Below are 113545 nucleotides of genomic sequence, written 5' to 3'. Positions count from 1 at the left end.
CGGCGGCCCTCGATCGCGCCCCGGTGGAACCCGCCGAGCCTGCGGCGCAGTGCGTCGGCGTCCACGCCGCCCACGCGGGGCCGCGGGGCGGCGGCGGGGGCGGAGATCTTCGGCGTGCGCTTGGGCAGGCCCTTGTCCGTGAGCCTGGGGTGCTCGTCGGGGGCCCGCTCGTGGTCGTCGGGGCCGATGGCGTACGGGTCCCTGGCTGCGGCTTCGCCTCCGACTACGGCTCCGGCTCCGGCTCCGGCTCCGGAGGAGTCCTGGGCCGCGGGCCGGTCGGCGCCGGCTTCCACGGGCGCCTGCGCCGCCGTCCCCGAGGGGGCCTCGAAGGGGGTCCCGGCGGGGACCTCGGCGGGGGCGTCCGGCTCCGGTGCGCGCCGCTCCGACGGCTCGGCGGGGCGGGAGGCGGTCCCGGTGACGCCGGGGGCCGTGCCGTCCGTGTGCGAGGTCGTCGCGGCCGCGGCGGGGACCGGTGCCCCGTCGGTGGCGCCGGACGGCTCGCCGGTGGTGTCCGGCGCGGGGACCTCGGGGGCCAGCTCCGGGAGCAGGAGCTCCATCGTCGTCTCGGACGGCGACTCGGGCTCGGGCTCGCGGGGCGCCGGGATGACCGGGCTCGGGGAGGCGGGAGCGGACACGGCGGCCGGCGCCGCGTCGGGCTCCGCCTCCGGTTCGCCCGCGGTCTCCCGTACGGTCGCCTCGGCCGCCGCGATCAGCGGGTCCTCGTCGGCGGCCGGGGCCGGGAGCGAGGCACGCAGGACCGAACGGCCGCGCAGCACATTGGAGTTGGCCTCCGCGTCCGCGCCGGGCAGGGTCACCGCGGGGGCTCCGCCGGCGAGCCGGACGGAGGAGGGCACGGTGGACGAGGGGGCGGCGGCGAGCAGTGCCTTCGGCAGGACGACCACGGCGGCCACCCCGCCCTGCTTCTGCTCGCGCAGCTTCACCCGTACGCCGTGCCGGTGGGCGAGCCTGGCCACGACGTACAGGCCGAGCCCGAGTCCCTCGCCGCTCTCCTGGTCGTACGTGTCCTCCGGGTCGAACTCGGAGAGGCGCGCGTTGAGGTGCCGCATCCGGTCGTCGGTCATGCCGATGCCCTCGTCCTGCACGGAGAGCATCACGTCGCCGCTCTCCAGCAGCCAGCCGGAGACCTCGACGGGCACGTCGGGCGGCGAGAACGAGGTGGCGTTCTCCAGGAGTTCGGCCACCAGGTGGCTGATGTCGTCGGCGGCGAACCCGGCGATGTGCGCGTGCGGGGGCAGCGCGGCGATCCGTACCCGTTCGTAGCGCTCGATCTCGCTGACCGAGGCGCGGGCGACGTCGACGAGCGGGACCGCTCCCGCGTGGTGCTGGACGTGCTCGGCGCCCGCGAGGACGAGGAGGTTCTCGCTGTGCCGCCGCATGACGGTGGCGAAGTGGTCGAGCTTGAAGAGGGTGGAGAGGCGGTCCGGGTCCTGCTCGCGCTCCTCCAGGCCCTCGATGACGCCGAGCTGGCGCTCGACCAGGCCGAGGGTGCGCAGCGCGAGGTTCACGAAGGTGCTGTGGATGGTGCCGCGCACCTGCTCCAGGTGGGCCACCGACGCGGCGAGTTCGGCGCGCAGCCGGTCGCGCTCGTCGGCCGTCTGCTGGCGCTGGCCGATGAGGTGCTTGCGGTCGCCTTCGAGGGGGGCGATCCGCTCGTGCAGGGCGACGGTGTGCGCGTGCAGGGCGTTGACGGAGCGGACGACCTGGGCGAACTCGTCGTTGCGGCCGGTGAACTTGACCGGCTCCGCGGTGGCCGGGTCGGCGGCGAGCCGGGCCGAGCCGAGGCGCAGGACGGCGAGCGGCCGGGTGAGGGAGCGGGCCATGGCCATCGTCATGCCGGCCGCGACGAGCATCAGGACGCCGAGGAGGGTGACGCGGAGCTCCAGGGCGGTGACGTCGTCGTCCCGCAGCTTCTCGAGGTCCTTGGTGCGGTGGTCGTTGAGGGAGGCCTCGGCGCCGCGCATGAGGTCGATCCGGGCGGACAGGGCGGCGTCGAGCTTCTTGACGCCGGTGCCGAGCGCGGAGTCGGAGAGCTTCGGCTGCGCGGTGAGGTTCTCCAGGTACTTGTCGGCGGAGCCGACGTCGGGGCCGGTGACCGTGGAGTCGTAGACGTTCACGGCCTGCTTCGGCGCGGTCTCGCGGAAGTCCGCGACGGCCGCGTCGGAGCGGACGCGCGCCTGCTGGGCGGCGGCGCTGAGCGCGTCGCGCTGCTTGGTGTCGGCGGCCGAGGAGATGTTCGTGGTGGTCGACAGGCCCGTGAGCGGGTTGTAGACGCTCTGGGTGGTGTGCGGGACGCCGAGGGCCGCAAGGAGCAGGCCCCGGGCCGCGGCGGACTGCTGGACGGCGGTGTCCAGCTCGGCGAGCGCGTGCGCGCCGGAGCCCGCGCGCGGCGGCATCCGGTCGGCCAGGTCCTCGGCGAGGGCGTGGAGTTCGGCGATGGCACCGGAGTACGCCTGGTGCGCCTGAAGGGCGGAGCTCTTGCCCGTCAGTGCCTCGTGCCTGAGTGTCGCGATGGCGTCGAGGTCATGGATCAGGGCGGCGGGGGCGTCGGCGTCCGCGCGCAGCTCGTCGACCTGCCGGTCGACCAGGGTGCTGCGCTGCTCGGAGGGCGCCTTGGCCCGGGGCCTGCCGGCGGCGACGTAGGAGGTGACCTCGTCACGCTCGTCGGCCAGCGCGTGCGCGAGGGTCAGCGCCTGCTGGGTGCGCTGGGCGAGCGTCACCAGATTCTGGGAATCGTTCAGTTGCTGTGAGGCGGACAGCACCATGGGCGTGCCGGCTCCGGCGATGGCGGCCGCGACGACCGCCACGGCCACGATCAGCCGGTTGCGTACGTGTGCGGTCCTGCCCCGGCCCGTGGAGTCGGTGGCGTCGCCCACGGCGCCACCCGCTGTGGAGTTGGAGGCCGTCTTCTTGCCTGTGCGCCTCGGCCGCGTCTTCTGCACCGGTGCTCGCATTCCTGACTCGTGAACCCATTTGGGGCCCGGGTGACGTCCCGTCAATCGCGGCGTACGCCCGGTACGGCTCCCGACCCTCCCAGTGCCGGTGGGCAGTGGTCCCGCATCATCTGACCCGCCACCCGAAGGAGTGAACATCGGAGGGGAGTTGGCGGGCAAGTCTCCACGGCGCCCGTGACGGGCCCGCACGGCGGGCCGGTTGGACGTCCGCGACGGGCTTTGGCAGTATTCGCCGCCACGTTTTGCCGGAGTCGATCATTCCATGCCAAACCGGCCGCCCGAGGCGCTGGACCGCACGTCGGGCATCCTCCGGCGGTGTCCGGGTGCCCCTGTGAAGGGCTCGTGCAGACTGGCGGAATGCGCACTGAACTCGTGTCGGAGCCCGGCGACCCGGACCGCCCCAATGAGGACTTCGCATCGGTCGGGCTTCCCGCTTCAGGACAGGGCGGTTCACTGGTCGTGCTGGACGGGGTGACCCCGCCCCGGGGCGACTACGGCTGCCGGCACACCGTCCCCTGGTTCTCCGCGCGGCTCGGCGGGGCACTGACCGAACTGTCCGTTTCGCAGCGGGATTTGCCGTTGGCGGAGGTTCTCTCGCGGGCGATCCGGCGCGTCGCCGACGCCCACGCCGGCACCTGTGACCTTTCTCACCCGCGCACACCCCAGGCAACCGTGGTCCTCGCGCGGTGGTCCGCCTCCCGGGTCGAGTACCTGGTCCTCTCGGACTCGGCGCTGCTGGTGGAGTCGCCCTCCGGCGAGGTCACCGCCCTGCTGGACGACCGTCTCTCCCTGGTCCCGCGCGCCTCTCTCGCCTCGGACGCGATCGCCGACGCGACCGTCCGCAACAAGGAGGGCGGTTTCTTCACGGCGGCCGCGGACCCGTCGGTGGCCGCGCGCGCGGTGACGGGCACGCTCCCCCGGGCCTCGGTCCGCGCCCTGACGGCCCTCACGGACGGCGCGGCCCGCTGGGTGGAGAGGTTCCACGTGGGCGACTGGAGCCGGCTGTTCGCCCTCGTGCGCGACGAGGGTGCCGCCTCGCTCGTCGAGCGCGTACGGCACCTGGAGCGCCTCGACGCGCGGGACCGGCCGGGGTCCCGCCGGGGCAAGGCGCACGACGACGCGACGGTGGTGTTCGCGGAGCTGTGAAGGGCGGCGGGGCCGCGGGAGCCGAGAGAGGGGGGCGGACCGCGGCCGCGTGGAGCCCGTCTCGCTCCCTCGGCCGGGCGGAGGCACCGCGCTCCCTCGGCCGGGCGCGAGGCTTCCGCACGCGACGGCCGGGCGGGGCGTTCCCCCCTCACGGCCCGGCGGGGCGTCCCCGCATCACGGCCGGATCGGGCGTTCCCGAATCGCGGCCGGGCGGGGCATTCGCGCTGCGTGGCCGGACGCGAGGCTTCCGCACGCGACGGCCGGGCGGGGCGTTCCCCCATCACGGCCCGACGGCGCGTTCCCCCCTCACGGCCCGACGGCGCGTCCCCGCATCACGGCCGGATCGGGCGTTCCCGAACCCCGTCGGACGGGGCATTCGCGCTTCGTGGCCGGGCGGGGCATTCGCGCTACGTGGCCGGACGGGGCATTCGCGCTGCGTGGCCGGACGGGACGTTCCCCCGTCGCGGCCGGGTGGTGCCTTCACGCATCCCGGCCCGGCGGGACCTTCCCGCATCACGGCCCGGCAGGGCTACTTCTCCATGCCTCGGTTCAGCTGGTTCAGCAGGCGGGCCAGTTCAGCGACCTCGTTCTGGTCCCAGTGGGCGAGTTGGCGCACGTACCGGGCCCGGCGGGCCTCACGGACGCTGGAGACACGGCCCCGGCCCTCGTCGGTGAGATGGACGAGCCAGGCGCGGCCGTCGGCGGGATCGGGTTCGCGCGCGACCAGCCCCAGCTCCTCCAGGGCACGCAGCTGCCGGGACATCGTGGCCTTGCCGACGCCGATGTAGGCGGCGAGTTCGGTGGCGCGCTGGCGGCCGCACTCCTCCAGGCGCACGAGGAGTCCGTACGCGGCGGACTCCAGGTCGGGATGGACCTCGCGGGCCATCTCCCCCTGGCTGGCCCGGGCTCGCCGCAGGAAGACCGTCAACTCGCGTTCCAGGGAGAGGAACTCGCGCTCCCCGCCGGCGGGCACGGCGGGCCGGTCCACACCATTTCCCGACACTCCGGATTCGACCGGACGTCCGCCGTCTCTTCCGCCCTCGTGCACGTCAGCACCCCTGACCCGGTTTCCCGATCCTGAAAGTTTCTGCCGGAACTCGCCGTTGCCGCAGCTCCGCCAGTATTTCGCAGGCGTAGACCAACGGCAGACTCCGGCCCCTCTTCCCACGTCGTGGTCTACGTGCGTAGCTTCTTTATCGGACACTTATCCGCCGGCATGCGCACGCCACCCCAGGTCGAGGACGGCCTGATCCCCCAACACGGCACGCGTGCCCGCGCTCTCCCCCCACCGAGCTCCACGGGCTCCCCGGGCTCACGGAGCTCCATCGCCCTTCGGAGGCACGCACATGCCCGTGCACAGATCCGGAACGGCCCGCCGCCTGCGCCTGCTCGCGGCCGGAACCCTGCTCGCCGCCTTCTCCCTCCTGACCACCCTCCCCTCCTCCGCCGCCGACATCCCCGCACGCGGGTCCGCCCGGATGGGCATGGGGGTCGTCGCCCACGACGGCCAGGGCGGTACGCCGTCCACCGGTGACGCCACCCAGACGGAGGGCGTGGACGTCGCCGGCTACCAGGGCAACGTCGCCTGGTCCACGCTGTGGAGCAGCGGCGTCAGGTGGGCCTACACCAAGGCGACCGAGGGGACGTACTACACGAACCCGTACTTCGCCCAGCAGTACAACGGCGCCTACGGCGTCGGCATGATCCGCGGGGCGTACCACTTCGCGACCCCGGACACCACGACCGGTGCCACCCAGGCCAACTACTTCGTGGACCACGGCGGCGGCTGGTCGGGCGACGGCAGGACGCTGCCCGGCACCCTCGACATCGAGTGGAACCCGTACGGTGCCGCCTGCTACGGCAAGACGCAGAGCGCGATGGTCAGCTGGATCAGCAGCTTCCTGACCCAGTACAAGGCCCGTACCGGCCGCGACGCGGTGATCTACACGGCCGCGAGCTGGTGGACCCAGTGCACCGGCGACTACTCCGGCTTCGCCGCCTCCAACCCCTTGTGGATCGCGCGCTACGCCTCCGATCCGGGGACGCTCCCGGCGGGCTGGGGCTACTACACGATGTGGCAGTACACGTCGTCCGGCCCGACGGTCGGTGACCACGACAAGTTCAACGGCGCCCTGGACCGCGTCCAGGCACTCGCCAACGGCTGAGGCGCACCGCCGCCGTACGACCGGAACGCGGCCTCGCGCAGACGGCCACCCCCGGGCACGGCGCAGGCACCCGGCGTACGGCACCACGCCTGCGGGCAGGCACGGCGAAGGCGGCAGGCGGCAGGCACGGCGAGGGCCCGGGTCTCCCTCACGGGACCCGGGCCCTCCCTTCCGGCAGCGTCCGTCACGCCGCTACCGGAACCTCCGGCACGGCGCCGTTCGTCGCCGGCGCCAGAGCCAGCTCCAGGACCTGGCGGACGTCCGTGACGGCGTGGACGTCGAGCTTCTCCAGGACCTCGGCCGGTACGTCGTCCAGATCGGCCTCGTTGCGCTTGGGGATGATCACCGTCGTGACACCCGCCCGGTGCGCGGCGAGCAGCTTCTGCTTCACCCCGCCGATCGGCAGGACCCGGCCGGTCAGCGACACCTCACCGGTCATGGCCACATCGGTGCGGACCAGCCGCCCGGACAGCAGCGACGCCAGGGCGGTCGTCATCGTGACGCCCGCGCTCGGGCCGTCCTTGGGGACCGCGCCCGCCGGGAAGTGGATGTGCGCGCCCCGGTCCTTCAGATCGCCGACGGGGAGTTCGAGCTCCGCGCCGTGCGAGCGCAGGAAGGAGAGCGCGATCTGTGCCGACTCCTTCATCACGTCCCCGAGTTGACCGGTGAGGGTCAGACCGGCCGCGCCCGTCTCCGGGTCGGCCAGCGACGCCTCCACGTACAGGACGTCCCCGCCCGCGCCGGTGACCGCGAGGCCCGTGGCGACTCCGGGCACCGCCGTGCGCCGCTCGGCGGGGTCCTGGGCGGACTCGGGCACGTGGTGCGGGCGCCCGATGAGTCCGCGCAGGTCGGCGTCCGTCACCGTGAACGGCAGCTTCCGCTCGCCCAGTTCGTGCTGGGCCGCGACCTTGCGGAGCAGCCGGGCGATGCCCCGCTCCAGGTTCCGTACGCCCGCTTCCCGGGTGTACTCCCCGGCGAGTCTGCGCAGCGCGCTCTCGTCGAGGACGACCTCGTCCTTCTCCAGACCGGCTCGCTCCAGCTGGCGCGGCAGCAGGTGGTCCCGGGCGATGACGACCTTCTCGTCCTCGGTGTAGCCGTCGAGGCGGACCAGCTCCATACGGTCGAGCAGGGCCTCCGGGATGGCTTCGAGGACGTTGGCCGTGGCGAGGAACACCACGTCGGACAGGTCGAGTTCGACCTCCAGGTAGTGATCGCGGAAGGTGTGGTTCTGCGCCGGGTCGAGGACTTCGAGCAGCGCCGCCGCCGGGTCGCCCCGGAAGTCGGAGCCGACCTTGTCGATCTCGTCGAGCAGGACCACCGGGTTCATCGACCCGGCCTCCTTGATGGCGCGCACGATCCGGCCGGGCAGCGCGCCGACGTACGTACGGCGGTGTCCGCGGATCTCGGCCTCGTCCCGGACGCCGCCGAGGGCGACGCGGACGAACTTGCGGCCCATGGCGTGCGCGACGGACTCGCCGAGCGAGGTCTTGCCGACGCCGGGCGGGCCGACGAGCGCGAGCACGGCACCGCCGCGCCGCCCGCCGACGACTCCCAGTCCCCGGTCCGAGCGCCGCTTGCGCACGGCCAGGTACTCGGTGATGCGCTCCTTCACGTCCTCCAGACCGGCGTGCTCGGCGTCGAGCACGGCCTGGGCGCCCCGGATGTCGTACGCGTCCTCGGTCCGTTCGTTCCACGGCAGTTCCAGGACGGTGTCGAGCCAGGTCCGGATCCAGCTGCCCTCGGGCGACTGGTCACTGGACCGCTCCAGCTTCTCGACCTCCTTGAGAGCCGCCTCGCGGACGTTCTCCGGGAGGTCGGCGGCCTCCACGCGGGCGCGGTAGTCGTCGGACTCGTCCTCGCCGTCCTCTCCCTTGAGGTCGCGCAGCTCCTTGCGTACGGCTTCGAGCTGGCGGCGCAGGAGGAACTCGCGCTGCTGCTTGTCGACGCCCTCCTGGACGTCCTTGGCGATGGACTCGGCGACGTCCTGCTCGGCGAGGTGTTCGCGGAGCTGCTCGGTGGCGAGCTTGAGCCGGGCCACCGGGTCGGCCGTCTCCAGCAGTTCGACCTTCTGCTCCACGCTGAGGAAAGGTGAGTAACCGGAATTGTCGGCAAGGGCGGAGACGTCGTCGATCTGCTGCACCCTGTCCACCACCTGCCAGGCGGCGCGCTTGCGCAGCCAGCTGGTGGCCAGGGCCTTGTACTCCTTCACCAGGTCGGTGACCCGGCCGGGCAGCGGGTCGGGCACGGTCTCCTCGACCCGGGTGCCCTCGACCCACAGGGCGGCGCCGGGACCGGTCGTCCCCGCGCCCACCTTCACGCGCCCGCGTCCCCGGATCAGCGCGCCCGGGTCGCCGTCGGCCAGCCGGCCGACCTGCTCGACGGTGCCGAGCACGCCGGTGCTCGCGTAGGTCCCGTCGATGCGTGGCACCAGGAGTACCTGAGGCTTTCCGGGCGTTGAACGGGCGGCGGCCTGAGCGGCCTCCACCGCGGCGCGCACATCGGTGTCGTTCAGGTCCAGCGGAACCACCATGCCGGGCAGCACGACCTCGTCGTCGAGCGGCAGCACGGGCAGAGTGAGTGATGCGGACGTCGAAGCCATGATCTCCCCTTCGGCATTCAAGTTGAGCTATGTCGACTCAATGCACGGGGGCTCCGCAATGTTCCCCGGGACCTGTTCGCTCTGAGCGATCGCTTTCCCGCTCCCGGGATTGCGGCTCAGGGACGCGTCCGCAGGCCGAGCCACTGCTCGGCGTCCCAGGCCCGGAACCGCTCCGCCTCGGTGAACCCCAGCTTGGCCGCGAGGCGCATGGAGCCGGCGTTGGCGGTCTGGGTGTGGAGCACCACGGGCTCGCCGGGGAGGACGGTGTCGAGCCAGTCGAGTGCCGCCGCGCACGCCTCGGCCGCGTATCCGTGTCCCCACGCCCGCGGCAGGAACAGGTAGCCGAGATCGACCTTGCCCGCGGCGGCCGGGCGACCGTGTGCGGGTGCTCTCCTGAGCAGGATCTGACCGATCACGACGCCGTCGCGCTCGACGGCGAAACTCCCGGGCCACCCCTCGGGCACCTCGGGCGTCTCGCGTTCGAGTTCCTCACGCGGGCGGGGGCCGCCGAGGTAGGTGTGCACCTCCGGTGAGGCGAGCAGGTCGACGAACGCCGGCCGGTCCCGGGCCTCGGGCGCGCGGAGCACGAGCCTCTCGGTCCTGATCGGGGCGGGCGGCCAGGTGACGGGTCCGAGTTCTGTCATGCGGGCCACCCAAGCAGCGGGCCTCGGCGGCGATCAAGAGCCGCCGCGCATCCGCTGCCGGGACGCGCGAGAGGAGTGCCCGGGATGCGGGGTGGGCTTCGGGCTCGGATGGTGGGGACATGAACCATCACCTCGCCCAGCGCAAGATCGACATCGACACCCGGCTCGTGACGGCCGGTGCCGTGCTCACCGTGGCCGGCACCGTGGTGGCGTGCACCGGCATGGTCATCGCGGCCGGCGCCCTGCTCGCCGCGGGCCGACGCATGGTCCGGGCCATGGACATGCCCCCGTCCCAGCAGGCGGCCCTGCACTGGCGGCGGGCCAAGGAGGCCTCCATGGCCGGCCTCCAGGCCTGGCAGTCCGCGGCCGACGCCCAGAACGGTTCGCCGACCCGCTAGAGCCTCACCGGGGACGGCCTCCGCCGCGGACGCTGTACCCCGGGGCCGGTCGGGCGCTGTCCCCCGGGCGCTGTCCCCCGGGCGCTGTCCCCCGGGCGCTGTCCCCCGGGCGCTGTCCCCCGGGCGCTGTCCCCCGGGGCCGGTCGGGCGACCGGTCCCCGGGGAGATCACGCGCGCGTGGCGCCTGGTGCGGTCGTGCCACGTGCAGTCGCACGGCGTGCGGCAACTCCCCTGGGGGCCGGTCGGGCGACCGGCCCCACCCGGGTGGATCAGGCGGGCCACGCCGGGTGCGGTCGCACGGCGTGCGGCCCCGCCGCCGCACGGCGTGCGGCCCCGCCGTCTGCGGGCCCTGCCGTGCGCGATGGCCCTGCCGTGCGCGGCGCCCCCGGTGTGTGCGGCCATGCCCCGGCGGGGTGCTGCTGCCGCCACTCGGACGGGTCAACCGGGGCGGTTCTTGTCCGTCGGTCCTGGCTCGGCCCGGAGGCCCCGGCCGGGAAGGCGGCCGTCCGGTCGGCGTGGCCGCGCCTCACGGGCGGGCGGCCGGTGCCGCCGGGTGCCGCCGGTGCCGTCGCCGTACGAACGGCCAGGTCGCGACGCCGATCGCCAGCGCGACGAGGTGGCCCGTGTCCGTCACGGGGTCGGTGAGGAGGATCAGGTCCTGGGTGAGGACCGACCCGAAGCCGATCAGCAGCGGCCAGCGCACCCAGGGAGAGAGGAGTCCCGCGAGCGAGCCGACGCTCGCGGCGACGCCGAAGCTGATGCCGTAGTCGAGCCGGTGCGTGTCGCCGACCGGCAGGACGCCCGTGAGCACCGCGGCCCCGACCGGCAGTTCGGTGACGAGCGTGGCCACCACGTGCCCGAGCAGGAAGACGCCGGCCGCGCACGCGGCGCCGGTACGGCGCTCCAGCGCGGTCAGCACGAGCAGGAAGCCGGCCGCGTACGGCGAGGCGATCCCGCCGACGATCCACAGCGCGCTGGCGAGCAGGACGAGGACGGGGTGCCGCACGAGGTGGGCGACGTCCGTGCTGGACGCCTGGTGCAGGGCGCGGACGAACGCGGGGTGCGCGTGGTCGGCCAGGTAGGAGGTGACGGCGAGGACGGCCGCGTACCCGAAGGCGAAGGGCGTACCCCGCGGGCTGGGCACGAGCCGCAGGACCCGCCGCCCCGCGGACAGGCCGTCGCTGGTGCCCGCCGGTTCCGGGGAACGCGGCACGGCGCTCGTGCCCGCCGGTTCCGGCGAACGCGGCACGGCGCCCGTGACCGCCGGCCCGGGAGGGTCCACCGGTCCGGTGACGGGCACCGCCGGCGTCGTGGACCCGTAGCGCTGCTGGGGCATCGCGGAAAGCTGGTTCGGCGGTGACGGGTGGGCCATGTCAGGAGATGCGGCTTCCCCGTCGGCACCCGCCGAAACGTCGGCACCCGCCGAAGCCCCTCCTATAGATGGGGAGGCATCGACAAGGGATGGGGAGATTTCACCGAGGGATGGGGAGACGTCGCCGGGGAGTGTGCCGGTCCGGTCGGTTGTGCTCGGATCCACGGCGCTCCTTCCGTCACCCTCCACCCTTCGCGTCCCCTCCCGTCGCTGTCTATGACCGGCGCCACGCACGCGAGGATTCTCAGGAAGTCCTCAACAAACGGGCCGGGACGCCGGAGCCGCCTCCGCGTCAACCCGGGAGGCTCCGCTCTCACCCCGGAGGCCGCCGAACCGGCCGGCGCCGCCGCACCCCGCAATTCCCGCGACCCGTACAGGTGAAAATGCCAGGATGGCGGCCATGACTGCCGCGTACGACACTCCCGAGGTCATCGACCGCCGCCAGGGCCCGTACGGCGAGGTCGTGCTGCGGCGCCACGGCGCCCTGCTCCAGATCATCGCCAACGGGTGCTTCCTGATGGACACCTCCGACGGGCGTTCCGAGCGGCTGCTCGTGGACGCGGCGTACGACGCCCTGGACGGGCGCCCGGAGCCGAGCGTGCTGATCGGCGGGCTCGGCGTCGGGTTCTCGCTGGCGCACGCGGCGGCCGATCACCGCTGGGGACGCATCACGGTTGTCGAGCGCGAACGAGCGATCATCGACTGGCACCGGGGCGGCCCCCTGGCGCCGCTCTCGGCCGGGGCGCTCGCCGACCCGCGTACGGAGATCGTCGAGAGGGATCTCGTCGACTACGTCAATGAGATCTCCGACACGTTCGACGCCCTGTGCCTCGACATCGACAACGGACCCGGCTGGACGGTCACCGACGGCAACGCGGGCCTGTACGGGACGTCCGGACTGGCAAGCTGCGCAAGGGCGTTGAGGCCCGGCGGCGTTCTCGCCGTGTGGTCGGCCGAGCCCTCTCCGGAATTTGAAGGAACCTTGCGGAATGCCGGATTCCAACGGGTCCGTACCGAAGTGGTCCCCGTTGCCCGGGGCGTTCCCGACGTGGTGCATCTCGCGGTGAGGCCTGGATAGCCGAGCCGCACCCACTGCCCGTACCCTGCTTGCCTGACGCGGATCATTCAAGCGTCAAGCGCAGTCATGGGATCACCCCACGGATTCCGGAAAGCACACTTCAGGGGCGGGCGATGGAGCAGACACACACCTCCCAGAACGGCACGGCGGCGACCCCCGGCGCTCAGCGCCGTGTCCTGGTCGTCGAGGACGACCCCACGATCGTCGACGCCATCGCGGCCCGTCTGCGAGCCGAGGGGTTCCTCGTGCAAACCGCGGGTGACGGCCCTGCCGCCGTCGACACCGCCGAGGCATGGCAGCCCGATCTGCTGATCCTCGACATCATGCTGCCCGGCTTCGACGGTCTGGAGGTCTGCCGCCGTGTGCAGGCCGCCCGTCCGGTGCCGGTGCTGATGCTCACCGCGCGCGACGACGAGACCGACATGCTGGTCGGGCTCGGGGTCGGCGCCGACGACTACATGACCAAGCCGTTCTCGATGCGCGAGCTGGCCGCCCGGGTGCACGTCCTGCTCCGCAGGGTCGAGCGCGCCGTCGTCGCTGCCTCCACCCCGCGCAGCGGCATCCTGCGGCTCGGCGAGCTGGAGGTCGACCACGCGCAGCGCCGCGTGCGGGTCCGCAGCGAGGACGTCCACCTCACGCCGACCGAGTTCGACCTGCTCGTCTGCCTCGCGAACACCCCGCGTGCCGTACTCTCGCGCGAGCAGCTGCTCGCCGAGGTGTGGGACTGGGCCGACGCCTCCGGTACCCGGACCGTCGACAGCCACATCAAGGCGCTGCGCCGCAAGATCGGTGCCGAGCGGATCCGCACGGTGCACGGCGTCGGCTACGCGCTGGAGACCCCGACTCCCTGAGCCGGGCCTGGGCAGGAGACGTCGGGACCCGGGCGACCGGGACCCGTGAGGGGCTGATGTGATGAGCGGACTCGGAGAGCGGGGACGCGGGCTCGGCGAGCGCGTGCCCGTGGAGCGCAGGAGCTCGGGTTCCTGGGGCGAGGTGCGCCCCTTCTCGATCAAGACCAAGCTGGGCGCGCTGGTCGTCATCTCCGTGCTCATCACGACCGGTCTTTCGATGATCGCGGTGCACACCAAGACGGAGCTCCGTTTCATCACGGTCTTCTCGATGATCGCCACGCTGCTGATCACGCAGTTCGTGGCGCACTCGCTGACCGCGCCGCTGGACGAGATGAACGCGGTGGCCCGCTCGATCTGGCACGGCGACTACACCCGGCGGGTGCGGGACGACCGGCGGGACGAGCTGGGCGACCTGGCCCAGACGATCAACCTCATGGCCGACGAGCTGGAGGCCCAGGACCGGCAGCGCAAGGAGCTCGTGGCGAATGTCTCGCACGAGCTGCGCACCCCGATCGCGGGGCTGCGCGCCGTTCTGGAGAACGTCGTGGACGGTGTCTCGGAGGCCGACCCCGAGACGATGCGCACCGCGCTGAAGCAGACGGAGCGCCTCGGGCGGCTGGTGGAGACGCTGCTGGACCTGTCCCGGCTGGACAACGGCGTCGTACCGCTGCGCAGGCGGCGCTTCGAGGTGTGGCCGTATCTGTCCGGAGTGCTGAAGGAGGCCAACATGGTCGCCTCGGCACGCGCGGACCTCGCGTCGGGCTCCGGCGGCGGCCACACCCGTACGGACGTCCATCTGCACCTCGACGTGTCCCCGCCGGAGCTGACCGCGCACGCGGACCCGGAGCGGATCCACCAGGTCGTGGCGAATCTCATCGACAACGCGGTCAAGCACAGCCCGCCGCACGGCCGGGTGACGGTACGGGCGCGACGGGGCGACCTTCCCGAGTCGCTGGCCCTGGAGGTCCTGGACGAGGGCCCCGGGATCCCGAAGTCGGAGTGGCACCGCGTGTTCGAGCGGTTCAACCGCGGCGGGGTCCCCGCGCCGCACGGTCCGGGCAGCGACGGCGGTACCGGTCTCGGCCTCGCGATCGCCCGCTGGGCGGTGGATCTGCACGGCGGACGGATCGGTGTGGCCGAATCTCAGCGGGGCTGCCGGATCCAGGTCATCCTTCCGGGCCTCCCTTCCCTGCCAAGTTGACGTAAAGTTCGAACCGGAGCCGCAAGATCCACCACTGTCGCCGCCGGCGTACACGTGTGATCAGGCACAGGGCCGCGTGAGGGTTGCCGCGACCCCGGGTCGACGTACCCGTTCCGAAGTGGAACCTCGCTTGTTTCCCGCCATTTCCATGGGCGAAACACGGATTCCGATGTGACTTACGCGACGTTGGACGGGCCCGGCCTGACCTTCTCGGCCAGGGAGGCGTAGCCTTTATTCCCGCTGTCCATCACCTTGCGAAGCGGAAGAGGGCGGTTAGCGCCGTGTCGCCACAGTCCCCCAGTAACTCGAGTATCTCGACCGATGACCAAGCCGCCGGGAAGAACCCCGCGGCCGCCTTCGGTGCCAACGAGTGGCTCGTCGACGAGATCTATCAGCAGTACCTCCAGGACCCGAATTCCGTAGACCGAGCCTGGTGGGACTTCTTCGCCGATTACAAGCCCGGGGCGCCCGCCGCCCAGGCTCCGGCGGGTACTGCGGCCGCGGGGGCCGCAGGGACCACCACCCCGGCCACGCAGGCCGCTCCCGTGCCGCCCGCGGCGCGCCAGGCTCCTCCCCAGGCCCCGGCCGCGCCCGCGCCCGCTCCGGCCGCCGCTCCCGCGGCTCCGAAGCCCGCTGCCGCCGCCCCGGCTCCCGCCGCTGCCGCTCCGGCCGCCGCGAAGCCGAAGGCCGCTCCGGCCGCCGAGGCGCCCGAGGGCCCCGAGTACGTGACCCTGCGCGGTCCCGCCGGTGCCGTCGCGAAGAACATGAACGCCTCCCTGGAACTGCCCACGGCCACGTCCGTGCGCGCGGTCCCGGTGAAGCTGCTCTTCGACAACCGCATCGTCATCAACAACCACCTGAAGCGCGCCCGGGGCGGGAAGATCTCCTTCACCCACCTCATCGGGTACGCGATGGTGCAGGCCATCAAGGCCATGCCGTCGATGAACTGGCACTACGCGGAGAAGGACGGGAAGCCCACCCTCGTCAAGCCCGCGCACGTCAACTTCGGCCTCGCCATCGACCTGGTGAAGCCCAACGGCGACCGCCAGCTGGTCGTCGCGGGCATCAAGAGGGCCGAGACGCTGAACTTCTTCGAGTTCTGGCAGGCCTACGAGGACATCGTCCGCCGCGCCCGTGACGGCAAGCTGACGATGGACGACTTCACCGGTGTCACGGTCTCCCTGACCAACCCCGGCGGCCTCGGCACCGTCCACTCGGTCCCGCGTCTGATGCCCGGACAGTCGGTCATCATGGGCGTCGGCTCGATGGACTACCCGGCGGAGTTCCAGGGCACCTCCCAGGACACCCTGAACAAGCTCGGCATCGCGAAGGTCATGACGCTCACGTCGACCTACGACCACCGGGTCATCCAGGGCGCCGCCTCCGGCGAGTTCCTGCGCATCGTCGCGAACTACCTGCTCGGCGAGACCGGCTTCTACGACGAGATCTTCGAGTCGCTGCGGATCCCCTACGAGCCGGTCCGCTGGCTCAAGGACATCGACGCCAGCCACGACGACGACGTCACCAAGGCCGCCCGCGTCTTCGAGCTGATCCACTCCTACCGGGTCCGCGGCCACGTCATGGCCGACACCGACCCGCTGGAGTACAAGCAGCGCAAGCACCCCGACCTGGACATCACCGAGCACGGCCTCACCCTGTGGGACCTGGAGCGCGAGTTCGCGGTCGGCGGCTTCTCCGGCAAGTCCCTGATGAAGCTGCGCGACATCCTCGGTGTGCTGCGCGACTCGTACTGCCGCACCACCGGCATCGAGTTCATGCACATCCAGGACCCGAAGCAGCGCAAGTGGATCCAGGACCGCATCGAGCGCCCGCACTCCAAGCCGGAGCGCGAGGAGCAGCTGCGCATCCTGCGCCGCCTGAACTCCGCCGAGGCCTTCGAGACCTTCCTCCAGACGAAGTACGTCGGCCAGAAGCGCTTCTCCCTTGAGGGCGGCGAGTCGGTCATCCCGCTCCTGGACGCCGTCATCGACAGCGCCGCGGAGTCCCGCCTGGACGAGGTCGTCATCGGCATGGCCCACCGCGGCCGCCTGAACGTCCTCGCCAACATCGTCGGCAAGTCGTACGCGCAGATCTTCCGCGAGTTCGAGGGCAACCTCGACCCGAAGTCGATGCACGGCTCCGGCGACGTGAAGTACCACCTGGGCGCCCAGGGCACCTTCACCGGCCTGGACGGCGAGCAGATCAGGGTCTCGCTGGCCGCCAACCCGTCCCACCTGGAGACGGTCGACCCGGTCATCGAGGGCATCGTCCGCGCCAAGCAGGACATCATCAACAAGGGCGGCACGGACTTCACCGTCCTGCCCGTCGCCCTGCACGGTGACGCGGCCTTCGCCGGCCAGGGTGTGGTCGCCGAGACGCTCAACATGTCGCAGCTGCGCGGCTACCGCACGGGCGGCACGGTCCACATCGTCATCAACAACCAGGTCGGCTTCACCGCCGCCCCGGAGTCGTCGCGCTCCTCCATGTACGCCACCGACGTGGCCCGCATGATCGAGGCGCCGATCTTCCACGTGAACGGCGACGACCCCGAGGCCGTCGTCCGCGTCGCGCGGCTGGCCTTCGAGTTCCGTCAGGCGTTCAACAAGGACGTCGTGATCGACCTCATCTGCTACCGCCGCCGCGGGCACAACGAGTCCGACAACCCGGCGTTCACGCAGCCGCTGATGTACGACCTGATCGACAAGAAGCGCTCGGTGCGCAAGCTCTACACCGAGTCCCTCATCGGTCGCGGCGACATCACCCTCGAAGAGGCCGAGCAGGCGCTCCAGGACTTCCAGGGGCAGCTGGAGAAGGTCTTCACCGAGGTCCGCGAGGCCGTCGCGCAGGCGCCCGAGGCCCATGTCCCGGACGTGCAGGCCGAGTTCCCGGTCGCCGTGTCCACCGCGGTCTCCCAGGAGATCGTGAAGCGGATCGCCGAGTCCCAGGTCAACATCCCCGACAACGTCACCGTGCACCCGCGGCTGCTCCCGCAGCTCCAGCGCCGCGCGGCGATGATCGAGGACGGCACGATCGACTGGGGCATGGGCGAGACCCTCGCCATCGGTTCGCTGCTCCTGGAGGGCACGCCGGTCCGGCTGTCCGGCCAGGACTCGCGCCGCGGCACCTTCGGCCAGCGCCACGCGGTGCTGATCGACCGGGTCAACGGCGAGGACTACACCCCGCTCCAGTACCTCTCGGACGAGCAGGCCCGTCTGAACGTCTACGACTCGCTGCTCTCCGAGTACGCGGTCATGGGCTTCGAGTACGGCTACTCGCTGGCCCGCCCGGACGCGCTGGTGCTGTGGGAGGCGCAGTTCGGCGACTTCGTCAACGGCGCGCAGACGATCGTCGACGAGTACATCTCGGCGGCGGAGCAGAAGTGGGGCCAGACGTCCGGCGTCACCCTGCTGCTGCCGCACGGTTACGAGGGCCAGGGCCCGGACCACTCCTCGGCCCGGATCGAGCGCTTCCTCCAGCTGTGCGCCCAGAACAACATGACGGTCGCCCAGCCGACGCTCCCGTCGAACTACTTCCACCTCCTGCGGTGGCAGGTGCACAACCCGCACCACAAGCCGCTGGTCGTCTTCACCCCGAAGTCGATGCTGCGCCTGAAGGCCGCGGCCTCGAAGGCGGAGGAGTTCACCTCGGGCCAGTTCCGCCCGGTCATCGGTGACGACTCGGTCGAGGCGTCCGCCGTGCGCAAGGTCGTCTTCTGCGCCGGCAAGCTGTACTACGACCTGGAGGCCGAGCGGAAGAAGCGCGGCTCCACGGACACGGCGATCATCCGTATCGAGCGTCTGTACCCGCTCCCGGGTGCCGAGCTCCAGGCGGAGATCGCCAAGTATCCGAATGCCGAGAAGTACCTGTGGGCCCAGGAGGAGCCGGCGAACCAGGGTGCGTGGCCGTTCATCGCGCTCAACCTGATCGACCACCTGGACCTGGCGGTCGGCGCGGACGTCCCGGGTGCCGAGCGCCTGCGCCGTATCTCGCGTCCGCACTCCTCCTCCCCCGCCGTCGGTTCCGCGAAGCGGCACCAGGCGGAGCAGGAGCAGCTGGTGCGTGAGGTGTTCGAGGCCTAGGCCTCCGGCAGGACAGCAGCAAGAGGCCCGGCCCCGAGTCCACTGGACTCGGGGCCGGGCCTCTTCGTCGTGCGCGGTCCGGGGCCCGGACCTCAGGTCTCCTGCGGTTCGAAGTCCCAGAAGGGCCGGTTGCGGGAGCGGGCGGAGATGGTGTGGACGTGCTGGGGGCCCAGGGTGGCGGCCAGGTCGTCGAGGGCGGCCTGTTCGACCTTCTCCGCCTGCTGGCGGTCCCGCAGTCCGCGCAGATCGGCAGCGAGGGCGATCCGGGCCGAGAGGGTCAGCGGGTGGGTGCGGCCGAGGGCCTCGGTGGCACGGACCACCGTGTCCTGGGTGAGCGCCGCGGCCGACTCGGGGTCGCCGATGAGGTTGCGCAGGGCGGCGGCGTTGATGGCGCAGCCGAGTGTCCAGGGGTGGTTCTCGCCGACCGCGGCGGTCATGTCGGCGAGTGCCTCGTCGATGGCGGCGTGGGCGTGATCGCGTTCGCCGACGCTCCGCAGGACCAGGGCGTGGTTGGCGCGGACACCGGCGATGTAGGGGTGGCCCTCGGCGAGCATGACCTCGTAGCGGGCGACGACGGACTCGCCGATCTCCCGCGCCTGGTCGATGTCGCCGTGCTCGCGCACGAAGCAGCTCGTGTTGGCGGCGAACCGCAGGGTCTGCGGATGGGTCTCGCCCAGCACGCGTTCGCAGCGCTCCAGGACGCGGGCGAACAGCGCGCCCGCGGCCCGGCGGTCGCCGCCGCGGTACTGGCACAGGGCCAGGTTGTGTTCGGCGTCCAGGGTCTGCGGGTTGTCGGCCCCCATGACGATGCGGTGTTCGCGCACGCTCTCCGTCTGGATGGACTCGGCCTCGGTGTAGCGCCCGAGGTAGCGCAGGTCGGTCGCGTAGTGGATCTGGGAGGAGAGGGTCCACAGGTGGCGGCCGCGCAGCAGTTGTCGGCGCGACTCCATGGTGCGCCGGTCGATGTCCAGGGCCTCTTCGAAACGGCCGAGCAGGCGCAGCGACACGGCCAGGTTGTTCTGCGCGCCGAGGGTACGGGAGTCGGCGTCGCCCAGGAGGTCCCGGTAGGCCAGGAAGATCCACTGGGAGATCTCCAGCGCCTCGTCGTAGCGGGCGAGGCCGCGCAGGTCGGCGGCGAGGCCGGTGGCGGCGCGCAGGTGCTCCAGGTCCTGGGAGCCGCGTTCCTCGCGCAGGTGCTCGACGGCGGCACGTTCGATGGCCTCGGTGCGCCGGTAGTCGCCGACCACGCGCAGCAGGTTGGCGTAGTGGTGGGTCAGTTCCCAGATCCGTGGGTGGTTCTCGCCGAGCAGGACCCGCCAGGCCGCCATGGCGCGTTCGCCCAGCTTGATGCCGGCCACGTACTCGCCCGAGAGGTACATGTAGCGAAGGCAGTTGAAGACGAGGCCCTGCACCGCCGGGTCCTTGCTCTGAAGGACGTCCGCGTACTTGAGGTGGGGCACGATCTCCGCGTAGCCGCTCCACAGCCGGGTGTCGGTGGGCCTGCGCGGGTCCGCGGCGGCCAGGGCGCGCCGGACCACGTCGATGAACTCGCGGCGGTCCTCGTCGGGCATGTCCTTGTGGACGATCTGGTGGACCATGCGGTGCAGGTACAGGGACTCGCCGGAGGACGCGGCCTCGTCGCCGGCCGCCTCGTGGGACTCCAGGCGGACGACGGAGTACTGGCGGAGCTGGTTGATGGCCCTGTTCCACAGCAGCGGGTCGTTGAGCAGGCCCGCGATCTGTTCCGGCAGCTGGTCGTGCGGCATGTCCTTCAGCAGGCGTACGGGGATGAAGCCGGGCGCGAAGAAGGTGCACAGGCGGAGCAGGTCGACGGACTCCGGGACGGTGTCGCGGAGTTTGTTCAGCAGTATCGACCAGGCGGTCTGGAAGGCGACCGGGAAGTCGGCGGAGATCTTGACGACGTCCTGGTCGATGCCGCCGTCCAGCAGGGCGATGTACTCCTGGACGGAGAGGTCCGAGTCGTTGAGCCAGCCGGCCGTCTGGTCCAGCAGGAGGGGCAAGTCCTCCAGTGCCTCGGCGAGTTGGTCCGCCTCGGGTTCGGTCAGGCGGGGCGCGCGGCGGCGGATGAACGCGACGGACTCGTCGCGCGCGTAGACCGGCACCTCCAGCAGCTTGCTGTTGTGCTCGCTCCACTCGGGGTTGCGCGAGGTGATCAGGACGTGGCCGGGCCCGGTGGGGACGAGGTCGTAGATCTGGTCGGGCTCGTCCGCGCCGTCCAGGATCAGCAGCCAGCGGGAGTACGGGTCGCCCCGGCGCAGCGAGTCGCGTACGGCGCGCAGCCGTTCGCCGTACTCGGCGCCGGTGCTGAGGCCCAACTGCGGTGCCAGTTCGGCCAGTCGGCGCCGGTAGGTGACGCGTTTCTCGGCGTTGACCCACCACACCACGTCGTACTCGGAGCCGAAGCGGTACACGTACTCGGCGGCGAGCTGCGTCTTGCCGACGCCGGACATGCCGTGCAGGGTGACCACGCCCGCGCCGGCCTCGGCGCCCTGGAGCAGGTGGTAGGCGTCGTTCAGGAGCGGCTCACGGCCGGTGAAGCGGGTGTTGCGGCGTGGCACTCCGCCCCAGACCTCGGGCATGGCGGCCGGGAAGCGGGGACCGCGCCTGGCGCCCTCGACGGATTCGGGGAGGGGTTCGGCGGGCAGATCGAGGCGCTCGAGGACGCGGCGCTCGGCCTCGTCGGCGCCCATGTTGTTCAGGTCGACCGCGCCGAGCACGGTGGTGGCCGTCGGCACCGTGCTGTTGGTGACGGAGACGGCGGCGAAGCGGGAGGGGTCGGGGGCGACGACCTCGCGCAGCGCGGCGTTCCACTCCTCGTGGGTGCGCGGGCCGAGCTGGAAGTACCACTCGCTGACGACGATCAGGATGCGGCCCTTGGCGAGGGTCAGGTCGCGCAGCAGGTCCACGAGGGGCACCTCGGCCGGGGAGTCCCAGCGCTGGTACACGACCCGGTGTCCGCGCCGTTCCAGACGGTCCCCGATCCAGGCCGCCCAGGCCCGGTTGAAACCGGCGAAGCTGATGGTGACGGTCTGCTTCGCGGGCCCCCTCTCGGCTGGCCCGACCGGCGTACGAGCTCCAGACATGCAGCGGCCTCCCCGCGCGTGATTTTAGAACCGCCGCGAGGGTCGGCGATAGGGCGCCGACGCACACCAGTCGCTTGCTCCACGGTTCCCTCCACCAACGTGTTCAGCGACGATCTTGGCGCACCGACGGTCCCGCGTCCGGGAACCCACGGCTTTCGGCGAGGATGGCTCAATCGCGACGAGGTGTGGCGCGTTCGACGGGCGCGCGGGGCGCGTTCGGCGGGCACGGTTCGACTCGATCGGCCCGTGGCGCGCCCCCCTCGGCGTGCGTGGTTCATTCGGCCGGTGCGTGGCGGCGGGACCACAGCGTTCGGGCGGCCTGGACGTACGCCGTCGCGCGTGCCGCGTGTCCCCGGGGCGGCGGCTGCTCGGCGAGCCGTTCGTACACCTCGACCATGCGGTCGACGAACCGGCGTCCCCGCACGGTGAGATCACCCGATCCGACGAGGGCCGGCAGCGCGGCCCCGACCTGCGCCTGGTAGCGGGCGTGCTGCGCCCAGGCGGCGTCCCGCTGGGCGGGCAGGGTGGTGGCGAGGGCGGCGCGCTGGAAGTAGTCCGCCAGCGCGAGGTGGGAGTAGGCGCCCTGCAACAGGCCGTCGTAGGGGCGTGGATCGGGACGCCAGGGCGCGAAGTGGCGTGCTTCGGGGCTTGCGTGATGGAGCGTCACCATGGCGCCGAGCGCGGCGAGTTTGGTGTGCTGGATCTCGTGGACGAGGGTGGCCGCGAAGGTGGTCGCTGTCGCGGGCGCGCTGCTGAGGACCGCGCCGAAGGCCTCGCGCCGGGTGCCGCTGCAACTGCCGCCGGCTCCGTCGGGGCCCGAGCCGGGCGGGGCGGCCAGCGGGACCAGGCAGTGCAGCAGGGTCACCGCTTCCGCGAGTCGCCGTTCGCCGCCGAGACCGAGCGCCGCCGCGGTGCCCGACCAGGTGTGCAGCCAGTGCTTGCGGTCGGCGTCGTCGAGGACGGCCGGGCCGCTCAGGGTGTCAGGGCGGGCTCCGCCGCGGGCGGTCCGGTACGGGTCGAGGTCGTCCAGCGGTACGGCGGCGGAGCCCGGCACGAGACCGGGCAGCGCGTAGGCGGGCGTCCAGGCCGCCGCCTCCGACCAGGCTCCGGCCCCGTTCTGGAGCCGGACGACCACGTCGGTCTCGCCGGACCGGCGCAGTGTCAGCCGACCGTGCCGGTGCACGACGGCCACCTCCGTGTCCCCCCGGCCGTCGCCGGTGTGCAGCGCGCCGAGCGAGGGCAGTGCCAGCACGCCGTCGTGGGCGGTCAGCCGCACCGCGTAGGACACCCCGGCGCGGGCGGCGGCGACGGCGGCGAGCCTTCCGACGTACGCGAGCGCGCGGGCCGGTTCACGGGGGTCCCGGCCGGAGGCGGGGCCCGCTCCCGGGCCGAGCGCGCGCAGGGCTTCCCCGGCCCAGGGGCCGATGAACGGGTGGAGGAGCAGCGTTCGCACGGCGGACGGCGGAGGCGGGTTCCCGCGGGGCGCGTCCGCCCCGGACCCCGACGGGGGGCCGGCGGGTCCGTACCGCTCCAGCCGTTCGGCCTCCTCCAGCAGGGCCCAGTCCTCGCGGAGCCGGGCCAGGACGGCGACGGGGCAGAGGCCGGGTCCGGCCGACTCGGCCGCGTCGAGGACCGCACGGAGCAGGAGCAGCCGTCGGGTGTGCTGGTCGCGGACGAGGAGCCGGAGCGTCTCGGGGCCGCCTTCGGTGCGGCCGAGTTCGGTCAGGGCCCGCTCCGGGACCGCCGGCGGGATCACGGGACGCCTCCTTGGGCGGCGGCGGGGGCGGCGGCCCCGGCCAGCGCGCGGGCGACGTGGTGGATGAGGCGCTGGAGGTCGGCGCAGTACACGGAGGGGTTGGTGAAGCCGTGTCCGGCCCGGTATCGATGCGCGTAGTGTCCGCCGCCGCAGACGTGGAGCAGCGGGCAGGCCCGGCAGCGCGCGGCCAGCGAGGCGGCGCCCGCCTGCCGTGCCGCGACGCCGGGGTGGCGCAGCGCCTCGTCGAAACGGTGCCGGAAGACGTCGAGGCCGGTCCTGGCCGCTCCCTCGTAGCAGGACTTGAGGGAGTCGACCTGCTCGATGGAGCCGTCCGTCTCCACGACGAGGGCGTCGAAGGGCGTGAGGCCGAGGGACTCGGTGGCGGCGGGGAGCCCGAGGAGCAGCGCGAGGCACTCCTCGAAGAGCCGCACGCGCGTCTCGCGTCGCCCGGCCCGCCACCAGCGGTCGAAGACGGCGCACAGCCAGTCTCCGTAGGGCGTTCCCGGTCCCTGCCGGTGCGGTGGGGGCGCGGACCAGTTGCCGTGCGGGAGCAGCAGGTCCAGCGCGGGCGGCCGGAGCGCGAGCAGGGACTCGTACAGCTCGACCGGGTCGGTGGTGGGGTCGACGACGGTGAGGATCCCGGCGTACGCCTCCGGGTGGCGTTCGGCGATCAGCCGGGCGCCGCGCGCGGCGGCGGGCCAGGACGGACGGCCGGCGTGGTCGGTGCGCAGCGTGTTGTGCTCGGCGAGGCCGCCGTCCAGGCTGATGCCGACGCGGACGGAGTGCCGGGCGAGGACGTCGAGCCGCCGTTCGGTGAGCAGGGTGGCGTTGGTCTGGACGGTGGCGTGCACGGTGCAGCCGTGCGGGACCCGGTCGCGGACGAGGCCGGTGAACCGGGCGAGGGTGTCCACGCCGGCCAGCAGGGGTTCGCCGCCGTGCAGGACCAGGGACAGCTCCGTCAGGCCGTGGGCGGCGGCGTGTTCGCCGATCCTGCGCGCGGTCCGTGCCAGGACGCCGGGCGGGGCGGCGGCGGGGCGGGTGCGCCAGGTGCGGTCGGGACCCTCGTAGAGGTAGCAGTAGCGGCAGGCGAGGTTACAGCGGCCGTGCATCTTGACGATGAACTGCCGGAAGGGGAACGGCGGTTCGGGGATCGGGGAGGTCACCTGTGCAGACACTCCGGCACCCCCATGATGTACGGCCGCGCGATCCCACGCCGCGAACCGCGCCACGGCCCCCTGCCCGTACGGGGCGGCATTCCCGGACGCGGACCGGGCACAAACGTCACCGTTTCGAAGTTGTCCGGTTCAGCCACGGGGCGAGACCGGAACTGACCGCCCGTACGTGATGTCGGGCCGGTCCCTCCCTCGCCCGGCCGCTCAGAAGGCGCTGTTGAACCCCCACAGGATCTCGCCGGGCTGTCCCGACCGCGTCCGCAGTTCGGCCAGCACCTCCGCCAGCACCGGATGCTGGACGGTCCTCAGCTCCGCGAGGTCCAGGTCCAGCAGGTCCGGGAGCTCCGCGGGATCCGGCGGGCCCGGTGACCACGGCCGCCGCTCCCCCGCGGCATCGCGCTCCTGTGTGCCGTCCGGTATGTCGTCCCGTACGCCCATGTCGTCTCCCTCGCCTTCCCCGACTCCGCCCCGGCGGCCGCCTGCGGGCGTTCTCACTCCAGTTCGGCCAGCCGCTGCGCCGTCTGCCTGGCCGTCGGCTCACCCGTGCTCGCGACGCCGTCCGGCAGCCGGGACCACTCGGTCCGCGCGGCGCGGTAGGCCTCGCGCGCGGCACGCGGGCGCGCCGCCGCTTCATAGGACATACCCCGCCAGTGCTGTGCCCGAGCGGCCAGTTCCACGGCCTCCTGGCGCGTGCGCCCGGTCTCGGCCTCCTCCTCGGCCTCGCGCGCCGACTCCGCCGCGGCCCGGAAGGCGTCGATGGCCTCGTCGAGCCGTGCCTTGCGGCCGAGGCTCTGGTACGCCTCGAACTGCGCCTGCCCGAGCTCCAGCCAGCAGCGGGCGGTGGTGAGCGGCGGGCCGTCCTCCAGGGCGGCGAGGCCGAAGAGGTGCTCGGCCTCGCGCAGGTCGACCCGGTCGCCGCGGGCGCGGTAGCGCAGCATCAGCGCGCGGCCCAGCAGCAGCAGCCGGTGCGCGATTTCGGCGCTGCCCGCGGGCGTCTCCGTACGGCAGTCGCGCAGTACCCGGATGGCCCGGGCCAGCGATTCGCCCGGGGCGCGTCCGGTGTCGAGCACGGCGTGCCGCAGCAGGGCCTCGCCCCATTCGGCGAGGACGTCCGCGTGCGCGGGGGCGTCCCGTGGCACTCCGCGGGACGCCTGCTCGAACCGCACTGCGGCGTCCTGGAGTTCGCGCGGGTCGCCCGAATCGGCGTACCTGGCCAGGTGGATGCGCCCGGAGCGGACCGACAGGGCGGAGCGCAGCCCCTGTTCGCGGGTCAGGCCGAGCGCCTCGTCGACATGCGCCTGGGCGTCGTCCAGCGCGCCGCCGGACCTGAGGAGCGCGTCGACGAGGTCGAGGAGGATGCGGACGCGTGAGGACGCGGCGGAGGCGGCGGGCACGTCCCCGGGGCCGGTCTCCAGTGCGGCGCGCAGGGAGCGCGCGCCCTGTTCCGCGTACAGCCTGGCCTGTTCGTGGTCGGCCGTGGCGCCGGAAAGCCGCAGCAGGACCCGGCCGTGGGCGAGCGGGAGTCCCGAGGGGCGGCTCCGCCGGTCGGGCCAGGCGTCGGCGAACGCCTCCAGCATGCCGACCGCCGCCTGGAGGAGCGCGCTGTCGCCGCCGAGGCGCCACTGCGCCTCCAGGGCCCGGACCCGTTCCAGGGTGAGCCGCAGGGCCTCCGCGGCGTCCAGGTCGGGCGCTGCGCAGGCCACCGCGTACTCGCGGTCGGCGCGTTGCAGCAGGTCGAGCGCGCCGCGCCGGTCGCCGCGCCGTCTGCGGTCGGTGGCGGCGGCGTGCAGGACCCGGGCCAGGACGGCCCTCTCGCGCAGGGCCCGTGGGTGCGCGACGGCGCGTTCGGCGGCGGCCTCCGCCTCGCGCAGCAGGTCGGCGCCGCCCTGCACCTCCCACAGCAGCAGGACGCAGTTGGCGTACTCGGCCCACAGTTCCGGGTCGGCGCCGGGAAGCTCCTCGTGTTCGGTGGCGCCGCGCAGCAGCTGTACGGCGTCGATGAGGTCCTGCACCATGCCGTCGCCGGCGAACCGGCCGGCCAGCGTGCGGGCCCGGAGCACCGCGGGGTGGGTGGGCCGCTGGTCGGGCGGACCGTCGGGGCCGCGGGCCGGCGCGTAGCCGGCGAAGTGTTCCGGCAGGGGCATGAACCGCTCCAGCACCCGTGCGGCGACCTCGGCGAAGGGCTGGGGTACGAGGGTGGCTCCGCCGTTGTCCCCGTTCTCGCCCGGGTATCCGGCGCCGGGCGAGAACGGCGGTCCCGAGCCGCCCTCGCCGAGCTGTGCGAGGGCCAGGGCGGGGAAGTTGGGGCCGCCCTTGCCGAAGCGCTGCTCGATGTACTCGGAGCAGTGCTTGAGCACGAGCATGGCCTCGTCGAGTCCCAGCGGGGACAGCAGGGCCTCCTGCGCGCCGGGCGCGAACTCGTACCACTGGGTGCCGTCGGCGCCGTACTCCTCGGTCCTGGCGCGTGAGACCAGGCCGCTGAGCAGGACCTCGGCCAGTTCGGAGGGTCCGGAGTCGGGAAGCATGGTGCGCTGGACGAGCTGCATCACGGGGAGGCTGAGCGGGGCCGCGGCGAGATAGCCGGCGAGCCGTCCCGCGGTCTTGGAGGCGTTGGAGCGGAACCGGCTGACCAGTTCGAGCCCGGACATCCGGCGTCCCGGCCGGGTGCTCCGGGCGGGCTCGTGGTGTCCCCGCACCCAGCCGACGGCACCGGCCACGCCCCCCGCGCCCGCCCCGGACAGCAGGCGTGCCCAGGCGCCGAGCGCGGTGGGCTCGGGCGGCAGGACGGGCACCGGGAGCGCGCCGCCGCGAGCCTCGGGCGGGGTGCCCGCGGGAAGCCGGACCTTCAGCGTGGCGGCGCCCGCGAGGGCCTCGCCGCGGGTCAGTTCGCCGTAGGACACGGGGAGCCGGGTGCGGTTCCACATGCGCTGGGGCAGCGGCTGGAGGACGGCGGCGGGGCCGAGCCCGGACAGGTGGTGCAGGAGCCGGTGGGCGTGGCCGCTGTGCCACAGCGGGCCGGCGCAGTCGCTGACGAGAAGGGTGACGCGGCGGCCCGTCGGGTCGCTCAGCCGGTCGGCGGAGTGCAGCGGCGCGGCGCCGGGCTCGGGGCTGCGGCTGACGGCGGGTTCCTGGTCGGGGCCCTGGTGGAGATGGCTGACCTGGATGTCCCGGAAGGCGCCGAGACGGCCGAAGACCTGTTCCAGTTCGGCGAACATGCGGTCCCACACGCGCATGGACGAGGAGGCGTCGAGGACGAGCTGGAGCGTGGCGTCGGCGCGGGTCAGCCCGCGGAACACCGGGAGGACCAGTCCGCCCGCGCGGGCGGTCCGTTCGGCGGTGCGGGTCTCGTCGAGGACGCTGCGCAGGGGTGGCGCCGCGGTGCGGTAGCCCTGCAACGGGCGCAGTGCGCGCTGGAGTTCGAGGGGGGAGGGGAACGCGGGCGCGGCCGGTACGCCGACCGGCAGCACCGCCGAGCGGCCCTGCCCGTATCCGCGCGGCGAGCCGTCGCGCGGCACCGGGTACAGCGCGACACGCCGCTCCGTCCCGTGATCCCGCAAGGCCGGTCCCGGTCCGTCGCCGGGCGGCGGCCGTTCGTCCGCGCGCGGGTCCGGGCGTACGACGGCGGGGTCCTCCGCGGCCGTCCCGCGGGCCGGCGGGGGGCCGCTCCCCTGCTCGCTCCCGGCGGAGTCCGTCGGGCGCGACCAGCGCGCGAGCCACAGCGCGTCGGCCAGTTGCCGGGCGTCGGGGTCGAGCCCGGTCCGCCGTATCCGGGCGATGAGTTCGGCGATCGGGTCGCCGCCGGGCATCAGCGCGTCACCTCGGACGGTCGAGTCGCTGGATGAGCAGGTCGGCGAGCCGGTCGCGGCTGGGCGGGGCCGCGGCGTCGGTGAGGTAGATGGCGTTCAACAGCTGGTCGGCGGCGACGAGTTCGCTGCGCGAGCGCTCCAGGAAGTGGGTGATCAGATCGTCCCCGGCGCGCGCCGCCTCGTCGCCCAGGTGGGCGCGTACGAAGGTGGCGAGCCGCTTGTGGTCCGGGCGGCCCAGTTCCAGGTGGATGCAGCGGCGCATCAGCGGGGCGGGGAAGTCGCGTTCGCCGTTGCTGGTGAGCACCACGAAGGGGAAGGCGTGGCAGCGCACCCGGCCGTCGCGCACCCGCGCCTTGGTGCCGTCGGCGGTGAGCACCTCGGCCTCGCCGCCGGGCAGCCTGTCGGCGACGCGTTCCAGCTCGGGGATCGCGAACTCGCCCTCCTCCAGGACGTTCAGCAGGTCGTTGGGCAGGTCGATGTCGCTCTTGTCCAGCTCGTCGATGAGCAGGACCCGCGGGGTCTCGGAGGGCAGCAGCGCGGTGCCGAGCGGGCCGAGCCGGATGTAGCTGCCGATGCCCTCGACGGAACCGGGGGCTCCGGGGGCGGCCGGGTCGGCTCCGTGCGGCGCGGCGAGCTGCACGTCCTGGAGCCGGGCGATCGCGTCGTAGTGGTAGAGCCCGTCCTGGAGGGTGGACCGGCTGACGATCGGCCAGCGCAGGACGTTGCCGAGGCCGAGTTCGTACGCCACCGAGTGCGCGAGGGTGCTCTTGCCCGCGCCGGGGCTGCCGGTGACCAGCAGGGGCCGGCGCAGATAGAGCGCCGCGTTGATCATTTCGAGTTCCTCGGCGCCGGGCCTGTGCAGCTCGGCCAGATGCCGGTGCGCGCCCAGCCTGCGGTCCTCGGAGCCGTCGCCGTCGGCGGAGGAGGCGTGCCGGCTCGCGAAGTCGCGCCACGGCGGCGGGGCCGGAAGCCGGTCGAGGCCGTCGTGGGGTTCGCCCGCGCCCCGGTAGATGAGCCACTCGCTGGAATCGGTCATTGCCCAGTCCTCGTCGTCACTCGTCCACACCGGCGGCCGTCGATCGTCGCCTCACCGTATCGATCCGCGAAGGACCCCGTAAGGTCCCAAGAGGGGCTCACGGCAGCCCACTTCGGCCTGCTTCGGACATCACGCGACAGCGGGTCGGCCGTTGCGGTCATGGCGCCTCCAGCAGGTCTCCGGTCCCGGGCAGGGGACGGCGCGGATCGTCGTAGAACAGGGCGATCCCGTGGGCCCAGTACGTCTCGGGCCGGCCCTCGCTCAGCCCGGCCCGCAGGGCGTGCACCAGTTCCGGCAGACGGTCGGCGCCGCCCGCGCCCGCCACGGTGTCACCGGCTCTTCGGTGGAACTCCCCGCAGACCGCGTCGGACTGCCCGCGCCAGCGCCGCCACAGCGCGACGCCGTATCCGCCGTGCACGATCCGGACGATGGCCACCGGGTCGTCCTCGAAGCGGTGGTCGCCGTAGCGGCAGAGCACCGGGATCGTCTTGTGCGGCAGTCCGCGCAGCGACTCCGCGGCCGGTACCGGTACCCGCAACCCGTCCTCGCAGTCGAGGACCTCGGCCTGGGCGCCGTGCGCGTGGATCCACCGCCAGCGGGCCTCGCGCTCGCGCTGCTCCTCGTCGGCGGGGAGCGGCCCGGCGTCCGGGGCGGCGGTGCCGGCCGGGTCGGGCAGCTGTTCCCGGTCGGCGCAGCGCACGACCACGGGCCTGCGGGCGCCGAGCGGTGCCTCGTCGGGCCCGAACCGCCAGGCGTCGACGTCGAGTCCGAGCAGCAGATGGGGCAGCGCCACCTGGAGGTCGGCGGGCCGCCCGGGTTCGTCGCACTGGCGGAACGCCTCCGTCAGATGCGGCGCGAGCACGGCCGGCAGTTCCTCCAGCGGGGTGCGCTCGCCGTCGCGCAGCCGCGTCACCTCGCCGGTCGGCCGGCCCACCGAGACGTGCCAGTCGCAGCGCCCCGGCTCCCAGCCCAGCTGCTCCAGTTCGAGCAGGACGAAGAGGCGGGGCGCACGGTCGGCGCCGCGTGCGGCGGTGTGCGCCGCCTCTGCTTCCGCCGCCGAGGGGCCGCGGGGCGCCAACTGGAGCCGCTCGATCCACTGTTGGCCGAGGCGGCGCCGGTACGCGGGGCCCGGACGGCCCTCGGCGGTCTGCCGCACCCACTCCCACAGCGCCCGTTCGGCGGCCCGGGTGCCGGGGGTGACGAAGGGACGTTCCGCGGACATCGCGCGCATGGCGTAGTCGAGGACGAGATCGAGGGAGGCGTCCTGGCGCGGGCTCTCGTACAGCGCCCCGAGCCCGTCGCGCCAGCCGCGCGGGGCCGGATGCGGGATCGCGGCCTGGTCGCCCAGCAGGGATTCGAGCAGGCCGAGCAGGGCGCGGGTGCTGACCGGCGGCGGCAGGTCGGCGAGCCGGCCGAGCAGCTGGGTCCGCTCCTCGGGGCCGAGGGCCCGGCCCGGCCGGGCGCCGAGCTGGTTCTGGACGTCGGCCCAGGTGCCGCGGTCGGTGTCCGGGTGGCGCTGCCGGTCCCGGTGGTAGCGGTCGTGGGCGTGGAAGACGGCGTGGTACGGGTCGTCGTGCTCGGCGGCCGGTTCCCCGTCAGGCACCGGCAGGGACCGTAACTGCTCCACGCCCGTGCAGGTGCCGCCGAGCCCCCGGTCCGTGCGCGACTTCAGGACACCGACGACCTCACCGCGTACGGGGTCGACGACCGGCCCGCCCGAGACGCCGGGCGGCAGCACGTCGCCGCCGAGCCGGATCTGCTCGTCGTCCGACCAGCCGCCGAGGGTGCCCTGGACCGTGCAGGTACCGCTGAGCCGGCGCAGCTCGCCGCCGACCACGGACCAGCCGGAGTAGAGGACGACCGACTCCTCGTAGTAGGCGGCCGGGCGTTCGGTGACGTAGGCGCAGTCGTGGTCCACCGGCTCGCGCAGCCGCACCAGGGCGAGGTCGGGGGACGGCCAGGTGCCGCGCGCGGGGAGCCCGGCGCGGTCCGGGAGAACCGTGGCGACCTCGCCGGTGACGGCGGACGTGCCGCGGCCCGGCCCTCTCTCGTACACCACCCTCACCTCGTTCCCCTCCCCGCTCCGGACCACGTGCGCGCAGGTCAGAACCCAGTTCGGAGCGATGAAGAAGCCGCTCCCGAGGAACGTGCCGGGTTCGTCCAGGGCATACCCGGGGCCCGCGCGATGGATGCGTACGGTGGCGGCCATGACCAGGTCACGCAGCGCACGGTGAGCGTTCCCCGGGCCGCCCGGTGCGCCCGGGGCGTGCCCGTCCGTCATGCTCCGCCCCCACCGGCGGGACCGATGGCCCCACCATGCGCCGGAGCGCCGGGGGACGCGCCCGCGCGCGGGGCGGGGCCGTCCGCGGCCGGGCCCGCGCCTGCCGCTGGGCCCGGGGGCGGGGACGTACCGGGCGCCGGGGCTGGGCCCGTGCCCGGGGTCGGGGCTGGGCCCGTGCCCGGTGCCGGGGCTGGGCCCGTGCCCGGTGCTGGGGCTGGGCCCGGTGCTGGGCCTGGGGCCGGGGTCGGGGCCGAGGGCGAGGCTGGACCCGGGGTCGGGGCTGGACCCGGGGGCGAGGCTGGGCCCGGGGGCGGGGGCGTACCGGGTGCCGAGGGCGGGGGCGGGTCCGTGGGTGCGGTCAGGTCCGGGGGGCCGCCGTCCTTCCAGGTGAGCGTCACCGTGATGGCCGCCTTGGCCTCGCCGTCCGCGAGCAGCCCGACCACCTTGCCGGCCTTCGCCGTGAGCTCGATGCCGAACTCGACGCCGACCTCGTCGGGCCGCACCGCCCGCAGCGGGGCCGCGAGCGAGCGGGCGACACCGGTGATCAGGGAGTGCAGGCTCTCGACCTGTGCCTCGACGCGCTCCGCGAAGCCGACGTCCGTCAGGGACAGCTCGCCGCCCGGATCCTCCAGTTCGTCCGCGCCCGAGATCCGGGCCCACACCGGTGTTCCGTCGGGCATCTCGATCCGTGCGATGCGCGTCACCGCGTCGCTCATGGCATCCCCCGTTCCCCCACGCCCCCGTGGTTCGAGCCGACCTTGCAGGCTAGCCGCAGGGGCCCGTGCACGACAGAGGCCCTTCATGGGCCCCCCGCCCCCGCCTATCCTTTTCCCAGCGTTCCACTTCCCTTTCACCCACGGAGCACCATCCATGTACTTCACCGACCGCGGCATCGAGGAACTTGAGAAGCGGCGCGGCGAGGAAGAGGTCACCTTCGAGTGGCTCGCCGAGCAGCTGCGTACGTTCGTCGACCTGAACCCGGACTTCGAGGTGCCGGTGGAGCGGCTGGCGACCTGGCTGGCCCGGCTGGACGACGAGGACGAGGACGACGAGTAGGACCGCAGGCCAGGGCGGGAACCCGAGCACCGCAGGCCAGGGCGGGAGCCCGGGCGCCGCAGGCCAGGGCGGGAGCCCGGGCGCCGCAGGCCAGGGCGGGAACCCGGGCGCCGCAGGCCAGGGCGGGAACCCGGGCGCCGCACCCCGCGCGGAGGCGTTCAGTCGTAGGCGCGGAGATGGTCGTAGGCCAGCCCGAGGACGCCACGGAGCATCAGGAGCGCTCCGGCGACGATCCAGCCGCCGCTGTGGCGCCGGATCCCCCAGGCGGTGAGCGGAAGACCGACGGCCAGCTGGGCCGCGGAGAGGTTGCGGGCCCGCGGGCCGCGCAGCCAGGGCCCGAGACCTCCGCTCTCGACGACGTCGAGTTCGGCTTCCACGGCTGCACGCCAGCCGGTCCACTCGATCTGCTCGGCGTCCGGCCGGATCCGGACCGCGTCGAGCAGCCGGTCCGCCGGCTCCCCGGGATCGACCCCGGCGGGAAGAATCACCCCCGCGCGCGTGAGGACGGCGAACAGCCCGCTCACGCGCGCGTGCGCGTCGACCGCCGGGTCGGGCTGCGTCAGCGGTTCCAGCGCCTGCATGTCGAGCACCGGGTCGAGGCCGAGCCGGGAGGCGAAGGTGCGCATCGCCTCGTCCTCGCCGACGGGGGTGCCGTTGGCCAGCCATTCGTAGCCCACGGTGCGGCGAAAGCCCGAGGCCAGGGTGAAACCGCTGCGGTCGGTGTCCCACCAGAGCGCCAGCACGGGCCAGGTCGCGCCGACGGCGAGCGCCGCGGCCCATCCCGTGAGCACGCGGTCGACGGGTTCCGCGCCGTGCTGCCAGGGCTTGCCCTCGGGGACCAGCAGGCTCCATTCGGGTCCTGCCCCGGCGAGCAGCATCCGCTCGCGCAGCAGTTGGGCGGCGGGGCCGACCGACTCGGGACGGGCCCGGCACAGCAGCAGGGCCCCGGGGGCCGGACGGTCGTCCCTGGACGCGCCGGAGGCAGTCGACATAGCCCCACTTTAGGGCGAATTGCGCGTTTCAATGCACTCATGATCCCCAGAACGGGTGTCTTGACTTTCCGTATCCGCGATATATCGTGAATACGTGAGACGCGATATGGCGCGTCGAGTTCGGGCTCCGCGGGGGTCCGGTCCGGTCGAGGAGGTCTGCACCATGTCCGAGTGGTCCGTGACAGAGCCGAAGAAGCTCGCCTTCGACGGCCCCGTGCAGACGCTGCACGTACGCATCGTCAACGGAACAGTGAACGTCGTGGGGACCGACGAGAGTTCCGCCCGGCTGGAGGTGTCCGAGCTGGACGGCCCCCCGCTCCAGGTGAAGCAGGAGGGCGGCACACTCACGGTGGCCTATGAGGACCTTCCCTGGAAGGGCTTCCTCAAGTGGCTCGACCGCAAGGGCTGGCGCCGCGCGGCCGTCGTGTCCCTGGCCGTCCCGGCCGGCACGCACGTCGAGGTCGGCGTGGTCGGTGCCGCCGCCGTGGTCTCGGGGACGGACGGCCGGGTCCAGGTGAAGGGCGTCACCGGCGACACCACGCTGGTCCGCGTCTCAGGTCCGGTGCGGGTGGAGACCGTCTCGGGGAATCTGGAGGCCCAGGCGGTCACGGGCGACCTCCACTTCAACTCGGTCTCCGGCGACCTGACCGTCGTCGAGGGATCCGGCTCCTCCGTGCGGGCCGAGTCGGTGAGCGGCTCCATGATCGTGGACCTCGACGCCACGGGCTCGCCCACCGACGTCCGGCTGTCGAACGTCTCGGGCGAGATCGCCATTCGGCTCCCCCACCCCGCGGACGCCGAGGTGGAGGCCAACACCGCGAGCGGCAGCGTCTCCAGCGCCTTCGAGGACCTGCGGGTCAACGGCCAGTGGGGCGCCAAGAAGATCACCGGCCGTCTCGGCGCGGGCAACGGCAGGCTGAAGGCGATGACCGTCTCGGGCTCCATCGCCCTGCTGCGCAGGCCCCCCACGGAGGACGAGCCGTACGAGGACGTCCCCGCCCCCCGGGACACGGCCTCTTCGTCCGCCCCGGCCGCCCCGGACACGACGGAGGACACCGCCGAGGGCCGGCCGGCCGACTCCGCGACCGACAAGAAGGTGCTCTGAGATGGCCCCCGTCTTCGCCCACGGCCGACTGCGCCTGTATCTCCTCAAGCTGCTGGACGAGGCTCCGCGTCACGGATACGAGGTGATCCGTCTCCTGGAGGAACGCTTCCAGGGCCTGTACGCGCCCTCGGCCGGCACCGTGTACCCCCGGCTGGCCAAGCTGGAGGCCGAGGGACTCGTCACGCACACCTCCGAGGGCGGCCGCAAGGTGTACGCGATCACCGACGCCGGCCGCGCCGAACTGGCCGACCGCAGCGGCGAACTGGCCGATCTGGAGCTGGAGATCCGCGAGTCGGTGGCCGAGCTCGCGGCGGAGATCCGCGCGGACGTCCGCGGCGCGGCCGGCGACCTGCGCCGCGAGATGCTGGCGGCGGCCACGGAGGCGCGCCACGGAGGCGCGGGCGGCACCCGGCCCCAGCAGCACGACGATCCGGCGGGCGGGTCCGGCGGCCCCGACGACTTCCAGGACAGGGAGTCGTGGCGGGCCGCGAAGGAGGAGATGCGGCGCGTCCGCCACGAGTGGAAGGAGCAGGCCCGCCGCGCGAAGGACGAGAGCCGCCGCGCCCGTGACGAGGCGCAGCGTGCCCGCCGCCAGGCCAAGGAGGCCCAGGAGAAGGCCCGCGCGCAGGCCCAGGAGGAGATGCAGCGCATGGCCAAGCGCGTCCAGGACCAGGTCCAGGACCACTTCGCGCGCGGGGACTGGCCGACGGGCGTGCGCGAGGGACTGACCGAACTGGCCAAGGAGTTCGGCGACTTCGGGAAGAACTTCGGCAAGGACCTGGGGAAGGACTTCGGCAAGGAGTTCGGCTTCGGCCGCACGCCGTCCGGAGCACCGGCCGAGCCGGAGTACTCGGCCACCCCGGAGGACTTCCCCGCCGAGTACGAACCGTCCTGGGCCCACGAGGACTCCACGGGCAACCCCGCCCGGGATCTCGACCGGCTGCTGGACCGTTTCCGCGACGACATCCGTGACGCCTCCCGGGACCACGGTGTCCAGGAGGACCAACTCCGCGACATCCGGCGCCACTTGTCGTCAGCGGCGGCCCACATCGCCGCGACCCTGCACAGCGGACGGCCGTAACGCCCCGGCGACCGCGAACCCACGGGGCGATTCCGGGTGGGCGGGGCCGCGCACCGACCCCGCCCACCCGGGGTCCGGCGGCTCGCGTCCGCTCGGGCACCCGTCGCGGTCCCGGATGGGCGGCGGCACGTACATCGCCCCGCCCACCCGGTGTTCAGCGGCTCGCCTCCGCTCGCTCGCGGTGCCGCTCAGCCCGCCTGCGCCACTCCGCCCTCGCCGTACAGCACGCGCGTCACCGACGCGTAGGTGACGCCGTGGTCGGCCAGCAGCTCGGCCGCCACTCCGCCCCGCAGGGTGATCGCCAGCAGCAGGTGTTCATCACCGATGTGACGGTCGCGTCGGGCGGCGGCGATCCGCAGGGCCCTCACCAGCACGTCCTTGGCCTCCCGCCCGAACTGCGGGCGCCGCACGCGCCTGCCGGCGCCACCCCGACCGCCCAACTCCAGCGCCCCTTCACCATGGGCCTCCTCGATCCGGGAGACGATCTCGGCCAGGTCGATGCCGAGCCCCGAGAGGGCGTCCGCGTCGGCGCGCGAGAGTCCGCCCCGGCGCCGCGCCTCGGCGAGGTCCCGCTCCAGCGACTCCCGGAAACCGGTCGCCCCCAGCGATGTCAGGGCGAAGGAACCCCGGCTGCCCTCCCGGTCCAGGAGCGCCAGCACCATGTGCTCCTCGTCGACGCTCTCGCCGCCCACCCGACCGGAGTGCGACACCGCGCCCTCGACCACGGCACGCGCGTCCTTCGTGAATCGTTCGAACATCACTGCCTCCCGTACTTCTTGTGCACGGCCTGTCTGCTCACTCCGAGTTCCGCGGCGATCTCCTGCCACGACCAGCCCTGATGGCGCGCACTGCGCACCTGTACCGCCTCCAGCTGCTCCAGCAGCCTCCGCAGCGCGGAGACCGCCCGCAGCCCGATCCGCGGATCGCGGTCGCCCGCGCGCTCGGCGAGATCCGTTGCTTCGGTCATGACGTCAACCTACGTTGACACCTCCGTCATGTCAACCAGAATTGACACCCGCGCCGGAGGCCCCGCCCGGAGCGCCCGAACCGGGCGCCCAACCCAGGCACGCGAACCGGGTACGCGAACCGGGTACGCGAAAGGCGGGCCCGGAACACCGGACCCGCCTTCGCCGCAGCACTTCCCAGGGGCCGTCAGCCCGACGTCAGCACGATCTTGCCGAACAGGTCGCCGGACTCCAGCCGTTCGAAGCCCTCGCGGGCCCGGTCCAGCGGCAGCACCTCGTCGATGACGGGCCGTACGCCGGTGGCCGCGCAGAAGGCCAGCAGGTCCTCCAGCTCGTCCTTCGTACCCATGGTGGAGCCGACCACCTTGAGTTCGAGGAAGAAGATCCGCGTCAACTCGGCGTGCGAGGGCCGGTCGCCGCTGGTGGCACCGGAGATGACGACGGTCCCGCCGGGACGCAGCGACTTGACCGAGTGCGACCAGGTGGCGGCGCCGACCGTCTCGATGACCGCGTCCACCCGCTGCGGCAGCCGCGCCCCGGGCTCCAGCGCCTCGACGGCACCGAGTTCGAGCGCCCGCTTCCGCTTGGCCTCGTCACGGCTGGTGGCGAAGACCCGCAGCCCCGCGGCCCTGCCGAGCACGATCGCGGCGGTGGCCACGCCCCCGCCCGCGCCCTGGACGAGCACGGAGTCACCGGGCCGCACCCCGGCGTTGGTGAAGAGCATGCGGTACGCCGTCAGCCACGCCGTCGGCAGACAGGCGGCCTCCTCGAAGGACAGCTCCCTGGGCTTGGGCAGGACGTTCCACGACGGTACGGAGACCTGCTCGGCGAAGGTGCCCTGGTAACGCTCGGTGAGGATGGACCGGGGCTCGTCGGGGCCGACCCCGTGTCCGCTCTGGCCGATGACCGAGTGCAGGACGACCTCGTTGCCGTGCTCGTCGATTCCGGCGGCGTCGCAGCCGAGGATCATCGGCAGTTTGTCCTCGGCGAGGCCGACCCCGCGCAGCGACCAGAGGTCGTGGTGGTTGAGGGAGGCGGCCCGTACGTTCACGGTCGTCCAGCCCGGCCTCTGTCCGGGGGCGGGCCGCTCCCCCAACTCCAGGCCGTTCAGCGGCTGGTCACGGTCGATTCGGGCGGCGTAGGCAGCGAACATGCCCCTGACGATAGGCCGCACCCCCGGCCGGGGGAACCGCCTCCCGCTGTGACACGTCCCCCACCGACCGGGTGGCCCCGAGCACAGCCCCGGTTCGGCCTGACGGCCTCGCCCTCGACCGCCAGACGGGCCGAAACTCTCCGGCGGGACAAGTTCAGCCCCTCCGGCGATCGAGGAGCGGGGATCCGGGGGCAGCGCCCCCGTGACGGGACGGGCAGGGGTGGAGGGGGCAAAAAAGCGCCCCGCCAGGAGGAAGCCTCCCGGCGGGGTCACGGTGAGCGTCGGCTCAGCGGCGGGCGACGCCCTCCGCACGGGCGGCGGCCGCCACCGCGGCGGTCACCGCGGGAGCCACCCGCTCGTCGAACGGCGAGGGAATGACGTAGTCCGCGGCGAGGTCGTCCCCGACGACGGCGGCGAGCGCGTCGGCGGCGGCGATCTTCATGCCCTCGGTGATCCGGGAGGCCCGGACCTGGAGCGCACCGGCGAAGATCCCCGGGAAGGCCAGAACGTTGTTGATCTGGTTCGGGAAGTCCGACCGCCCGGTCGCGACGACGGCCGCGTACTTGTGGGCGATCTCCGGGTGCACCTCGGGGTTCGGGTTGGCCATCGCGAAGACGAAGGCACCCTGCGCCATGGAGGCGACCGCCGGCTCCGGGACCGTACCGCCGGAGACGCCGATGAAGACGTCGGCGCCCGCGAGCGCCTCCTCCAGCGAACCGGAGATCCCCGCCTTGTTGGTGATCTCCGCCAGCTCGCGCTTGACGTCCGTCAGGTCGTCGCGGTCCCGCGACACCACGCCCTTGCGGTCGGCGACCGCGACATCGCCGAGGCCCGCCTCCAGCAGGAACTTGGCGATGGCGATACCGGCCGCGCCCGCGCCGGAGATCACCGCGCGCAGGTCGCCGAGCGAGCGCCCGGTGAGCCGGGCGGCGTTCCGCAGGGCCGCGAGGGTGACGACCGCGGTTCCGTGCTGGTCGTCGTGGAAGACCGGGATGTCCAGCCGCTCCTGGAGCCTGCGCTCGATCTCGAAGCACCGCGGTGCCGAGATGTCCTCCAGATTGACGCCGCCGAAGGAGGGAGCGAGCCGGACCACGGTCTCGACGATCTCGTCGACGCCGGTGCACGCGAGCGCGATCGGCACCGCGTCCACACCGCCGAACTGCTTGAACAGAATGGCCTTGCCCTCCATGACGGGGAGCGAGGCCTCCGGGCCGATGTCACCGAGCCCGAGCACTGCCGTCCCGTCGGTCACCACAGCGACCACGGACGACTTCCACGTGTAGTCGTGGACGAGTTCCGGCTGCTCGGCGATCGCGCTGCACACCTTCGCGACGCCGGGCGTGTAAGCCAGGGACAGGTCGTCCTTGTTGCGGACGGGCACGGTGGCTTGCACTGCCATCTTGCCGCCGCGGTGCAGCGCGAAAGCCGGGTCGAAGGAGTCGAGGGGCTCTGCCCCGCCTTCGTGATCCGTACTGCTGTCGCTGCGAGGATTGACGATCTCCGCTGCCACTTTGTTTACCCCTTAAGTCTTCAATGTTTGAGGGTGTCCACTCCTGGTTGAGGGGTGGGCGGGCACCGCGCAGGCCCAGCCGCCGTGGTTGCGTACGGGCCGCTGCGCGACGGGCGCGCCGCACACGCGCCCTGAGCCCCGGATGAGGGGTGTAAAGAACCTTCTTACCGGACGGACCGTGCCGAGGACGAGTCCATAGAGCCAAGATCACACGCCGGTGACATGACTCATGCCGTGATCCATTGACACGTCCCGACATGTCCTCGTTCGGACAGGAGTGCCGTGTAGCGGTCTTCCGCCTGCGGCGATGTGCCGAAGATCTTCCTGCCGGAAGAACGGATTCCCGGACAAGATGCGGCGGTACTGAACCGACCAGTAATGGTTCGGGGGTCACCCGTTATCCGATTTTGACATAGCGGCCACCCTGAATCTCGCGGTCCGAATGGCAAGATGCCGTCATTACACGAGGTCGCGACACTCGATGGTGTGTGTTTCCGTCGACCTATCGGCTACTCCCAGATCCGCCGGAGGAACCCTCATGACCGCACGCACCACCCGTCGTACCAAGGCCGCGCAGTCCCGGATAGCAGCGGTCGGCGCGATCGCGGTCGCCGGCGCGCTGGTCCTCACCGGCTGCGGTGACCAGACCAAGAAGGGCGGCTCCAGCGACTCCGCCACCAACAGTGCGCCGCTGTTCTCCAAGCTGCCCAAGAGCATCCAGGACGCGGGCGTCATCAAGGTCGGCACGAACGCCGAGTACGCGCCCATGGAGTCGACCGAGGGCGGCAAGATCGTCGGCGTCGACCCGGACCTGGCCGACGCGCTCGCCAAGCAGCTCGGCGTGAAGTTCGAGTTCACCTCGGGCTCCTTCGACGGCCTCATCACCGCCGTCAACTCGGGCCGCTACGACATCGGCATGTCGTCCATCACGGACAACAAGCAGCGCCAGGAAGGCCTGGACGACAAGGGCAAGAAGCTCGGCCAGGGCGTCGACTTCGTGGACTACTTCACGGCCGGTACGGCCATCTACGTGAAGAAGGGCAACCCCGAGGGCATCAAGGGCATCGAGGACCTCTGCGGCAAGACCGCCGCCGTGCAGCAGGGCACGACCTACGAGGCGGCCCTGAAGGACCAGTCCAAGAAGTGCACGGACGCCGGCAAGAAGGCCATCAACATCGAGTCGTTCCAGAACGACACCGAGGCCCAGACCCGTGTGAAGTCGGGCGGCGCGGTCGCCGGCATCAACGACTACCCGGTGGCGGTCGACCTCTCCAACAAGGCCGACGGCGGCAAGGCCTTCGAGGTCATCAACAAGCAGTACGACGCCGGCCCGTTCGGCATCATCCTGAACAAGAACAACACCCAGCTCCGCGACGCGCTGAAGGAAGCCGTCGACGCGATCATCAAGGACGGCTCGTACCAGAAGGTCCTGGAGAAGTGGGGCGCCCAGTCCGGCGCGATCTCGCAGTCCGCGATCAACGGCGGCAAGTAAGCCGAGCGCACCACTGAAGGGCAGTCACGTGACTGACAAACTCGACAAGTCCCCCTCGGACACCCCGCCCCCGGGCGACACGGTGTCCGCGGGTGCGGCGTCCGGGCCGGCCCCGGAGACCATCAAGGCGATCCCCGTCCGGCACTACGGCCGGTGGATCAGCGGCGTCATCGTCCTCGCGCTGCTGGTGGCGCTCGGCATCGCGTTCTCGCACGGTAACATCCAGTGGCACACGGTGGGGGACCAGCTCTTCGTCTCCACCGTCGTCCAGGGTGCCGGCCGCACGCTGCTGATCAGCATCCTCGCCATGATCGTGGGTGTGGTGCTGGGCATCCTCCTCGCCGTGATGCGGCTCTCGAAGAACCCGGTGACCAGCACGGTCGCGTGGCTGTACATCTGGTTCTTCCGGGGCACCCCGGTCTACGTCCAGCTGCTGCTGTGGTTCAACCTGGCGCTGATCTTCCCGGTCCTGAACCTCGGGCCGATCTACAAGAACAACATGACGGCCGTCATGACCCCGTTCATGTGCGCCCTGCTCGGTCTCGGTCTGAACGAGGCCGCGTACATGGCCGAGATCTGCCGCGCCGGTCTGCTGGCCGTCGACGAGGGCCAGACGGAGGCCGCCCAGGCCCTCGGCATGAGCCACACGAAGACGCTGTTCCGCATCGTGATCCCGCAGGCGATGCGGGTGATCGTGCCGCCGACCGGCAACGAGTTCATCAACATGCTGAAGACCTCGTCGCTGGTGTACGCGGTCACGTACAACGAGCTGCTGCGCTCCACCTCGGCGATCGGCTCCACGTCGTACGCCGTCATGGAGATGCTGTTCGTGGCCTCCATCTGGTACCTGGCCATGACCAGCGTGTTCAGCGTCTTCCAGTACTACCTGGAGCGCTACTACGCACGCGGTTCCAGCCGCAGCCTGCCGCCGACCGTCTTCCAGAAGATCAAGACGAACATGCTCGGGCTCGGCAGTGGGAGGGGCAAGGCATGACCGCGATGGTGAAGTCGGAGGGCGTACACAAGTCCTTCGGCCCGGTGGAGGTCCTCAAGGGCATCGACCTGGAGGTGAACACCGGTGAGGTGTTCTGCCTGATCGGCCCGTCCGGCTCCGGCAAGTCGACCTTCCTGAGGTGCATCAACCACCTGGAGAAGATCAACGCCGGCCGGCTGTACGTCGACGGCGATCTGGTGGGCTACCGCCAGAAGGGCGACAAGCTCTACGAGCTCAAGGACAGCGAAGTCGCTCTGAAGCGCCGTGACATCGGCATGGTCTTCCAGCGCTTCAACCTGTTCCCGCACATGACGGCCGTCGAGAACGTCATGGAAGCGCCGATCCAGGTGAAGGGCGTCAAGAAGTCCGACGCCCGGGACCGCGCGATGGAGCTGCTGGAGCGCGTCGGCCTCGGCGACAAGGCGAAGAACTACCCCTCGCAGCTGTCCGGCGGCCAGCAGCAGCGTGTGGCGATCGCCCGCGCGCTGGCGATGGACCCGAAGCTGATGCTCTTCGACGAGCCGACCTCGGCGCTGGACCCGGAGCTGGTCGGTGACGTCCTCGACGTCATGCGCGACCTCGCCGAGTCCGGTATGACGATGGTCGTCGTCACGCACGAGATGGGCTTCGCCCGTGAGGTCGGCGACAGCCTGGTCTTCATGGACGGCGGTGTGGTCGTCGAGGCCGGCAACCCGCGTGACGTCCTGACGGACCCGCAGCACGAGCGCACGAAGTCGTTCCTGTCGAAGGTCCTCTGACCGGAACACCGGCGCCGTCGGGCGCAGGAACAAGGGGCGGTACGGGTCTCCCGTACCGCCCCTTCCGTTGCTTCCGCCCCTTCCGTTACTTCAGCAGGGCCGGGTTCTGGATCAGCTCGGTGAGCTGGTCCCGGGTCAGCGGCGGTGTCTTGAGCAGCGGGCCCAGTTGGCCCTTGCCCTGGAATCCGGTGCTGGCCCGCACATCGAGGAAGCCGCCGTCCTTCAGGACCAATCGCGCCTCGAACTCCCGGCCGCCGGCCGGAACCGGATGCAGGGCGGGATCGGACGGAGGCGTCTCCCAGACGGCCAGGAGCCTGCCGCCGGACAGCTTCTGCGTGGTGCAGCCGAGGCGCCCGTCCTTGGGGGCGTCCTTGCAGGGGTTGCCCAGGCCCTTGGCGCCCGTCTTCGCCGAGATCACGGACGCGGTGGCCACGCCCACGGCGATGTAGCCGACCCCGCCGGGCCGGGCGACGGCGTAGGCACCGTCGTACGGGCCGACCGGCTTGGGCTCGGGGGCCTTCGGCTCCTGCTTGAACAGACGCACCAGCGAGATCTCGCTGATCCTCCCGGTCCCGGCGGGGAGCAGCTTCGCGAAGCGGCCCGCCTTCGTCGTGTACTCGCCGGCCGTGGGCGTGCTCGCCACGCTCGCGCCGTGCCCGGTGCCGGAAAGGACGCCGGGTCCGAGGACCAGGCCGGCCGCGACGACCGCCGCGACGGCGCCGGTCGCCGCCGTGCGCCGGTGCCTGCGCACCCGCGAGGCCTTCGCGAAGACCGTCTCGGCCCCCTGGTTCCCGGGCATCCGGACCTCGTCCACGGCCCGACCCAGCAGTTCCCTCACGTACTCCGTCTCCGCTTCCCGATTCATGCGTACTCCTCCCGCACCGCGGCCCTCAGTGCCGCGAGTCCCCTGGCCGTGTGGCTCTTGACCGTGCTCTCGTGCATCCCGAGGACCTGGGCCGTGGCGGCCACGCTCAGGTCCTCCCAGTAGCGCAGGACGAGCACGGCCCGCTGTTTCGGCGCGAGTTCCGCGAGCGCGGCCCGCACCATGAGTCCGGTGTCGCGGTCGACCGACCGCCCCGCCACGTCCGGCACCTCGCCGTACGCGTGCTCGCGCCGCCAGAACCGGCGGCGGGCGGAGATGAAGGTGTTGACCAGCGTCTTGCGCGCGTAGGCCTCGAGACTTTCGAGGCGTCCGTGCCGCCGCGCGCCGAGGACGACCTTCACCAGCGTCGTCTGGACGAGGTCCTCGGCCTCGTCGCGATTGCCGCACAGCAGGTAGGCACTGCGGAACAGGGCCGGTCGTCTGCCCTCCACGAAAGCGTGCAGAGCGGCTTCCTCGCCGCGCGTCATCCCGCCCCCTTCCCGGCCCGCGCTCGCGGACCGTCTCACCCTTCCAGTGCGGCGGGAGGTGCCGCAGGACGCGGAAGAGGCGGTACGGATTTTCCGTACCGCCTCCAACAGGGTTCGCGGGTGGCCTACTTGACCGCGAGCACCAGCGCGTCCGAGGGGGAGCGCCACACCGGCCGGGCCTCGCCGAAGCCCTGTTCGCGCAGGACGCGCGCGTGCCAGTCGGCGGAGGGCATGTCGCCGTCGGCGTGCTCGCCGTAGATCTCGAAGCGGCGGGCCGTGGGTCCGGCGAGGACGGGGTCCTGGGCGGCCACCTTCCACCATTCGGCCCAGTCGAGGGCGCTGGCGAGCCTTGCCCGGTCCATCCGGGCGTGACGCTGGGCGCGGTCGGCGGCGTTGATCCGGGGGGTCGTCTCGTCGATCATGTGGTCGGCGTTCATGAACACACCGCCGTCGCGGACGAGTTCGGCGATCTGGCCGTAGAGCACGGTGAGCGGTCCGCTGTGCAGCCAGTGCAGGGCGGTCGCGGTCAGGACGGCGTCGTACGTGTCGTACGGGAGCCGGGCGCGCCAGTCCGGGTCCTTGAGGTCGGCGGTGACGAGGGAGACACGGTCGTCTCCGGCGAAGGTGCCCTCGGCGATGGCGAGGAGGGCGGGGTCGAGGTCGACGCCGGTGCTGGTGGCGCCGGGGAGGCGGTCGAGCAGCCGGGCGGTGATGGTGCCGGTGCCGCAGGCGAGGTCGAGGACGCGGGGCTCGGGTCCGGTGAGCGCCTCGGTCATGTCGAGCATCACCCGGAAGCGGTCCTCGCGGTCCGGCATGTACCACTCCTGCTGCCGGTCCCAGCTCCGCTGCCAGGCGTCCCAGTCGGTTCCGGTGCCGATGGCCATGAAAGCCCCTCCTCCAGTCGCCCACGTAATACCCTGTAAGCGCGATCAGCTGTTACCTGACCACCGCCACGACGATAGAGCGCCTCCGTAAGGACTACAAGTGGAACTGGCCTATTACTCGGATTACGCCGTCCGCCTCGTCAACACCGAGGAACCGGCCCGGGGCAAGGACGCGCTGACCTCCGTCGAGGCCGTCCGTGACCTGTTCGGGGGCAACGCCTCGGCGGCCCGCCGCGCCGCGGAGGCGGACGTCACGCGCTTCCGTTCCGTGCGGGGACGGCTGCGCGCGGTCTTCGAGGCGGCGGCCGGCGGCGAGGAGACCCTCGCCGTGGACCTGCTGAACTCGCTGCTCCTCGAATTCCCGGTGAGTCCGCAGATCTCGGGGCACGACCACCGCGACGACGACGGCCGTCCGCTGTGGCACATGCACCTGGCGGACCACCCGTCGAACGCGACCGCGGGCTACGCGGCGATCGCGGCGATGGGACTGGCCTTCCATCTCACCGAGTACGGCGTCGACCGGCTCGGCCTGTGCGAGGCGGCGCCGTGCCGCAACGCCTACCTGGACACCTCGACCAACCGCTCCCGGCGCTACTGCTCGGACCGCTGCGCGACCCGCGCCAACGTCGCCGCCTACCGCGCCCGCAAGCGCCTGGAGGCGGACCGGACGGGAAACACGGGCCTGGCGGCCACCAGCACCCAGCGGACGACGGCGAACGGCGAACGCTGACCCGTCCGCGGCGGCCGGAACCGGAACCGCACCTTCCCGAGGACGAGTTCCTCGGGGACGGTTCCGTAGTCGGTGCTGTCACCGCCCGCGAAGGCGTTGTCCCCGAGCACCCACCAGCCGCCCTCGCGCCGTTCCGCGATCCGCTTCACGACGAGCAGGTCCTGCTGGAACGGATGCCGCAGGACGACGACGTCCCCCGGCCCCACCCTCGCCCCCCAATGGACGACGAGCCGGTCCCCGTGCTCGAGCGTGGGCACCATCGAAGGGCCCGTCACCTCCGCAGCCCCGAACGGCAGCAGAGCCCTGCCCCGCTCGGTCTCCCGCGACAGCTCCGGCATCGACGGCACCTCCCCGGTCCTATCCTCCACCAGTCCCAGTTTCACCCCGGACTTTTGTCCTAAGCCCATGGGGGCACTCGCGAAATACCCTCTCCCACGGAGTAATGTCCCACCTGAGAAGACGATCACGAGGAAGGACAGCTCAATGCTCTCCCGCCTGTTTGCCCCCAAGGTCAAGGTCAGCGCGCACTGCGACCTGCCCTGCGGCGTGTACGACCCGGCCCAGGCCCGCATCGAGGCGGAGTCGGTCAAGGCCGTTCAGGACAAGATGGCCGGCAACGACGACCCGCACTTCCAGGCTCGCGCCATTGTCATCAAGGAGCAGCGCGCCGAGCTCGCCAAGCACCACGTGTCGGTGCTCTGGAGCGACTACTTCAAGCCCCCGCACTTCGAGAAGTACCCGGAGCTGCACCAGCTGGTGAACGACACCCTCAAGGCCCTCTCGGCCGCGAAGGCGTCCACCGACCCGGCGACGGGCCAGAAGGCGCTGGACTACATCGCCCAGATCGACAAGATCTTCTGGGAGACCAAGAAGGCCTGACCTTCGTCCGGGCCCTCCGAACCGCGTCCGCGCGGCTCGCTTCGCCTGCTCGTCCGCACCCGGTCCGCGGGGCCGCCGCTCTCGGCGTCCCGACGGACCGGGTGCGTACTGCTTTTCCGGGCACGTCCGGTGTCGCGTGCTCACACGGGCAGCTGGCGCATCTCGATCACCCGCAGGCCCAGCGCCTGGAACCGGGTGAGCAGTCCGTACAGATGGGCGTCGTCGATCACGGTGCCGAAGAACAGGGTCTGCTCCTTCGTACGAACCCTGTCGAGCTCGGAGAAGGCCGAGGCCAGCGTGTCCGAAACAAGGCCGGCGATGCGGAATTCGTAACGCATACGAGCACTTCCCTCGGGGCCGGGGCGCGGGTCCGCTGCGATGCCCTGCCATCGTCGGCCGCGCCCGCCGATGTGGCATCCCCCGGTGCGGGCGACATCCGCCCGCCCCGCGAACGCTCCCGCTCACATCCTCGCCATTCCACCTTCCACCCGTGCCCCGGCGCCGCGCGCTCCAGGAACGGGAAAAGGTCCGGGAATTCCGGGAAGGGTGAGCGGACGGCGCTTCCCGCACCCGGTGCTCACCTCCGAGGGGTGAGGCCGCCGGGGCGGTGAGCGGTGATGCGCGGGGCCGCGTCGGCGGTGAACCTTGAGGTGCGGGTCCGCGTTCCGCCGGTCCCGGGACCGCCTCGGAGGATGTCCGATGAACGTTCTCGCGGCAGCCGGCCGGAACTCCTCCGTCCGTACCGCCCGCGCCGCGTTCCGCCGTCGGCGCCGGCTGCGTTCGGGCCTGCTCCAACTGGTGTCCATCGGCGTCGGTCTCGGGCTCGGCCTGGTCGTCCCCGAGATCCGCCGGGGACCCCTGCTGCCGTCCCGCCAGGTGGCCGAACTGCTGCTCGCCACCGCTTTCGGGGTGCTCGGCGCGGCCACCGTCATCTTCTCCGTGCTGTTCCTGGTGGTGCAGTGGTCGGCCACCACCTTCACCCCCCGGCTCACCCTGTTCCGGGACGCGCCGGTCGTGTGGCGGACCTTCGCCTTCGTCATCGGGCTGGCCGTCTTCTGCGCCACCGCGGCCCTGACCGTGGCGGGCCGGGACGAGGTCTCGGTGATCGTGCCGGCCGGTACGGGCGTCCTGCTGCTCCTGCTGCTGGCGCTGCTGCGCGGCCTGCTGCTCCAGGCCGTCGCTGCGATCCAGCTGGCCCCGGTGCTGCGCTCCGTCTCCGAACGGGGCAGGCGCGCCCTCGACGTCCTCGGCGCCTGGGACACGACGGCTGCCGGAAGTCCGGGAGCCGGGGGAGGCCGGGCGGGCCCCGGAGACCGCGGCCGCCCGGGCAGTCCCGGGCGGCCGCGCTCCACGGTCGGCTGGCAGGGAGGCGGCACCGTGCTGCGCCGCGTGGACACCGGCCGGCTGGCGGATGCCGCGCGGGCGGCCGGCGCGGTCGTCGTCCTGCGGGTCGGCCCCGGCACCACCCTGCGGTACGGAACCACGGTCGCCGAGGTCTACGACGCGGACCTGCCCGCCTCCGCCGTCCTGCGCGGCCTGGAGACCGGTGCCGAGCGGGTCTTCGACCAGGACCCCGGCCTCGCGTTCCGGCTGCTCGCCGACATCGCGCTCAGGGCCCTGTCCCCTGCGGTCAACGACCCCGCCACGGCGGTGCAGGCGCTGGACGCCGTGGAGGATCTGCTGTCCCGTCCGGTCCCGGCCCGGGGGCGGCCGGGTGCGGTCGCCGACCGGGCGGGCACCGTGCGCGTGCTCGTCCCGCTGCCCGGCTGGGAGGACCTCCTGGGGACCGCGCTCGACGACGTGATCCCGGCGGCCCGGAACTCCCCGATGGTCCTGCTGCGCCTCCGTGCGCTCCTGGAGCGCCTGCGCGGAACCGGCGACGGCCGCTCCGACGGGCCGCTCGTCAGGCGCCTGGCCTGGGTCGACGAATTGCTCGACACCGGATTTCCCCGGCTGCGCGACTCCCTCGCGAAGGAACGCGGGGGCGACGGCTCACCCGCGGGACGCGGGCCGGACGAGGCGGGCGGGGACCGGCCGGACGGCCGGTGAACGGGATCCCGGGGCCCCACGAGGGCCGCCCGGCGGCCGGGCCGGCCGGATCCGCGAGCTCACCCGCGAAGGGTGATCCGGCGGGACGGGGGGCGCCGCACTCTGGAGCCGAAGCAAGACGTCACGCGTCAGAGAGGGCACCGCTCATGGCCTGCATCCAGCGGCAGATCCGGCCCGTGCCGGGTGTGCCGTGCCCCGGGCCCGTCCGCCACGGCCCGAAGGACCCCGTACGGTCCCTCGCGTCACCGTGGCCCTCGGGACCCGCGCGGCGCACGCCGTCGGCGCGGCCGTCGCGGCACCCTCACGACGCCCCGAACGTCGCACCGATCACGCCGAGCACACCGGAGGGCCTCGTCCCGGCCCGTCCCGTGTGTCCGGGGGGTCCTGCTCGCCCCCCGCCTTCGAGCGTCTGTCCGCAGGCGGACACCGCGGCACCGTCACCGTCCGCCCCACCACCGCGCTCCGCGCACTGACCCGCCAGGCCCTGCCGACCGGCCGCGACCCATGGCGGCCGGGCCTGGGCGGAATCCCCGAGATCGCGACCCGGCGCCCGGCGACAGTTCGATCCGCCCGACACCAAGGCAACGCTCGCGGAGATGTCGCACAACCGACAGGAGTTCGACCATGAACGGCTCGACGGTCAATCTGGCAGCGGACTACCCCCTGCTCCAGGTCTTCTGGACCACGATGTGGTTCTTCCTCTGGATCCTCTGGTTCATGCTGCTCTTCCGCGTCATCGGGGACATCTTCCGCGACGACGACCTGAACGGCTGGGGCAAGGCGGGCTGGTGCGTGTTCGTCGTCATCCTGCCCTTCCTGGGCATCTTCGTGTACCTGATCGCGCGAGGCCGCGGGATGGGCGAACGCGAGATGCGGCGCATCCAGAAGAACCAGGAGGACATGAACGCCTACATCCGTGAGACCGCCGGCAGCGGCGGTGGCACGGGCAAGGCCGACGAACTGGCGAAGCTCGCGGACCTCAAGAACCACGGCCACATCACGGCCGAGGAGTTCGAGAAGGCGAAGGCCAAGGTCCTCGCCGCCTGACGGCGCGGACACCCCCGCGCACGAACGACCACCGCCGTCCCCCGGGCCAGTGATCCCCCGGGGGGCGGCGGTCCGTTGTGCCATTCTGGGGAGGTGGCGAATCCCAGACCGCTCGAAGACCTGGTCCGGCTGCGGCAGGCGCGCGACCGGATGAACCGCGAGTACGCGGAGCCGTGGGACATGGCCACGCTCGCGCGCACCGCGCTGATGTCGCCCGGGCACTTCCAGCGGAGCTTCCGGGAGGCGTTCGGCGAGACGCCGTACACCTATCTGATGACCCGCCGGATCGAACGCGCGAAGGCGCTGCTGCGGCGCGGCGACATGACGGTGACCGAGGTGTGCTTCGCGGTGGGGTGCACCTCGCTCGGTTCGTTCAGCTCCCGGTTCACGGAACTGGTGGGCGAGACCCCCAGCGCGTACCGGGCCCGTCCGCACGACCACGGCGCCCCCATCCCGTCCTGCGTGTCCCGCCGGCTGACCCGTCCGGCCCGCCACCGCAACCCGGAGGCGGAACCGGGCACGCGCCTGTAGCGCGCCTGCGGTGCAGCACCCTCCATCGAGGCCGCGCACGGCCTAGGTTGGGAGGCATGGATCTGAAACTGTCCCAGTGCTTCATCTCCGTCGACGACCACGACAAGGCCCTCGCCTTCTACCGTGACGTGCTCGGCCTGGAGGTCCGGGGCGACGTCGGTTTCGAGGGAATGCGGTGGGTGACCGTGGGCTCGCCGCTCCAGCCGGACGTGGAGATCGTCCTGGAGCCACCGGCCGCCGACCCCGACGCGTCCGCCGCGGACAAGCAGGCCATGGCCGAGCTGCTGGCCAAGGGGATGCTGCGCGGAGTGATCTTCTCGACGACCGACTGCGACGAGCTGTTCGAACGGGTCCGCGCCTCGGGCGCCGACGTCGTCCAGGCGCCCGAGGACCAGCCGTACGGCCTGCGGGACTGCGCCTTCCGTGACCCGGCGGGCAACCTCCTGCGCTTCGCCCAGAAGCGCCCCAAGGGCTGACCGGGACGCCGGGGGGCGGCGCGAGGCCGGAGGCGGGCGGGAGAGACACTACGGTTCCGCGGGCACGATCCGCCCGGGGAACGAACCGCCCGCCCACTTCGAGGAGCCACCGTGCCGCCCGCTCGCCCCCGCGTCCTGTTCGTCAGCGACCTGGCCTATCCGGCCAAGGGGCGGCGGTACTGCGACGAGGACATCGCCCTGACCTCGCGGCTGCGCGAGGACTTCGACATCGCCGTCTGCCACCCGCTGGACGCGGCCGCGCTGATGACCGGCTTCGACGCCGTGGTCGTACGCAACAGTGGTCCTGTCCTGCACCACCAGGCCGCCTACGACGCGTTCCGCGAGCGGGCGCTCGCGGAGGGGGTCCGGGTCTACAACCAGCTGTCGGGCAAGGGCGACATGGCCGGCAAGGGCTATCTGCTGGAGCTGACCGTGGCCGGGTTCCCCGTCATCCCGACCGTCGACCGCGCCGAGGACCTGGATCGGCTTCCCGAGGCCGCCCTGTACGTGGTCAAACCCCGGCAGGGCGCGGACTCCATCGGCCTGGAGTTCGTGCCGCGCGAGGAGCTCGCCGGCCTGTCCTTCGGCGACCTCCTCGTCCAGCCGCGCGTCGAGTTCCGCTACGAGGTGTCGTTCTACTTCGTCGACGACACCCTCCAGTACGCGCTGTACGCGCCCGACCCGGAGCGGCGCTGGGCCCTGGAGCCCTACGAACCCACCGCCGAGGACCGGGAGTTCGCGCAGCGGTTCGTCGACTGGAACGACATCCGGTACGGCATCCAGCGCGTCGACGCCTGCCGGGCACCCGGCGGCGAGCTGCTGCTCGTCGAGCTGGAGGACCTCAACCCGTACCTGTCCCTCGACGTCCTCTCCCCCGAGGCCCGGGACTCCTTCGTCGCGCGGATGAAGACCTCGCTGCGCGCCCTGATCGCCGAGGAGGCGGTGTGAGCCACGTCGGCGGTGCGAGCGGCGGCGGCGCGGCGAAGAACGTCCCGCCGGCCGCGGGCCCGGTCGTCCGGTGGGCCCATGTCTTCATCGACCGGCCCGCCGCGGATCTCGCGGTCGCGCTCGGTTTCTGGACGGCGGTCACCGGCACGGAGCTGTCGGAACCCCGGGGGAAGCGGGGCGAGTTCGTGACGTTGCTGCCCGGCGAGGGCGACGCGTACGTGAAGGCGCAGGGCGTCGAGGACGGCCCCGGGGGCGCGCATGTGTGCCTGTCCGTGGAGGACGTGCCGGCGCTGGTGGACCGGGCGCTGCGGCTGGGTGCCGGCGTCGTGGCGGACCACGGCGGATGGGCCGTACTGCGTTCCCCGGGCGGCCAGTTGTTCTGCGCGGTGCCCTGGGACGGGCAGTCCGCGCGGCCGCCGGTCACCGAGGGGCCGGCCGGAGCGACGAGCCGGCTCGACCAGGTGAGCATCGACCTGGCGCCGGACGCGTTCGACGCCGAGACGGTCTTCTGGGGCGGGCTCACGGGCTGGGAGTCCCTTCCCGGAGCGCTCCCGGAGTTCCATCTGATCAGGCCGCCCGCCGGGCTGCCGCTGCGCATCCTGCTGCAACGGCTCGGCACCGGCCGTCCCACCTCGGCCCACCTGGACCTCGCCTGCTCGGACGTCGACGCGGTGCGGGCCCGTCACGAGGCCCTGGGGGCGACGACGGTCGGCCGGGGCGCACGCTGGACGGTGATGCGGGACCCGGCCGGCGGCGTGTACTGCCTGACCGGCCGCGACCCCGCGACGGGCAGCCTGCCCTAGCGCGCATGCCGTCGCCCGGCAGGCGGGAACGGCCGGACACGGCCTAGGGCCTGTCCACGTAGACGCAGAGGACGGGGCCGCCCTCGGGCGAGCTCGGGCAGGGGGGTGTCGGGGGTCCGGAGGGCGGCGACGGTGCCTCGCGGCCGCCCTGCTCGTAGGTGTACCGACCGGTGGGCGGTGGCGGCTCCGCCGAGGCCTGGAGCCACAGCGTGAGGACGCCACCGCCGGTCACGGCGACCGCCCACACCACCACGATCCGGCGCCACGCCCGGCGTCGTTCCCCGGACTCCCTCACGCCGAAGCCGTTCCGCCCCGCTCCCAGGGCTCCACGGCCACGACGGCGTCCGCCTCGATCGGCCCGTAGACGTGCGGGAACTCCTCCCCGCCGGGACTCATCGCCTCGAAGCGGACCGGCGCGGCGAGCCGTTCGGCGTCGATCACCAGGACCACGAGGTCGTCGGGGCCGGTGTAGGAGCCGTACACCATGGCCGCCACGGCGGGGAGTTGGCGGCGCAGCGAGCAGTGGATGAAGCCCTCCTCCTCCAGGGTCCGGCCGCGGGTGGAGATCTCGAAGGTGCCCGACACGCGGGCCGCGTCCCACAGGGAGCGCTCGGTCAGGTGCAGCAGAGGTTCGGACATGCGGACCACGCTATGACCGCAGCCGTGCCGCGCGCACTTCCAAATAGCGTCGCTCGGGAAGGCTGAGGGTCTTGGCCGCCGCCGAAGCGTAGGCGTCCCGGGCCGCGGCCGGGTCGCCCGCGCGCTCCAGCAGGTGGCCCCGGACCGCGTCCAGCCGGTGACCGCCGGCCGACTCGCCCTCCAGCAGGTCGAGTTCGGCGAGGGCGGCGCGCGGCCCGTGCACCATGGCCACGGCGACCGCGCGGTTGAGGCGTTCGACGGGGCCGGGGACCCTTCGGACGAGGTGGTCGTAGAGGCCGAGGATCTCGGTCCAGTCCGTCGCCTCCGGCGAGGGTGCCTCGTCGTGGACCGCGGCGATCGCGGCCCGGAGCGCGTAGGGTCCGGCCGGCCCGAGCGCCAGCGCCTCGGTCACCAGGGCCACCCCCTCCTCGATCGCCGCCCTGTCCCAGCGGGCGCGGTCCTGTTCGTCGAGGGGGACGAGCTCCCCGTGCGGGCCGGTCCGCGCGGCGCGCCGGGCGTCGGTGAGCAGCATCAGCGCGAGCAGTCCGGTCACCTCGCCGTCCTCGGGCAGCAGTTGCCGGACGGTACAGGTCAACCGGATCGCCTCGTGGGCGAGTTCGGCACGCTGGAGCGTCGTGCCGGAGGTCGCGGTGTACCCCTCGTTGAAGATCAGGTAGAGGGTGTGCAGGACGGCGGGGAGCCGTTCCTCCCCGTGGTCGGGGCGGACGAGCCCGACGCCCCGGATCCGCTGCTTGGCCCGGCTGATGCGCTGGGCCATGGTCGCCTCGGGCACCAGGTACGCCCGCGCGATCTCCGCCGTGGTCAGACCGCCGACCGCGCGCAGGGTGAGGGCGATCTGCGCGGCCGGGGGCAGCGCGGGCTGGCAGCACAGGAAGAGCAGGGTGAGCGTGTCGTCCTGGGACGGGGCGCGGTCCGCGCCCGGCGGGGGCGCCACGAAGGCGTCCCGCGGGGTCAGCGCCGCGGCCCTCTCCTCGCGCAGCCGGCGCGCCCGCTCCGCGCGCAGGGCGTCGACGAGCCGCCGTGAGGCGACCTTGATCAGCCAGCCGCGCGGATTGTCCGGCACGCCCTTGCCCGGCCACTGTGCCGCGGCCGCGAGCAGGGCCTCCTGGGTGGCGTCCTCGGCGGCGTCGAAGTGCCCGTAGCGGCGGACGAGCGCGCCGAGGACCTGCGGCGCGTGGCGGCGCAGCAGGTCCTCGACCCCGGTCGTGTCCCTCATCCCGCTCAGAGGTCCCCGGCACCGTCCTGTACGGGCCGGATGACCACCGGGCGTCCGGTGCCGCCCTCGGGGCCCGGGCACCGGGTGACCCGCTCGGCGATCTCGGTGACCCGGTCCAGGCTCGCGCAGTCGACGACCCAGTAGCCGGCCATCAGCTCCTTGGTCTCGCTGTACGGGCCGTCGGTGATCACGGCCTTGCCGTCGGGGCCCAGCGCCACCTGGCGGGCCCGCGCGGGGTCGGTCAGTCCCTGGGCGTCGACGAGCTCACCGGATTCGGAGAGGTCGTCGCTGATCGCGCCCATGTAGGCGTACATGGCCTGGAGTTCCTTTTCGCTCCAGGCCGGCGACTGCGCGGAGGCGTTGCCCCGCATGCCCTCGTAGTCGGCCTGAGTGCCCTGCACCATCACCAGGTACTTCATGAGTACGCTCCTTCGGCTTCCTCGGCTCGGACCGCCCGTGGTGGGCGGCTCTCACAGGGGACGTCGGAGACGGCCCGCGTTTCTCTACACGTCCGCGCGCGTCTTTTTCGCGATGCCGTGCGAGGGTGCCCGGTGGACGTCAGGACTTCTCCGCCGCGGACTCGTCCGGAAGGGCGCGTTCCTGCTCCCGTCCGGGCGCCCGTCCGTGTCCGGGGTCGTCCGCGCGGGCCGCGCAGTCCGGGTTGCGGCAGGGCCCCGGACCCCAGCGGGGCACCCAGGCGCCCAGGGTCTTGTACCGGTGCACGACCGTGGCGACCGGCTGCCCGCAAGCGGGACATACATGCTCATCGGTGCCCATGCCTTCAGGGTAGGACGGCGCACCGGCCGCTTCCTGTCGTACGCCCGGGACCGCACCGGGTGCGAGGGCCGCCCCGGACCTAGGCCTGCGCGGCCCCGCGCGGTTCGCGCCACATCGGCCACATCCGCGGGCCGTCCGGCAGGTCGAGGGGACTGCCCGTGAGCTCGAAGCCGAGGCGTTCGTACAGCGCGCGGCTGCGGGCGTTGCTCGCCTCCAGATAGGCGGCCAGTCCCTCGCGGTCGCAGCGGTCGAGGACCGAGCCGATCAGCGCGCCGCCGAGGCCCTCGCCCTGGCGCTCCGGCGCCACCCCGATCATCCACAGGTACGCGTGGGCCCGCCCCTCGGGGTGGATGTCCGCAGTCAGCCGTCCGATCAGCTCGACCCTCTCGTTGTCCGGGTCGACGGCCGCGCGGAGCTGCGCGGGACCGTCCTCGTCCGCGCCCTCGCCGCGGGTGTCCCCCTCGCCGGCGTCGTGGTTCCCTGCGGCGGGAACGGACAGCCACAGCGCGCACGCCGAGCCGTCCTCGGCCAGGTCTATGCGCCCCTCCGCGAGCACGACGTCGGTGAAGGCGGCCATCAGCCCGGGGTGCTTCGCACGCCGGTGCGCCGCGTCGGGGAAGACCCAGTTGCTCACCGGATCGTCCTGGAAGGCATCGTCCAGCAGCCGGACGACCAGCTCCCGGTCCGTCTCGTCCGCCACCCGGATCGCCACACCCATGACCAGCCCCGCCCTTCGCCCCAACCAGCCTCGACCGTACGGCGGTTGAGCCTATTACGCCGAGGTGGCGGCGACCGCCCGCCGGGTACCGGGGAGACGTCCGGGAGCGGGTCCCGCACGCCGTGGGGACGTGCGGGGCCCGCTCTCCGAACCCCGGACGCCGCACGGTCGTCAGGTTCCGTACGGCGCCCGGGGTTCGGGGGTTCGGGAGGCGGCCGCGCGTTCTCGGGCTCCTAGCTGCTGCGTCGCGTGACGAACTCGGCCAGCGCGATGAGCCCGCCCGCCGCCTCGGGATCGGGGACCGCCCGGGACAGTTCGTGCATCGCCCGGGACATCCGGTCGGCCGCCTGGGCCTGCGCCCAGTCGCGCCCGCCCGCCCGCTCGACGGCCCGCGCCGTGCGTTCCAGCTCCCCTTCGCGGTACGGCTCGGCGTACAGTCCGGCGAGCTCGGCGGCCGCCGGGGTGTCCGAGGTGAGCGCGGCCACCACGGGCAGCGACTTCTTGCGGGCCGCGAGGTCCGCCCCGGCCGCCTTGCCGGTGCGGACCGGGTTCCCCCAGATCCCGATCACGTCGTCGATCAGCTGGAAGGCGAGCCCCGCCTCACGGCCGAACGCGTCCAGTGCCTCCACGTCCGCTGCGGACGCACCCGCGTACAGACCGCCGATGGCGCAGGCGCTGCCGAGCAGGGCCCCCGTCTTGGCCTCGGCCATGGCGAGGCATGCGTCGAGGGTGACCTCGTCGGGCCCGAGCCTCTCCATGGCCGTGTCCGTGTGCTGTCCGGCGCACAGTTCGACGACGCAATCCGCGAGCCGCGCGGCGGCGGCCGAGGACGCCGGGTGCGGGTCCTCGGCGAGCATCCGCAGGGCCAGTGCCTGGAGGGCGTCCCCGGCGAGGATCGCGTCGGCGTCGCCGAACACGGTCCACGCGGTGGGGCGGTGTCTGCGGGTGGTGTCCCGGTCCATGACGTCGTCGTGCAGGAGACTGAAGTTGTGGATCAGCTCCACGGCGGCGGCCGCCCGTACGGCCGCTCCGTGCTGTCCGCCGAGCGCCTGGACCGCGCTCAGCACGAGCGCGGGGCGGATGGCCTTGCCCGCGTTGCCGGTCCCGGGAGTGCCGTCCGCCTCCTCCCAGCCGAAGTGGTACAGGGCGACCCGGCGCATCGAGTCCGGCAGCGAGTCGAGGGCGCGGCGCAGTTCGGGGTCGACCAGCGCCCGCGCCCGTTCCAGGACGACCGCGGCCTCCTGCGCGTCGGACGGGCCCGGCGTCTCCCTTCCCTCCGTGGTCCTCCCGCCGGTGTCGCAGCGGTTCTCCACGGGTCTCCCGCCGACACCGCGTCCCCGCCGCGGTCCCGCCCCCGAGGGCGGGACCACAAGGGGTTCCGCGTCGCGGATCGTCACCGCCAGCGGCCGATCTCGACGTTCTCCAGGATGCCGAGGGCGTCCGGCACGAGGACCGCGGCCGAGTAGTAGGCCGTCACCAGGTAGGAGATGATCGCCTGTTCGTTGATGCCCATGAAGCGCACCGACAGGCTCGGCTCGATCTCGTCCGGGATGCCCGCCTGCTGGAGCCCGACCACGCCCTGTTCCGCCTCGCCGGTACGCATGGCGATGATCGAGGTCGTACGGGCGTCGCTGACCGGGATCTTGTTGCACGGGAAGAGCGGCACCCCGCGCCAGGTCGGGATACGGTTGCCGGCCACCTCGATGCTCTCGGGGACGAGCCCGCGCTTGTTCAATTCGCGGCCGAACGCCGAGATCGCGCGCGGATGGGCGAGGAACAGCTTGGTGCCGCGGCGGCGGCTGAGCAGCTCGTCCAGGTCGTCCGGGCTCGGTACGCCGTCGTGCGGCTGGAGCCGCTGGTCGTACTCGCAGTTGTTGAGCAGGCCGAACTCGCGGTTGTTGATGAGCTCGTGCTCCTGGCGCTCCTTCAGCGCCTCCACGGTGAGCCGCAACTGCTGCTCGGTCTGGTTCATCGGCTGGTTGTAGAGGTCGGCGACGCGGGTGTGCAGCCGCAGGACGGTCTGGGCGATGCTGAGCTCGTACTCGCGCGGGGACGCCTCGTAGTCCACGAAGGTGCCCGGGATGTCCTGCTCGCCGGTGTGGCCGGCCGCGAGGTCGATCTCCTTCTCGCCGTACTTGTTCGTGCGCTGCGACGGGATCGCGCGAAGTTCCGTGAGGTGTGCGTTCAGGGACTCCGAGCGTTCCGCCACCTGTTCGAGGTCGTTGCGGGGCAGGACGAGCACGGTCACCGCCGTCACCGCGCGGGCCGTGTACTCCCAGATGGCCTCCGGGTCGATGAGCGACTGTTCGCCGAAGTACGCGCCGTCGGCGAGGACCCCGAGCACCGCGTCGCCGCCGTAGGGACCGGTGCCGATCTTCTCGACCTTGCCGTGCGCGAGGAGGAACACCTCCTCGGCCCGGCTGCCGAAGGAGGCCAGCACCTCGCCCGGGGCGAACTCCCGCTGCTGGCAGCGCTGGGCGAGCTCGCCCAGCACGTCGTGATCCTCGTACGACCGCAGCACGGACAGTTCCCCGAGTTCCGCGGGGATGACCTGGACGCGGTCGCCGGTCTTGACGAACGTCACGCGGCCGTCGCCCACGGAGTAGCTGAGCCGCCGGTTCACGCGGTACGTGCCACCCTGCACGTTCACCCACGGAAGCATGCGCAGCAGCCACCGCGAGCTGATCTCCTGCATCTGCGGCGCGGACTTGGTGGTGGTGGCCAGGTTCCGCGCGGCTGATGTGCCGAGACTCTGCTGCGGACGGTTCTGCTCCGCGCGGACCTCTTCGCCTACCGACATGAAAATTGCCCTCCCGGTCGTGCACTGATCTTCGCGGCCAAGCCTTTCATCACGGAGTGTGCTGATGCCATTACACGAATGAGGGGGAATGGATCACTCCGGACCTGGGCAGGGAGGGCGATTGCGTTCCCGCCGGGCTGACCGGATCGGCTCGCACGCTGTGCGAACGGGTGGGCCCGCCGGCCCGGGCGGCTATAGAAGCTGCGGTACGAGACGGCCACGGCAGGGTGGCCGGCGTACAGCGCGAAGGAGTCGGCCATGGCATCGCCCATGTCCGCGGGCAGTTTCCTGGACCGGATCAGGGACGAAGGCGTCCACGTCGTCGAGGTCGGCGACTGGCAGCATCACAACCGCAACCAGAAGGGCCCGTGGGGGCCGGTGCACGGGGTGATGATCCACCACACGGTGACCTCGGGCGGCGCGCTCACGGTCGGACTGTGCCGCGAGGGCCGCGAGGACCTGCCGGGACCGCTGTGCCACGGGGTCATCACCAAGGACGGCGTGGTGCACCTGGTCGGCTACGGCCGCGCCAACCACGCGGGCCTCGGCGACGACGACGTGCTGCGCGCGGTGATCGCCGAGAAGGCGCTGCCGCACGACAACGAGGCGAACACCGACGGCAACCGCCATTTCTACGGCTTCGAGTGCGAGAACCTCGGCGACGGCAAGGACCCGTGGCCCGAGGTCCAGCTGGACGCCATCGCCAAGGTCTGCGCCGCGATCTGCCGGTTCCACGGCTGGACGGAGCGCTCGGTCATCGGTCACCTGGAGTGGCAGCCGGGGAAGGTGGACCCGCGGGGCTTCACGATGAACTTCCTGCGCGGCCGGGTCCGCGAGCAGCTGAAGTGAGCTGAGACGCCGAGGGCCGCTGCCGAGGGCCGACGGCCGCCGCCGCGGCCCCCGCGCCGGGCCGCCCCCGGACAGGTGTCCGACAATGAGGGCGTGACCAGCCCCGCCAGCCCGGACCGCGCCGTCCCGGAGCACGCGCTCCCGGAGCACGCCGAGGTCCGGAACCGCACGGTCCCGGAGCACGCCGAGGTCCCCGACCGCGCCGTCCCGGAGGACACCGTCCGGGACCGCGCCGTCGCAGGCCGCGCCGTGCGGGACCTCGGCACCCCGGAGCACGCGGCCTTCGCCGGCCTCCCCGTCGGGAGCCCCGGCCCTCCCCCGCTGCTTCCGTCCCCCTTGCGAGAGGTGGTGGACGGGCGGTTCGAGCGGTACGGGGTCCGGCTCGTCCTGAAGCGGGACGATCTGATCCACCCGGAGCTGATCGGCAACAAGTGGCGCAAGCTGACGCCGAACCTGGAGGCGGCGGCGGGCCGCACCCTGGTCACCTTCGGCGGGGCCTACTCGAACCATCTGCGCGCCACCGCCGCCGCGGGCCGTCTGCTCGGTCTGCCCACCCTCGGCGTGGTCCGCGGCCAGGAGCTGGCCGACCGCCCGCTCAACCCCTCTCTGGCCCGCTGCGCCGCGGACGGCATGCGCCTCCACTTCGTCGACAGATCGACCTACCGGCACGTGTCGGAGCCCGGGACGCTGGCCGGGATCCTGCGCGCGGTCCGCGCCGAGGACGCGTACGTGGTGCCCGAGGGCGGCAGCAACGCCCTGGCCGTACGCGGCTGCCTGGCGCTCGGCGAGGAACTGCGGGACGCGGACGGGGTCGACGTGGCCGCCCTCGCCTGCGGCACCGGCGGCACCCTGGCCGGGACGGCCGCGGGCCTCGGTCCCGGCCGGCGCGCCCTGGGCATCCCCGTCCTGCGCGGCGGCTTCCTCGACGCCGCCACGACGGCCCTCCAGACGGCCGCGTTCGGCGCCCGGCGCGGGAACTGGTCCCTCGACGACCGCTTCCACTTCGGCGGCTACGCCCGCACCACCCCCGAACTCGACTCCTTCGCCGAGGACTTCGAGCAGCGGCACGGGCTGCCGGTCGAACGTCTCTATGTCGCCAAGATGCTCTACGGACTTGTCGCCCTCGCCGAGGAGGGCGCGTTCCCGCGCGGTACGACGGTGGCGGCCGTGATCACCGGAGCGCCGTTCCCCGCCGCGCGCACCGGGACCTGACCGGCGTGAGGGGTCCTGGATCTCAGGCCGCCTCCCGGTAGGCCGCCGCCTCCTCCAGGTCCAGCCGGCGCAGCAGCGTGCGCAGCATCTCGTCGTCGATGTAGCGGTGGTCGCGCAGCTTGACGAAGACGTCGCGCTCGGTGCCGATCATCTCGCGGGACAGCCGGCGGTAGGTGTCGTCCGCGGTCTCGCCGGTGACCGGGTTGACCGCGCCGAGCCGTTCCCAGACGGCGTTGCGGCGCCGCTCCATGACCGTGCGCAGCCGCTCGGCGAGCGGCGGGGGCAGGGCGTTGCGCTCGTCGGCGAGGAGTTCGTCGAGGCGCTCCTCGGCCGCGCGGGAGGCCTGCGCCTGGGCGTTGGCCTCGGCGAGGGTCTCGGCCTGGGTGTCGCGTCCGGGCAGGTTCAGCATCCGGATGAGCGGGGGCAGGGTCAGGCCCTGCACGACCAGCGTGCCGATGACGGTGGTGAAGGTCAGGAAGAGGATCAGGTTGCGCTCGGGGAAGGCCCCGCCGTCGTCCACGGTGAGCGGGATGGAGAAGGCGATGGCGAGCGAGACGACCCCGCGCATGCCGGCCCAGCCGATGATGAACGGCCCCTTCCAGGTGGGGTTGTCCTCGCGTTCGCGGATGCGCGCCGACAGCAGGCGGGGCAGGAAGGTGGCGGGGTACACCCAGACGAAGCGGGTGGCGACGACGACGAGGAAGAGGGCGACGGCGTACCAGGCGGCGCTCGTGCCCTTGTAGGCCCCGAGGCCCTTGAGGACGACCGGCAGCTGGAGTCCGATGAGCGCGAACACCGCGGACTCCAGGACGAAGGCGACCATCTTCCACACCGCCTCCTCCTGGAGTCTGGTCGCGAAGTCCACCTCCCAGGAGCGGTGTCCGAGGTAGAGCGCGACGACGACGACCGCGAGCACTCCGGAGGCGTGCAGCTGCTCGGCGATCCCGTAGGCGACGAAGGGGATCAGCAGGGAGAGGGTGTTCTGGAGGAGCGCCTCGTTCATGTGCGTGCGCAGCCAGTGGATCGGGATCATCAGGGCGAGCCCGACGACCACGCCGCCGACCGCCGCGAGCAGGAACTCGCCGATGCCGCCCGCCCAGGTCGCGCCCTCGCCGACGGCCGCGGCGAGCGCCACCCTGTAGGCGGTGATCGCGGTGGCGTCGTTCACCAGGGACTCGCCCTGGAGGATCGTGGTGATCCGTGAGGGCAGTCCCACCCGGCGGGCGACGGCGGTCGCGGCCACGGCGTCCGGCGGCGCGACCACGGCGCCCAGGACGAGGGCCGCGGGCAGCGGCAGGCCCGGTACGAGCAGATAGGCGGCCCAGCCGACCACGAGGGTCGCGAAGAGGACGTACCCGACCGACAGCAGGGCGACGGGCCTCAACTGGGCTCTCAGGTCCAGGTAGGAGCTGTCGGTGGCCGCCGTGTACAGCAGCGGGGGCAGCACCAGGGGGAGCACGACCTCGGGGTCGAGTTCGTACGCGGGCACCCCGGGGACGTACGAGACCAGCAGGGCCACGGCGACGATCAGCAGGGGTGCCGGGACCGGGGTGCGGCGGGCGGCCCCGGCGACCGCCGCGCTCCCCGCGACCAGCAACAGCAGTGGCAACACGTCCATCGTCTTCCGCCCGCCCTCTTTTTCCGCGCGGCATCCCGCGCGCCCGACGTAACCTGGCAATCATGAAACAGTGCACGCACGCCGAAGCGCTGCCGCAGCCCGAACCCGTCCCCGGGAGCGAGACCTGCCTGGAGTGCGTGGCCGCCGGCACCCACCCGGTGCAGCTCCGGCTGTGTCTGGAGTGCGGGCATCTCGCCTGTTGCGACTCCTCACCCCTGAGGCACGCCTCGGCCCATCACGACGACACCGGACATCCGATCATGCGCACGTTCGAGCAGGGGGAGAACTGGCGTTGGTGTTTCGTGGACCACGTCCTGGTCTGAGCCGTGGATCACGTACGCGCGTGACTCACGATCCGGACGGTTCGAGGGTCTGACGTCTGGGTACGTCAACCCGGCGCGCGCTCTTCCTATTTGGGGCCGCAGACCTCTAGCCACTGTCCGTACTCATGGGCTTACTATGAGTGACAGCAAGGGGCGGGGTCCCCAGGACAGGAAAGTCGGGAGCGCGGTAGCGTCACCGCAGAACGACGTAGCGCGTTACCCCGGGGGGCGACCCTCGGCCCCCGAAAAGAGCTCGAATGAGCTTGTACCACCTTGGAGGTGAGGGTGTCCCAGATCGCAGGCGAGCCCGCGACGAAGGACTTCGTGGAAGTCCGGCTGCCCGCCGCGGGTGCCTACCTGTCGGTACTGCGCACGGCCACGGCCGGGCTGGCGGCCCGTTTGGACTTCACCCTCGACGAGATCGAGGATCTGCGCATCGCGGTGGACGAGGCATGCGCGATCCTGCTTCAGCAGGCCGTCCCCGGTTCGGTGCTCAGCTGTGTCTTCCGGCTGATCGACGACTCACTGGAGGTCACGGTCTCGGCGCCCACCACCGACGGTCACGCTCCGTCACGTGACACCTTCGCGTGGACCGTCCTGTCGGCACTCGCGGGCAAGGTCGACTCCACCGTCGCCGAGGACAAGACCGTTTCGATCAGCCTCTACAAACAGCGCGGCGCGGGACCCGGGCCGGCGTGAGGAACGGGGACGGGCCGGTGCGGGACGAAGAGCGCGGCACACGGGAGCCTCCCGCGGGGCGCGCCGACGGCCCGGCCGGGCCGCGGCACACTGCGGACGGCGTCGACGGCATCCCCGAACAGGCCCGGCCGCATCCGGAGATCGACGTCTCCTCGGCGGCGGAGCCGGGAGCCTTCCCCGTCCGGGGAGGTCCCCCCGGTTCGAGCGCGGCCGAGGACACGGGGGAAGAGCCTCGAGCTCGGGAAATGGTGACGGGCGGGACTATGAGCGAGCACGAGCGAAACGCGGAGCAGAACGTGCAGGGCGCGCAGCACGAGCGGGAGCCCGATCAGGGTGCGCAGGGCGCGCAGCACGGGCCGAGCACCCAGCACGTCCAGCACGACCCGCAGGACCGCAGCGGGGCGCGGGCGATGTTCATCGAGCTGCGCAAGCTCCAGGACGGCAGCGCCGAGTACGCGGAGCTGCGCAACCAGCTGGTCCGCATGCACCTGCCGCTCGTGGAGCACCTGGCCCGCCGCTTCCGCAACCGCGGTGAGCCGCTGGACGACCTGACCCAGGTCGCGACGATCGGGCTGATCAAGTCGGTCGACCGGTTCGACCCGGAGCGCGGTGTCGAGTTCTCGACGTACGCGACGCCGACGGTGGTCGGCGAGATCAAGCGGCACTTCCGCGACAAGGGCTGGGCGGTGCGCGTCCCGCGCCGTCTTCAGGAACTGCGCCTCGCGCTGACCACGGCGACCGCGGAGCTGTCCCAGCTGCACGGCCGCTCCCCGACGGTCCACGAGCTGGCCGAGAAGCTGGCCATCTCGGAGGAGGAGGTCCTGGAGGGCCTGGAGTCCGCCAACGCGTACTCCACGCTGTCCCTGGACGTCCCCGACACGGACGACGAGTCCCCCGCGGTCGCGGACACCCTGGGCGCCGAGGACGAGGCGCTGGAGGGGGTCGAGTACCGCGAGTCGCTGAAGCCGCTGCTGGAGGACCTGCCTCCGCGGGAGAAGCGGATCCTGCTTCTTCGCTTCTTCGGCAACATGACCCAGTCGCAGATCGCGCAGGAGGTCGGCATCTCGCAGATGCACGTCTCCCGGCTGCTGGCCCGCACGCTGGCCCAGCTGCGGGAGAAGCTCCTCGTCGAGGAGTGAGGCGGCCGCGGGGGTGAGCTCCGCGGCGCCGGTTCCGGGGAGCGATCCCCGGAGCGCACGTCCACGGGAGGGAATCCCGGAGCGCGGGCCCGGAGCGCGCGTCCCCAGGAGGTGGTCCTGGAGCGTCAGGGGCGTGAGCCCCGGCTACTTCTCTTCCGGTGCGTCCCGCACGTCACCGCCGGGCCCTCGGATTCCGAGGGCCCGTGTCGTTTCCGGGTTCACCAGCAGCACGAAGGCCACCAGCGCGACCACCCCGAGGGCGATCCCGGCGGGGATGGCGACGCTGTCGGCCTGGAGCAGGGTGTAGGCGACGGGCAGGGCCAGGATCTGGGTGACCAGGGCCGGGCCCCGGCTCCAGGAGCGGCGCAGCAGCAGTCCGCGCGCGGCGAGCAGCGGCAGCAGCGCGAGGGCGATCAGCGTGATGCCGCCGGTAACGGCCTGCTGCCGGCTGTCGGGATCGCCGGTGAGTCCGAGGACGAGGACACAGACGCCGCCCGCCACGAGGGCGGTCCCCTCCAGCGCGGCCAGCGCCGCCGCGGCGGTCAGCCGACCGGGGCGGGCGTCGGGGTGGGGGGCGTCGGGGGTGGGATTCTGCTCACGGCTCACCCCCGAAGAGTAGCCGCCGGTCCTGGGCGTCCGGGTGCCCCGGGGGCCGGGAACCGCAACCGCCCCGGGCCTCGCGCCGGTCCCGTTCCGCACCCCCGCTCCACCTGCGGACTCTTACTTGATCCCTACCTCGGTCTGGGACGAGTACCACCCAGTAGGTACGCTGCATCGCATGCGTGCACTTCTCGTGGTCAATCCGGCGGCAACCACCACCAGTGCGCGCACGCGTGACGTGCTGATCCACGCGTTGGCCAGTGAGATGAAACTGGAAGTGGTCACGACCGAGTACCGCGGGCACGCCCGGGACCTCGGCCGGCAGGCCGCCGACAGCGACGACATAGACCTGGTCGTGGCCCTGGGCGGGGACGGCACGGTCAACGAGGTCGTGAACGGTCTTCTGCACCGGGGTCCCGACCTCCAGCGCCTCCCGGGCCTCGCCGTGGTCCCCGGCGGCTCCACCAATGTCTTCGCCCGCGCCCTGGGCCTGCCGAACGACGCCGTCGAGGCGACCGGCGCCCTGCTGGACGCGCTGCGCGAGGAGCGCGAGCGCACGGTCGGCCTCGGTCTCGCCGCGGGAACCCCCGGCACCGAGGACGAGTCCGTCCCCTCCCGCTGGTTCACCTTCTGCGCCGGACTCGGCTTCGACGCGGGAGTGGTGGGACGGGTCGAACAGCAGCGCGAGCTGGGCCGGCGCTCCACGCATGCGCTGTATCTCCGCCAAGTACTGCGCCAGTTTCTGGACGATCCCCACCGCCGGCGCGGAGTGATCACCCTGGAGCGCCCCGGCGCCGACCCGGTCACCGATCTGGTCCTGTCCATCATCTGCAACACCTCGCCGTGGACGTTTCTCGGCAATCGTCCGGTGTACGCGACACCTAAGGCCTCGTTCGATACCGGACTCGACGTACTCGCGCTCAGCCGCATGTCGACGCCCTCGGTCGCCCGGTATGCCACCCAGTTGCTCACTTCGTCCCCCGAGCGTGGACCCCACGGCAAGCACGCCGTCACTCTGCATGACCTGACGGACTTCACCTTGCATTCGAAGGTTCCACTCCCCCTTCAGATGGACGGCGACCATCTGGGACTGCGTACAAGCGTGACGTTCACAGGCGTACGCCGTGCACTGCGTGTGATTGTGTGAGTGGAAGGGGCCAAACTCCTTTCACTCGAACGTTTAGGCCACGGTCCACCCCATGGAAGTACGGCTGTGACTCAGCCGACACCGAGGAATCAAAAAAAACTTTCCGGAAGGGGTTGTATCCGCCGCTGAGGTTTGCGAGTCTCTACGTGGCGCTCGGGACGGCCCGCAACATCGGCCCCACAGAGCACCGGAACCCCTCCTCAAATCAAGGACCACACCAGTCCGTCTGGTTGTCGGCCCTTCACTTGTTGAGGGATTCGTGAAAGCGTTCACATTCACAAGCAACGTGCATGTAATACCAAGGAGAGGTAGCAGCCATGGACTGGCGTCACAACGCCGTTTGCCGCGAGGAAGACCCCGAGCTCTTCTTCCCCATCGGCAACACCGGTCCTGCGCTGCTGCAGATCGAGGAAGCCAAGGCCGTCTGCCGCCGCTGCCCCGTCATGGAGCAGTGCTTGCAGTGGGCGCTCGAGTCCGGCCAGGACTCCGGCGTCTGGGGTGGCCTCAGCGAGGACGAACGCCGCGCAATGAAGCGCCGTGCCGCCCGCAACCGAGCTCGTCAGGCCACCGCCTGACGTTCCACCCCGCACGAGCCTGAGCTTGGCGGCGCGTACAGCGAGTACGCAACTCCCGCCCCCGAGCCGCAGCGCGCAGTACCCCGATGCGCTTGATGCAACGAGCTTTCAGCCCCGGACCACTTGATGGTCCGGGGCTCATTGCTGTTCGCGTCCGGGACGTGTCACGGTGAGTGACGAGGTCCGGTGGGCCCCGACTGCCGCCGCCCACCGGCCTCTTGCGTGATTCTTACGAACCCGGCGCCGCCCGCCCGCGGCTCACGCGCCCCGGGGACGGGACGTCACTTGGGCACGACCACCGGGATGTCCAGGAGCACCTGGGTGCCGCGCTCGGGAGCGGCCACCATGTCGAAGGTGCCGCCCAACTCGCCCTCCACCAGCGTCCGTACGATCTGGAGGCCGAGGTTGCCCGAGCGGTGCGGGTCGAAGCCCTCGGGCAGTCCGACCCCGTCGTCCTGGACGGTGACCAGCAGCCGGGCGTCCTTCGAGGTGCCGCCGCGGACCGCGGAGACCTCGACCGTCCCCCGGTCTCCCTCGCGGAAGCCGTGCTCCAGCGCGTTCTGGAGGATCTCGGTGAGCACCATGGACAGCGGGGTCGCGACCTCGGCGTCCAGGATGCCGAAGCGGCCGGTGCGCCGGCCGGTGACCTTGCCCGGCGAGATCTCGGCGACCATGGCGAGCACCCGGTCGGCGATCTCGTCGAACTCCACGCGCTCGTCCAGGTTCTGGGAGAGCGTCTCGTGCACGATCGCGATCGAGCCGACGCGGCGCACGGCCTCCTCCAGGGCCTCCCGGCCCCGGTCCGAGTCGATGCGGCGGGCCTGGAGCCGCAGCAGGGCCGCCACGGTCTGGAGGTTGTTCTTCACCCGGTGGTGGATCTCCCGGATGGTGGCGTCCTTGGTGATCAACTCGCGCTCGCGGCGGCGCAGTTCGGTGACGTCGCGGAGCAGGACCAGGGAACCGACGCGGGTGCCCTTGGGCTTGAGCGGGATCGCCCGGAGCTGGATCACTCCGTCGGCGCTCTCGATCTCGAACTCGCGGGGCGCCCAGCCGCTGGCCACCTTCGACAGCGCCTCGTCCACCGGGCCCCGGGACGGGGCGAGTTCGGCGGTCGTGGACCCGAGGTTGTGGCCCACCAGGTCGGAGGCCAGACCGATGCGGTGGTACGCGGAGAGGGCGTTCGGAGAGGCGTACTGGACGATGCCGTCGGCGTCGAGCCTGATCAGTCCGTCGCCGACCCGGGGCGAGGCGTCCATGTCGACCTGCTGGTCGGGGAACGGGAAGGTGCCCGCGGCGATCATCTGCGCGAGGTCGGAGGCGCTCTGGAGATACGTCAGTTCGAGACGGCTCGGGGTACGCACGGTGAGCAGGTTGGTGTTGCGCGCGATGACACCGAGGACGCGGCCCTCACGTCGTACGGGAATGGACTCGACGCGGACCGGCACCTCCTCGCGCCACTCGGGGTCGCCCTCGCGCACGATCCGGCCCTCGTCGAGTGCCGCGTCCAGCAGGGGGCGGCGGCCGCGCGGGACCAGATGGCCGACCATGTCGTCCTGGTACGAGGTGGGCCCGGTGTTCGGGCGCATCTGGGCGACCGAGACGTAGCGGGTGCCGTCGCGGGTGGGAACCCACAGGACGAGGTCGGCGAAGGAGAGGTCGGAGAGCAGCTGCCACTCCGAGACCAGCAGATGCAGCCACTCGAGATCGGAGTCGTCGAGGGCTGTGTGCTGGCGTACGAGATCGTTCATGGAGGGCACGTGTGCGAGCGTACCCGGCGGATCCGACAGGTCCCGAAATCGGCCACGCGCCCGGGGCCCGGGGAACGCCGTGAGGCCCCGGAGACACCCGCGGGCCGCGGCGCCTGAGAGGGACCCTCAACCCTCCCGGCACCGCAGCCCGGAGCAACATCGGCCGTGGGGTGTGCGGTCCCGGTCGGCCGAAGAGAGGAGCCGGTGCAGTCAGGGCAGAGAGCGCCGGTTCCTCGGTCCGTCCTCCTGTGCGGGGAAGACGGAGGCTTATTCAGTTTCTCAGAGCATTGTGGACTAGACCATGCTTCCGCGTCCATGCGTCGGCGGGCGGCTTCACGCGCCCGGCCCGGGCGTCGCGGTCCCGGTCGTCCCCTCATCCAACACCAGGAGCGCCCGTCAGGCTATCCCGCCTCGGATCACGAACGGGCGGCGTGGACGCGGGCCCGACCGCCCGGACGCCGGAATCCAAGAGTCCGTTTCCGTCCGGCGATTCACCCCGTGACGCGCCCCGCACCGGGGCGACGGAAGGGTGACCCTCTGCTAGATTGGTCTATACCACATGTGTCCCCCTTCGGATTCGGTCGCGTTCCCGATTCCCCTCTCCAGATCGGCAGGCCCAGCGTGGAAGTTGTCATCGTCCCGGACGCCAAGGCGGGCGGCGAGCTGATCGCCGAGGCCATGGCGGAACTGCTCGGACGCAAGCCCGGCGCGCTCCTCGGCGTGGCCACCGGCTCGACGCCGCTGCCCATCTACACGGCGCTGGCGGCCCGGGTGCGTTCCGGTGCCGTGGACGCCTCGGGCGCGCGCATCGCCCAGCTCGACGAGTACGTGGGCCTGCCGGCGGAGCACCCCGAGTCCTACCGCTCCGTGCTGCGGCGCGAGGTGCTGGAGCCGCTGGGCATCGGCATGGACGCGTTCATGGGGCCCGACGGCACGGCGACGGACGTCCAGGCCGCGTGCGAGGCCTACGACAGGGAGCTGGCGGCGGCCGGCGGGGTCGATCTCCAGCTGCTGGGGATCGGGACGGACGGGCACATCGGGTTCAACGAACCCTGCTCCTCGCTCGCCTCGCGGACCCGGATCAAGACGCTGACCGAGCAGACCCGGGTGGACAACGCGCGGTTCTTCGACGGCGACATCGAGCAGGTGCCGCACCACGTCATCACCCAGGGCATCGGCACGATCCTGGAGGCGCGCCACCTGGTGCTGCTCGCGACCGGCGAGGGCAAGGCGGACGCCGTGGCGGCGACGGTCGAGGGTCCGGTCGCCGCGGTCTGCCCTGCGTCGGCGCTCCAGCTGCACCCGCACGCGACGGTGGTCGTCGACGAGGCCGCCGCGTCCAAGCTGAAGCTCGCGGAGTACTTCCGCCAGACCTTCGCCGCGAAGCCGGACTGGCAGGGCATCTAGAACCGCCGAAACGGCCCGCCACCGCGCGGACGGACCGATGCCGGGCACTCCCGAAGGAGTGCCCGGCATCGTGCTCGGTGACCGGGCCCCGGGCTCGCCGTCCGCGCGCCGGGGGCCCGGTTCGTCATCCGCCCGCGATGGCCTCCGCCGCCGCCTGGCCGCAGACCCTGGCCGCGCCGTGGGTGGCGATGTGCAGGGCGCCGCGGGGCGCCGACTGGGGGACGCCCATCTCGACCACGACGGTGTCGGGGCGGGCGGCCAGCAGGGTGTCGAGGGCCGTGGCCATCCAGGGGTGACGGTGCTCGTCACGGACCACCGCGACGAGGGGCCGGCCGGCGGCGGCCGCGAGGGCCGAGGCACCCGCGTCTTCCCCGCTGAAGCTGCCGGTCGCGGTGCCGGGGAACAGCCGGGCCAGCTCCGCCGCCACGCCCCAGGGGGTCTCGTCACCGACGGCGATGTTCGCGACCGGGGTGAGCGCGGCCACGTAGGGAGCCCGGGTGAGCGGGGTGTACGCCGCGGAGCGGGTCACGGTCAGCGCCCGCCGGGCGGCGACCAGGCCCACGTCGGCGGCTCCGCCGGAACCACCCGTAGTGCCCGCACCGCTCTCGGCACCGGCACCACCCGTACCGTCCGCAGCGCCCGCGCCACCGGTGACACCCGTACCACCCGTACCGCTCGCCCCGCCCGTACCGGCCGAGCCGTTCGAGGTGTTCGAGCCGTTCAAGCCATTCGTGCGCGAGAGGGCCACCGGACCGGAGGGGGCCGGGGAGCCCTCGCGGGCGGCGGAGGCCGCGGCCGTCCACTCGGCCAGCGCCCGCACCCGGTTCGCCGCGTCCGCGAGGCGCTCCTCGGAGAGTTCGCCGGTCCTGACGGCGGAGACCAGGGCGTCACGCAGCCGCCGCACGGTGTCGTCGTCCGCCAGTCCCCCGCCGACGCAGATGGCGTCCGCGCCGGCCGCGATGGCCAGCACGCTGCCCCGCTCGATGCCGTACGTCGCCGCGATGGCCTGCATCTCCATGCCGTCGGTGACGATGAGGCCGTCGTAGCCGAGCTCCTCGCGCAGCAGACCCGTGAGGATGCGGCGGGAGAGGGTGGCCGGACGCTCCGGGTCCAGGGCCGGGACGAGGATGTGCGCGCTCATCACGGCCCGGCTGCCCGCGGCGATCGCGGCCCGGAAGGGGACGAGTTCGCGGGACTGGAGGACCGACAGGTCCGCGTCGATGCGCGGCAGGGCGTGGTGGGAGTCCACCGCGGTGTCCCCGTGGCCCGGGAAGTGCTTGGTGCAGGCGGCCACGCCGGCGGCCTGGAGGCCGGTGACGTAGGCGGCCGTGTGCCGGGCCACCAGACCGGTGTCGGCGCCGAAGGACCGTACGCCGATGACCGGGTTGGCGGGGTTGGAGTTCACGTCGGCGGACGGAGCCCAGTTGAGGTTCACCCCGCACGCGGCCAGTCTGCGGCCGAGTTCGAGGGCGACCTGCTCGGTGAGGGCCACGTCGTCGACGGCGCCCAGCGCGTGGTTGCCGGGGAAGGACGACCCGGTGCGCACCTCCAGGCGGGTGACGTCACCGCCCTCCTCGTCGATGGCGACCAGGACGTCGTCACGTTCCACCCGCAACTGGGCGGTCAGGGCGGCCAGTTGGCCGGGCGAGGCGATGTTGCGGCCGAACAGTCCGACGGAGGCGAGGCCCTCCCCGAGACGGCGCAGCAGCCAGTCCGGGGCCGTGGTCCCGGTGAAACCGGGCTGGAGCACGGTGAGGGCGTCGCGCGTCAGGGTGTCTGTACCGCTGGCGAATGTCGTCATCGGGTGGCGTTATCCCTTCACGGCGCCCGCGGTCAGACCCGCGGCCATCTTCCGCTGGACGAGGAGGAACAGGACGACGATCGGCACGGCCATCAGGGTGGCTCCGGCCATCATCGGGGCGTACTCGGTGCCGTGCTTGGTGGTGAAGTTGCCGAGCCAGACCGTGGCGGTCTGGTTCTCCTGGCTCAGCAGCATGAGGGCGTAGAGGTACTCGTTCCAGGCCTGGATGAAGGCGTAGACGGACGTCGCGACCAGGCCGGGGGCCAGCAGCGGGAAGACCACGCGGATGAAGGCGCCGGTGCGGCTGCATCCGTCGACCATGGCCGCCTCCTCCAGCTCCTTCGGGATGTTGACGATGAAGCCGCGCAGTGTCCACACCGTGAAGGGGAGGATGAAGGTCAGATACGTGAGGATCAGACCGGAGAGCTTGTCGTACTGGTGCAGGTCGTTCAGCAGCAGGAAGACCGGGATGATCATGGCGACCAGCGGGATCATCTGGACCGCGAGGATGCCCACGATCACGACCTTGCGGCCGCGGAAGGCGAAGCGGGAGATGGCCAGCGCGGCCAGCATGCCGACCGCGATGCCGACCACGACCACCGAGACCGACACGATCAGGCTGCGGCCCACCGGGCCCCAGAAGTCGGCGATGTCCAGCGCGCGGCGGAAGTTGTCGAGCGTGAACCCAGTGGGGAGCAGGCTCGGATCGGGGTCGATCGCGTCCTTGGCCGGCTTGATCGCCGTGTTGAGCATCCAGTAGACGGGGAAGCCCGCGGCGAGGAAGACGAACAGGCCGAGCAGGTTCCAGCCGAGCTTGGACTTGCGGGGCCCGGAGGACTTCCGCCCCGTGGCGGACGTACGCCCGGACGTGGCGAGGGAACTCATTCGACCTCTCCGATCTGGAGCATCTGACGCATGTACACGGCGACCACGCCCAGGAGCAGCAGCACGGTCAGGACGGCGATCGCCGACCCCTGCGCGTAGTCGTTGACGACGAAGGCCCGGTCGTAGGAGTACGTGGTGAGCAGCTGGAACTCGGCCTCGGGGTGGCCGCCTCGCATCACGAAGACCTGCGGGAAGACGCCCATGTCCCAGATGACGGAGAGCGTCGTCAGCATGACGATGATCGGCTTGAGGATCGGCAGGGTGACATGGCGGAAGACGCCCCAGGACCCCGCGCCGTCCAGCCGTGCGGCCTCCTCCAGCTCGGCGGGGACCTGGGTGAGTCCCGCGCTGAGGGTGATGACCACGAAGGGCACCGCGCCCCAGACGACCAGGAGCATGATCACGCTCAGGCCCTGCGTTCCGCTGGCGAACCAGTTGTGGCCGATCATGTCGACGCCCGGGAGTTTGCTGAGCAGCGCGTTGAAGATGCCGTAGTCGGAGTCGAAGAGCCATTTGAAGACGGTGGTGGCCACGATGATGGGCATGCCCCAGCTGGCCACCAGCACGATGTTGATCAGCGTCTTCATCCAGCCGGAGACCCGCTGGAGGAGCAGGGCGATCAGCATGCCGGCGACCATCGTGAAGACGACGGCCCCGCCGGCGAACAGGATGGTCCTGACGACCACCTGCCAGAACTCGCCGTCCGAGAGCACGCCCTTGAAGTTGTCGAGGCCGACCGACTCCGGCGGCTGGAAGCCCCAGAGCTGGGACTGCCCGAACTTCTGGAAGGAGAGCGTGACCAGGCGCACCAGGGGATAGCCGAGGACCAGCGCGAGGACCAGCAGACAGGGCGCGAGCAGGGCCCATGGGGCCGCGGCCGCACCCCTGGTCCGCCGGGCGCGTGGCGCCTTGGCGGCGGCCGGTGGCGGTGCCTGCCGCGGCGGCGGCACCTTGGCGTGGGTGGTCGTGTCTGCGGCACTCATCGCGCGCTCCTCAGCGGTCCCTCAGGTCGTACGAAAGCGAAGGCCCGTACGGCCGGGCGGCCGGGGCTGCCCCGGCCGGGCCGTACGGGAGGCAGGGCCCCGTCCCTCCGTGGCGGAGGACCGACGGGGCCCTGCTCTCAGGTCACTTGGTGTTGATGACCTTGTCGATCGCGGCGTCCGCTTCCTTCGCGGCGTCCGCGACGGACTTCTTGCCGGTGCCGATGTTCTGGAGCATGGTCTGAAGGACCTGGGCCTTCTCGACCTGGCCCCAGCCCGGCGCCATCGGGACGAACCAGCTGGACTCGGCGGCGGTCGCCGGAACGGCCGTCTTCGGGTCGCTCTGGAGGCTGACGAGGTCGGTCTTGTTGTTGGGCAGGTTGCCCTTGCCCATCAGACCCTTCTGGCCCTTGGCGCCGGTGAACGCGTTGATCCACTCGGCGGCGACGGCCTGCGCCTTCGACTTCACCGGGACGGCGAGGTCGGAGCCGCCCAGGAAGACCGGGAGGTTCTTGCCGGACGGGCCGGGCATCACGAAGTTCTCGAGGTTGCCCTTGAGCTTGCCGGTCTTGTCGCTCTTCGGGTCCTCGGCGGTCGCGCCCTCCCAGGCGGCACCGAAGATCATGCCGGACTTGCCCTGGCCGTAGACGATGTAACGGTCGGACTCGTCCTTGGTCTTGTCGCCGTGCATGTACTTGTCGACGATGGTCTTGAACTCGTTGAGACCCTTGACCGACTCGGGCGAGGAGAGGTTGGCCTTCCACTGGCCGCCCTCCTCCTTCGCGATGGAGCCGCCGGCGTCGTAGACGAAGGACATGGCCGCGTACCAGTCGCGGGTGGGCTGGTACCAGGCGCTGAACTTGCCGCCCTGCTTCTTCTGGATCTTGTCCAGGTCGGAGGTGAGCTCCGCGTACGTCTTCGGCGTGGACTTCACGCCGACCGAGGCCGCGATGTCCTTGCGCCAGTTGCCCACGCGGCCACCGGCGTAGTACGGCACGCCGTAGGTCTTGCCGTCGTAGGTCACGGACTCCTTGAGGCCGTCGAGCCAGGCGCTCGAGTTGTCGAACTTCGACGCGTCGAGGGGGGCGAAGGCGCCCTTGACCATGTAGCCGAGCATCTCGGTGTTGCCCATCTCGACCACGTCCGGCGCCTTGTCGGTGGCGAGGACCGCGTCGAGCTTGGTGTTCTTGTCCGGCCAGCCGTAGTACTCGTGCTTGATCTTGATGCCGGGGTGCTTCGCCTCGATCGCCGAGTCGGCCTGCTTGACCAGCTCGGGCCAGTTGTTCTGCGCGTCGACCGTGAGCCAGACCGTCAGCTCCTTGGCGTCCGCGCCCTTGTCCGACCCCCCGGACTTGTTGTCGTTCCCGCACGCCGCGACGGAGAACATCATGCCCGCGATACCGATCGCGGCTATCAGCTTGCGCTTCACGCCACCCTCCTCAGGGATGCCACAAACCCCCCTGCTCCCCCGCGGTGACATAAGCCGTGTACCGCCCGTGGGGCCGGGACTGGACCAATGGTGTAGACCAGTACCCGGAGCTTGGCCTAGACCTAGGGGGGTGTCAAGGGTGTGTAAGCCCGTCCAGTCGGCCGTTATGGGACCTACATATGCAAGGACCTTTAAGTAGCCAAGCGGCACAAAATACGGCCGAGTTCGCGGCCTGCGAAGGAACCGCTCACGGACCGTGCACGGCGGCTCCGGTCCCACGGTCTGCGCGCGATGGACTAGACCAACGAGTGCGCCGACGGTATATAGAGGGGATCACGGAGCGTGCGGGGAACACGCGAACAGCAAGCCGTGCCACGATGTGAGCCGTGGCCGACGACATGGCGGTCGCATCGGCATCCGGAGCCGGGAAGGCAGAGCATGAGCACCGACGTCAGCAGTGCGGAGAACGAGGGTGGGGCGCCCATCCGTACCGCGCGCGTGCCCAAGTACTACCGCCTCAAGAAGCATCTGCTCGACATGACGGACACGCTGCCGCCCGGTACGCCGGTGCCGCCGGAGCGGACCCTCGCCGCCGAGTTCGACACCTCGCGGACCACGGTGCGGCAGGCCCTCCAGGAGCTGGTCGTCGAGGGCCGGCTCGAACGCATCCAGGGCAAGGGCACCTTCGTCGCCAAGCCGAAGGTCTCCCAGGCGCTCCAACTGACCTCGTACACCGAGGACATGCGCGCCCAGGGCCTCGAACCCACCTCGCAGCTCCTGGACATCGGCTACATCACCGCGGACGACGCACTCGCCGGGCTGCTCGACATCTCCGCCGGCGGACGCGTACTGCGCATCGAGCGGCTGCGCCTGGCGAGCGGCGAGCCCATGGCCATCGAGACGACCCACCTCTCGGCCAAACGCTTCCCGGCCCTGCGCAGGTCGCTGGTCAAGTACACCTCGCTCTACACCGCGCTCGCCGAGGTGTACGACGTCCACCTCGCCGAGGCCGAGGAGACCATCGAGACCTCGCTGGCGACCCCGCGCGAGGCCGGGCTGCTCGGCACGGACGTGGGCCTGCCCATGCTGATGCTCTCCCGCCACTCGCTGGACCGGCAGGGCGAGCCGGTGGAATGGGTGCGCTCGGTGTACCGCGGCGACCGGTACAAGTTCGTCGCCCGCCTCAAGCGCCCGCAGGACTGAGCGGTACGGAGCACTCCGCGGGCACGGGGCACACCCCCGTGCCCGACACGAACCCTCCACACCCGCCGCCGCGCTGCGGTGTTCCCTAAAGCCTGACCGTCCCCTAGATTGCCTGCGCGTTACCCAGGTGATCGATGAGGGGACGGAGACGACCTGTGTCAGACCTGCCCGAAGTGAAACCACCGGTGGTGACACCGGTGCGTGTGGTGATCGGCCTGTGCCTGCTCGCGCCCTTCGTGGCGATGCTGTGGGTCGGCTCCTACACGAAGACCGACCCGGCGTTCATCGGTATCCCGTTCTTCTACTGGTACCAAATACTGTGGGTGCCCCTCTCCACGCTGCTGACCGTGACCGCGTACCAGCTGTGGCGGCGTGACCAGCGGGCCCGCACCTCCGCGAAGGAGGGTGCGGAAGCATGAAAGACGGTGTGAACGGCGTCGCTCTCGGCGTCTTCATCTTCTTCTTCCTGGCCGTCACGGCCATGGGCTTCCTGGCCGCGCGCTGGCGCAGGGCCGCCGACGAGCACACGCTCGACGAATGGGGCCTGGGCGGACGGTCCTTCGGCACCTGGGTGACCTGGTTCCTGCTCGGCGGCGACCTGTACACCGCGTACACCTTCGTCGCCGTGCCGGCCGCGGTCTACGCGGCGGGCGCGGCCGGCTTCTTCGCCGTGCCGTACACGATCCTGGTCTATCCGCTGATCTTCACCTTCCTGCCCCGCCTGTGGTCGGTCTCGCACCGGCACGGCTATGTGACGACCTCGGACTTCGTGCGCGGCCGCTTCGGCTCCAAGGGCCTGTCCCTGGCCGTGGCCGTCACCGGCATCCTCGCGACCATGCCGTACATCGCGCTCCAACTCGTCGGCATCCAGGCCGTCCTGGACGTGATGGGCGTGGGCGGCGGCGCGTCCTCCAACTGGTTCGTCAAGGATCTGCCGCTGCTCATCGCGTTCGGTGTGCTGGCCGCGTACACCTACTCCTCGGGGCTGCGGGCGCCCGCACTGATCGCGTTCGTGAAGGACACGCTGATCTACATCGTGATCGCGGTGGCGATCATCTACATCCCGATCAAGCTCGGCGGCTTCGACGAGATCTTCAAGGCGGCGGGCGCCAAGTACACGGCCGCGGGCGCCGGCGGGCTCGTCCCCGCCGAGGCGGGCCAGTGGACGTACGCCACCCTCGCGCTCGGTTCGGCGCTCGCGCTGTTCATGTATCCGCACTCGGTCACCGCGACGCTGTCCGGCCGCAGCAGGGAGGTGATCCGCCGCAACACCACGATCCTGCCGCTGTATTCGCTGATGCTGGGCCTGCTCGCCCTGCTCGGGTTCATGGCGATCGCCGCCGGGGTGAAGGTCACCAACGGCCAGCTGGCCATCCCCCAGCTCTTCGAGAACATGTTCCCCGACTGGTTCGCGGGTGTCGCGTTCGCCGCCATCGGCATCGGCGCGCTCGTCCCCGCGGCCATCATGTCGATCGCGGCCGCGAATCTCTTCACCCGCAACATCTACAAGGACTTCATCAATCCGGCCGCGACCCCTCGGCAGGAGACCAGGGTCTCCAAGCTGGTCTCGCTCCTGGTGAAGGTGGGCGCCCTGGTCTTCGTCCTGACGATGGACAAGACCGTGGCGATCGACTTCCAGCTGCTGGGCGGCATCTGGATCCTCCAGACGTTCCCCTCGCTGGTCGGCGGTCTCTTCACCCGCTGGTTCCACCGCTGGGCGCTGCTGGGCGGCTGGGCGGTCGGCATGCTCTACGGCACGATCGCCGCCTACGGAGTGGCCTCCCCGACCCAGGCGCACTTCGGCGGCAGCGCGAAGGACATCCCCGGCATCGGGGAGATCGGTTACATCGGCCTGACGGCGTTCGTCCTGAACGCGGCCGTGGCCGTGGTCCTCACCTTCGTCCTCAGGGCGCTCAAGGCCCCGGAGGGCGTCGACGAGACCTCCCCCGGGGACTACACGGCCGACGTGGGCGATGTGGGCGTCGAGACCGAACTCCCGCCGGCGACGGCGGACGCGAGCCACTAGAGGACACCGGTACCGGCCCGCGGGGCCGGGTCCCACGTCAACCGCGAGCGACGGGCCGCCGGAGGAAAACCGGCGGCCCGTCGCCGTGCCGGTCGGGCACACTCGCCCGCATGGACATCGTCATCCGGCCGGCGCGGCCCGAGGAGTACCCCGTCATCGGCGAGATCACGGCCCGGGCCTATCTCGGGGACGGGCTGCTCGACTTCGGGGAGAGCGACGCGTACCTCGGAAGGCTGCGGGACGTCGAGAGCCGGGCGGCCGTCGCCGAGGTGCTCGCGGCCGTCGAGGGGGACCGGGTGCTCGGCAGTGTGACCTTCGTTGCGGACTCCGGGCCCATGGCCGACTTCGCGCGCCCCGGGGAGGCCGAGATCCGGATGCTGGCGGTCGCGCGCGAGGCGCGCGGCCGGGGCGCGGGCGAGGCCCTCGTGCGCGCCTGCGTCGCGCGGGCACGGGCCCTGGAGGGCTGCACGCGGCTCGTGCTGTCCACCCAGCGCACCATGCGCGGCGCCCACCGCCTCTACGAGCGCGTCGGCTTCACCCGTACCCCGGACCGCGACTGGAACCCCCTTCCGGAGCTCGACGACATCCGGCTGCTCACCTACGAGTTGGCGTTCCGGCACGCTGCGTAGCGCTCTTGGATGTCGAGCGGACACAACATGTGGGGGCAGTCCCGAAGCCCGGCACAAGATGTATGCTCATGGTCGCTGTCGCCGCAGGGGAATCCGGTGCGAATCCGGAACTGTCCCGCAACGGTGTACTTGTGCGTGTTCGCGTCTGCGTGTGCCCGTACTCGCGTCAGTCCGAGGACCTGCCGACAGCGCGCCCCGGCCGTCCGGCCCGGGTGCCGATGACGTCCGGGCCTCGCGGAATGGGCCGGTGGACGCGGTGCGCTGCTGCCCGAAAGCGCTCCCGTGTGCCCCCTGCCCGCCCGTGAGGCCCCGTGCCGAGCGAGGAGAGCCCCACGTGACCATCGCGCCAGCCGATCCGGCTTCAGTGACCGCGCAGCAGGCCCCGGTGGAGACCGACGGTCCCGGAACCGTGCTGCTGCGGACCCTGACGGATCTGACCGCCGACCTCCCCGACGCCGACCCCGGCCGGGTCGCCGCCGCGGCGCTGCGGGGCCGGTCCGCCCGTGCCGACGAGGCCGAGCTGCGCGAACTGGCCACCGAGGCGGCCGCGGGCCTCATCTCCGAGGACCCCGCCTACTCGCGGCTCGCCGCCCGGCTGCTCGCGGTCACCATCGCCGCGGAGGCCGCCTCCCAGGGCGTCACCACCTTCTCCGAGTCGGTCGCCGTCGGCCACCGCGAGGGCCTGATCGCCGACCGTACGGCCGCGTTCGTGGAGCTGCACACGGACCGCCTCGACACGCTGATCGACACCGAGGGCGACGACCGCTTCGGCTACTTCGGACTGCGCACGCTGCACAGCCGCTACCTGCTCCGGCACCCGATCACCCGCAAGGTCGTCGAGACCCCCCAGCACTTCATGCTGCGGGTGGCCTCCGGTCTCGCGGAGGACGACACCGTCCGCTCGGTGGACGAGGTCGCCGCGCTCTACCGGCTCATGAGCCGCCTCGACTACCTGCCCTCCTCCCCCACGCTCTTCAACTCCGGTACGCGGCACCCCCAGATGTCGTCCTGCTACCTCCTCGACTCCCCGCTGGACGAGCTGGACTCCATCTACGACCGCTACCACCAGGTGGCTCGGCTGTCGAAGCACGCCGGCGGCATCGGCCTGTCGTACTCCCGTATCCGCAGCCGCGGTTCGCTGATCCGCGGCACCAACGGGCACTCCAACGGCATCGTCCCGTTCCTGAAGACGCTCGACGCCTCGGTGGCCGCGGTGAACCAGGGCGGCCGGCGCAAGGGCGCGGCCGCGGTCTACCTGGAGACCTGGCACTCCGACATCGAGGAGTTCCTGGAGCTGCGCGACAACACCGGTGAGGACGCCCGGCGTACGCACAACCTAAACCTCGCGCACTGGATCCCGGACGAGTTCATGCGCCGGGTGAACGAGGACGGCGTCTGGTCGCTGTTCTCCCCCGCCGACGTGCCGGAGCTGGTCGACCTGTGGGGCGACGAGTTCGACGCGGCCTACCGCAAGGCCGAGGAGGCGGGCCTCGCCCGCAAGACGATCCCGGCCCGCGACCTCTACGGCCGCATGATGCGCACCCTCGCGCAGACCGGCAACGGCTGGATGACCTTCAAGGACGCCGCCAACCGGACCGCCAACCAGACGGCGGAGCCTGGCCACACGGTCCACTCCTCGAACCTGTGCACCGAGATCCTGGAGGTCACGGACGACGGCGAGACGGCGGTCTGCAACCTGGGCTCGGTCAACCTCGGCGCGTTCGTGACCGGCGGGGACATCGACTGGGAGCGGCTCGATCAGACCGTGCGCACCGCGGTGACCTTCCTCGACCGCGTGGTGGACATCAACTTCTACCCCACCGAGCAGGCGGGCCGCTCCAACGCCAAGTGGCGCCCGGTCGGCCTCGGCGCGATGGGCCTTCAGGACGTCTTCTTCAAGCTGCGGATCCCCTTCGACTCGCCCGAGGCCCGCGCGCTGTCCACCCGGATCGCCGAGCGGATCATGCTCGCCTCGTACGAGGCCTCCGCGGACCTCGCCGAGCGCAACGGTCCGCTCCCGGCCTGGGAGAAGACCCGTACCGCCCGCGGCGTGCTGCACCCGGACCACTTCGACGTCGAGCTGAACTGGCCGGAGCGCTGGGCGGCCCTGCGGCAGCGGATCGCCGAGGTCGGCATGCGCAACTCGCTGCTGCTCGCCATCGCGCCGACCGCCACCATCGCGTCCATCGCGGGCGTGTACGAGTGCATCGAGCCGCAGGTGTCGAACCTGTTCAAGCGCGAGACGCTGTCGGGTGAGTTCCTCCAGGTCAACTCGTACCTGGTGGCCGAGCTGAAGGCGCTCGGCGTGTGGGACGCGCAGACCCGTGAGGCGCTGCGCGAGTCCAGCGGCTCGGTGCAGGGCTTCACCTGGGTCCCGCAGGACGTCCGCGACCTGTACCGCACGGCGTGGGAGATCCCGCAGCGCGGTCTGATCGACATGGCCGCCGCCCGCACCCCCTTCCTGGACCAGGCCCAGTCGCTGAACCTGTTCCTGGAGACGCCGACCATCGGCAAGCTCTCCTCGATGTACTCCTACGCCTGGAAGGCGGGCCTGAAGACGACGTACTACCTGCGTTCGCGCCCGGCGACGCGCATCGCCCGCGCGGCCCAGGCGCAGGCGCGCCCCGAGACCGTCATCCCCGTCCAGCAGGCCGCCGACCCCGACGCCGTCGCCTGCTCCCTTGAGAACCCCGAGTCCTGCGAGGCCTGCCAGTAATGAGCTCAACCGAGAAGAACCTGCTCGACCCGGGCTTCGAACTCACCCTGCGTCCCATGCGCTACCCGGACTTCTACGAGCGCTACCGGGACGCGATCAAGAACACCTGGACCGTCGAGGAGGTCGACCTCCACTCGGACGTGGCCGACCTCGCGAAGCTGACGCCGGGCGAGCAGCACATGATCGGCCGGCTGGTCGCGTTCTTCGCGACGGGCGACTCGATCGTGGCGAACAACCTGGTGCTGACGCTGTACAAGCACATCAACTCCCCCGAGGCGCGGCTGTATCTGAGCCGTCAGCTCTTCGAGGAGGCGGTGCACGTCCAGTTCTATCTGACGCTGCTCGACACCTACCTTCCCGACCCCGAGGACCGCTCGGCGGCCTTCGACGCGGTCGAGAACATCCCCTCCATCCGCGAGAAGGCGCAGTTCTGCTTCAAGTGGATGGACTCGGTGGAGAAGCTGGACCGGCTGGAGACCAAGGCGGACCGCCGCCGCTTCCTGCTGAACCTGATCTGCTTCGCCGCGTGCATCGAGGGGCTCTTCTTCTACGGGGCGTTCGCGTACGTCTACTGGTTCCGCAGCCGGGGTCTGCTGCACGGCCTGGCGACGGGCACCAACTGGGTGTTCCGCGACGAGACGATGCACATGAGCTTCGCCTTCGAGGTCGTCGACACCGTCCGCAAGGAGGAGCCGGAGCTCTTCGACGACCTGCTCCAGGAGCAGGTGACCGACATGCTGCGCGAGGCCGTCGAGGCCGAGCTCCAGTTCGGCCGTGACCTGTGCGGCGAGGGCCTGCCGGGCATGAACACCGACTCGATGCGGCAGTACCTGGAGTGCGTGGCGGACCAGCGCCTCCAGCGGCTGGGCTTCGCCCCGGTGTACGGCTCCGAGAACCCGTTCTCGTTCATGGAGCTCCAGGGTGTCCAGGAACTGACCAACTTCTTCGAGCGCCGGCCCTCCGCGTACCAGGTCGCGGTGGAGGGCACCGTCGACTTCGACGAGGACTTCTGACGGCCGCGGTCGCCCTGACCGTTCGTCACCGGTGAAAGCCGGGCCGCCTGTTGCGGCCCGGCTTTCGTCACGTACTGCCCCCGCGCCTCCAATCGCCGTGCCAATCCCCTCCCATCAAGCGGCAAAGTTCTTCCGGCACGGCTGTTCGCACCTCGTTCCCCCCGGCTACGTTCTGGCCGTCCCGTCACGCCACGCACCGAGGGCACACCGGGACGACTGATTTGGCATGCCCATGACGTGTCTCTCCACGTTCACGCTACGCGCGTCACGGGCGTGCCGATTCAGAGCGCCGAGAACCCCACTTCCGGCCCTGGCACCGCGAACGGCCTCACCCGGGCCGAAGCGGCACCGGCCTCGAACCGATGGAGGCGACACCCCCATGCGTTCCCAGCGCCCGATACCCGCCGGCAGACCGGCCCGGAGCCTGCGAAGACTCCTCACCACCGCCCTCCCCGCCCTGGCGCTCGGCCTGGCCGGGTTCACCGCGGCCCCGCCCGCGAGCGCGCAGCCCGCGCCGGCCCCCCACGTATCGCGCACCACCCAGAACGCCCGGGCCCTCACCGACCCCTCCCGGCAGACGGTCCACGCGACCGGCAGGGCCGGCCAGAAGGTCGCGACCAAGCACCTGTGCGCCGAGGCGTCCAAGCCCGGCCAGATGTCCTGCTTCGCCCAGCGCCGTACCGACATCGCGCAGAAGCTCGCGGCGAAGGTCTCCCCCGACGCCGCCGCCGCGGTGTCCGGCCTCAGCCCGGCCAACCTGCACAGCGCCTACAACCTGCCCTCGACGGGCGGCTCCGGCATGACGGTCGCCGTGGTCGACGCCTACAACGACCCCAACGCGGCCTCCGACCTGGCCACCTACCGCTCGCAGTACGGGCTGTCCGCCTGCACCGTGGCGAGCGGCTGCTTCAAGCAGGTCAGCCAGACGGGCTCGACCACCTCGCTGCCGACGAACGACACCGGCTGGGCGGGTGAGGAGGCGCTCGACATCGACATGGTCAGCGCCGTCTGCCCCAACTGCAACATCATCCTCGTCGAGGCGAGCTCCGCGAACGACTCCGACCTCGGCATCGCGGAGAACGAGGCGGTCGCGCTGGGCGCGAAGTTCGTCTCCAACAGCTGGGGCGGCTCCGAGTCCTCCTCGCAGACCAGCGAGGACACCTCGTACTTCAAGCACCCGGGTGTCGCCATCACCGTCTCCTCGGGCGACTCCGCCTACGGCGCCGAGTACCCGGCGACCTCCCAGTACGTGACCGCCGTCGGCGGAACCGCGCTGAGCACCTCCTCCGGCACCCGCGGCTGGACCGAGTCGGTCTGGAAGACCAGCAGCACCGAGGGCACCGGCTCGGGCTGCTCCGCCTACGACGCCAAGCCCGCCTGGCAGACCGACACCGGCTGCACCAAGCGCATGGAGGCCGACGTCTCCGCGGTGGCCGACCCCGCCACCGGCGTGGCGGTCTACGACACCTACGGCGGCTCCGGCTGGGCGGTCTACGGCGGCACCAGCGCCTCCTCGCCCATCATCGCGGGCGTGTACGCGCTCGCCGGCACCCCCGGCTCCAGCGACTACCCGGCGAAGTACCCCTACTCCCACACCTCGAACCTGTACGACGTGACCAGCGGCAACAACGGCTCCTGCTCCACGTCGTACTTCTGCACCGCGGGCACCGGCTACGACGGCCCGACCGGCTGGGGCACCCCCAACGGCACGGCCGCCTTCACCTCGGGCACCAGCACCGGCAACACCGTGACCGTCACCAACCCGGGCAGCCAGTCCACGGCCACCGGCGGCTCGGCGAGCCTCCAGATCTCGGCGAGCGACAGCGCGGGCGCGACCCTCACCTACAGCGCCACCGGACTGCCGACCGGTCTGTCGATCAGCAGCTCGACCGGTCTGATCTCCGGCACCGCGAGCACCGCGGGCACCTACGCGGTCACCGTCACGGCGAAGGACAGCACGGGCGCCTCCGGTTCGGCCTCGTTCACCTGGACCGTCAGCACCTCGGGCGGCGGCACCTGCACCTCGGCGCAGCTGCTCGGCAACCAGGGCTTCGAGTCCGGCGCCACCGTGTGGAGCGAGACCAGCGGTGTCATCACCAATGACACCGGCGAGGCCACGCACGCCGGCTCCTACGACGCCTGGCTCGACGGGTACGGCTCGACCCACACCGACACGCTGTCCCAGTCGGTGACCGTCCCCAGCGGCTGCAAGGCCACGTTCACCTTCTACCTGCACATCGACACGGCCGAGACCAGCACCAGCACGGCCTACGACAAGCTCACCGTCACCGCGGGCTCCACCACGCTCGCGACCTACTCCAACCTCAACAAGGCGACGGGCTACGCGCAGAAGAGCTTCGACCTGTCCTCCTTCGCCGGTTCGACCGTCACGCTGAAGTTCAGCGGCGTCGAGGACTCCTCGCTCCAGACCAGCTTCGTCGTGGACGACACCGCCCTGACGACCAGCTGACGCACGCGGGGGCCCCGGTCGCGATGGCGGCCGGGGCCCTTTCGCGCGCGGGGACGGATCCTGATGGGCCGGTGGCACGTCCCATCACCAAGGAGGCCACCCCATGCGTCGAACGACTCACACCCGGACCATCGCCCTCACCGCCCTGGCCCTGCTCCTCGCGGGCTGCGGCGGCCAAGGCGCGGGCGACACGGGCGCCGGCGGCACCGTGTCGCCGTCCCCGTCCCGAGACACCGCGTCCCCATCCCCGTCCCCCTCCCGCCCGGACTGCGCGGCGGCCAAGGCCGAGCTCGGTGCCGCCGACGCGGGCCACACGTACTGTCTGGCACCCGGTGAGACGATCCGCGTCTCCCTGGACGGCACCAAGATCCGGCCCTGGAAGCCCGTCGAGACCGACGGAAAGGGCCTGGAGGCCACCAACAGCGGGATCGTCCTCCAGCCGGGTGACGCCTCCGCCGCCTACCGGGCGGTCTCGCCCGGAACGGTCCGGCTGACCTCGTCCCGCCCCCTGTGCCCGAGCGATCCGGCCCGGATCTCCTGCAAGGGGCTCCAGGCCTGGACGGTCACCGTGGTCGTGCCGAAGGCGTGAGCACGCGGCGCACGTCCAGGGGCCCGAGGGCGGCTGGACGTGCGCCGATGTGCGTGCGGGGCGGCGTCGGCCGGGTGCGGCGCGGACCGCGGACCCGGCTCAGCGCGGCGTGGCCCTCAGGCGCAGGTCGTGGGGCCGCAGGGTGATGCCGACGCGGGTCGCGTCGCTGGACCCGGACACCGCCTCGAAGCGCCACCGGGACGCCACGGTCGCGGTGATCAGGGAGAGCAGTGCCATCGAGAAGTGGTCACTCGGGCACTTGCGGTTGCCCACGCTGAACGGGCGCATCGCGTACTTCGGAATGCCGGCGGAGCGTTCCGGAAGCCAGCGGTCGGGATCGAAATCCAGATGCTCCTGGTACGAGCGGGGGTCGCGCTGTATCGCGTACGGGCTGTAGACGATGTCGGCACCGGCCGGAATGCGATAGCCGCCCAGCTCGGTTTCGGCCACCGCGCGCCGCGTCAATATCCATACGGCGGGGCGTAAACGCATCGCCTCGACGACGACATTGTTCGTGTGCGACAGCTTCCGGACGTCCTCGAATCCGACGGGCCGGTCCCCCGCGACGGATCGGACCTCCGCGGCCACTTTGTCCGCCTGTTCCGGATGTTCCGTCAGGACTTGCAGCAACCACATGATCGTGGAGGCTATGGTTTCGCTGCCGGGGGTCAGTATCGCGACGACTTGGTCGTGGATCTCCTGTTCGTCTATGGGGTCGCCGTCGTCGTTCTTCGCTTCCAGCAATGCCGTCAGCAAATCGTCCGGCTTTTGACCAGATGCCCGCCGCTCGTCGATGATCTCGTCGACCAGCGCATGCAGATCGGCCAATGCGCGGTCGAATGCGCGTATGGAGGGAAGCGGGAGCCGGTAGAGCGGCCCCGCCGGTATCACCATACGGCGGTACATGCCGCGGAAGACGGTGGCGAGCGCGAGGCTCAATCGCTCGGCGCGCTCGTCCATGAACCGGCCGCGGAGCAGACAGCGGGCGGCGACACGGACCGCGACGCGGAACGACTCGGAGGTGCAGTCGACCGCGGCGCCGCTCGCCCAGCGCTCCGCGAACGCCCGCGACTCCTCCTCCATGATCGGCCCGTACTCGGGGACGATGTCGGCCCGGAACGCGGGCTGGATGGTCCGGCGCTGGCGCCGGTGCTGCGATCCGTTGGCCGTGGCGACCCCCTGCTTGCCCAGCAGCCCTTCGAGCGACTCCCACAGGGGGCCGCCGATCTCGTAGTCGGGACTGAGCGCCAGCGCGCCGGTGAGCGCCGGGGTGGTGACGGCGTACACCGTCTTGGGGCCCATCCTGAGCCGGACGACGTCACCGTGGTCGCGCAGCCCGGCCAGGAAGCCCAGCGGGTCGCGGACCAGTTTCCAGCCGTGCCCCAGCAGGGGCACCCCGCCTCCGGCGAGGGGCGGGACGGACAGCTCCCGCGCCTCGGGCACCTCGGGTCGTACCGAATCGACGGTCATTTCCCACCTGCCGCTTCATTGTTGACGTACGGGGGTGTGGAGCGGTCGTCCCAGCTGTCGACCATGTACCGGCCCGACTCGTGGTGGAACCAGTACACGGAGCTGAACCAGTTCCGCATGTTGGTGAGGCACGCACTGACGGCGGCGCTCGTCTCTTTTCCCCGGACCGTGCCGTCGGCGAGTAATACGGCGAGCCTGGACACGTCCTTCTCCGCGACGAGGAATTGCCGCACGCATTCCTCGACCCGTCGCCTCAGTTCGGCGACGGCTTCTTCGAGTGTCAGCCCCTGATGATGAATGAGACTGATTCCGAGATTGTGGACCTCGTCGCCCGCTATTTCTTTGGGAAGTGAACACAGGTCGTTGTACCAGGCGGCGAATTCCTGACTGAGCAACGCCGCCCGCTGGAATGCGGGATGCAGACGCACTTCGGCGGGGAGTTCCAGGCCCGCACTCGCCTCCAGAAGGTCGGTCCAGATCCGGTGCGCGAAAGTGAGCCGGCGGAGTTCGAGATATTCCGCGACCGTGGGAACGGTGCCGGAGATCCGGTTCCTGAACTCCTGGTCGTACGCGTCGATCACCGCGTGGAAGTGGAGTGCGAACCGCTTGTTCCAGTTCTCGCCGAGGAACGAGTACAGCCGCACCATGCTGTCCGCGAACCCCGCGACCAGGGGATCCTTGTGGTGCAGGTGGTCTCTGGGTGCGTCGAGGGCCGCATGAAGCCGGAACCTGAGCTTCCGCCAGGAGCCGGCCCGGCCGTGGACGACGTCGCGGTCGTGCCGGTCGTCCCAGACGAAGAACCACGCGCTGTAGTCCGCTATCGCCTGGAGGACCTCGTCGGAGGCGCCTGTGTAGTAGCCCGCCATGAGGTCCGTGTAGCACAGGCCGTCGGCGTACTCCTCGACCTTGTCCGCGGGCATCAGCCGTTTTTCGAGGAGCCAGGTCCTGGTGTTCTCCTGGAGCCTCGGCCAATACGGGTGCAGTTGACGGGGAAACTCGGACTCGATCACCGGGAGAGAGAGCGCCGGTGGAACCGCGAGCGCTGTCGATGAAGAGCCGTATGAGAAAGCGTGCACGAACAAACCCCTCTCAGCCGCCTGTTGACGTCACACCCCTTCGCCTGTGCCGGGCGCGCGCCGTTGCGTATCCCCGCACTTCCCATTCAGCACCACAACTGACCGTTCTGGGAACGGATTTGCCCCACTGACTACACGACCTTGCCGAGAATCTCCCCTTGTGTGACTGAATCTGGATCACTGAAGGAGTACAAGGGATCGAACATACGACGTACATGCGAACGGTGCCTGGTCAGGAGGATCACCTGTCCAAGCACCGTTCGAGTGGGCTCACGAGAGACCGTGCGTCACGCCGGTCAATTTATGTCACAGCAGCGCAGGGCGCCCGCCGGGCGAGAGTTCAGTCGTTCGCCACGACCGCGTAGCGCGGCTCGTTCTCGGCCATCTGCCGCAGCGCGTCCTTGCGGTCGCGCTTGGAGAGCCGGTCGATGTACAGGTAGCCGTACAGGTGGTCCGTCTCGTGCTGGAGGCAGCGCGCGAAGTAGCCCGTACCGCGCACCCGGATCGGGTTGCCCTTCTCGTCCTGCCCGGTGACCTCGGCGTAGTCGGGACGGGCGAGCGGCGCGTAGGCGGTCGGCACCGACAGGCAGCCCTCGTTGCTCTCGTCCAGCTGGCGCCGGTCGGCGGGCAGGTCGACCGGCTTCGGGTTGCAGACCACACCGACGTGCCGGACACCCTGGTCGTCCTGGCAGTCGTAGACGAAGACCTTCAGGTCGACACCGATCTGATTGGCCGCCAGGCCCACGCCCTCGGCCGTGCGCTGGCTCGCGAACATGTCGTCGACCAGCCGGCCGAGTTCGTCCCCGAACTCGGTGACGTCCTTGCACTCCTTGTGCAGCACCGGGTTCCCGACCACCGTGATCGGACGCGAGGTGCCGCGCTCGCGGTAGGCGGTCTCGCGCTCCTCGGCGTCCTCGGTGTCGATGACGAAGCCGTCGTCGTCCACGGGGAGCACGCCCACGTGCTGCTGATCGGTTTCCTGCTGCGCCATGACGACGTACGCCTTCCTCAGACCTTGTAATTTTCTGCGACTACAGCCTAAAGGTGCGCTCAGCAGACCTCTTCCAGATCCCGCCAGTCGCGGGAGTCCGGACTGTCGGCGACCCAGCCGTCGAGCAGGCCCCGCACCAGCGAGGCGGGCGCCGCGAGCCCGCACTCCCGCTCGGGCACCCACAGCTGCCCGTCGGTGCGATGGCCGAGCGGACCCGGGTGGCCCGGCTCGCTGTGGTCGTGCGGGTCGAGGTGTTCCTCGTCCCCCTCGTCGGAGGGCATCCGGGACTCGGAGCACATCCGGCACAGCAGCCGTACGGACGAGGACCAGTCCTCCGCGGCGAAGCCGGCGTCGGCGGCGAGCCGCTCCAGCGCGTCCCGGTCGTCCTCGGTGGCCGCTTCGAGCAGGACGACCCAGGTCGGCACGGGTGAAGGGGCCCACAGCTCGATCTCGTCGAAGACCGGGTAGGCGTGCCCGGCGGCCGTGGTCCGCTCGCCGTGCGGTACGCCGTCGTGCAGCACGACCTCGCCCCAGCGGCGCCCGGAGGACGGCAGCGGGATCGACAGCACCTCGACGCGGGCGGGGTCCAGCCGGCGCCCCCACACCACCTCGGCCTCGCCCTCGGGCGACAGCCGGACGGCCGCGCTGCCGAGGTCCATGCCGGCCGGCTCACCGGACACGGCGGCGCCGCCGGGCACCCGCAGTCCGTACGCCTGCCAGGAACGCCGGGCCAGCGGCCAGTCCTGGAGGGCGGTGGCCGCGATGCCCACGTTCCACCAGTCGGGTGCGCCGGTCTCCCGGTCGAGCAGGGCGACGGCCCGCAGACCCGCGGCCCGTGCCTGCTCCCAGTCGTGCCGGAACTTGTGCAGCAGCGCCAGGTTGAACCAGGACTCGGACAGCCAGGGCTCCAGGTCCGCGGCACGCGTCAGCAGCGCCCCCGCGTCCTCGTACCGGCCGTCGCCGATCAGCGTGAACGCGCGGTCGGTGGCCTGCCGCCATGAGGCGGAGGGCCGGTGTCGTCCCTTGCCGAAGATCCTCACGATTCCCGCCTGCCAGTTCCTTGCGTTTCCCGCCTGCCGGTCCTTCGAGGAATTCCTGGGAGGCAGTGCAGCCCCGGGTCGTCCCGTGCCCCCTGACACCCTCTCCCTCGCATCCAACCACGTACCTTCGGACGACCGCTCATTACCCATGGGTTACCCAGCCCGGGGCAGGGTCAGACCGGCTCGGGACAGGACCCGGGCCAGTGACTCCACGACCTCCGGCTGGTAGTCGCGGGCGGTCGCGAGACGCAGTCTCTCCAGCGCGGTCAGCGGCCCCGTGGGTCCCGCTTCCCTCGCCATCTCCTCGTACGCGTTCACCGTCCGCACGATGCGCGCGGTGACGGGCTGGTCACGGTACGGGTCCGCCTGCCGCTCCACCACGACGGCGACCGCGGCCTCCACCCCGGTCTGCCGCACGACGGCGCCGCCGAGCAGCGCGATCCGCCGCTGCTCGGCCGCCGGGAGCACGGCGGTGGCGCCCGCCTCCACGGGGTCGACCAGGCTGAGCTGCCCGATGTCGTGCATCAGCGCCGCGTACTCCAGGACCGTGAGGTCGGGCTCGGACAGGCCCAGCTCCCGGCCCACGGCCCGGCTCAGCGCGGCCACCCGCCGGGCGTGCCCGGCCGGCGTGTACCCCGCGATCTCGGTCGCGCGCGCGAGGGAGGCGATCGTCTGGCGGTAGGTGACCCGCACGGCCGCGTAACGCCGGAAGGACAGCTGGGTGAGCAGCAGCGGCAGCGAGAAGACGGGCAGGGCCCACAGGCCGACCACCGCGACCGCGAGGGCCATCACCACCCCGGTCGCGCACACGGCGGAGCCGATCCCGAGGGTGGCCCGCAGTTCGTCGCGCAGCAGCGGGCCGAACGGCCACCGGGTCCGCGCGTGGGCCGTCGCCGCCGCGAGCACCGCGTCCCACAGCGTGGTGAGGACCAGCAGGGCGACCAGCAGCAGCGCCTGTGCGGGACCACCCCATCCCAGCAACCGGCCCTGTTCGTAGAGGGGTTGGAAGCAGACGGCGGCGAAGGCGACGGTCAGGACGCGGCGGGCGAGGTGGTCGAGGGTCGGCGCGTGTCCCCGTGCCACGTGCGGGACGCAGCCGGTCAGCGCCGCCGCCACGACGACGGCGACGACCTGGAGGACGCCGTGGCCGGTGCGGTGCCCGGCGTTCTCGCCGAGCAGCGCGTAGGCGAGGGCTCCGGCGGCGCCGAGGGGCGCGGACTCCCGTTCCTCGGCGCCGTTCCACCGGGCGAGCTCGCCGACGGTCATGAGCAGGCCGAAGGCCAGCGCCGTGCCGCGTTCCTCCAGTCCGTCCCAGAGCGTGGTGCTGAGGGCGAGGACCGCGAGGAGCAGGGCCAGGGCGCGTACGGCGGCGAGCAGGACGGGGATCCTGACGGCCGTCGCGGGGCGGGCGGACCGGGCGGGCGCCGCGTGCCGCGGGGCGGTGGTGCTCACGGGGCGCTCCGCCCGACGGTGTCGGAGGGGTGGGCCGGGGGCATGCCCGCCGCGACGGCCGGGGCGATGTCCGCCGTCACCGCGGGGTGCCAGCCGTGCCGGTCGAGCGCCCGTACCAGGGCCGCCACCATCCGGGGGTCGAACTGCGTCCCCGCGCACCGCCCCAGTTCGTCCAGGGCCGCCGGCACCGGGCGGCCCCTGCGGTAGGACCGGGTCGACGTCATGGCGTCGAACGCGTCGGCGACGGCGACCACCCGGGCGAACTCGGGGATCTGCGTGCCCGCGAGCCCGTACGGATATCCGCTGCCGTCCAGCCGCTCGTGGTGGTGCAGGATCGCGGAGCGGGCCTCGCCGAGGAACCCGATGCCGCGGACCATCTCGTGCCCGTACTCGGGATGCAGTTCGATGATCCGCCGCTCCTCGGGGGTCAGCGGTCCGTCCTTGCGCAGCAGCCGGGTGGGGACGCCGAGCTTTCCGACGTCGTGCAGGATCCCGGCGAACCGGAGCACCTCGACGCGCTCGTCGTGCATCCCCAGCTCACGGGCGATCAGCACGGACGCCCGGCCGACCCGCTCGCTGTGTCCGCGGGTGTAGCCGTCCTTGATGTCGACGGCCTGGACGAGCGCGCGGATGGTGGCCTGGTGGGCGGCCCGTTCGCGGTGGTACTGGGCGAAGACCCAGCCGGACACGTACATCGGCAGCAGGACGAGCAGTGCGGCGACGGGTCCGTACGGGCTGCGCCAGAGCACGGCCATCATCAGTCCGGCGAGGCCGTGCACGGCGACCGGCGCGAGCGAGCGGGCGAAGAGTCCGTGCCAGGCACCGCGCACCGGGGCGCGTTCGGCCAGGGCGAGGATCCCGCAGTCCAGGACGGTGAGCGCGGCGCAGAAGGCGAGCACCGCGGCTCCGGCGGGCACGAGCGCGTACGGGAACCGGGGGGTGACGAGCGCGTCGCGGCCGCCGAGCGCTCCGTACACCCGTGAGGCCGTCCAGACGGCCACGGCGAGCTGGGAGGCGCGCCAGATCCGGCGCGGGCCGCGGGGGCGTTGCTCGACCCGGGCGAGCAGGGCCCCGGGCAGCGCGACGAGGGCGGCGGCGGGCGGGGGCAGCAGGAAGGCACCGGCGAGCAGGACGGGGAGGAGGGCGCCCATCCCCTGCGGGGTGTCGCCGCAGGGGGCGCCGGCGGCACCCGGCCGGAGCGGCAGGGTGACGCGCTCGCAGCCCGCGTACAGCGCGGCGAGCAGGGTGACGATCTCCCAGGGGACGCGCAGCTGAGGCAGGGGCGCGAGGCAGGCCAGAGCCACGAGGACGACACCGGCCACATACGCACGGGCCCACGCCGGAACCGAACCCATCCCCGAATACCTCCCCCGTACCTCCCCCGATCTCAGGCTCGGAGCCTAGGGCGGGAGGAAGGGGACGGGGACCGGTATGTACGAATCCGCGGGCTCCGGGCCTGCGGATTAGCACGTTCGGGTGATAAACGAAGGTCTTGAGGCGTGGGCCCGGCCTTCACGGCGGAGGACCGGCCGGGGTCAGGACTCCTGGGCCGTCGCGGTCACGTCGTGCTCGGGCACGGTCTGGCCCGAGCGGATCAGATCGATACGGCCCATGACCTTGGCCCGCAGGTCGGTGGGCACGTCGTCATGGCCGCAGCACCGCTTGACCAGCTTCTTGACGGCCTGTTCGAGACCGTACTTCTCCAGACACGGCGAGCACTCTTCGAAGTGGACCTCGAACTTGGTGCAGTCCGCGTCCGGCATCTCATGATCGAGGAACTCGTAGAGATGATCGAGTACCTCACTGCAATCCGTCTCGTGCGGCTCTCCGCAGCTCATGAGCCCGAGCCTTTCGCTTCGTTCGACTCTCCGGCGCCGGCGGGGACCAGCCCGCGGTCACGGGCGTAGTCCTCCAGCATGCCGCGCAGTTGGCGACGGCCCCGGTGCAGCCGGGACATCACCGTACCGATGGGTGTCCCCATGATGTCCGCGATCTCCTTGTAGGCAAAGCCCTCTACGTCCGCGAGATAGACGGCGATGCGGAATTCCTCGGGGATCGCCTGAAGCGCTTCCTTGACGTCGGAGTCGGGCAGGTGGTCGAGCGCCTGCGACTCGGCGGAACGAAGGCCCGTCGACATGTGCGACTCGGCACGCGCCAGCTGCCAGTCCTCGATCTCCTCGGCCGCGCTGCGCTGGGGTTCGCGCTGCTTCTTGCGGTACGAGTTGATGAAGGTGTTGGTGAGAATGCGGTACAGCCACGCCTTGAGGTTCGTGCCCTCGCGGAACTGGTGGAACGACGCGTACGCCTTGGCGTACGTCTCCTGCACCAGATCCTCGGCGTCGGCCGGGTTGCGCGTCATGCGCAGCGCGGCCGAGTACATCTGGTCGAGGAATTCGAGCGCGTCCCGCTCGAAGCGCGCGGTGCGCTCGGCGGAGGTCTCCGCCGAGGCGTCGCTCGTGCCCTGGCCCTCGGGCTGCTCCGCCTGGCCGTTTTCGGTCCCTGCGTCGGTCCCAGTGACCGGACCCACCTCCTCCAGCGACGTAGCGAGACCGAGACCGGTCCCACTGGAATCGGAGGATAGACGAACATCATGTCCGCCCGCCGCCCGAATCGGGGCGTTCTTGCCCGCGTGCAGCACCGTCCAGTCCAGGTCAGCGCGGCTGCTGCGGCTCGGGCAGAAGGTCGAACCCATGCGGCGGACTTCCTCTCGTACGAACGGTGCAGCACGCTGCGTGCTGTCTGATCCGCACAACAGAAGTCCGTCACTCTGCATTCCCGGCCGTCACCCGAGTGACGCGGCCCACCGCACGACACCGTCCGTGACGACCTTCAGCGCCTCCTCCTGGCCCAGCGGGGCGCGCTTCGGGACGGTGAGGCCGTGATCCGCGTGGGGCACCTCGACCAGCTCGTACGGGCCCGGCGGGAACTCCCGCGGTCCGCCGAACGGGTCGTTGCCGCCCTGGACGACGAGCGTGGGCACCCCGGCGCCGAGCAGCTCGGCGGCGCGGGACTTCTCCGGCCTGCCCGGCGGGTGCAGCGGGAAGCTCAGCGCGAGGACGGCCGCGGCCCCCAGTTCGGCCGCCGTCCGGCACGCGACCCGGGCGCCCGCGCTGCGGCCTCCGGAGATCACGGGCAGCCCGGGCCGAGCCAGCGCCGGCCACAGTCCCCGCCATCCCACGTCCAGCGTCTTCGGAGCCGGGGCCACCTTCTTGCCCGCCACCCGCCAGGGCTGTTCCACCAGGGCCACGCTCACCCCGTGCGCGGGCAGCACCTCCGCGAGCGCCCGCAGGTCACGGGCCCCGATGCCGCCGCCCGCGCCATGGCTCACGGCGAGCACGAGCCGTGGCCGCGCCGCCCGGTGCCAGGTGATCCGGGCCGTACCGGCGTCCGTCTCGACGGTCTCGATGCTCTCGCCGGTCTCGCTCACGTCACTGATCCCCGTCGCGTCGGAAGGCCGCTGATCGCCGTCGGTCGGTCCCCGTCGGTCAGAAGAGTGTGCCCTCCTCGGGCCCCTCCAGCTCCTTCAGCAGCTCCGCGCCGTTGTTGCGGACGTTGCTGACCGCCGTGGAGACGGGATAGGCGCGCATCAGCCCGGTGGGCGGGGGCGCGAGCAGGTCGCGCAGTTCGTCCGGGTCCGTGCGGGACGGGTCGAGCCAGCTGTCCCAGCGGTCGGGCGTGAGCATCAGGGGCATCCGGGGGTGGATGTCGGCGAGCGCGCGCGGGCCCTCGGCGGGGGCCACGCCCAGCGGCGCCGTCTCCGCCTCGGTGGTGATGACCGAGCAGGTCACCCACCAGGCCAGCGGATGCTCGTCCGGCAGCGTCCGGTCCCGCCAGAACTCGTAGAGCCCCGCCATCGCGAACACCGATCCGTCCGCGGGCGTCACGAAGTACGGCTGCTTCCGGGGCCGCTTCTTCCTGCCCTCGACCTCCAGCTCGCGTTCGGCGCCTGAGGTGACCCATTCGTAGTACCCGTCGGCCGGGATGACACAGCGCCGGGCGGCGAAGGCACGGCGGTACGAGGGCTTCTCGTGCACCGTCTCGGCGCGCGCGTTGATCATCCGGGCGGCGCCCTCGGGCGTCTTGGCCCAGGACGGGACGAGCCCCCACTTGAGCCTGCGCAGCTGGCGAACCGGTCTCGGGCTGTCCGCGTCCTTCACAGGACGGTCGAGGACGACGTAGACCTCCTTGGTCGGGGCCACGTTGTAGTCGGGCGCCAAGGTCTCCTCGGGGTCCCAGCTCTCGACCTCAAAGGTTGCTGCGAGATCCTCGGGTCCACGACTGGCTGCATACCGTCCGCACATACGTGCAACACTGCCAGATTCCGCGCCGTGAAAGGGAGCCACCGCCGACAATGGACAGCACCGCATCCACCTCGCTGGCCTCGCTCAGCTCCCTGTGGGACCAGGTGTTCGGCACCCAGCCGGACCCGGACCTGTGGGTGGTGATCGCCACCATGGTCGCGGCCCTCGCGGCGATCGTCCCGCACGGGGTCTGGCGCGTCTCCCGCAACGCCATCACGATCGCGCACGAGGGCGGCCACGGTCTGGTCGCCCTGCTCACCGGGCGCAGCCTCAGCGGTATCCGGCTGCACTCCGACACCAGCGGTCTCACGGTCAGCCGCGGCAAGCCGTCCGGCCTCGGCATGATCCTGACGGCGGCCGCCGGGTACACCGCTCCCCCGCTGCTCGGTCTCGGCGGCGCCGCCCTGCTCGGCGCGGGTCACATCACCCTGCTGCTGTGGGTCGCCACGGCCCTGCTCATAGCCATGCTGGTGATGATCCGCAACGCGTACGGCGCGCTCACCGTGATCCTCACCGGCGGCACCTTCCTGCTGGTGTCCTGGCTCGCCGGACCCCAGGTGCAGGCCGCGTTCGCGTACGCCGTGGTGTGGTTCCTGCTCCTCGGCGGCGTCCGCCCGGCCTTCGAACTCCAGGCGAAGCGGAGGCGGGGTGGCGCGGGCGACTCCGACGCGGACCAGCTGTCGCGACTCACCCATGTACCGGCCGGACTCTGGCTGTTCCTCTTCCACGCCGTGTCGCTGTGCTCGCTGATGGGCGGCGGACGCTGGCTGCTGGGCTGGTGACGGGCGGCCCGGGCCGCCGAGCCCGGCGCCCGGGGGGCCGCGGGCCCGGTCCGGCTCGGCCGGGCGGAGGTCACCGGGGGTGACGGACCCGCGGCTGCCCGGCGCCCTGCCACTAAAGTGGGGCGCATGACCGTGAACCCCGCCCACACCGCCCTCTGGCCAGCCCCGCACGCAAGCGGAGCCGTCGACGCGACGGTTCACGTGCCGGGGTCCAAGTCGGTCACCAACCGCGCTCTCGTCCTGGCCGCGCTGGCCTCCGAACCGGGCTGGCTGCGCCGCCCGCTGCGTTCCCGCGACACCCTGCTGATGGCCGGCGCGCTGCGCGCGATGGGCGTGGGCATCGAGGAGACGGTCGCCTCCAGCTCGACGGTGGCGGCGGGCCCCGACGCCTCGGGCGAGGCCTGGCGGATCATCCCCTCGGGCCTGCGCGGCCCGGCCACGGTCGACGTCGGCAACGCCGGCACGGTCATGCGCTTCCTGCCTCCCGTGGCCGCCCTCGCGGACGGCCCCATCCGGTTCGACGGCGACCCCCGCTCGTACGAGCGTCCGCTGCACGGCGTGATCGACGCGCTGCGCCTGCTCGGCGCCCGGATCGACGACGACGCCCGCGGCGCGCTGCCGCTGACGGTGCACGGCGGCGGCGCCCTGGACGGCGGCCCGGTGTCGATCGACGCGTCCTCCTCCTCGCAGTTCGTGTCCGCCCTGCTGCTCTCCGCCCCGCGCTTCAACCAGGGCGTCGAGGTCCGCCACACCGGCTCGACGCTCCCTTCGATGCCGCACATCCGGATGACCGTGGACATGCTGCGCGCCGTCGGCGCCCAGGTGGACACCCCGGAGTCGGGCGGCGAGCCGAACGTCTGGCGGGTGACACCGGGCGCCCTGCTCGGCCGCGACCTGATCATCGAGCCCGACCTGTCGAACGCCCAGCCGTTCCTCGCGGCGGCGCTGGTCACCGGCGGCACGGTCGTGATCCCCGACTGGCCGGCCCACACCACCCAGCCGGGCGACCGGCTGCGGGAGATCTTCACCGAGATGGGTGGTTCCTGCGAACTGACCGAGCGCGGACTGGAGTTCACCGGTTCGGGTGCCGTCCACGGTATCGATGTGGACCTGGGCGAGGTCGGTGAGCTGACCCCGGGCATCGCGGCGGTCGCGGCGCTCGCCGACTCCCCCTCCACCCTGCGGGGCGTGGCCCATCTGCGGCTGCACGAGACGGACCGGCTGGCCGCGCTCACCAAGGAGATCAACGAACTCGGCGGCGATGTCACCGAGACCGCCGACGGCCTGCACATCCGGCCGCGCCGGCTGCACGGCGGCATCTTCCACACGTACGACGACCACCGCATGGCGACGGCCGGCGCGATCATCGGGCTGGCGGTGGAGGGCGTCCAGATCGAGAACGTGGCGACGACGGCGAAGACCCTGCCCGACTTCCCCGATCTGTGGACCGGGATGCTCGGGAACTGACGGGCGGACCTGGATCATGCGCCGTTACGGCAAGAACACCGACGAGGACGACATCCGCCAGCGGCCCAACCGCAAGGGCAACCGTCCGCGTACGAACATCCGCCCCAAGCACGAGGAGGCCGTCGAGGGCATGGTCCTCACGGTCGACCGCGGCCGGCTGACCTGTCTGGTCGAGGGCCGCTCCGTGACCGCGATGAAGGCGCGCGAGCTGGGCCGCAAGGCCGCCGTGGTCGGGGACCGGGTGGCCATCGTCGGCGACCTGTCCGGGGAGAAGGACACCCTCGCCCGTATCGTCCGCATCGAGCCGCGCGGCTCGGTGCTGCGCCGCACGGCCGACGACGACGATCCGTACGAGCGGGTGGTCGTCGCCAACGCCGACCAGCTCGCCATCGTCACGGCCCTCGCGGACCCCGAGCCGCGCCCCCGGCTGATCGACCGCTGTCTGGTGGCGGCCTTCGACGGCGGTCTGACCCCGCTCCTGGTGCTGACGAAGTCGGACCTGGCGCCACCGGACAAGTTCCTGGAGCTGTACGGCGCGCTGGACATCCCGTACGTGGTGACCAGCCGCGAGGAGCTGCGCAGCGAGGCCGCCGCCGACCGGGTGCGCGAGCAACTGGACGGCAGGATCACGGCGTTCGTCGGCCATTCGGGCGTCGGCAAGACGACGCTTGTGAACGCGCTGGTGCCGCCCGAGCGGCGGCGGACGACCGGGCACGTCAACGCGGTCACGGGCCGGGGCCGGCACACGACGACCTCGGCGCTGGCGCTGCCCCTGGCGGGTCCCGCCGGAGGCTGGGTGATCGACACGCCGGGCGTCCGTTCCTTCGGCCTCCACCACGTCGATCCGTCCCGGGTGATCCACGCCTTCCCCGACCTCGAACCCGGCACCGAGGGCTGCCCCCGGGCGTGCAGCCACGACGAACCGGACTGCGCGCTGGACGCGTGGGTGGCCGAGGGCCACGCGGACCCGCAGCGGCTGTACTCGCTGCGCCGTCTGCTGGCCACGCGCGAGCGCCGCGAGGGCGACTGACGTCCCCGTGTTTGCGTGCGCCCGCCGTCGGTAAGGGCTTCTCCGGGCCGGTGAATGCATAATCGCACCGAGCCGGTCAGGACCAGCCCTGAGCAGTCGACGTGCGATGTGGGAGGACAAGACATGGCGTGGCTGCTGGTCGTTGTGGCGGGACTGCTCGAAACCGGCTTCGCCGTCTGTCTGAAGCTCTCGCACGGCTTCACCAGATTCTGGCCCACGGTCGCGTTCTGCGTGTTCGCCCTCGGCAGCTTCGGTCTGCTGACCCTTTCGCTGAAGAAGCTCGACGTCGGTCCCGCCTACGCGGTGTGGACCGGCATCGGCGCGGCGGGCACCGCCATCTACGGCATGATCTTCCTCGACGACCTGGTCTCCGTCCTCAAGATCGTCTCGATCAGCCTGGTCATCCTCGGCGTCATCGGGCTCCAGCTGTCGGGGTCGGCGCACTGAGTCCCCGTACGCGCTGAGTCCCCGTACGCGCCGGGTGCCGGGGAGCCCGGGCCCCGCCGTTCACACCCCGATCCGATGGGACGGTGCCAGCGCGGTCCTGACCAGGTCCGTGACACCGCCCCTGGCGGGCGGCGCGACGACGCACGACAGCGCGATCCTGGCCACCAGTTCACAGATCCGGGTGACCTCGGGGGTGTCCGCCCGGGTCAGGGCCAGCGCCGCGACCGCGCGGTCGCGGACCAGCGCCACGAAGTCGGTGGGCGAGGGCAGCGGTCCGTCGGCCCGCCGCTGCGCGGGCACCGCGGACGAGGAGGGCACGGCGGACAGCGCGGGCGAGGGCAGCCGCTCGCTCCAGCATCCGGTCAGCATCGCCCGCACCAGCGCGTTGCTGCGGGCCGTCGAGGTGGTCCATTCCGCTGTCGCGGCCAGCCGGTCCCGTGCGTCCGTGTGCGCGGCCAGGGCCCGGTCGATCCCGGCGAGATAGGCGTCGGCCTCCCGTCGTACGAGAGCGCGCGCGAGGCCTTCCTTGCTCCCGAACTCGTTGTAGAGCGTCTGGCGTGACACCCCGGCCACCGCGGCCACGTCGACCATCCGCACCGCGGTCCACGGCCGGCGCGCGAGTGCCGTATAAGCGGCGTCCAGGAGCGATTCGCGCGCTGCGGGCATGGGCGCCTCCCTGGGACGAGCGGCTCTGGAGCCAGATTTGACGCGTGCGGGTGCACTGTCAAGGGTTCGCGGCGGCCCCGGGGGGCGCGAACGCGCGACCTGGCGCGCCGGCACCGGCCACGCGCCCGGGGGCGTACGCGCCCGGGGCGCGCCTCGAACCCCCTGGGCCGTGCCCGCACGGACCGGCGTGAGTCCCCGGCCCGTGCGCACCCGGACCGGGCACGATTCCGGGTCCGTCTCCCGGGGGCGTGCCCGGCGCCCGCGGTCCGGCGATCACCCGCGGTCCTGTGTAGCCCCGCCTCGACACGGGCAGATACGGTTCACCCATGCCCGACTACCGCGATGACCTGCGCCTCGCCCATGTCCTGGCGGACGCCGCCGACGCCGCGACGATGGACCGCTTCAAGGCGCTCGACCTGAAGGTCGAGACGAAGCCGGACATGACGCCGGTGAGCGAGGCGGACAAGGCCGCCGAGGAGCTCATCCGCGGCCATCTCCAGCGCGCCAGGCCGCGTGACGCGGTCCTCGGCGAGGAGTACGGCATCGAGGGCACGGGCCCGCGCCGCTGGGTCGTCGACCCGATCGACGGCACCAAGAACTACGTCCGCGGCGTACCGGTGTGGGCCACGCTGATCTCGCTGATGGAGGCGGGCGAGGGCGGCTACCAGCCGGTCGTCGGCGTCGTCTCCGCGCCCGCGCTCGGCCGCCGCTGGTGGGCGGCGAAGGGGCACGGCGCGTTCTCCGGCCGCAGCCTGTCCTCCGCGACCCGGCTGCGGGTGTCCAGCGTCTCCCGGATGGCCGACTCCTCCTTCGCGTACTCCTCGCTGTCCGGCTGGGAGGACCAAGGACGGCTGGACGGTTTCCTCGACCTGACGAAGGCGGTCTGGCGCACCCGTGGGTACGGCGACTTCTGGCCGTACATGATGGTCGCCGAGGGCTCGGTCGACATCTGCGCCGAACCGGAGCTGTCGCTCTGGGACATGGCGGCGAACGCGATCATCGTGACCGAGGCGGGCGGCACGTTCACCGGCCTCGACGGCCGCCCCGGCCCGCACAGCGGCAACGCGGCCGCGTCGAACGGCCTGTTGCACGACGAGATGCTGGGATATCTGAACCAGCGCTACTGACCGGCGCCCGGCGCCCGTGATGTGACAGCGCCTCACATGACCGCCGCCGAGGCGATGCCGCGGACACGCCCGTGCCGCCACCGTGGTGGCGCGGGTGGCACGGGCCGCACAGGTGGCACGGGCGGCGCGGGCCGCGCAGGTTGCGCGGGTGGCATGGGCGGCGCGGGCCGCGCAGGTGCACGGGCGGCGCAGGCGGCGCGGGCGGCGCAGGTGGCACGGCCCGCGCGGTGGCACGGGCGGCGCGTGAACCGGCCGGGCCGGGGGCCGGGGCACGCCGCCGGAGACGTCTCGCGGCGGCGGTGCTCCCGGGACGCCTGAGCGGCCCTGCCGGACGCCGGGACTGCTGAGCAACCCCCGGGCGCCCCCGAACTCACGGCACGCGCCCCCTTGTTGACCCTCTCTTTAACTGCGACCCTGAGAGCTCCCCCACTTGTGAACTTGTGAACCGTTTCTCTTTGGGCTCCTGGAGGAGCCGGGGAGCGGACGGTTCACCGAGGAGGTGGCTCCAGCCCATGCTCGTCCGCGACGCCATGAGCACGGTGGTCCTCACCATCGGCCCGGCACACACCCTCCGCCAGTCCGCCCGCCTGATGTCCGCGCGCCGGGTCGGCGCGGCGGTGGTCCTCGACGAGGACTCCTCCGGCCTCGGCATCCTCACCGAGCGCGACATCCTCAACTCCCTCGCCCACGGCCAGAATCCGGACTCCGAGACAGCAAGCACCCACACCACCACCGACGTCGTCTTCGCGGCGCCCACCTGGACCCTGGAGGAGGCCGCGTCCGCGATGGCGCACGGCGGCTTCCGGCATCTGATCGTGCTCGACGGGAGCGGGCCGGTCGGCATCGTCTCGGTCCGCGACATCATCCGCTGCTGGGCCCCCGCCCGGCAGCAGGTGCCCGCCTGAGCACACGCGGGACCGCCCCGAGCCCACCCCGCGGGGCCGGCCCGGCCGCACGGTCGGGCCGGCCCCGCACCTGATCGGCCCTGCTGGATGATGTCCAAGTAGCGAACAACTCTAAAGTCACACACATTCGGGATCTGGTTCACCTGCTGTTACGCTGACCTGTATGAGTGACCTGTTGGAACGACTGCGCGGACGTGGATGGCGGATGACCGCGCAGCGACGTGTCGTGGCCGAGGTCCTCGACGGCGACCACGTCCATCTGACGGCCGACGAGGTGCACGCCCGCGCCGTGGCCAAGCTGCCCGAGATCTCCCGCGCGACCGTCTACAACACGCTGGGTGAGCTGGTCTCGCTCGGCGAGGTGCTGGAAGTCGCCACGGACAGGCGCGCCAAGCGGTACGACCCGAACGCGCACCGCCCGCACCACCACCTGGTCTGCGCCCGGTGCGGCGCGATCCGCGACGTCCACCCGATCGGCAACCCGCTCGGCGACCTCCCGGACTCGGAGCGCTTCGGCTTCACCGTCTCGGACGTGGCTGTGACCTACCGGGGTGTGTGCCCGGACTGCGCGGCCATGGCGGCGTAGCGACCGGCTCCGCACGGACTCCGTTCACCGTTCGCACCGGCGTTCTCGCATCGGGTCGGCAAACGCACCGAGGGCCGGAACCCTTTCGGATTCCGGCCCTCGGCCTTCAGTAGCGGGGACAGGATTTGAACCTGCGACCTCTGGGTTATGAGCCCAGCGAGCTACCGAGCTGCTCCACCCCGCGTCGATGAACTGAACAGTACGTCAAGAGCGTGGCGGGCGCAAATCCATTGGCGCCCGCCCTCGGAGCAGCCCCGCCGGGACCCGGCTCCCCACGCCCGGCTCGTCACACGGACGGTTCCTCACGCGGACAGTTCCTCACGCAACGCGTCCCGCAGCCGCGCCGCACGCTCGGAGACCTCCGCCGGCCCCAGCGACACCGCACGGTCGGCCCAGCGCTGGCCCTCCGCGAGCTCCCCGCGCCGCGCGTACACGAGCGCCAGCCGCAGCGCCGCCCGCCCGTGGCCGGCGTCGGCCGCGCGGGTCCACCACAGCGCCGCCTCGGGCTCGCTCCCCTCGCGGGCCAGCAGCAGCCCGAGGTTGAAGGCGCCGTTGCGCGACCCGGCCTCGGCGGCCTCGCGGTACCAGCGCGCCGCCTCCACCACGTCACCCCGCGCGGCGGCCAGCATCCCGACCCGCACCTGCGCACGCCGGTGCCCCTGGGACGCGGCCCGCTCGTACCACTCCTCGCACTCGCTCTTCTCCTGCGCGGGCTCCCCGAGTTCATGGGCGGGCGCCGGGGGCCGCCGGGCGTCGAGCACGGCGGCGAGGCGGTAGGCGGCCTCGGCGCTGCCCCCTCCCGCGGCACACCGCAGATGCCGTTCGGCCGCGGGCTCGTCGCCCTCGCGCAGCCGCGCGATGCCCACCTGGAGCGCCGCCTCCGTGTGCCCGGCGGCGGCCGCGCGCTCGTACCACCGCAGCGCCGCGGCCTCGTCGCCCTCGGTGGCGCGTCCGGCGTGCAGGATGCCGAGGTTGAACGCGGCGTCCACGCTCCCGGCCTCCGCGGCCTTGGAGAACCACGGCTCGGCCCCGGCCGCGTCGCCGACCTGGAGCAGCAGGATCGCCAGGGCGTTGGCGGCCTCGCGGTGACCGGCGTACGCGGCCCTGCGGTACCACTGCTCGGCCTGCGCGGTCCGCCCCTGCTCGGCGCAGAGCAGCCCGAGGTTGTACGCGCCGTTCACATCGCCCGCGTCCATCGCGGCCCGGTACCACCGCTCGGCGGTCTGGGGCTCGCCCCGCTCGGCGTGCAGGGCGCCCAGCGCGTTGGCGGCGTTGCCGTCCCCGTCCTGCGCGGCCCGCAGCCACCAGACGGCGGCACTGTCGGGGTCGCCGGCGTCGCGCAGCAGGAAGCCGAGGGCGCACGCGGCACGGGCCTCGCCGTCCTTGGCGGACGTCAGATACCAGCGCCCGGCCTCCTTGAGGTCGCCGCGCTTCTCCAGGATCGCCCCGAGGTGCAGCGCGGCCCGCCGGTGCCCGCGGGCGGCGGCCTGTCGGTACCACTGTTCGGCGGCCTGTCCGGCGGCGCCGATGACACCGTTGTCGCCCACGGCCTCGCCCGAGTCCAGGGCCTTGCGGTCGAGCGTGCGCGCCAGCCGGTACGCGGCCTCGCGGTGACCTCGCTCCGCGGCGGCCCGCATCCACTGCTCGGCACCCACGTCGCTACGATGCTCCAGCAGATCGGCGAGAGCGTAGGCACCCAGGGCGTGACCCTGCTCGGCGGACTGGCGCAGCCAGTACTCGGCGGCGGGCTCGTCACCGCGCTCGCGGTGGTGCCGGCCGAGCGCGTGCGCGGCGGCGGCACTGCCGGCCACGGCGGCGATCCGCCACCATCCGGCGGCTTCGTCGGCGTATCCGCGCTGGTAGAGGAGGACACCCAGATTGTTGGCGGCGGCACGGTCACCGGCGGCGGTCGCGGCGCGCAACTGCGGTTCGGCCGCGTCGAGATCGCCGCGGCGCAGCAGCATGGCCCCGAGGACGCTCATCGCCTCGACGTCGCCGGCCTCCGCGGCCGACCACTGGCGCGCCTCCTCGGCAGCCTCGCCGGTCTCGTCCCGGTCGGAGGACTGTGTGAGATCCGCAGGCTGCTCGAAGTCGGCAGACTGCGCAAACCGCCCTGTATCCAACAGAGTTGCCTTGTCCCCCATAACGTCCATCGTCGCACCACCTGCAACCTGGGTACACCTGGTATACCGCAGCCAGTGAGGTCACTTCAGCGTTTTGTCGACATGCCCACAGAGAGACAAGTCAAACACAGAACGCCCAACTCCCCCCGCATGTCGCGGCACTTCATACGAGTGGCCAGGTCACCGGCGCACCCCGGCGTGGCGTCACACGTCGAAGGCCCGGATCCATGAACTGGATCCGGGCCTTCGACTTCAGTAGCGGGGACAGGATTTGAACCTGCGACCTCTGGGTTATGAGCCCAGCGAGCTACCGAGCTGCTCCACCCCGCGCCGTTGTGTTGCAACCGTACCACGGCGCGGGAGGAGCTCCTGATCAGCCGCTTCCCGAACCCTTCGAGCCACTGGGGCTCGGGCTGGGACTCGCGCTCGACGTGCCGTTCTTGCCGGCGTTCTTGTCGCTCGCCTTGCCCGCCCCGGAACCGCCGGCCGACTTGGCGGCCTTGGCCTGCGCGTCCTCGGCCCGCTTCAGCGCGTCCTGGAGGTTCTTCTGCGCGTCGCCGTACGCCTTCCAGTCACCCTTCTTGAGGGCTTCCTGGCCCTGGTCGAAGGCTTTCTGGGCGTCGTCGAGCGCGGCCTGGACCGTCGGATCGCCGGACGTCGGCGGGTTGGTGGTGCCCTGGTCCGGCGGCTGGGTCGAACTCTCCGCCCCGAAGACCTTGTTGAGCGCCTGGCCCAGGGTGTCCTCGAAGGCGGTGCTGCCTCCGTAGGTCACCAACACCTTGCGCAGCAGCGGGTACTTGAGGTCGCCGCCGCGGACGTAGACCGGTTCCACGTAGAGCAGTCCGCCGTCGAGCGGCACGGTCAGCAGGTTGCCGTACTCGACTTCGGAGTCGCCGCCTCTGAGGAGTCTGATGGACTCGGCGATGGACGGCTCGGAGTTGAACTGGCTCTGCACCCGCTTGGGTCCGTCGACCGTTCTGCCGGTCGGCAGTTTCAGAATGCTGATCTTGCCATAACCGGGCGTCCCCGCCTCGGCGTTGACCGACACGAACGCGCTCAGGTTGTCGCGTCCGTTGGGTGTCATCGTCGTCGTCAGCGAGAACGCCTGCGACGCGTCGCCCGGCAGCTTCATGCTCAGGTAGTACGGCGGGACCGCGCTGCCCGACTTGTTCGTCGGGTCGTCCGGGACCTGCCACACCTCGCTGCCGCTCAGGAACGTCTGGGCGTCCTTCACGTGGTAGCGGGTGAGGAGTTCGCGCTGGACCTTGAACAGGTCCTGCGGGTACCGCAGATGGGCCATCAGCTCGGGCGAGATCGACTTCCGCGGCTGCACGGTGTCGGGGAACGCCTTCATCCAGGTCTTCAGGACCGGGTCCTCGGTGTCCCACTGGTAGAGCTTGACCGCGCCGGTGTACGCGTCGACGGTCGCCTTCACCGAGTTGCGGATGTAGTTGACCTGGTTCTGCTGGGCCACCACCGCGCGCTGGTTGTTGGCCGCCGTCAGCGAGTCCGCCGTGGTGTCGCCGAGCGTGGTGCGCGAGGCGTACGGATAGCCGTTGGTGGTGGTGTACGCGTCGACGATCCACTGGATCTTCCCGTCGACGACCGCGGGGTAGGCGTCGCCGTCGATGGTCAGCCAGGGGGCCACCGCCTCGACCCGCTCCTTGGGCGTGCGGTTGTACAGGATCCGCGAACCCTCGCCGATGGCGCCCGAGTACAGGATCTGCGGCTCGCCGAACGCCACCGCGTACGCGGCCCTGTTGACCGGACCGGCGAGGCTGACCCCGCTCTTGCCCTTGTAGCTGGTGGTCTTCTCACCGCTGTCGTCGGAGTAGTCGATCTCCTTCTGGGGACCGCCGACGATCGAGTACTGGGTGGTCTTCTCGCCGTAGTAGACCTGCTGCTCGTACGAGCCGAGGTCGCCCTTGGACGGCAGGTTGTACTCGGTGAAGACCGGGCGGCCCTCGTTGTCGGCCGTGGTGCCCTTGGCCGCGACGATGCCGTATCCGTGCGTGTACCGGAAGTGGTCGTTGATCCAGTTGTTCTTCGGGATGCCCGCCAGGTTCAGCTCGCGCAGACCGAGGACGGTGTCCTGCTCCTTGCCGTCCTTGCTGTAGCGGTCGACGTCCAGGTTCGACGGGAAGCCGTAGTAGTTCCGCACCTGCTGGAGCTGCTGGAAGGTCGGCGAGACGATGTTCGGGTCCATCAGCCGGATGCTGGCGACGGTGTCGGCGTCGTCACGCAGTTCGGCCTTGTTCTTGGTGTCGCTCGCCCCCGGGTAGTCCTGCACATCGGTGCCGGCGATCCCGTACGCCTCGCGGGTCGCCTTGAGGTTCTTCTCGACGTACGGGGCTTCCTTGGCCTGCTCGTTGGGCTCGACCTGGAACTTCTGGACTATCGCGGGATACAGGCCCCCGATGAGGACCGCCGAGAGCACCATGAGGCCGAAGCCGATGACCGGCAGCTGCCAGGTGCGCCGCCACAGCGTCGCGAAGAAGAGCAGCGCGCAGATGACCGCGATGCAGAACAGGATCGTCTTGGCGGGCAGATACGCGTTCGCGTCGACGTAGCGAAGGCCCGTCCAGTTGCCGGTCGCCTTGAAGTCGCTGGACTTCACCGCGAGTCCGTACCGGTCGAGCCAGTAGGCGACCGCCTTCAGGGCGACGAAGACACCGAGGAGCACCGAGAGGTGTCCGGTGGCCGCGGCCGTGGCGCGCGCTCCGGGGCTGGTGATCCGCAGTCCGCCGTACAGGTAGTGCGTGAGGGCGGCGGCGATCAGCGAGAGCACGGCGGCCGCGAAGCCGAAGCCGAGCAGGAAGCGGTACCAGGGCAGGTCGAAGGCGTAGAACGAGACGTCGAGGTGGAACTGCGGGTCCGTCTGGTGGAACGGGACTCCGTTCACCCACATCAGCCACGTGCGCCACTGGCCCGACGCGGACGCGCCGGCGATGAGACCCACCACGGACGTGATCGCGACCAGCAGCCACCGCTTGTACGGCGCGATGCCCATGCGGTACCGGTCGAGGCTCTGCTGCTCCATCGACATGGCGCTCAGCGGCGGGCGCAGCCGGTGCGCCAGCCAGATGTTGAAGCCGACCGCGGCCGCCATCAGCAGACCGAAGACGAAGAAGAGCCCGATCTTGGTCCACAGCGTGGTGGTGAAGACCGACGAGTAGTGGACGGAGCGGTACCAGAGCCAGTCCGTCCAGAACCCCGCGAACATGACGAACGCCATGGCCAGGACGGCCAGCACGCCCAGTGTCATGAGCAGGGTCCGGACACGCCGGGACGGCCGGCCCACTCTGATCCGTGACCCCGTCGGGCCTCCGCCGCGGTCCGGCATCTGGAAAGCCAAGGTGCGCACCTCGAAGTCGCTGTCGATTCCGTCAGGTCCCCATGTCGGTGGACCGTCAGTAAGGCTCCGTGATCGGGGAGCCTCATCTATGCAACTTACTCACGCTTTACTCGGTTCCCGATTCAGGTCACGAACGAGGCAGGATTGTGACCATGTCCAACACTCCCATGGCAGCGAGCCCCCTGACCCGGGCCGTACTCGAGATCGACGAGTACGCCTCCGGCCTCGGCTGGGACCAGCCCGCCCGCCTCTTCGCCCTCGTAGACACCGCACGGCTGCGTGCGCAGGAACCCGGCCTCGCCGCCCAGCTCGGTCTGGAGAACGAGCAGGAGACCATCGGTCTCACCCCCATCGAGCAGGACGAGATCCCCGCGGGCAAGCCGCTGGACGAGTTCCTCGGCACCATCGCCTGGCCCGACGCCGTGGTCGGCTGCGCGCTCACCGTGGAGCGGCTCATGCTGCCGCCGTCCGCGGAGGCGTCGGTCCCGGAGGGTCTCAGCGGAAAGAAGCTCACGCAGTGGGTCGCCGCGCACCCCGACCGCCAGGAGGTGCGGATGACGGTCGGCGTCCTGCGGGACGGCACCCGCGACTCGGCGGTGCGGCTGCGCGAGAAGGACGCGGCGACCGAGGTGCTGACGGGCGCGGGTCTCGTGCCGGGGCTCGCCGAGGCGCTGTCGGCCACCTTCGCGGACTGATCCGCGTACGGACGTGACCGGGGGCGCTCCGCGATGCGCGGAGCGCCCCCGGTCACGGACGGGCGGTGTCCGTCAGCCCTTGGTGGTGCACTGGGGGAGATCGGAGGTCCGGCCCGCGCTGATGTCCTTGAGGGCCTTCATCGCGTCGTCGATCGTGCCGACCTTGACGAGCCTGAGCCCGTCGGGGGTGTCCTTCGCGGCCTCGGCACAGTTGTCCTTGGGCGTCAGGAAGTACTGGGCGCCCTTGTTGCGCGCGCCGACGGTCTTCATGTCGATGCCGCCGATCGGACCGACCTTGCCGTTGTCGTCGATGGTGCCGGTGCCGGCCACGAACCTGCCTCCGGTGAGGTTGCCCGGAGTGAGCTTGTCCACGATGCCGAGCGAGAACATCAGGCCCGCGCTCGGGCCGCCGACGTCCGCGAGCTTGATGTCGATGGTGAAGGGGAACGTGTGGTCGGTCCCGGCCGAGATCCCGACGATGGCACGGTCGGTGCCGCTGTCGTCGGACTTGGCCGTGGTGATCGTCACCTTCTTGGTCGCGCTCGCCGTCGTGTGCTCCTTCACGGCGGCGGCCTGCTCCTTGGCGGGCACGATCGTGAACACGACCTTCTCGCCGGGCTTGTGCTTGGTGACGAGCTTCGCGACGTCGTCGGGCGCCTTCACGACCGTGCCGTCGACGGCCTTGATGACGTCACCGGCGTGCAGCCGCCCCTCGGAGGGGGAGCCCTTGACGACGGTGGAGACGATCACCCAGGACTTCACGGGGATGCCCAGTTCCTTCAGGGCGGACACCTTGGCGCTCTCCTGGGACTGGCTGAACTCCTCGGCGTTCTCCTGCGTCGACTGCTGCTCGGTCTTGCCGTCCGGATAGAGCGTGTCGTGCGGCACGATCTTGGCGTCGTGCGCCAGCCACCCGTACACGGCCTCGACGAGGTTCATGTTGTAGTCGGCGCTCGTGACCCGGACGGTGGTCATGTTCAGGTGCCCGGTCGTCGGGTACGTCTTGCGGCCCGAGATCTGAAGCACCGGCTCGCCGTCGTGGTCACCCAGTGTGTTCACCGTGGGACCCGGTGACATCTCCGAGTACGGCACTTTGATGAACACTCCCGCGCACAGGAGCGCGATCAGGATCAGAGTGGAGGCGAGCATCGTCGCGGTGCGGCGTGGCATGGAACGACAGTACGGGACAGTGCTGTAAGCGCACCGTCGGGGCCGTCCGTACGTGCGGGGTCCGGAGACCGCCCGAACGGCGCGAATGCCGTGTTCCGGGCGGTGATCCGAAGTGTTCCGCGTACCCCGGGGCATCGGGGGGGCGTACGCGGTCCGTCGAACGCCTGGGCGCATCGCGCCCTCGCGAGGGGACGGACCGGGTGCGTCAGACCGCGTCGGAGTGGGACTTCTCCCGGACGTCGGTCCGTTCCATGGCCTCGCGGAAGCGCGTGTATCCCGCGAGCTCGACACCGTCTCCCGCGGCCTTGCGATTCCGGCCGGCCCAACCGCCCCACAGACTGGCACCGATCGCGGCCATCAGCGGAATCAGCAACCAGGCAAGCGCCGCCATGTCGACCTCCCATCCCCATGAGCGACCGCAACTGACTGATCAGCAGATTTGACATCTGCACTGTTCAGCAGATTAACCATCCGCAGTGTCAACGCTCACGGCAGGGCCCCGGTTACGCAACCGGACAGTGGTGAGAAGTCGGTCAGCCGCCGGTAAGTCCCCGGCGCCCGGCGATCCGGCGGATCTCAGCAGGCGCCGACCCATTCCTGTGTGCCGTCGGAGAACCTCTGGTGCTTCCAGATCGGCACCTCGTGCTTGAGGTCGTCGATGAGCATGCGGCAGGCCTCGAAGGCCTCGCTCCGGTGGGGGCACGACACGGCGACGATCACGGCCAGGTCGCCGACGCGCAGGTCACCGACGCGGTGCACGGCGGCCAGCGCCCGCACCGGATGGGCGGCCGCCACCTTCTCCGCGACCCGGCGCATCTCCGCCTCCGCGGTGGGGTGGGACGAGTACCCGAGCGCGTCGACGTCGGCGCCCCCGTCGTGATTCCGCACGGTCCCCACGAACAGCGCGGTGCCTCCGGCGGCGTCGTCCCCGACCGCCTTGAAGACCTCGTCCAGGGAGAGCGGTTCGTCGCGGATCGCGAGCAGCCGGATCGGATCCTGCGCGGCCCGCTCGCCGGGGTGGTCGTAGGTAGGTGCCATGCCCCCATCGTGCCGCACCCCGCCGAACCCACGGAATACGGCTTTCACCCGGCACGCGCGCGTACCGCTTGGAGCCTCCTCCAGAACCCCCGGGCGTGTCGCCGACCGCAGCCGGACGGGCGCACCTGGTTCCTACGGGCGGCGGCGAGGCCGTCCGCCGGTGTCAGAACCTCCGGCGGGCCTTCCGGGCCCGGCGGACCACCGCCGCCGCGCCGAGCAGGGCCACCGTCGCGCCCGCCGCGCCGGCAGCGGTCGCGTCCTTGCGGCCAAGCCGCCTGCCCGCCACGGTGTGCCGCCCCGCGACCTCCTCCAGCAGCTCCGCCAGGACCTCCTCGTTGGTCCAGCGCGGCCGCCATCCGGCGTCGTGCAGCCGGCTCCCGCTGACCACCCAGGGGTACATCGTGTAGGCGAGGTCCCCCGCGGGCGAGGGAGTGAGGCCGATCCGGTGCAGGCGGGCGGCAGCACCCAGCGCGACCGCGGACGGCAGCTCCATCCGCCGGATCCCGCTCAGCTCCTCCACCTCCTCCTGCTCCAGCCACCCGTCGCAGCCGACGGCCAGCTCGCCCTCGACCTTCTCGACGACCGCGTACTCCAGCGCGGCGCACAGGTCCTCGACGTGACAGAACTGCCACGCGGGCCTCGACCCCGCCACCACGAGCAGCCGAGGGGACTCGAAATACCTGGTCAGCGCGGTGTCCGTACCGCCGCCGACGAGGACCGCGGGCCGGACGACGGTCACGTTCAGACCGGGGTGCGCCCGCGGCGCGCGGCGCGCGAGCCGCTCGATCTCCAGCAGGTCGCCGACGCCCGTCGCCTCGGCCGTGGCCCGCAGCTCCGCGTCCTCGGACAGGGGCAGCTCGTTGTCGGGCAGCGCTCCGTAGACCATCGCCGAGGTGCACAGCACGACCCGGTGGACCCCGGCCGCCGCGGCGGCCGTGAGCACGGTCTGCGTCCCCCGGACGTTGTAGGCGGTCCGGGCCGCCCCGTCCGTCTCCAGGTCCAGGTCGAGCGCCAGATGGACCACGACGTCCGCCCCGCGCAGCTTCTCGGCGATCGCCGGGTCCCGGACGTCGAGGATGTGCCACTGGGCGTCGGCGCACTCCCCGCGCCGCTCGTCGATGGCGACGACCTGCCTGATCTCCTCGCTGGCGGCCAGCCGCTCGGTCAGCAGCGCCCCCACACCGCCCGCGGCGCCGGTGACCGCGACGACGGGGCCGCGCGAGGCTGAGCTGGTTGAGTGGTTTCGCGCTGCGCGAACCTGCGGATCTGGGGAACTCACCGGGCGTCTCCAGCGGTTGTCTTCAGTAACGGGCACGTGTGACGCGCCCCTACCAGGTGGCATCCATCCTGCCGCAGGCGACGAGTCGGCGAAGCACCGAGGCCCGATCGGGTTCAGGTGTCTACGCTGGGTGGTGTTGTGGGCAGCCGCCGTCGGAACGAACCGGCGGCCTTACCAGCCGAGGAATCCCGTGAGTGACACCCCATTCGGATTCGGCCTTCCGCCGGAGGAGCCGGACAACGGCGACGAGGGCAAGAAGAAGGACCAGCAGGGCGGCGGTGGTCAGGGACCGTTCGGTTTCGGGCTGCCCGGAGCCGGTGGCCCCGGCGCCGACAATCCGCTCGCAGCCATGTTCGGTTCGATGAACCCCAACGACCTGGGCGCCGCGTTCCAGCAGCTGGGGCAGATGCTCTCGTACGAGGGCGGACCGGTGAACTGGGACATGGCCAAGCAGATCGCCCGGCAGACGGTCGCCCAGGGCACCTCTGACGGCACCAAGGACGCAAGCGTCGGCCCCGCCGAGAAGCTCGCGGTCGAGGAGGCCGTCCGTCTGGCCGATCTGTGGCTGGACGACGCGACGTCCCTGCCGTCCGGCGCGGCCTCCGCGCTGGCCTGGAGCCGGGCGGAGTGGGTCGAGGCGACCCTTCCCGTGTGGAAGGAGCTCGTCGACCCGGTCGCCGAGCGGGTCGGCGCGGCCATGGGCGATGTGCTGCCCGAGGAGATGCAGGCCATGGCGGGCCCGCTGATCGGCATGATGCGCTCCATGGGCGGCGCCATGTTCGGTACGCAGATCGGCCAGGCCGTCGGCGTGCTCGCCGGCGAGGTCGTCGGCTCGACCGACATCGGTCTGCCG

The 113545-nt window shown here is 71.8% G+C and carries 100 protein-coding genes, 2 tRNA genes, 1 pseudogene and 1 riboswitch (2 of these 104 only partly in view); of the genes and pseudogenes, 46 read left to right on the top strand and 57 right to left on the bottom strand.

Features of this window, described 5'->3' with window-relative positions; all coding sequences use genetic code 11:
• Window positions 1-2960, bottom strand: the 5' portion of a protein-coding gene (locus WJM95_RS22065; protein ID WP_339131453.1) for a nitrate- and nitrite sensing domain-containing protein. 175 nt of this gene lie to the left of the window's left edge; the window shows 2960 of its 3135 coding nt (coding positions 1-2960); the start codon lies at window positions 2958-2960; the stop codon falls past the left edge of the window.
• Between the two features lie 369 nt (window positions 2961-3329).
• Between WJM95_RS22065 and WJM95_RS22060 the strand changes: the two genes are divergently transcribed.
• Window positions 3330-4118, top strand: coding sequence for a protein phosphatase 2C domain-containing protein (locus WJM95_RS22060; RefSeq protein ID WP_339131452.1), 789 nt, complete (start codon window positions 3330-3332; stop codon window positions 4116-4118).
• Between the two features lie 529 nt (window positions 4119-4647).
• Here WJM95_RS22060 and WJM95_RS22055 read toward each other — a convergent pair.
• The gene (locus tag WJM95_RS22055; protein WP_339131451.1) at window positions 4648-5166 is read right to left on the bottom strand and encodes a MarR family transcriptional regulator; all 519 of its coding nucleotides are present in this window, start codon (window positions 5164-5166) and stop codon (window positions 4648-4650) included.
• Window positions 5167-5464: 298 nt separating this feature from the next.
• Here WJM95_RS22055 and WJM95_RS22050 point away from each other — a divergent pair, with 298 nt between their 5' ends.
• The gene (locus tag WJM95_RS22050; RefSeq protein ID WP_339131450.1) at window positions 5465-6283 is read left to right on the top strand and encodes a lysozyme; all 819 of its coding nucleotides are present in this window, start codon (window positions 5465-5467) and stop codon (window positions 6281-6283) included.
• Window positions 6284-6467: 184 nt separating this feature from the next.
• Here the strand turns inward: WJM95_RS22050 and lon are convergent, their stop codons facing one another.
• Window positions 6468-8882 (bottom strand): endopeptidase La, encoded by a 2415-nt coding sequence (gene lon / locus WJM95_RS22045; protein ID WP_339131449.1) that lies wholly within the window; start codon window positions 8880-8882, stop codon window positions 6468-6470.
• Window positions 8883-8998: 116 nt separating this feature from the next.
• On the bottom strand, window positions 8999-9526 hold the full coding sequence (locus tag WJM95_RS22040; RefSeq protein WP_339131448.1) for a GNAT family N-acetyltransferase: 528 nt from the start codon (window positions 9524-9526) through the stop codon (window positions 8999-9001).
• 119 nt (window positions 9527-9645) lie between these two features.
• Here WJM95_RS22040 and WJM95_RS22035 point away from each other — a divergent pair, with 119 nt between their 5' ends.
• A complete protein-coding gene (locus WJM95_RS22035) occupies window positions 9646-9924 on the top strand; it encodes a hypothetical protein (protein ID WP_339131447.1) in 279 nt (92 codons plus the stop codon).
• Window positions 9925-10450: 526 nt separating this feature from the next.
• Here WJM95_RS22035 and WJM95_RS22030 read toward each other — a convergent pair.
• Complete coding sequence (locus tag WJM95_RS22030; protein ID WP_339131446.1) at window positions 10451-11260, bottom strand: rhomboid-like protein; 810 nt, start codon at window positions 11258-11260, stop codon at window positions 10451-10453.
• Between the two features lie 436 nt (window positions 11261-11696).
• On the opposite strand from WJM95_RS22030, the gene WJM95_RS22025 reads away from it, so the two are divergent.
• The 4 genes from WJM95_RS22025 (at window position 11697) to WJM95_RS22010 (ending at window position 18505) form a co-directional block, all read left to right on the top strand.
• Window positions 11697-12374 (top strand): spermidine synthase, encoded by a 678-nt coding sequence (locus WJM95_RS22025; RefSeq protein ID WP_339135760.1) that lies wholly within the window; start codon window positions 11697-11699, stop codon window positions 12372-12374.
• A 113-nt stretch (window positions 12375-12487) separates the two neighbouring features.
• Window positions 12488-13225, top strand: coding sequence for a response regulator transcription factor (locus WJM95_RS22020; protein ID WP_339131445.1), 738 nt, complete (start codon window positions 12488-12490; stop codon window positions 13223-13225).
• 61 nt (window positions 13226-13286) lie between these two features.
• Complete coding sequence (locus WJM95_RS22015; protein ID WP_339131444.1) at window positions 13287-14426, top strand: HAMP domain-containing sensor histidine kinase; 1140 nt, start codon at window positions 13287-13289, stop codon at window positions 14424-14426.
• Window positions 14427-14707: 281 nt separating this feature from the next.
• A complete protein-coding gene (locus WJM95_RS22010) occupies window positions 14708-18505 on the top strand; it encodes a multifunctional oxoglutarate decarboxylase/oxoglutarate dehydrogenase thiamine pyrophosphate-binding subunit/dihydrolipoyllysine-residue succinyltransferase subunit (RefSeq protein ID WP_339131443.1) in 3798 nt (1265 codons plus the stop codon).
• A 92-nt stretch (window positions 18506-18597) separates the two neighbouring features.
• Here the strand turns inward: WJM95_RS22010 and fxsT are convergent, their stop codons facing one another.
• The 8 genes and pseudogenes from fxsT to WJM95_RS21970 all read right to left on the bottom strand — a co-directional run.
• Complete coding sequence (fxsT, locus tag WJM95_RS22005) at window positions 18598-21609, bottom strand: FxSxx-COOH system tetratricopeptide repeat protein (protein WP_339131442.1); 3012 nt, start codon at window positions 21607-21609, stop codon at window positions 18598-18600.
• A gap of 274 nt (window positions 21610-21883) precedes the next feature.
• Entirely contained in the window at window positions 21884-23362 is a 1479-nt protein-coding gene (locus WJM95_RS22000) for an HEXXH motif-containing putative peptide modification protein (protein ID WP_339135758.1), read from the bottom strand.
• On the bottom strand, window positions 23362-24540 hold the full coding sequence (locus tag WJM95_RS21995; protein WP_339131441.1) for an FxsB family cyclophane-forming radical SAM/SPASM peptide maturase: 1179 nt from the start codon (window positions 24538-24540) through the stop codon (window positions 23362-23364). The genes WJM95_RS22000 and WJM95_RS21995 overlap by 1 nt, the downstream gene beginning before the upstream one ends.
• Before the next feature lie 201 nt (window positions 24541-24741).
• Entirely contained in the window at window positions 24742-24975 is a 234-nt protein-coding gene (gene fxsA, locus WJM95_RS21990; protein ID WP_339131439.1) for an FxSxx-COOH cyclophane-containing RiPP peptide, read from the bottom strand.
• A 53-nt stretch (window positions 24976-25028) separates the two neighbouring features.
• Window positions 25029-28343: an SAV_2336 N-terminal domain-related protein gene (locus WJM95_RS21985; RefSeq protein WP_339131438.1), complete on the bottom strand. Its 3315-nt coding sequence runs from the start codon at window positions 28341-28343 to the stop codon at window positions 25029-25031.
• A gap of 7 nt (window positions 28344-28350) precedes the next feature.
• A complete protein-coding gene (locus WJM95_RS21980) occupies window positions 28351-29379 on the bottom strand; it encodes a MoxR family ATPase (protein WP_339131437.1) in 1029 nt (342 codons plus the stop codon).
• A gap of 157 nt (window positions 29380-29536) precedes the next feature.
• Window positions 29537-31660 carry a trypsin-like peptidase domain-containing protein gene (locus WJM95_RS21975; RefSeq protein WP_339131435.1) on the bottom strand — a complete coding sequence of 708 codons (2124 nt, stop codon included), beginning with the start codon at window positions 31658-31660 and terminating at the stop codon, window positions 29537-29539.
• 359 nt (window positions 31661-32019) lie between these two features.
• Window positions 32020-32376: pseudogene (locus tag WJM95_RS21970) on the bottom strand (CU044_2847 family protein); the annotation flags it as partial.
• 154 nt (window positions 32377-32530) lie between these two features.
• On the opposite strand from WJM95_RS21970, the gene WJM95_RS21965 reads away from it, so the two are divergent.
• Complete coding sequence (locus WJM95_RS21965) at window positions 32531-32716, top strand: DUF6104 family protein (RefSeq protein WP_007266501.1); 186 nt, start codon at window positions 32531-32533, stop codon at window positions 32714-32716.
• Window positions 32717-32874: 158 nt separating this feature from the next.
• Here the strand turns inward: WJM95_RS21965 and WJM95_RS21960 are convergent, their stop codons facing one another.
• Entirely contained in the window at window positions 32875-33708 is an 834-nt protein-coding gene (locus WJM95_RS21960) for a hypothetical protein (protein ID WP_339131432.1), read from the bottom strand.
• Between the two features lie 163 nt (window positions 33709-33871).
• Here WJM95_RS21960 and WJM95_RS21955 point away from each other — a divergent pair, with 163 nt between their 5' ends.
• The gene (locus tag WJM95_RS21955; RefSeq protein ID WP_339131431.1) at window positions 33872-34813 is read left to right on the top strand and encodes a DUF4097 family beta strand repeat-containing protein; all 942 of its coding nucleotides are present in this window, start codon (window positions 33872-33874) and stop codon (window positions 34811-34813) included.
• 1 nt (window position 34814) lies between these two features.
• Window positions 34815-35894 (top strand): helix-turn-helix transcriptional regulator, encoded by a 1080-nt coding sequence (locus WJM95_RS21950; protein WP_339131429.1) that lies wholly within the window; start codon window positions 34815-34817, stop codon window positions 35892-35894.
• A gap of 188 nt (window positions 35895-36082) precedes the next feature.
• Here the strand turns inward: WJM95_RS21950 and WJM95_RS21945 are convergent, their stop codons facing one another.
• The 4 genes from WJM95_RS21945 to WJM95_RS21930 all read right to left on the bottom strand — a co-directional run bounded on the left by WJM95_RS21945 (window position 36083) and on the right by WJM95_RS21930 (window position 39522).
• Window positions 36083-36652: a Clp protease N-terminal domain-containing protein gene (locus WJM95_RS21945; RefSeq protein ID WP_339131427.1), complete on the bottom strand. Its 570-nt coding sequence runs from the start codon at window positions 36650-36652 to the stop codon at window positions 36083-36085.
• Window positions 36652-36861, bottom strand: coding sequence for a helix-turn-helix domain-containing protein (locus tag WJM95_RS21940; protein WP_148010429.1), 210 nt, complete (start codon window positions 36859-36861; stop codon window positions 36652-36654). Before WJM95_RS21940 ends, WJM95_RS21945 begins: the two co-directional genes overlap by 1 nt.
• 185 nt (window positions 36862-37046) lie before the next feature.
• The gene (locus WJM95_RS21935) at window positions 37047-38012 is read right to left on the bottom strand and encodes a zinc-binding dehydrogenase (RefSeq protein ID WP_339131426.1); all 966 of its coding nucleotides are present in this window, start codon (window positions 38010-38012) and stop codon (window positions 37047-37049) included.
• A gap of 286 nt (window positions 38013-38298) precedes the next feature.
• A complete protein-coding gene (locus WJM95_RS21930) occupies window positions 38299-39522 on the bottom strand; it encodes an NADP-dependent malic enzyme (RefSeq protein ID WP_339131425.1) in 1224 nt (407 codons plus the stop codon).
• A 538-nt stretch (window positions 39523-40060) separates the two neighbouring features.
• Here WJM95_RS21930 and WJM95_RS21925 point away from each other — a divergent pair.
• The 3 genes from WJM95_RS21925 to WJM95_RS21915 are packed head-to-tail and all read left to right on the top strand — an operon-like array spanning window position 40061 to window position 42766.
• Window positions 40061-41014 carry an ABC transporter substrate-binding protein gene (locus tag WJM95_RS21925; RefSeq protein ID WP_339131424.1) on the top strand — a complete coding sequence of 318 codons (954 nt, stop codon included), beginning with the start codon at window positions 40061-40063 and terminating at the stop codon, window positions 41012-41014.
• 28 nt (window positions 41015-41042) lie between these two features.
• Window positions 41043-42008: an amino acid ABC transporter permease gene (locus WJM95_RS21920; protein ID WP_339131423.1), complete on the top strand. Its 966-nt coding sequence runs from the start codon at window positions 41043-41045 to the stop codon at window positions 42006-42008.
• Complete coding sequence (locus WJM95_RS21915; RefSeq protein ID WP_339131422.1) at window positions 42005-42766, top strand: amino acid ABC transporter ATP-binding protein; 762 nt, start codon at window positions 42005-42007, stop codon at window positions 42764-42766. Before WJM95_RS21920 ends, WJM95_RS21915 begins: the two co-directional genes overlap by 4 nt.
• Window positions 42767-42851: 85 nt before the next feature.
• On the opposite strand, the gene WJM95_RS21910 is transcribed toward WJM95_RS21915, so the two are convergent.
• The 3 genes from WJM95_RS21910 to WJM95_RS21900 all read right to left on the bottom strand — a co-directional run bounded on the left by WJM95_RS21910 (window position 42852) and on the right by WJM95_RS21900 (window position 45000).
• Entirely contained in the window at window positions 42852-43631 is a 780-nt protein-coding gene (locus WJM95_RS21910) for a hypothetical protein (protein ID WP_339131421.1), read from the bottom strand.
• Window positions 43628-44116 carry a SigE family RNA polymerase sigma factor gene (locus WJM95_RS21905; protein ID WP_339131420.1) on the bottom strand — a complete coding sequence of 163 codons (489 nt, stop codon included), beginning with the start codon at window positions 44114-44116 and terminating at the stop codon, window positions 43628-43630. Before WJM95_RS21905 ends, WJM95_RS21910 begins: the two co-directional genes overlap by 4 nt.
• Before the next feature lie 125 nt (window positions 44117-44241).
• Window positions 44242-45000: a class I SAM-dependent methyltransferase gene (locus WJM95_RS21900; protein WP_339131419.1), complete on the bottom strand. Its 759-nt coding sequence runs from the start codon at window positions 44998-45000 to the stop codon at window positions 44242-44244.
• Window positions 45001-45100: 100 nt separating this feature from the next.
• Between WJM95_RS21900 and WJM95_RS21895 the strand changes: the two genes are divergently transcribed.
• Window positions 45101-45730, top strand: a complete 630-nt coding sequence (locus tag WJM95_RS21895; protein ID WP_339131418.1) for a CGNR zinc finger domain-containing protein — start codon at window positions 45101-45103, stop codon at window positions 45728-45730.
• Here the strand turns inward: WJM95_RS21895 and sodX are convergent.
• A complete protein-coding gene (gene sodX / locus WJM95_RS21890) occupies window positions 45634-46068 on the bottom strand; it encodes a nickel-type superoxide dismutase maturation protease (RefSeq protein ID WP_339131417.1) in 435 nt (144 codons plus the stop codon). The two genes, WJM95_RS21895 and sodX, sit on opposite strands and share 97 nt — an antisense overlap.
• A 145-nt stretch (window positions 46069-46213) precedes the next feature.
• On the opposite strand from sodX, the gene sodN reads away from it, so the two are divergent.
• Window positions 46214-46609 (top strand): superoxide dismutase, Ni, encoded by a 396-nt coding sequence (sodN, locus tag WJM95_RS21885; protein ID WP_339131416.1) that lies wholly within the window; start codon window positions 46214-46216, stop codon window positions 46607-46609.
• Window positions 46610-46749: 140 nt separating this feature from the next.
• Here the strand turns inward: sodN and WJM95_RS21880 are convergent, their stop codons facing one another.
• Window positions 46750-46947 (bottom strand): hypothetical protein, encoded by a 198-nt coding sequence (locus WJM95_RS21880; protein ID WP_339131415.1) that lies wholly within the window; start codon window positions 46945-46947, stop codon window positions 46750-46752.
• Window positions 46948-47308: 361 nt separating this feature from the next.
• Between WJM95_RS21880 and WJM95_RS21875 the strand changes: the two genes are divergently transcribed.
• From WJM95_RS21875 to WJM95_RS21850, 6 genes are all read left to right on the top strand, one after another.
• On the top strand, window positions 47309-48658 hold the full coding sequence (locus tag WJM95_RS21875) for a DUF2254 family protein (RefSeq protein ID WP_339131414.1): 1350 nt from the start codon (window positions 47309-47311) through the stop codon (window positions 48656-48658).
• A 624-nt stretch (window positions 48659-49282) separates the two neighbouring features.
• Window positions 49283-49705 carry an SHOCT domain-containing protein gene (locus tag WJM95_RS21870; RefSeq protein WP_339131413.1) on the top strand — a complete coding sequence of 141 codons (423 nt, stop codon included), beginning with the start codon at window positions 49283-49285 and terminating at the stop codon, window positions 49703-49705.
• 150 nt (window positions 49706-49855) lie between these two features.
• Window positions 49856-50236, top strand: coding sequence for a helix-turn-helix transcriptional regulator (locus tag WJM95_RS21865; RefSeq protein WP_339135756.1), 381 nt, complete (start codon window positions 49856-49858; stop codon window positions 50234-50236).
• A 56-nt stretch (window positions 50237-50292) separates the two neighbouring features.
• Window positions 50293-50712, top strand: coding sequence for a VOC family protein (locus WJM95_RS21860; RefSeq protein ID WP_339131412.1), 420 nt, complete (start codon window positions 50293-50295; stop codon window positions 50710-50712).
• 111 nt (window positions 50713-50823) lie between these two features.
• The gene (locus tag WJM95_RS21855; protein ID WP_339131411.1) at window positions 50824-51660 is read left to right on the top strand and encodes a hypothetical protein; all 837 of its coding nucleotides are present in this window, start codon (window positions 50824-50826) and stop codon (window positions 51658-51660) included.
• Between the two features lie 86 nt (window positions 51661-51746).
• Window positions 51747-52463 carry a VOC family protein gene (locus tag WJM95_RS21850; protein WP_339135754.1) on the top strand — a complete coding sequence of 239 codons (717 nt, stop codon included), beginning with the start codon at window positions 51747-51749 and terminating at the stop codon, window positions 52461-52463.
• Window positions 52464-52506: 43 nt separating this feature from the next.
• On the opposite strand, the gene WJM95_RS21845 is transcribed toward WJM95_RS21850, so the two are convergent.
• The 8 genes from WJM95_RS21845 to WJM95_RS21810 all read right to left on the bottom strand — a co-directional run bounded on the left by WJM95_RS21845 (window position 52507) and on the right by WJM95_RS21810 (window position 58634).
• The gene (locus WJM95_RS21845; protein WP_339131410.1) at window positions 52507-52758 is read right to left on the bottom strand and encodes a hypothetical protein; all 252 of its coding nucleotides are present in this window, start codon (window positions 52756-52758) and stop codon (window positions 52507-52509) included.
• Window positions 52755-53102, bottom strand: coding sequence for a DUF952 domain-containing protein (locus WJM95_RS21840; protein WP_339131409.1), 348 nt, complete (start codon window positions 53100-53102; stop codon window positions 52755-52757). The genes WJM95_RS21845 and WJM95_RS21840 overlap by 4 nt, the downstream gene beginning before the upstream one ends.
• A gap of 10 nt (window positions 53103-53112) precedes the next feature.
• Window positions 53113-54339 (bottom strand): sigma-70 family RNA polymerase sigma factor, encoded by a 1227-nt coding sequence (locus WJM95_RS21835; protein ID WP_339131407.1) that lies wholly within the window; start codon window positions 54337-54339, stop codon window positions 53113-53115.
• A 5-nt stretch (window positions 54340-54344) separates the two neighbouring features.
• Window positions 54345-54758 (bottom strand): YciI family protein, encoded by a 414-nt coding sequence (locus WJM95_RS21830; RefSeq protein WP_339131406.1) that lies wholly within the window; start codon window positions 54756-54758, stop codon window positions 54345-54347.
• 139 nt (window positions 54759-54897) lie between these two features.
• Window positions 54898-55116 (bottom strand): hypothetical protein, encoded by a 219-nt coding sequence (locus tag WJM95_RS21825; protein ID WP_339131405.1) that lies wholly within the window; start codon window positions 55114-55116, stop codon window positions 54898-54900.
• Between the two features lie 79 nt (window positions 55117-55195).
• Window positions 55196-55834, bottom strand: coding sequence for a GNAT family N-acetyltransferase (locus WJM95_RS21820; RefSeq protein WP_339131403.1), 639 nt, complete (start codon window positions 55832-55834; stop codon window positions 55196-55198).
• 233 nt (window positions 55835-56067) lie between these two features.
• On the bottom strand, window positions 56068-57147 hold the full coding sequence (locus WJM95_RS21815; protein ID WP_339131402.1) for a family 2 encapsulin nanocompartment cargo protein polyprenyl transferase: 1080 nt from the start codon (window positions 57145-57147) through the stop codon (window positions 56068-56070).
• Between the two features lie 80 nt (window positions 57148-57227).
• The gene (locus WJM95_RS21810; RefSeq protein ID WP_339131401.1) at window positions 57228-58634 is read right to left on the bottom strand and encodes a family 2B encapsulin nanocompartment shell protein; all 1407 of its coding nucleotides are present in this window, start codon (window positions 58632-58634) and stop codon (window positions 57228-57230) included.
• Between the two features lie 258 nt (window positions 58635-58892).
• Here WJM95_RS21810 and WJM95_RS21805 point away from each other — a divergent pair, with 258 nt between their 5' ends.
• The gene (locus WJM95_RS21805) at window positions 58893-59483 is read left to right on the top strand and encodes an N-acetylmuramoyl-L-alanine amidase (RefSeq protein WP_339131400.1); all 591 of its coding nucleotides are present in this window, start codon (window positions 58893-58895) and stop codon (window positions 59481-59483) included.
• A 321-nt stretch (window positions 59484-59804) separates the two neighbouring features.
• Window positions 59805-60695 (top strand): pyridoxal-phosphate dependent enzyme, encoded by an 891-nt coding sequence (locus WJM95_RS21800; protein ID WP_339135752.1) that lies wholly within the window; start codon window positions 59805-59807, stop codon window positions 60693-60695.
• 22 nt (window positions 60696-60717) lie between these two features.
• On the opposite strand, the gene WJM95_RS21795 is transcribed toward WJM95_RS21800, so the two are convergent.
• Window positions 60718-62313, bottom strand: a complete 1596-nt coding sequence (locus WJM95_RS21795) for a Na+/H+ antiporter (RefSeq protein WP_339131399.1) — start codon at window positions 62311-62313, stop codon at window positions 60718-60720.
• A 62-nt stretch (window positions 62314-62375) separates the two neighbouring features.
• Here WJM95_RS21795 and WJM95_RS21790 point away from each other — a divergent pair, with 62 nt between their 5' ends.
• The 3 genes from WJM95_RS21790 to WJM95_RS21780 all read left to right on the top strand — a co-directional run bounded on the left by WJM95_RS21790 (window position 62376) and on the right by WJM95_RS21780 (window position 64474).
• Window positions 62376-62636, top strand: a complete 261-nt coding sequence (locus WJM95_RS21790) for a UBP-type zinc finger domain-containing protein (protein WP_339131398.1) — start codon at window positions 62376-62378, stop codon at window positions 62634-62636.
• A gap of 285 nt (window positions 62637-62921) precedes the next feature.
• Window positions 62922-63335 carry an anti-sigma regulatory factor gene (locus WJM95_RS21785; protein ID WP_054228129.1) on the top strand — a complete coding sequence of 138 codons (414 nt, stop codon included), beginning with the start codon at window positions 62922-62924 and terminating at the stop codon, window positions 63333-63335.
• Window positions 63332-64474, top strand: coding sequence for an RNA polymerase sigma factor SigF (locus WJM95_RS21780; protein WP_339131396.1), 1143 nt, complete (start codon window positions 63332-63334; stop codon window positions 64472-64474). Before WJM95_RS21785 ends, WJM95_RS21780 begins: the two co-directional genes overlap by 4 nt.
• A 144-nt stretch (window positions 64475-64618) precedes the next feature.
• Here WJM95_RS21780 and WJM95_RS21775 read toward each other — a convergent pair whose 3' ends face one another.
• A complete protein-coding gene (locus WJM95_RS21775; protein ID WP_339131395.1) occupies window positions 64619-65080 on the bottom strand; it encodes a hypothetical protein in 462 nt (153 codons plus the stop codon).
• Between the two features lie 172 nt (window positions 65081-65252).
• On the opposite strand from WJM95_RS21775, the gene WJM95_RS21770 reads away from it, so the two are divergent.
• Both WJM95_RS21770 and WJM95_RS21765 read left to right on the top strand, forming a co-directional pair.
• The gene (locus tag WJM95_RS21770; RefSeq protein WP_339131393.1) at window positions 65253-66221 is read left to right on the top strand and encodes a diacylglycerol kinase family protein; all 969 of its coding nucleotides are present in this window, start codon (window positions 65253-65255) and stop codon (window positions 66219-66221) included.
• A 317-nt stretch (window positions 66222-66538) separates the two neighbouring features.
• Window positions 66539-66796, top strand: coding sequence for a WhiB family transcriptional regulator (locus WJM95_RS21765; protein WP_006380970.1), 258 nt, complete (start codon window positions 66539-66541; stop codon window positions 66794-66796).
• Window positions 66797-67077: 281 nt separating this feature from the next.
• On the opposite strand, the gene WJM95_RS21760 is transcribed toward WJM95_RS21765, so the two are convergent.
• Window positions 67078-68553, bottom strand: coding sequence for a PAS domain-containing sensor histidine kinase (locus tag WJM95_RS21760; RefSeq protein ID WP_339131392.1), 1476 nt, complete (start codon window positions 68551-68553; stop codon window positions 67078-67080).
• A 612-nt stretch (window positions 68554-69165) separates the two neighbouring features.
• Here WJM95_RS21760 and nagB point away from each other — a divergent pair.
• Entirely contained in the window at window positions 69166-69951 is a 786-nt protein-coding gene (nagB, locus tag WJM95_RS21755) for a glucosamine-6-phosphate deaminase (RefSeq protein WP_339131391.1), read from the top strand.
• A gap of 124 nt (window positions 69952-70075) precedes the next feature.
• On the opposite strand, the gene WJM95_RS21750 is transcribed toward nagB, so the two are convergent.
• From WJM95_RS21750 to WJM95_RS21735, 4 genes are all read right to left on the bottom strand, one after another.
• Entirely contained in the window at window positions 70076-71752 is a 1677-nt protein-coding gene (locus WJM95_RS21750; RefSeq protein ID WP_339131389.1) for a glycoside hydrolase family 3 protein, read from the bottom strand.
• Between the two features lie 9 nt (window positions 71753-71761).
• Window positions 71762-72637 (bottom strand): carbohydrate ABC transporter permease, encoded by an 876-nt coding sequence (locus tag WJM95_RS21745; RefSeq protein WP_339131388.1) that lies wholly within the window; start codon window positions 72635-72637, stop codon window positions 71762-71764.
• The gene (locus tag WJM95_RS21740) at window positions 72634-73620 is read right to left on the bottom strand and encodes a sugar ABC transporter permease (protein ID WP_339131387.1); all 987 of its coding nucleotides are present in this window, start codon (window positions 73618-73620) and stop codon (window positions 72634-72636) included. Before WJM95_RS21740 ends, WJM95_RS21745 begins: the two co-directional genes overlap by 4 nt.
• A gap of 142 nt (window positions 73621-73762) precedes the next feature.
• Entirely contained in the window at window positions 73763-75046 is a 1284-nt protein-coding gene (locus WJM95_RS21735) for an extracellular solute-binding protein (RefSeq protein ID WP_339131386.1), read from the bottom strand.
• Window positions 75047-75484: 438 nt separating this feature from the next.
• On the opposite strand from WJM95_RS21735, the gene WJM95_RS21730 reads away from it, so the two are divergent.
• The 8 genes from WJM95_RS21730 (at window position 75485) to WJM95_RS21695 (ending at window position 85692) form a co-directional block, all read left to right on the top strand.
• A complete protein-coding gene (locus WJM95_RS21730; RefSeq protein WP_339131385.1) occupies window positions 75485-76249 on the top strand; it encodes a GntR family transcriptional regulator in 765 nt (254 codons plus the stop codon).
• Between the two features lie 155 nt (window positions 76250-76404).
• The gene (locus tag WJM95_RS21725) at window positions 76405-76668 is read left to right on the top strand and encodes a DUF3311 domain-containing protein (protein ID WP_339131384.1); all 264 of its coding nucleotides are present in this window, start codon (window positions 76405-76407) and stop codon (window positions 76666-76668) included.
• A complete protein-coding gene (locus WJM95_RS21720; protein ID WP_339131383.1) occupies window positions 76665-78275 on the top strand; it encodes a sodium:solute symporter family protein in 1611 nt (536 codons plus the stop codon). Before WJM95_RS21725 ends, WJM95_RS21720 begins: the two co-directional genes overlap by 4 nt.
• A 110-nt stretch (window positions 78276-78385) precedes the next feature.
• On the top strand, window positions 78386-78904 hold the full coding sequence (locus tag WJM95_RS21715; protein WP_339131382.1) for a GNAT family N-acetyltransferase: 519 nt from the start codon (window positions 78386-78388) through the stop codon (window positions 78902-78904).
• Between the two features lie 52 nt (window positions 78905-78956).
• Window positions 78957-79106: riboswitch (cobalamin riboswitch) on the top strand.
• A 132-nt stretch (window positions 79107-79238) separates the two neighbouring features.
• Window positions 79239-81620, top strand: a complete 2382-nt coding sequence (locus WJM95_RS21710; RefSeq protein WP_339131381.1) for a ribonucleoside-diphosphate reductase subunit alpha — start codon at window positions 79239-79241, stop codon at window positions 81618-81620.
• A complete protein-coding gene (locus tag WJM95_RS21705) occupies window positions 81620-82633 on the top strand; it encodes a ribonucleotide-diphosphate reductase subunit beta (protein ID WP_339131380.1) in 1014 nt (337 codons plus the stop codon). Before WJM95_RS21710 ends, WJM95_RS21705 begins: the two co-directional genes overlap by 1 nt.
• A gap of 379 nt (window positions 82634-83012) precedes the next feature.
• Window positions 83013-85103 (top strand): putative Ig domain-containing protein, encoded by a 2091-nt coding sequence (locus WJM95_RS21700; protein ID WP_339131379.1) that lies wholly within the window; start codon window positions 83013-83015, stop codon window positions 85101-85103.
• A 103-nt stretch (window positions 85104-85206) separates the two neighbouring features.
• A complete protein-coding gene (locus WJM95_RS21695) occupies window positions 85207-85692 on the top strand; it encodes a hypothetical protein (RefSeq protein WP_339131378.1) in 486 nt (161 codons plus the stop codon).
• A 99-nt stretch (window positions 85693-85791) separates the two neighbouring features.
• Here WJM95_RS21695 and WJM95_RS21690 read toward each other — a convergent pair whose 3' ends face one another.
• From WJM95_RS21690 to WJM95_RS21645, 10 genes are all read right to left on the bottom strand, one after another.
• A complete protein-coding gene (locus tag WJM95_RS21690; RefSeq protein WP_339131377.1) occupies window positions 85792-87162 on the bottom strand; it encodes a cytochrome P450 in 1371 nt (456 codons plus the stop codon).
• Entirely contained in the window at window positions 87159-88238 is a 1080-nt protein-coding gene (cyc1, locus tag WJM95_RS21685) for an epi-isozizaene synthase (protein ID WP_339131376.1), read from the bottom strand. Before cyc1 ends, WJM95_RS21690 begins: the two co-directional genes overlap by 4 nt.
• Before the next feature lie 340 nt (window positions 88239-88578).
• Window positions 88579-89229 carry a peptide deformylase gene (def, locus tag WJM95_RS21680; RefSeq protein WP_339131374.1) on the bottom strand — a complete coding sequence of 217 codons (651 nt, stop codon included), beginning with the start codon at window positions 89227-89229 and terminating at the stop codon, window positions 88579-88581.
• Between the two features lie 59 nt (window positions 89230-89288).
• The gene (locus tag WJM95_RS21675) at window positions 89289-90269 is read right to left on the bottom strand and encodes a hypothetical protein (RefSeq protein WP_339131373.1); all 981 of its coding nucleotides are present in this window, start codon (window positions 90267-90269) and stop codon (window positions 89289-89291) included.
• Window positions 90270-90422: 153 nt separating this feature from the next.
• Window positions 90423-91625 carry an HD domain-containing protein gene (locus WJM95_RS21670; protein ID WP_339135750.1) on the bottom strand — a complete coding sequence of 401 codons (1203 nt, stop codon included), beginning with the start codon at window positions 91623-91625 and terminating at the stop codon, window positions 90423-90425.
• A 92-nt stretch (window positions 91626-91717) separates the two neighbouring features.
• A complete protein-coding gene (locus tag WJM95_RS21665; RefSeq protein WP_339131372.1) occupies window positions 91718-93076 on the bottom strand; it encodes an HD-GYP domain-containing protein in 1359 nt (452 codons plus the stop codon).
• A gap of 180 nt (window positions 93077-93256) precedes the next feature.
• Window positions 93257-93559 carry a mycothiol system anti-sigma-R factor gene (gene rsrA / locus WJM95_RS21660; RefSeq protein ID WP_103548068.1) on the bottom strand — a complete coding sequence of 101 codons (303 nt, stop codon included), beginning with the start codon at window positions 93557-93559 and terminating at the stop codon, window positions 93257-93259.
• Entirely contained in the window at window positions 93556-94248 is a 693-nt protein-coding gene (gene sigR / locus WJM95_RS21655; protein ID WP_339131371.1) for an RNA polymerase sigma factor SigR, read from the bottom strand. The genes rsrA and sigR overlap by 4 nt, the downstream gene beginning before the upstream one ends.
• A 255-nt stretch (window positions 94249-94503) precedes the next feature.
• Entirely contained in the window at window positions 94504-95148 is a 645-nt protein-coding gene (locus WJM95_RS21650) for an alpha/beta family hydrolase (RefSeq protein WP_339131370.1), read from the bottom strand.
• Window positions 95149-95206: 58 nt separating this feature from the next.
• Window positions 95207-96022, bottom strand: a complete 816-nt coding sequence (locus WJM95_RS21645) for an SOS response-associated peptidase (RefSeq protein ID WP_339131369.1) — start codon at window positions 96020-96022, stop codon at window positions 95207-95209.
• Between the two features lie 50 nt (window positions 96023-96072).
• On the opposite strand from WJM95_RS21645, the gene WJM95_RS21640 reads away from it, so the two are divergent.
• The 4 genes from WJM95_RS21640 (at window position 96073) to WJM95_RS21625 (ending at window position 99748) form a co-directional block, all read left to right on the top strand.
• Window positions 96073-96804: a M50 family metallopeptidase gene (locus WJM95_RS21640; protein ID WP_339131368.1), complete on the top strand. Its 732-nt coding sequence runs from the start codon at window positions 96073-96075 to the stop codon at window positions 96802-96804.
• 126 nt (window positions 96805-96930) lie between these two features.
• On the top strand, window positions 96931-98271 hold the full coding sequence (aroA, locus tag WJM95_RS21635) for a 3-phosphoshikimate 1-carboxyvinyltransferase (protein ID WP_339131367.1): 1341 nt from the start codon (window positions 96931-96933) through the stop codon (window positions 98269-98271).
• A gap of 16 nt (window positions 98272-98287) precedes the next feature.
• Window positions 98288-99301 (top strand): ribosome small subunit-dependent GTPase A, encoded by a 1014-nt coding sequence (gene rsgA, locus WJM95_RS21630; RefSeq protein ID WP_339131366.1) that lies wholly within the window; start codon window positions 98288-98290, stop codon window positions 99299-99301.
• Window positions 99302-99424: 123 nt separating this feature from the next.
• Complete coding sequence (locus WJM95_RS21625) at window positions 99425-99748, top strand: multidrug efflux SMR transporter (RefSeq protein WP_339131364.1); 324 nt, start codon at window positions 99425-99427, stop codon at window positions 99746-99748.
• A 60-nt stretch (window positions 99749-99808) separates the two neighbouring features.
• Here WJM95_RS21625 and WJM95_RS21620 read toward each other — a convergent pair whose 3' ends face one another.
• On the bottom strand, window positions 99809-100414 hold the full coding sequence (locus WJM95_RS21620) for a TetR/AcrR family transcriptional regulator (protein ID WP_339131363.1): 606 nt from the start codon (window positions 100412-100414) through the stop codon (window positions 99809-99811).
• A gap of 326 nt (window positions 100415-100740) precedes the next feature.
• Here WJM95_RS21620 and hisN point away from each other — a divergent pair, with 326 nt between their 5' ends.
• From hisN to WJM95_RS21605, 3 genes are all read left to right on the top strand, one after another.
• Window positions 100741-101541 carry a histidinol-phosphatase gene (gene hisN, locus WJM95_RS21615; RefSeq protein WP_339131362.1) on the top strand — a complete coding sequence of 267 codons (801 nt, stop codon included), beginning with the start codon at window positions 100741-100743 and terminating at the stop codon, window positions 101539-101541.
• A gap of 512 nt (window positions 101542-102053) precedes the next feature.
• A complete protein-coding gene (locus WJM95_RS21610; protein ID WP_339131361.1) occupies window positions 102054-102446 on the top strand; it encodes a CBS domain-containing protein in 393 nt (130 codons plus the stop codon).
• A gap of 163 nt (window positions 102447-102609) precedes the next feature.
• On the top strand, window positions 102610-103032 hold the full coding sequence (locus tag WJM95_RS21605) for a Fur family transcriptional regulator (protein ID WP_339131360.1): 423 nt from the start codon (window positions 102610-102612) through the stop codon (window positions 103030-103032).
• 110 nt (window positions 103033-103142) lie between these two features.
• Here the strand turns inward: WJM95_RS21605 and WJM95_RS21600 are convergent.
• The 4 genes from WJM95_RS21600 to WJM95_RS21585 form a co-directional block, all read right to left on the bottom strand.
• Window positions 103143-103216, bottom strand: a tRNA-Met gene (locus WJM95_RS21600).
• A gap of 118 nt (window positions 103217-103334) precedes the next feature.
• Complete coding sequence (locus WJM95_RS21595; RefSeq protein ID WP_339131359.1) at window positions 103335-105185, bottom strand: tetratricopeptide repeat protein; 1851 nt, start codon at window positions 105183-105185, stop codon at window positions 103335-103337.
• Window positions 105186-105411: 226 nt separating this feature from the next.
• Window positions 105412-105485: transfer RNA gene (locus WJM95_RS21590), tRNA-Met, on the bottom strand.
• A 43-nt stretch (window positions 105486-105528) separates the two neighbouring features.
• A complete protein-coding gene (locus WJM95_RS21585) occupies window positions 105529-108498 on the bottom strand; it encodes a UPF0182 family protein (RefSeq protein WP_339135748.1) in 2970 nt (989 codons plus the stop codon).
• A 164-nt stretch (window positions 108499-108662) separates the two neighbouring features.
• Between WJM95_RS21585 and WJM95_RS21580 the strand changes: the two genes are divergently transcribed.
• Complete coding sequence (locus tag WJM95_RS21580) at window positions 108663-109205, top strand: PPA1309 family protein (RefSeq protein WP_339131358.1); 543 nt, start codon at window positions 108663-108665, stop codon at window positions 109203-109205.
• Window positions 109206-109277: 72 nt separating this feature from the next.
• Here the strand turns inward: WJM95_RS21580 and WJM95_RS21575 are convergent, their stop codons facing one another.
• The 4 genes from WJM95_RS21575 to WJM95_RS21560 form a co-directional block, all read right to left on the bottom strand.
• On the bottom strand, window positions 109278-110375 hold the full coding sequence (locus tag WJM95_RS21575; RefSeq protein ID WP_339131357.1) for a PDZ domain-containing protein: 1098 nt from the start codon (window positions 110373-110375) through the stop codon (window positions 109278-109280).
• A 205-nt stretch (window positions 110376-110580) separates the two neighbouring features.
• Window positions 110581-110766, bottom strand: coding sequence for a hypothetical protein (locus WJM95_RS21570; RefSeq protein WP_339131356.1), 186 nt, complete (start codon window positions 110764-110766; stop codon window positions 110581-110583).
• 185 nt (window positions 110767-110951) lie between these two features.
• A complete protein-coding gene (locus tag WJM95_RS21565; protein WP_339131354.1) occupies window positions 110952-111413 on the bottom strand; it encodes a molybdenum cofactor biosynthesis protein MoaE in 462 nt (153 codons plus the stop codon).
• Window positions 111414-111576: 163 nt separating this feature from the next.
• Complete coding sequence (locus tag WJM95_RS21560) at window positions 111577-112692, bottom strand: SDR family oxidoreductase (protein WP_339131353.1); 1116 nt, start codon at window positions 112690-112692, stop codon at window positions 111577-111579.
• 190 nt (window positions 112693-112882) lie between these two features.
• Between WJM95_RS21560 and WJM95_RS21555 the strand changes: the two genes are divergently transcribed.
• Window positions 112883-113545: the 5' end (the start) of a zinc-dependent metalloprotease gene (locus WJM95_RS21555; RefSeq protein WP_339131352.1), read on the top strand. The gene runs 771 nt beyond the window's last position; only the first 663 of its 1434 coding nucleotides appear in the window; it begins with the start codon at window positions 112883-112885; its stop codon lies beyond the right edge, outside the window.

The sequence above is a fragment of the Streptomyces sp. f51 genome (assembly GCF_037940415.1).
Taxonomy (GTDB): domain Bacteria; phylum Actinomycetota; class Actinomycetes; order Streptomycetales; family Streptomycetaceae; genus Streptomyces.
Note: the sequence above shows the minus strand (reverse complement) of the source record. Positions and strands in the feature narration are given on the sequence as shown.

Bases quoted from the DNA above. Each gene is read 5' to 3' on its own strand.
- WJM95_RS22060 (WP_339131452.1), top strand. From the start codon at position 3,330: ATGCGCACTGAACTCGTGTCGGAGCCCGGCGACCCGGACCGCCCCAAT.
- WJM95_RS22050 (WP_339131450.1), top strand. From the start codon at position 5,465: ATGCCCGTGCACAGATCCGGAACGGCCCGCCGCCTGCGCCTGCTCGCG.
- lon (WP_339131449.1), bottom strand. From the start codon at position 8,882: ATGGCTTCGACGTCCGCATCACTCACTCTGCCCGTGCTGCCGCTCGAC.
- WJM95_RS22040 (WP_339131448.1), bottom strand. From the start codon at position 9,526: ATGACAGAACTCGGACCCGTCACCTGGCCGCCCGCCCCGATCAGGACC.
- WJM95_RS22035 (WP_339131447.1), top strand. From the start codon at position 9,646: ATGAACCATCACCTCGCCCAGCGCAAGATCGACATCGACACCCGGCTC.
- WJM95_RS22030 (WP_339131446.1), bottom strand. From the start codon at position 11,260: ATGCCCCAGCAGCGCTACGGGTCCACGACGCCGGCGGTGCCCGTCACC.
- WJM95_RS22025 (WP_339135760.1), top strand. From the start codon at position 11,697: ATGACTGCCGCGTACGACACTCCCGAGGTCATCGACCGCCGCCAGGGC.
- WJM95_RS22020 (WP_339131445.1), top strand. From the start codon at position 12,488: ATGGAGCAGACACACACCTCCCAGAACGGCACGGCGGCGACCCCCGGC.
- WJM95_RS22015 (WP_339131444.1), top strand. From the start codon at position 13,287: ATGAGCGGACTCGGAGAGCGGGGACGCGGGCTCGGCGAGCGCGTGCCC.
- fxsT (WP_339131442.1), bottom strand. From the start codon at position 21,609: ATGTCTGGAGCTCGTACGCCGGTCGGGCCAGCCGAGAGGGGGCCCGCG.
- fxsA (WP_339131439.1), bottom strand. From the start codon at position 24,975: ATGGGCGTACGGGACGACATACCGGACGGCACACAGGAGCGCGATGCC.
- WJM95_RS21985 (WP_339131438.1), bottom strand. From the start codon at position 28,343: ATGCCCGGCGGCGACCCGATCGCCGAACTCATCGCCCGGATACGGCGG.
- WJM95_RS21980 (WP_339131437.1), bottom strand. From the start codon at position 29,379: ATGACCGATTCCAGCGAGTGGCTCATCTACCGGGGCGCGGGCGAACCC.
- WJM95_RS21975 (WP_339131435.1), bottom strand. From the start codon at position 31,660: ATGACGGACGGGCACGCCCCGGGCGCACCGGGCGGCCCGGGGAACGCT.
- WJM95_RS21965 (WP_007266501.1), top strand. From the start codon at position 32,531: ATGTACTTCACCGACCGCGGCATCGAGGAACTTGAGAAGCGGCGCGGC.
- WJM95_RS21960 (WP_339131432.1), bottom strand. From the start codon at position 33,708: ATGTCGACTGCCTCCGGCGCGTCCAGGGACGACCGTCCGGCCCCCGGG.
- WJM95_RS21955 (WP_339131431.1), top strand. From the start codon at position 33,872: ATGTCCGAGTGGTCCGTGACAGAGCCGAAGAAGCTCGCCTTCGACGGC.
- WJM95_RS21950 (WP_339131429.1), top strand. From the start codon at position 34,815: ATGGCCCCCGTCTTCGCCCACGGCCGACTGCGCCTGTATCTCCTCAAG.
- WJM95_RS21945 (WP_339131427.1), bottom strand. From the start codon at position 36,652: ATGTTCGAACGATTCACGAAGGACGCGCGTGCCGTGGTCGAGGGCGCG.
- WJM95_RS21940 (WP_148010429.1), bottom strand. From the start codon at position 36,861: ATGACCGAAGCAACGGATCTCGCCGAGCGCGCGGGCGACCGCGATCCG.
- WJM95_RS21935 (WP_339131426.1), bottom strand. From the start codon at position 38,012: ATGTTCGCTGCCTACGCCGCCCGAATCGACCGTGACCAGCCGCTGAAC.
- WJM95_RS21925 (WP_339131424.1), top strand. From the start codon at position 40,061: ATGACCGCACGCACCACCCGTCGTACCAAGGCCGCGCAGTCCCGGATA.
- WJM95_RS21915 (WP_339131422.1), top strand. From the start codon at position 42,005: ATGACCGCGATGGTGAAGTCGGAGGGCGTACACAAGTCCTTCGGCCCG.
- WJM95_RS21910 (WP_339131421.1), bottom strand. From the start codon at position 43,631: ATGAATCGGGAAGCGGAGACGGAGTACGTGAGGGAACTGCTGGGTCGG.
- WJM95_RS21905 (WP_339131420.1), bottom strand. From the start codon at position 44,116: ATGACGCGCGGCGAGGAAGCCGCTCTGCACGCTTTCGTGGAGGGCAGA.
- WJM95_RS21900 (WP_339131419.1), bottom strand. From the start codon at position 45,000: ATGGCCATCGGCACCGGAACCGACTGGGACGCCTGGCAGCGGAGCTGG.
- sodX (WP_339131417.1), bottom strand. From the start codon at position 46,068: ATGCCGGAGCTGTCGCGGGAGACCGAGCGGGGCAGGGCTCTGCTGCCG.
- sodN (WP_339131416.1), top strand. From the start codon at position 46,214: ATGCTCTCCCGCCTGTTTGCCCCCAAGGTCAAGGTCAGCGCGCACTGC.
- WJM95_RS21880 (WP_339131415.1), bottom strand. From the start codon at position 46,947: ATGCGTTACGAATTCCGCATCGCCGGCCTTGTTTCGGACACGCTGGCC.
- WJM95_RS21875 (WP_339131414.1), top strand. From the start codon at position 47,309: ATGAACGTTCTCGCGGCAGCCGGCCGGAACTCCTCCGTCCGTACCGCC.
- WJM95_RS21870 (WP_339131413.1), top strand. From the start codon at position 49,283: ATGAACGGCTCGACGGTCAATCTGGCAGCGGACTACCCCCTGCTCCAG.
- WJM95_RS21865 (WP_339135756.1), top strand. From the start codon at position 49,856: ATGAACCGCGAGTACGCGGAGCCGTGGGACATGGCCACGCTCGCGCGC.
- WJM95_RS21860 (WP_339131412.1), top strand. From the start codon at position 50,293: ATGGATCTGAAACTGTCCCAGTGCTTCATCTCCGTCGACGACCACGAC.
- WJM95_RS21840 (WP_339131409.1), bottom strand. From the start codon at position 53,102: ATGTCCGAACCTCTGCTGCACCTGACCGAGCGCTCCCTGTGGGACGCG.
- WJM95_RS21835 (WP_339131407.1), bottom strand. From the start codon at position 54,339: ATGAGGGACACGACCGGGGTCGAGGACCTGCTGCGCCGCCACGCGCCG.
- WJM95_RS21830 (WP_339131406.1), bottom strand. From the start codon at position 54,758: ATGAAGTACCTGGTGATGGTGCAGGGCACTCAGGCCGACTACGAGGGC.
- WJM95_RS21825 (WP_339131405.1), bottom strand. From the start codon at position 55,116: ATGGGCACCGATGAGCATGTATGTCCCGCTTGCGGGCAGCCGGTCGCC.
- WJM95_RS21820 (WP_339131403.1), bottom strand. From the start codon at position 55,834: ATGGGTGTGGCGATCCGGGTGGCGGACGAGACGGACCGGGAGCTGGTC.
- WJM95_RS21810 (WP_339131401.1), bottom strand. From the start codon at position 58,634: ATGTCGGTAGGCGAAGAGGTCCGCGCGGAGCAGAACCGTCCGCAGCAG.
- WJM95_RS21805 (WP_339131400.1), top strand. From the start codon at position 58,893: ATGGCATCGCCCATGTCCGCGGGCAGTTTCCTGGACCGGATCAGGGAC.
- WJM95_RS21795 (WP_339131399.1), bottom strand. From the start codon at position 62,313: ATGGACGTGTTGCCACTGCTGTTGCTGGTCGCGGGGAGCGCGGCGGTC.
- WJM95_RS21790 (WP_339131398.1), top strand. From the start codon at position 62,376: ATGAAACAGTGCACGCACGCCGAAGCGCTGCCGCAGCCCGAACCCGTC.
- WJM95_RS21770 (WP_339131393.1), top strand. From the start codon at position 65,253: ATGCGTGCACTTCTCGTGGTCAATCCGGCGGCAACCACCACCAGTGCG.
- WJM95_RS21765 (WP_006380970.1), top strand. From the start codon at position 66,539: ATGGACTGGCGTCACAACGCCGTTTGCCGCGAGGAAGACCCCGAGCTC.
- WJM95_RS21750 (WP_339131389.1), bottom strand. From the start codon at position 71,752: ATGACGACATTCGCCAGCGGTACAGACACCCTGACGCGCGACGCCCTC.
- WJM95_RS21745 (WP_339131388.1), bottom strand. From the start codon at position 72,637: ATGAGTTCCCTCGCCACGTCCGGGCGTACGTCCGCCACGGGGCGGAAG.
- WJM95_RS21740 (WP_339131387.1), bottom strand. From the start codon at position 73,620: ATGAGTGCCGCAGACACGACCACCCACGCCAAGGTGCCGCCGCCGCGG.
- WJM95_RS21730 (WP_339131385.1), top strand. From the start codon at position 75,485: ATGAGCACCGACGTCAGCAGTGCGGAGAACGAGGGTGGGGCGCCCATC.
- WJM95_RS21720 (WP_339131383.1), top strand. From the start codon at position 76,665: ATGAAAGACGGTGTGAACGGCGTCGCTCTCGGCGTCTTCATCTTCTTC.
- WJM95_RS21715 (WP_339131382.1), top strand. From the start codon at position 78,386: ATGGACATCGTCATCCGGCCGGCGCGGCCCGAGGAGTACCCCGTCATC.
- WJM95_RS21705 (WP_339131380.1), top strand. From the start codon at position 81,620: ATGAGCTCAACCGAGAAGAACCTGCTCGACCCGGGCTTCGAACTCACC.
- WJM95_RS21700 (WP_339131379.1), top strand. From the start codon at position 83,013: ATGCGTTCCCAGCGCCCGATACCCGCCGGCAGACCGGCCCGGAGCCTG.
- WJM95_RS21695 (WP_339131378.1), top strand. From the start codon at position 85,207: ATGCGTCGAACGACTCACACCCGGACCATCGCCCTCACCGCCCTGGCC.
- WJM95_RS21690 (WP_339131377.1), bottom strand. From the start codon at position 87,162: ATGACCGTCGATTCGGTACGACCCGAGGTGCCCGAGGCGCGGGAGCTG.
- def (WP_339131374.1), bottom strand. From the start codon at position 89,229: ATGGCGCAGCAGGAAACCGATCAGCAGCACGTGGGCGTGCTCCCCGTG.
- WJM95_RS21665 (WP_339131372.1), bottom strand. From the start codon at position 93,076: ATGGGTTCGGTTCCGGCGTGGGCCCGTGCGTATGTGGCCGGTGTCGTC.
- rsrA (WP_103548068.1), bottom strand. From the start codon at position 93,559: ATGAGCTGCGGAGAGCCGCACGAGACGGATTGCAGTGAGGTACTCGAT.
- WJM95_RS21645 (WP_339131369.1), bottom strand. From the start codon at position 96,022: ATGTGCGGACGGTATGCAGCCAGTCGTGGACCCGAGGATCTCGCAGCA.
- WJM95_RS21640 (WP_339131368.1), top strand. From the start codon at position 96,073: ATGGACAGCACCGCATCCACCTCGCTGGCCTCGCTCAGCTCCCTGTGG.
- aroA (WP_339131367.1), top strand. From the start codon at position 96,931: ATGACCGTGAACCCCGCCCACACCGCCCTCTGGCCAGCCCCGCACGCA.
- rsgA (WP_339131366.1), top strand. From the start codon at position 98,288: ATGCGCCGTTACGGCAAGAACACCGACGAGGACGACATCCGCCAGCGG.
- WJM95_RS21625 (WP_339131364.1), top strand. From the start codon at position 99,425: ATGGCGTGGCTGCTGGTCGTTGTGGCGGGACTGCTCGAAACCGGCTTC.
- WJM95_RS21620 (WP_339131363.1), bottom strand. From the start codon at position 100,414: ATGCCCGCAGCGCGCGAATCGCTCCTGGACGCCGCTTATACGGCACTC.
- hisN (WP_339131362.1), top strand. From the start codon at position 100,741: ATGCCCGACTACCGCGATGACCTGCGCCTCGCCCATGTCCTGGCGGAC.
- WJM95_RS21610 (WP_339131361.1), top strand. From the start codon at position 102,054: ATGCTCGTCCGCGACGCCATGAGCACGGTGGTCCTCACCATCGGCCCG.
- WJM95_RS21605 (WP_339131360.1), top strand. From the start codon at position 102,610: ATGAGTGACCTGTTGGAACGACTGCGCGGACGTGGATGGCGGATGACC.
- WJM95_RS21595 (WP_339131359.1), bottom strand. From the start codon at position 105,185: ATGGACGTTATGGGGGACAAGGCAACTCTGTTGGATACAGGGCGGTTT.
- WJM95_RS21585 (WP_339135748.1), bottom strand. From the start codon at position 108,498: ATGCCGGACCGCGGCGGAGGCCCGACGGGGTCACGGATCAGAGTGGGC.
- WJM95_RS21580 (WP_339131358.1), top strand. From the start codon at position 108,663: ATGTCCAACACTCCCATGGCAGCGAGCCCCCTGACCCGGGCCGTACTC.
- WJM95_RS21575 (WP_339131357.1), bottom strand. From the start codon at position 110,375: ATGCCACGCCGCACCGCGACGATGCTCGCCTCCACTCTGATCCTGATC.
- WJM95_RS21570 (WP_339131356.1), bottom strand. From the start codon at position 110,766: ATGGCGGCGCTTGCCTGGTTGCTGATTCCGCTGATGGCCGCGATCGGT.
- WJM95_RS21565 (WP_339131354.1), bottom strand. From the start codon at position 111,413: ATGGCACCTACCTACGACCACCCCGGCGAGCGGGCCGCGCAGGATCCG.